Below are 115,343 nucleotides of genomic sequence, written 5' to 3'. Positions count from 1 at the left end.
TGGTTGTCTTCGCCCAGGTGCAGACGGTTCGAATCACCGAGGAAGTGATAGACGAAGTCGCTGGCCGGATTTTCGTAGACGTCGCCCGGTGAGCCGATCTGCTCGATCACACCTTTGTTCATCACCACGATACGGTCGGCGACTTCCATCGCTTCTTCCTGATCGTGGGTCACGAACACCGAGGTCAGGTTGATGTCTTCGTGCAACCGCGCGAGCCAGCGGCGCAGCTCTTTGCGGACCTTGGCGTCGAGGGCGCCGAAGGGTTCGTCGAGCAGCAGCACTTTTGGTTCCACCGCCAACGCCCGGGCCAACGCAATGCGCTGACGCTGGCCGCCGGAGAGTTGCTCCGGGTAGCGATCCGAGAGCCAGTCCAGTTGCACCATGTTCAGCAGTTCGTGAACTTTGGTTGCGATCTGGCTTTCGCTCGGGCGCTGGTTTTTCGGCTTCATGCGCAGGCCGAACGCGACGTTGTCGAACACCGTCATGTGGCGGAACAAGGCGTAGTGCTGGAACACGAAACCGACGTTGCGATCGCGCACGTCATGACCGGAAACGTCTTCACCGTGGAACACGATGTTGCCCTGATCCGGGGTTTCCAGGCCGGCGATGATCCGCAGCAGCGTGGTCTTGCCGCAACCCGACGGACCGAGCAACGCGACGAGCTCGCCGCTCTGGATGTCCAGGCTGATATTGTCCAGCGCCTTGAACGCGTTGAAGTTCTTGCTGACGTTACGCACTTCGATCGACATGAATTATTCCTCCGCGGCGCTGGCGCGCAGGCGGTTAATACGGTTTTCGCTCCACTGCTTGAGCAGCAGGATGAAGAGCGCCAGGATCAGCAACAGGCTCGCCACGGCGAACGCGGCCACGTGGTTGTATTCGTTGTAGAGGATCTCGACGTGCAGCGGCAGGGTGTTGGTCACCCCGCGAATGTGCCCGGAAACCACGGACACCGCACCGAACTCACCCATGGCCCGCGCGGTACACAGCACCACACCGTAGATCAGGCCCCATTTGATGTTGGGGACCGTGACGTGCCAGAACATCTGCCAGCCGTTGGCCCCGAGCAAGCGCGCAGCCTCCTCTTCCTGAGTGCCCTGTTCCTGCATCAGCGGGATCAGTTCACGGGCCACGAACGGCACAGTGACGAAGATCGTCGCCAATACGATGCCCGGCAGGGCGAAGACGATCTGGATGTCGTGATCCTGCAACCACGGCCCGAACAGGCCCTGAGCGCCGAACATCAGCACATACACCAGACCGGCAATCACCGGCGACACCGAGAACGGCAGGTCGATCAGCGTTACCAGCATGCTCTTGCCGCGGAACGAGTACTTGCTCACGCACCACGCGGCGCTGACACCGAACACCAGGTTCAGCGGCACCGAAATCAGCACGGCGATGACCGTGAGCTTCAGCGCCGACAGGGCGTCCGGTTCAAAGATCGCGGTGAAGAACGCACCGAGGCCAAGCTTCAGGCCCTGGGACACCACGATGAACAGCGGCAGCAACAGGAACAGCGCAAAAATCAGCCAGCCAAGGCCGATCAGGATTCGCCGCGAGGTCGCACTGCCACGACGGGCAGCGTTCGAGGAAGCGGCAGCAATAGACGATTGGGACATGGGTGCCGCCTCCTTATGGGGTTTCGATGCGCCGCTGCAACAAGTTGATCAGCAGCAACAGGACGAAGGAAACCACCAGCATCAGTACACCAATGGAGGTAGCGCCGGTGTAATCGTATTGATCGAGCTTGACCATGATCAGCAGCGGCAAAATCTCGGTTTTCATCGGCATGTTGCCGGCGATGAAAATCACCGAACCATACTCGCCGACCCCACGGGCAAAGGCCAAAGCGAAACCGGTAAGCCATGCCGGCAGCAGTGCCGGCAGCAGGATATGGCGGAAAACCTGCAATGGTTTTGCCCCCAGGCACGCCGCCGCTTCTTCGACTTCACGAGGAATATCGGCCAATACTGGCTGTACGGTACGTACTACGAATGGAAGTGTCACAAAAGTGAGGGCAAGGGTGATGCCCAGGGGGGTGTAGGCGATCTTGAAACCCAGATCCGCTGCAAACTGACCAACCAGGCCGGTAGGCGTGTACAGCGCGGTCAGCGCAATACCGGCCACTGCCGTGGGCAATGCGAACGGCAGGTCGATCATTGCATCGATCACTTTTCGTCCAGGGAAGGTATAGCGCACTAATACCCAGGCCAGCAGCGTGCCGATGATGCCGTTGATGATCGCGGCACAAAGCGCCGTGCCGAAGCTGAGCTTCAACGCGGCCAGCACCCGTGGCGCCGAGATGATTGCCCAGAACTGATCCCAGGTGAGTTGAGCGGCATGCACGAACATCGCCGCCAGTGGTATGAGCACAATCAGGCTGAGGTACACCAAGGTGTAGCCCAGCGTCAGCCCGAAGCCGGGTATGACGGGGGAGATACGACGCGACATAAAAGTCCTTGGTTAAAAAGCGATCAACTAAACCCATCCTTGTGGGAGCGGGCTTGCTCGCGAAGAGGGAGCATCAGTCAACAATGATGTCGTCTGACACACCGCCTTCGCGAGCAAGCCCGCTCCCACATGTTATGCAGCTTAAGCCAGGTTATTGCGCCTGGTAGATCTGGTCGAACACGCCCCCGTCATTGAAGAATTTCGGCTGCGCGGTTTTCCAGCCGCCGAAGTCCTTGTCGATGCTCACCAGCTCCAGTTTCGGGAACTGCTGGGCGTACTTGGCGGCCACGTCCTTGTCACGCGGGCGATAGAAGTTCTTCGCCGCGATTTCCTGGCCGGCCGGGCTGTATAGGTGCTTGAGGTAGGCTTCGGCGATCTGCTCGTTGCCCTTTTTCTCGGCATTCTTGTCGACCACCGCTACCGGTGGCTCGGCGAGGATCGACAGCGAAGGCACGACGATGTCGAACTTGTCGGCGCCGCCCTCTTCTTTCAGGGCCAGGAAGGCTTCGTTTTCCCAGGCCAGCAATACGTCGCCCTGACCGTTGTTGACGAAGGTAATGGTCGAACCGCGAGCGCCGGTATCCAGCACTGGCACGTGCTTGAACAGTGTTTGTACGTATTCCTTGGCCTTGGCTTCGTCACCGCCATTGGCTTTCAGGCCATAGGCCCACGCCGCGAGGAAGTTCCAGCGCGCACCGCCTGAGGTTTTCGGGTTCGGCGTGATCACCGAGACGTCATTCTTGACCAGGTCACCCCAGTCCTTGATGCCTTTAGGGTTGCCCTTGCGCACCAGGAACACGATGGTCGAGGTGTAAGGCGTGCTCGCGTCCGGCAGGCGTTTTTGCCAGTCAGTTGGCAGGCTTTTGCCGAGCTTGGCGATTTCGTCGATATCACCGGCAAGGGCCAGAGTCACGACGTCGGCACGCAGGCCGTCGATCACCGCCCGACCCTGCTTGCCCGAACCGCCGTGGGATTGCTGGACCTTCACCGTGTCGCCCGCGTGGTCTTTCTGCCAGAACTTGATGAACTCGGCGTTGTAGTCCTGATACAGCTCGCGGGTCGGGTCGTACGACACGTTGAGCAGCTCGTAGTCCTTGGCAACTGCGGAACCGGCAAAAAGGGCGCTGGCCAGGGCGGCCAAAGCGAAATGACGAATCGACGACATGGTGAAAGCTCCTGGAATTCTTGGTGTGTTGGCTTTTTCTTATGGGATATCGGAAATCGCGGTGCCTGATTCGCCTCAGCCCGGCTTGTTGCCCGGCTGCTGCAAACGGAATTTTTCTTTGCGTTCGATCTGCACCACCTGGGCGTTGTGTACGGTGATTTCCACGGCCCCAAAGCGCAGGTCGCGCAGGGCACTCTGGATTTCACGCAGGATGGTGGCTTCGTCTTGACCGTCGACGCTACGCAGGGATGCGCTCATATTGCTGCTCCTTCAACTGAGAGGGTGCCTCGCAGTGGCGGCACTGCTTGCGGCTTGAGAGCAATAGTAGAGAGGCACAGATATTCTTAAAAAGACTATTTAAGAATGTTTATATAACCATAAGACATTACTTGAAGGGACAAGGGCTTGAGATGAATCGCTCTCTTTCAAGCGCACCAAAAACCCTGTGGGAGCGAGCTTGCTCGCGATGAGGGAGTGTCAGTCGCCAGAAATGTCGGCTGATATTCCGCTATCGCGAGCAAGCTCGCTCCCACAGGGTTTGGGCATCAACTGAACTGGGCACCTATCCGATCACCGGCGCACATGTCCAATCCAGCTGCGCCGCCGGCACCGGCCGCCCAAACCAGTAGCCCTGACCCAGATCACAGCCCTGTTCGAGGAGGAAAGCAGCCTGCTCGACCTGCTCGATCCCCTCGGCATGCACCTGCATGCCCATGCTCTGCGCCAAGGCAATGATCACCCGCGAAATCGCCGCATCGTCCTCATCCCACGGCAACCCGGCCACGAAGCCCTGGTCGATTTTCAGCTTCTGCACCGGCAGACGCTTGAGTCGCAGCAGCGATGAATAACCTGTGCCGAAGTCGTCGATGGCCAGGCGCACTCCCAACTCGCGCAGACGATGCATCTGCTCCAGCGCGACTTCCGGGTCCTCCATCACCGCACTTTCGGTCACTTCCAGCTCCAGAAAGGCCGGCTCCAGCCCGGTTTCGCGCAGTACCTGCGCCACCTGCCGATACAGCTCACGACGGGCGAACAACCGTGAAGAAACGTTGACCGCAACAAACGACAGCATTACCCCGTCCTGCTGCCACCGGCACATCTGCCGGCACGCCTGCGCCATGACCCAGGCATCGATTTCGGCGATCAGGCCGGTTCGTTCGGCCACCGGAATGAATTCCGCCGGAGACACCATTCCTCGCTGAGGGTGTTGCCAACGCACCAGCGCCTCGACGCCCATCAGGCGGCTGGTCTTGAGGTCGTGAACCGGCTGGTAATGAACCCGTAGCTCTTGCCGGTCCAGGGCGCGGCGCAATTCGAAGGCGATCTCGACTCGTTGCTGCACGTGGGCCGTCAGCTCTTCGGTGTACAGGGCATAATCATTGCGCCCCGTGCTTTTGGCCTTGAACAGCGCAGAGTCGGCATTACGCAGCAGTTGCTCGACGCTCAAGGCATCGCTGGGGAACAGGCTGATGCCGATGCTGGTGTTGATAAACAGCTGGTGCCCATCGATGAGGAACGGCTCTTTGAGGCCATCGATAATCCGTTGGGCCAACGCAGCGGCCTGAACCAGTTGCGGACAGCTTTCGGCGAGTACCGCGAACTCATCCCCGCCCAAGCGCGCCAGGGTGATGCCCGGGCCGAACATGGCGCCCAGGCGCTCGGCCACAGCCTTGAGCAACTGATCGCCAACGCTATGCCCGAGGCTGTCGTTGATCATCTTGAAGTGATCGAGGTCGATCATCAGCAGCGCGCAACCACGCTTGTGAAGCTGCGCCGAAGCCAGGGCCTGTTCGGCGCGGTCGGTGAACAACAGGCGGTTCGGCAGATCCGTCAGCGGGTCGTGGTGCGCCAGGTGCATCAACTCGTGTTCGGATTTCTTGATCGCACTGATATCGGAAAACACCGCCACATACTGGCTCGGCTGGCCGTAGTCGTCGTGGATCAGGCGGATCGTCTGCCATTGCGGGTAAACCTCGCCGCTTTTGCGCCGGTTCCAGATTTCCCCGCTCCACTCCCCGGTGCTTTCAAGCTCGGCGAACATCGCCCGATAGAAATCGGGTGGATGACGCCCGGACTTGAACAGATTGGGCCGCTGTCCCTGCACGTCCTCACACCCGTAGCCGGTGATTTCCATGAACGCCCGGTTCACATGGACGATCACGCCCTCCCGATCGGTGACCAGCACGCCTTCGCGGGTGCAGTCGAACACCGCAGCCGCCTGGCGCAAGCGCTCACGATTGGTATTGCGCTCGTGCAAAGTGGCGCCGATCCCCAGGCACCGCAACAACCGCGCCCGGGCAATGAAGATCAACCCGGCGCTGAACAACACCCAGACATAACCGTTGATCAGTTGCCATCGCAGTCGCTCGGCGGAGCTATCGAAGAAACTGTTCAATAAATAGCCACTGATCTGCAGCCAAACCACAGAAAGCAATAGATAGAGCAGCGCTGCGCGCAAGGCATCGCGATAGGTGGCAGACATCCGGCGATCCATGTCCCTACAAAAAGGTGGGAATTATAGTTTAAAGACACATCCAGCCACTCTTATCTGAAAGGGCGACTGGTTTTCTGTGTGGGCTTAGTGATAATGCAACGGCTGTTTTTTCTTTATCGAGGGCCCTATAGCCTATGTGGTACGAAGGTTTTCTTGGCTTGTCGCCCTGGTCACTGGTAGCAGTCACCCTGCTGATGACCCATGTCACAATCATTGCTGTCACGGTCTATCTGCACCGCTACTCGGCCCATCGCTCCCTGGAGCTGAATGGGGGCCTCAAGCATTTCTTCCGTTTCTGGCTGTGGCTGACCACGGCGCAGAACACCCGCGAGTGGACCGCCATCCACCGCAAGCATCACGCTAAATGCGAGACCGTCGATGACCCGCACAGCCCGGTCATCAAGGGCTTGTCCACGGTGTTGCGCAAAGGCGCCGAGTTGTACCGCGCCGAAGCGGAAAACCCCGAGACGCTGCGCATCTACGGCAAGAACTGCCCCGAAGACTGGATCGAGCGCAACCTCTACAGCCGCTTCCCGCTGCTGGGCATCGCGATCATGGGCGTTATCGACCTGCTGCTGTTCGGCACCATCGGCATCACCATCTGGGCTATCCAGATGATGTGGATCCCGGTGTGGGCCGCCGGCGTGGTCAATGGCCTGGGCCATGCCATCGGCTACCGCAACTTCGAATGCCGCGATGCGGCGACCAACCTGGTGCCGTGGGGCATCCTGATTGGCGGCGAAGAACTGCATAACAACCATCACACCTACCCTAACTCGGCAAAACTGTCAGTGAAGAAGTGGGAATTCGACCTGGGCTGGGCATGGATTCAAGTCTTCAGCTTCCTGCGCCTGGCCAAGGTTCAACGGGTCGCGCCAATTGCCCATCGCGTCGAAGGCAAGGGCAACCTGGACATGGACACCGCCATGGCGATCCTCAACAACCGCTTCCAGATCATGGCCCAGTACCGCAAATTGGTGATCGGCCCGCTGGTCAAGCAAGAGCTGGAAAAGGTCGATCACTCGGTACGTCACCAGTTCCACCGGGCTAAACGCCTGCTTTCGCGGGAGACCAGCCTGCTGGATGACAAACACCATGTACGCATCCAGAACATGCTCGAACACAGCCAGGCGCTGAAGGTAATTTACGAGAAACGCCTGGCCCTGCAGCAGATCTGGGTCAAGACCAGCTCAAATGGCCACGACATGCTGGCGGCCATCAAGGATTGGGTACACGAAGCCGAAGCCAGCGGGATTCAATCCCTGCGCGACTTCGCCGATCAGTTGAAAACCTACTCCCTGCGTCCTGCCGCAGTCTGAAAAACCTGTGGGAGCGGGCTTGCTCGCGAAGGGGTCGTGTCAGTCGACATAAAAGGTGACTGACACGACCCCTTCGCGAGCAAGCCCGCTCCCACATTGGTTTGTGGCTTGGCCGAAAAATCGCGTCATCAATACCGCCCGGCGGGAGCAAGCTTCCTCGCCACAAACGGCGGGAACTTCATCCAAAAACCCCTATCTCAAAGACACTTCGCCATCCCCGGCGGGCTTGATGTTGGCCGCGATCGCGCGCGGCATGCCCTTTGAGATTTGTGTCGATGGCCCCAAAAAACCTGCAAGACTCATCTTCGCCCCATTGGCCCGAGGCCGCGCAAACCCTGATGGCGCTGATGCGCGCCCAAGGCGAAGTGGCACGCCTGAGCGAACGCGAACAGTTGTTCAGCACCTTGCTGGGGAGCGTCAACGCGGTGCTGTGGGCATTCGACTGGGAATCCCGCCGGGTGCTTTACGTCAGCCCCGCCTATGAACGGATCTTCGGCCGCTCGGCCGATCTGCTGCTGGCCGACTGCAATCAATGGCGTGACAGCATCTACCCTGACGACCTGGACTATGCCGAACGCAGCCTGACCGAAGTGCTGGACAAAGGCGCGGTGGAAGACCGCGAGTATCGAATCATTGCCGCCGACGGCCAAGTGCGCTGGCTCCGCGACAAATGCTTCATCAATCGCCAGGCCGAGCCCGGTCAACCGGTGATCATCGTTGGCCTCGCCGAAGACATCACCGACAAAAAGCAGATGGAGACCGAGCTGCATCGCCTGGCCACCACCGACGCGCTGACCCAAAGCAGCAATCGCCATCATTTCTTCGAATGTGCTCACCGCGCGTTCGAACACTCCCGGCAACAGGGCGAGCCTCTGTCCTTCCTGATGCTGGACATCGATGACTTCAAGACAGTCAACGACACCTACGGCCACCAGGAAGGTGACAACGTGTTGCAACGCATCGCCGAAAGCGGCCGCGCAGCGTTGCGCCGTGGCGATCTGTTCGGGCGCATTGGCGGTGAGGAGTTCGCGGCGGTGTTTCCCGGCTGTACACCGCAGATGGCCCTGCAAGTGGCTGAACGCTTGCAACGGCAGATTCAGCAATTGAGATTCAACCATGAAGGCCAGTCGTTCGGCATCACCGTCAGCCAGGGCCTGACCAGCCTGACCGCCAAAGACGAAAACGTGGAGCACCTGTTTTCCCGGGCGGATGCGGCGATGTATCAAGCCAAGCGCGAGGGCAAGAACCGGATTGTTACTGCCTGACAGGATCACCTTGGATCCCTGTGGGAGCGAGCTTGCTCGCGATAGCGGACTGTCAATCGACATTGATGTTGAATGTCAGACGCTCATCGCGAGCAAGCTCGCTCCTACAGGGGTTGGTGGTGTACTTACTTTTTGCGCAAGCGCATCAACTCCGGCAAGCCGATCTTGAGCAACCGCGCCGTCCGGCTCTTCGCCAGCTCCTCGATGCCCTCATGCTCGGTCAGCCGCGCCATCTGCGCCGCCATGTTCATCACCAACGCTTCGCGGGAGTAAACCCCGCCACCGAGCTGGTAGGCCGCGGCAATCAGCTCTCGTAACTCCAGCGGCAGGCGCCAGCGTGTACGCAGGGCCGAGCCATAGGCCGCGCCATATTCAACCAGCGCTTCACCCACTTCTTCCAACTCGTCCAGTTCGCCGCCAGCCTGTTTCCATTCCTGCAGACAGCGCAGCAACGCCAGATCGCCGAGACGATGCAACATGCCGGCGCAATAGCAACGCTCCTGATCCAGATCGAGCAGGCGCGCCAGGGTTCGGGCGTATTCGGCGGTGTGCAGCGACAGATCCCAGTAACGCTCGGCATAGTCAGCCAATTGCAGATCGCTGAGCCGGGCACTGCGCTTGAGCGCCAGGCCGAGAATCAGGTTCATGCTCTGCCCTGTGCCCAGGCGATGCAGCGCCTGGGACAGGGTTTGCACAGCAACGCCGAGGTGCTGCGCCGCGCTGTTGGCAGCGGCGATCAGCACAGCCGTGACCTGCGGATCGGTGCGAATTTCGTCTTCCAGTACCGTCAGATCGAGGCCATTGGGGTTGAGGCTGCGCTTGACCGCCACCTGCACGTCGGTCATCAGCGGCGCGCCGTCGGCCAGTTCGCGTCGACGCTCCAGATACACCGATAACGTCATGCCCGGCGCCAGCGCCGGCACTTCGCACGAGACTTCTTCCCCGGCGTGCAGCAGCAACCCCTGCAACCGATGGGTCAGGCTTTCCATATTCAGGGGCTTGGTCAGGTACGCGGCTGGCGCCAGCGGCAAGGCCTCGCGCACGCTGGCACCGTCGTTGCGGCTGCTCATAAGAATGAACGGCAGAGGTGGATTGCGTTTGCGCTGACGAACACTGCGCAGGACATTCAGGCCATCGACGCCAGGCAACTCCCAGTCGGCGATCACCAGGTCATAGGGGTTGATCGCCAACAGCTCCAGCGCTTGCTGACCATCGGCGCACAAGTCCAGCCGCGCATCGCAGCGTACGTTCAACAACACTTCCTTGAGCAGATCCCGAGACCAGGGGTCGGCCTCGGCGATCAGGACTCTCGGAACCGCGGGTAAAATGACAGTCGTCATACAGCTCTCCCTGACAATGCCGGAACCTTAGCCAATGCAGGCCATTCGATACAGCGCTATTGCGCGGGATGAGTTTCAAGGGGCGTAAAAAAACCCGCCGAAGCGGGTTTTTTGTGGATCAGGTCACACGGGTGATCAGAGCTCGGAGAAGCACTCTTCGATGATCGCCAGGCCTTTGTCCAGTTGCTCGTCCGGCGAGGTCAGCGGTACCAGGACGCGCAGAACGTTGCCGTAGGTGCCGCAGGACAGCAGGATCAGACCCTTGTCGCGAGCCTTGGCCACAACCGATGCCACAGCGGCGGCGTTTGGCTTGTGGCTGTCGCCGTTTTCGAACAGCTCGACAGCGATCATCGCACCCAGGGCACGGACTTCGCCGATCACCGGGTACTTGGCCTGGATGGCCTTCAGGCCAGTCACCAGACGCTCGCCAACAGCTTTGCAACGATCCAGCAGGTGCTCTTCTTCGAACACTTCCATTACGGCCAGGGCCGCGGCGCAAGCAATCGGGCTACCGGCGTAGGTGCCACCCAGGCCGCCTGGAGCGATGGCGTCCATGTATTCGGCCTTGCCGCACACACCGGCCAGCGGGAAGCCGCCAGCGATGGATTTGGCGAAAGTGGTCAGGTCGGCAGCAACGCCCATCTGTTCCATGGCGAAGAAAGTACCGGTACGGCCAGCGCCAGTCTGTACTTCGTCAGCGATCAGCAGGATGCCGTGCTGGTCGCACAGGGCACGCAGGCGCTTCATGAATTCTTTCGGAGCGACGTAGAAACCGCCTTCACCCTGCACCGGCTCGATGATGATCGCGGCGATGTCTTTCGGCTCGGCGTCGTTCTTGAAGATGCGTTCGATGGAAGCGATCGAATCGTCGATGCTCACACCGTGCAGTTCGTTCGGGTACAGCGCGCGGAAGATGCCGCCTGGCATCAGGCCCATGCCAGCCGAGTAAGGCACGACTTTACCGGTCAGGCCCAGGGTCATCATGGTGCGACCGTGGTAAGCGCCGGTGAACGCGATCACGCCGGCACGGCCAGTGGCGGCACGGGCGATCTTGATCGAGTTTTCCACGGCTTCGGAACCGGTGGTCACCAGCAGGGTTTTCTTGGCGAAATCACCTGGCACCTTGGCGTTGATTTTTTCGCACACTTCTACGTACGGCTCGTAGGCCAGAACCTGGAAGCAAGTGTGGGTCAGCTTGTTCAGCTGTTCGGTCACGGCGGCGATAACTTTCGGGTGCACGTGGCCGGTGTTCAGCACAGCGATACCGCCGGCGAAGTCGATGAACTCACGACCTTCAACGTCGGTTACAGTCGCGTTCTTCGCGGAATCGGCGAAGATCGGGTGAATCTGGCCAACACCACGTGGTACAGCATTGGTACGGCGGGCCATCAAAGAAGCGTTAGTCTTGCTCATACATTCCTCATTCACCGCTCATCGGGCGGCGTGGTTCAAGGATTAAGCGACGGGGAGCAACGGCGGCAGCATGCGATGATCGACTGCCACAGCGTTCCCGGTCACCGAGAATATTCCGGTTTGAAGCGGCGCAAAGGGACAGCGCTCTCGTGCCCTTTGCGCTTGAAGCAATGCTCTTCCCGGCTTATACCTTCGAGCTTAGATGCCCAGGCAGAGGTATTTGATTTCCAGGTAATCTTCGATGCCGTACTTGGAGCCTTCACGGCCCAGGCCCGAGGCCTTGATGCCGCCGAACGGCGCGACTTCGTTGGAGATCAACCCGGTGTTGACGCCGACCATGCCGTATTCCAGGGCTTCTGCCACACGGAACACACGACCCAGGTCGCGAGCATAGAAGTACGAGGCCAGACCGAATTCGGTGTCGTTGGACATCGCGATCACGTCGGCTTCGTCTTTGAAGCGGAACAGCGGAGCCAATGGACCGAAGGTTTCTTCCTTGGCCACGGCAGCATTATTCGGCACGTTGGTCAGAATGGTCGGCTCGAAGAAGTTGCCTTCCATCGACTTGCCGCCGGACAGCACGGTGGCGCCTTTGGAAACAGCGTCGGCAATGTGCTCTTGCACCTTGGCCACGGCTTTTTCGTCGATCAGCGGACCCGTGGTGGTTCCTGCTTCCAGACCGTTACCGATCTTGAGCTTGGCCACAGCGGCTTTCAGCTTCTCGGCGAACGCGTCGTAGACCGAGTCCTGAATGTAAAGGCGGTTGGCGCAGACGCAGGTCTGGCCGTTGTTGCGGTATTTGGAGATGATCGCGCCTTCGACGGCCTTATCCAGGTCCGCGTCGTCAAACACGATGAACGGCGCGTTGCCGCCCAGTTCCAGGGACACTTTCTTGATGTCCTTGGCGCATTCCGACATCAGTTGACGACCGATTTCGGTCGAACCGGTGAAGGACAGCTTGCGCACGATCGGGTTGCTGGTCAGCTCGCTGCCGATGTCGCCAGCGCTGCCGGAAACCACGCTGAACACGCCAGCCGGGATGCCGGCACGCTGGGCCAGCTCAGCCAGGGCGAAGGCGGAAAACGGAGTTTGCGAAGCAGGCTTGAGCACCATGGTGCAACCGGCGGCCAGGGCCGGGCCGGCTTTACGGGTGATCATTGCAGCCGGGAAGTTCCACGGGGTGATGGCAGCGGTCACGCCGATTGGCTGCTTGATCACGATCAGGCGCTTGTCTGGCTGGTGGCCCGGAATCACGTCACCGTAGATGCGCTTGGCTTCTTCGGCGAACCATTCGATGAAGGAAGCGGCGTAAACGATTTCGCCCTTGGCTTCGGCCAATGGCTTGCCTTGCTCCAGGGTCATCAGACGAGCCAGGTCGTCCTGGTTCTCGATGATCAGTTCGAACCAGCGACGCAGCTTGTTCGCACGTTCTTTGGCGGTCAGTGCACGCCAGGCCGGCAGCGCTTTGTCAGCAGCTTCGATTGCACGGCGGGTTTCGGCAGCGCCCATTTTCGGCACGGTGCCCAGAATTTCGCCCGTTGCCGGGTTGTTGACCTTGATCGTCTGACCATTGTCCGCATCAACCCACGCGCCATCGATGAAGGCTTGCTGGCGGAACAACTGGGTGTCTTTAAGCTGCATGTCGGCTTTCCTTAACAGCACCGCAACGAATGCGGAGCAAATTATGATTGTAGAAAGGCGCCTCAATAGGCTGCCGTCAGGGAAATCATTCACCGGGCTGAAGCACATAAATAGCGCACTGATTGAACTCGTGCGGTTCAGCACCCAGACAAGAGCGTTTGAAATCTCAAACGAATCCTAGGATCAAAGGGGGTAAAGGACAATAGGCTGTTCGAAAAAAAGAACGAAAACGACGCTTTTGCCCATTTTTTCTGATCAACGTAGCAAACGCCTGTTACAGCTTTAAAAAAACGCAGGCGATTCAGCAGCATGGACGCCCGCAGCGCATATGCGTATCATGGCGCCCGCTGCACCAGTAGCTCAGCTGGATAGAGTACTGCCCTCCGAAGGCAGGGGTCGTGGGTTCGAATCCCGCCTGGTGCACCATACGTTGTAACGAGAAAGCCTCAGGCCTTATGGGCCTGGGGCTTTTTTGTGGGTGTTTGGAGGCTTGGCGCCTAATGATCAATGCTGTTTTTTTCAAACAGCCGGCCGATGTCTCTCGCACTGTGCAGTACGCGTTCGACCTTGATCTCATCGTCCATCAGACAGTAGAAAATCAGATATCGGCCATGGGGAAGCATTCGCAGCCCCTTGGCGCAATCGTCTCTTGGAACACCCAAATTCGGTTGATCGATTAATCGTGTGCACTGCATACGTAGCTCGCGCACAAACGTCCGGGCCCGTTCAGGGTTGTCTCGGGCGATAAAACGGGCGATTTGCAGCAGATCGTCCCGTGCCAGTGCAGAGAAAAGCAATTGCCTCATGGACGGTTTTGCTCGGCTGCTACCTCGTCAATCAGCGTATCAAGCTCGGCAAACACTGCATCGGCAGCAATGGCCGGACGCGGATCATTGCGGCTGGCCGCAATGGCTTCACGAAGTTCGGCAGCATGCAGTCGATCCAGCAACTGTTGATAGGCCGCGTGCGGTAGAAGATAGGCGGCTGGGCGATTGTGGTTGAGCACGGCAACAGGCTCGGAACCCGCTTGCTCGATTACCGTGCTCGGGCTGCGCTTGAGCTCGGTGATGCTGACCGAACGGCTTGCAAGTAGCTGCTCCATGACGGCTCCAAAGGTACCAAAAAAAGTACCTGATAGTGTTCCATTCTCTGCATGGGGGTCAACGAATCTCCGACCAGTGCTGTGTTGGCGCACAAAAAAACCGCCGAAGCGGTTTTTCATTCTGTCGTCCAGTCGAACTCGTCGTATTCATCGTCATCGTCCTCGTCGTCCTCAAAGAACTCCTCTTCAAGGTCGTCGTCTTCAACAACGTCTTCTTCCGGCTGATTCAGCAGAAAATCCTTGCGACTCTCAGTAATCGCTCGCCGCAGTTCCTCACCCTTTTGCGGGCAGTTGAGCATTTGGGCGATGCGGTCGATTTTTTTTGCCACGGCATCCTCCAACGCATCGGCTATAGCCTGATAGTGCGCGCTTTCGGGGGTGGATGCCAAATCCCCCGGAATGCTGCGCACTTCAGTTTTCTGCAAGTCCGCTGAGGCGATCAGCCTTTAGCGGTGATAGCGCCGTACCACGCTGCTGTTTCTCAGGACGTGGCCTTTGATTTTTTCCAGCAGCTGCACACGAGTCAGGCCGGCGGGCAAGGCGTCCGGGGCCAGGTCCAGGGCGTAGATCTGGATGATGTAGTGGTGCGCGCTGTCGCCAACGGGCGGGCAAGGGCCGATGTAGCCGGTGGTTGCCTTGCTGTTGGTACCGCCGACGCCCTCGAGGCCGGGTTTGCTCCCGGCGCCGGCCGGAATCTGGTGGGTGCCGGCCTTGATGCCGTAATGCACCCAGTTATCGACGCCCTGGCCTTTCTGGCCGTCAGGGTCGTGCATGACGATGGCGTAGCTTTGGGTGGCTGCCGGGCCCGCGTTCCAGTTCAATGCCGGGGAAATGTTATGTCCGCCACAGCCCGCGGAATCGCTGGCGGCGGCCGACGTGAACAGACGGTCATCGGAAACACCCGGAATGTTCAGGGTGAAGCGCTCCTGGGCCTGCGCCGGAAACTGCACGCAGAGGGCGACGGCTAGGGCCGCGAGCCAAGGGTTCAATGAGGTCAATCGGGTCATACCGGAGCACCTTGTGCGTGTTGGGCCGTCGTCGGCGTGCAAACTATAGCCGGACCGTTCGCGCCTTGGCAGGGGGCAAATTGGCTGAACCTCGTGATAAGCGCCAGACTCATAAGTGAAACGTTTGTCTGGAGAGCAATCATGACTCTGCATCGCGTTGCGCGTGTCGCCAATGTGCCCGAAGACCGGGGTCTTGAAGTGCAAGTCCAGGGCAGCAAGATTCTGCTGATGCGGGCCGGTGAGCAACTGCGCGCTTATCAGGCCGAATGCCCTCATGCCGGAGCCCCACTGGCGGACGGGGCGATATGCGATGGGCGCCTGACCTGTCCGTGGCACAAGGCGCAGTTTCGGATCGAGGATGGCGGGCTGTGTGAACCGCCAGCTCTGGACAGCCTCAAGCGCTATCCCCTCGAAGTTCGTGACGGCGACATCTGGGTCGGCGACCAGCCGTTTTCGGACGCCCACACGCCACCGGCCGACGATCCACGAACCTTCATTATCATCGGCGCTGGCGCGGCAGGCACGGCGGCGGCAGCGGCGTTGCGCGAGAAAGGTTTCGGCGGCCGGTTACTGTTGATCGACCGCGAAGCCGACGCCGGATACGACCGCACCGCGCTGAGCAAATACGTGATCGCTGGGGAGATGCCGCTGCAAGAAGTCCCGCCACTGCGTGACGAGGACTTTTACCGCGAGCAGCGGATCGAGCGCCTGCGAGGCGAAGTGGCAAGCCTGGATGCGCCAAACAGGACGCTGCGCCTGACTGACGGCCAATCACTGACATACGACGCCGCGCTGCTGGCCACCGGCGGCGTACCCAACCCGCTGACGCTGCCCGGCGCCGACCTGCCTCAGGTGTTCGTCTTACGCTCTAAAGCCCATGCGCAGCAGATTCTGGACAGCGCCAGTGCCGGCCAGCGAGTCGTGATCATCGGCGACAGTTTCATTGCCATGGAGTCCGCCTCGTCCCTGCGCCAGCTTGGCCTGAATGTGACCGTGCTCGCCCGCCACGAAGTGCCGTTTGCCAAACAGTTCGGTGACACGGTCGGCAAGGCCATTCGCGCGCGACATGAAGCCAATGGCGTCGTGTTTCATACCCGGGGCAATGCGGCACAGATCGAAGGGACGGACAAGGTCGAAGCCGTGCGCCTGGACAACGGCCAACGCTTGCCGGCAGATCTGGTGCTGGTCGGCATTGGCGTCACGCCAGCCACCGCTGCCTTCACCGGACTGCCGAAAGAGCAGGATCACTCGCTGCGTGTCGACGGTGGAATGCGCGTGGCCGACGGCCTCTGGGCGGCCGGCGATATCGCCACGTTCCCGCTGAACAACCAATACTTGCGCATCGAGCACTGGCGATTGGCCCAACAACAGGCGCGAATCGCTGCGGCCAATATGCTTGGCGGTGACGAGCATTATCTCGATGTGCCGTTTTTCTGGACCTGGCATTTCGGTAAAACCTACGAATACCTCGGGCACGCCGAGGCCTGGGACGAAGTCGAGTTCAAGGGCGACCCTTACGATCCGCCTTTCATAGGCCTGTTTGGAAAAAACGACGTGGTGTCGGCGGCGGTAGCCTGCGAGATGGACCGGGCCATGGCGATGCTTGCCGAGCGGATGAAACAAGCGCTGCCATGGGAAGAGGCATGGCGCCTGATCCGTGATGCTCCCTAGGGGGCGTTCTCAATTAGTTTCCCTACCGCGCCGGGTCTGCTGTTGTGCAGGGCAAGGCGCGAGAAGCGCAGTTTGGTCATTCCAAATCAGCTTCGAGCAACACAGCCCTGCACAACAGCAGGCCCGGCCCTTCGGGTTGTGCCTTAAAGCTGGCCATGCTGCGTTGCAGGCCTTGGAAAGGGAACAACCATTCCCAGCGGCCTACGCCTTGCCTGGCCAGCTTTAAGGCGACAACGCGGTGGGGAAACTAATTGAGAACGCCCCCTGGATGCCGGACAGCAAAACGCCCGGCATCTGCGCGATGCAGAGGCCGGGCGTTGCGGAGTCAACAGCCGACGTTATTCGGTAGCGCCAGTTCCTGAAAATTTGCTCATGACAAAACCGGCAAACTCTTCGACGGTCATTTTCTGGCCGTTGAAGTCCACCTGATTGTTGGCGTAATGCAAGTTGGTGACGATGTTATTGCCGTCCAGTTTCGCCAGTTGGCTGCCGACCGCCATGCTGCTGAACATGTCTGCGGTGGCGGTAGCCTGGTCGGCAATCAGCTTGGCGTCGGTCTGACCGTCGATTTGCGATTGCACGGTAAGCACGTCGACCAGCATGGGCTTGGACACTTGCAGCTTGAAGTCCAGCAGTGCGATCAGCTGTCTGACCAGTTGATCGGTCGGTAGATCGATGGCCTGTGGCTTGGTCAGGTCGAGCACCATATTGGCGCGGCTCTCGCCATTGGCAGTGTTGAACGACAGGTTTTCCAGGGCCACCCGCGGACCGGCCGCCAGCAGTTTTTCCAGACTGGATTTGAGCAGCGCTTCTTCGGCTTCAGTGAGTTTCAGCTCCGGTGCCGGCAGGCCCGCTGCTGTCGCTTCGGCCGCCGCACGCTCATACGGCTGCAGTTTGCTCTGGTAAACCTGCATCAACGACATCGTGGCCGGAATGTCGAGATTCTTCAGGCTCATGGCCAGCGCACCGGAACCGATGGTCTTGCCATTCAGGGACACTTCGCCGACCTTGTAATCGGCACGCCCGGAGGCGCTGCTGCCCTTTTCTTCGGTCAGGTTCTTCATTTCGAATTTCTTGAAGTCCAGCACCGACTGCTTGACGCCAAAAGTCGATTTTCCGTTGGCCAGCTCAAGGACGTTTTCGCCGATGTAGAAACCGTAGGTACTTTTTGTCAGGTTGCTGGCCAGGGTCAGGCCGTTCAATTCAACCTGCACCGGTGCCTGGTCTTCGGACACGGTGGTCACTTTCAGGCTGTCCATGTAGCCGTTGGCCTTGACCTTCTGCGCCTTGGCGCTGGCCGCGACGTCCATGCTCAGGCCGGAGAATTTCATGCTCGACTTGTCATCCAGCGCCATTTCCAGCGGCTGCAACTCAAAGGTGCCATTGGTGGCGTTGTCATAGCCGATGTTGACCACGCCGGTCAGCGGGGATTTGTCCTTGGCGGCGGCAAACCACTTTTCGGTGAGCGGGGTCTTTTTCAGTTCGTAGTGACTGGTCGCCAAGACTGGCAGCCACTTCAGCGCCATCAGCCGCGAGAACGGCAACGGGCCGTGTTCGATCTGATCGACAAACATCAGCTCGACCGGCGTTTCGCCGAACATTTCACCTTCGCCCTTCAGGCGATAGTGCGCGGTACTGCTGAATACATGACGCTCCAGCGATACCAGTTCCAGCGACGCGGTGCCGTTGGAACCGACCATGGCCGCTTGCAGTTCCTTGTTGGCATCGGCAATCGAGGCGTTCAACACACCTTCGAGCCTGGTGCCGGTGAACCAGGCTCCACCTGCACTGATGGCACCGATTGCGACAACAATTCCCAGTAGCACGCCTGCTGATTTATTCATGTATGACCCGTTCAGTGTCCGTTGTTGAATGTGAGGTCGGCTTCCCTGAACCCATGACGGGTTGCGGCTCGACTGCGCTGAAAGTGGAATGCAGATTAGCACCGGGCACGACGAGCGGCCCAATGATTAAAGGTGAAAGAGTGTCTTGGGGGGTGTTCACAAGGTTAGAGATATTCGCAATCAATGCAATCGCCATCGCGAGCAGGCTCGCTCCTACAGGGGAATGCATTCCAATGTAGGAGCGAGCCTGCTCGCGATGGCGTCAAAACAGCCAACACAACATCAGGAATACTGGACTTCGATCTCATCGAGTTGATGATCAAAGCTTTTGAGCCGCGCAGTCCAGGTGTACACCAGCACTTCGAAGTCGCGGTTGATCACCGCCCCGCCCGTCACTTCCGCGCGCGGGTCGCAGACGTCCAGTTGATAGCGTTCGCGGGCCATGGCCGTGGCGACATCGGCCAGTTCCCGGGCATTGCTGAGCCAGTGCCGACCGTCGTCAGCCACTTGCCGGTCCAGCGCCAGGCATTGTTTTTTCAGGGTCTCGAGGCTTTTTTCCAGTGGCGTGCCGGTCAATTCGCCCATGACTTCCTGAAACGTGCGCCCCGGTTGCCAGTAACTGCCCCAGAAATACCGGTCGAACACCGTTTCGACACGACGTAACGCCACCTTGGTGTCCCAGATCAGGACCAGGGTCTTGCCTTGTTCGAGTTGTCTTTTCTTGATGCGTTGACTCTGGACCGAAGCCCAAGCCACCACCACTACGGACATCACCGCAATCAGCGCGACGGCACTGTCGAGGAACGCCAGAGCCTTGTCGATCTGATGGGCCAGCATGATGCCGTAGAAATAGGTGGCCGACAGCAGCACCAACGCCACGATGGCGCACCAGAAGCCGAGAGCATAAGGGTTTTTCATTACTGGTTTCCCCCTGACCTGCGCGAGCCTTGTGCGAAGAAAGGACGCTTTGCACGGGGCGCCCTTCCAACACTTCAAAGCATAGCAACGGCCTCAGGGTTTGTCGGAGTTCGACGCTTGCGTTCGTCCGCTTTCCCAACCGCCGCCCAACGCGAGGAACAAATCGATCTGGCTGGCGGCAACCTGAGTGTTGGCAGCGGCCAATTGCGCCGTGACATCCGTGTAAGTGCGGGTCGCTTGCAGGTCCGCCAGGAACGATTCGCGGCCAGCCTGGAAGAAACGGTGCGTCTGGTCGGCGGCCAGTTTTGCCGATTGCTCGGCGTCGGCCAGTGCGTCGCGACGTTGCAGCAATGCCGTGTATTGGGCAAGGCTGGTCTGGGTTTCACGAATCGCGTTGAGTACCACCCCATCGAAATGCGCCAGCGTCGCCTGGGTCACCGCCTCGGCTTCGCGGATGCGCGCCCGGGCGCCGTTGGTCGGCACGTTCCAGGTCAGCGACGGACCGAAGCCCCAGCGATTGGTGGACGGTTCACCGAGATTTTCCAGGATACCGACGGTGCCGACCGTCGCCCCGATGCTGATGTTCGGGTACAGCTCACCCGTGGCGACACCGATACCGGCAGTGGCGGCCGCCAGTCGCCGCTCGGCCTGCCGCACATCGGGGCGACGCTTGAGCAACGCGGCACCATCTCCCACCGGAATCAATTGCGCGATTTTTGGCAGCTCATCGCAAGTGGCAGTGCCGGCCGGTAGTTGATCTACCGGTTTGGCCAGCAGCATCGACAAGCGGTACAGCCCGGCCTGACGTGCTGCCTCATAGCGCGGCATGTCGGCGCGCAGGGATTTGAATTGAGTTTGCGAGCGGGTGACCTGGGTTTCGTCGCCACGTCCGGCATCGCGCAAGCGCTGGATCAGCGTGGTGCTTTGGGCTTGCAGGTCGAGGGAATGCTGGGCGATTTCCCGCTCTTCATTGGCCGCGCACACTTGGGTGTAGGCCCGAACCACATCGGCCACTACGGTGATGCGTGCCGTATCGGCGGCGGCCTGTGTCGCATCGGCATTGGCCTTGGCCGCTTCGATGCCGCGTTGCAAGGTGCCGAACAGGTCGAACTGGTACGACGCACTGATGCCGATATCGCCGATGTTGGCCACCGGCACTTTTTCCGGCAACAGGAAGGCTTCACCTGATTCCTGCAAGCGCTGGGCGCCCATCTTCACGCCGCCGCTCCAGCCGCCCGCCGCCTCGGCCTCATCGACCTGAGCGCGAGACCGCGACAGACTGGCCGCCGCCACGCGCAAATCGGTGTTGGAAGCCATGGCCTGCTGTACCAACTGGTCGAGTCGCGGGTCCCGATACAGGCGCCACCAATCGGCCGGCACCGGTGCGGACACCACCGTTTTGCCGTCGACCGCCAGATCGCCCTGGAAGTCTGGACGATGGACAGCCGCCTCCTCGGGCAAGTGATAATCCGGCCCGACCATCTGACACGCCGACAGCAGCAAGCCTAATCCGGCGACCGCCAAACCCGAGGCCTTGCTCATTGCGCCGGCTCCCGTTGCTGATCGTCGATGATCGATACCGTGGCGGTGCGCCCGGCGATCATGCGGAAATCTTCCGGCACGTCATCGAAGGCGATTCGCACCGGAATCCGCTGAGCCAGCCGCACCCAACTGAATGCCGGGTTGACGTTGGGCAACAGGTTGTTGCCGCTGGTGCGGTCGCGGTCTTCGATACCGGCGACGATGCTTTCCACATGCCCGCGCAGGCGCGCATTGTCGCCGATCACCCGGATATCGACGCTTTGGCCAATATGGATGCCGTTCAGTTTGGTTTCTTCGAAATAGCCGTCGATGTGGAACGAATTGCTGTCGACCACCGACAACACCGGACGCCCGGCGCTGACGAACTCCTGGGCCCGTGGCGCGCGGTCGTTGACGTAGCCGTCTACCGGGCTGCGGATCACCGAGCGATCGAGGTTGAGTTGTGCGCTGTCCACCGCCACCTGGGCTTCCATCAAGGCGACTTGGGCGCGGGCGACTTTCGACTGACTTTCTTCCAGTTGTTCTCCCGGCACCAGATTGCCCAGGCCTTTGTTGCGCTTGGCCTCGCGCTGGGCCTGGGCCAGGGTTTCTTCGCGGTCGGCAACGGCCGCCTTGGCCTGGCGCAGGGCCAGCTTGAAGCGGTCCGGATCGATGCTGAACAGCACCTGGCCGCGCTTGACCAACTGGTTGTCGCGCACCTCCACTTGCTGGATCAACCCGGATACGTCCGGAGCGATTTGCACGATGTCGGCACGGATGTGCCCGTCGCGGGTCCAGGGCGCGAACATGTAATACATCACCATGCGCCAGACCACGACCACGGCGAAGCTCACGATCAGCAGGGTCAACACCACGCGACCAAGGGTTAGAAACGGTTTTTTCATGTCATCAGGTATCGACTGAGTGAATCCACAGCGCCAAGCAGCAAGGCGTATAGGGCCACGTTGAACAATGCCCGGTGCCAGACCAGACGGTAAAAGTGCAGGCGCGTCAGCACCCCGTGCACCAACAGGTACAACACATAGGTAATGCCCATCAGCACCAGCAGCGTGGGCAGGAACACCCCGCTGAGATCCAGGTCACCGATCATAAAGGCGCTCCATCAATGCCATGGGGAAGCGGTTCTTCTGGCTCGGCGGCACCGACGAATTCGACGCCGGGCAACAGTGCCAGGCGCAGGCCGCTCAGGGCGTGCAGCAGATGCCGACGGGTTTCATCATCGCCCGCACCGCTGAGGGCGCGACGCGTGCGGTCGAGGGTCATCAGCAACGGGCTCGGTGCCGGCAAGCGCTCACCGGCCTTGAGACAGGCCTTGAAGTACTCGCCCACCTCGGCCACCACCTGGCGCAGCAGCACCTGCGGCACACCGAGGACCCGCGGCGTATAAGCGAGCAGGTCCAACAGATTCAGTGCCACTCGCACCTCCCGCAGCGCCACGCCGGAGTCCTGGCCGGTCATGGCCAGGCGCGGCAGATGCTGCATCAGCCGATCGAGCATCTTTATGCCCAACAGCCGATGTTCGGACAGCGTGGCCGGTTCAGAGAGGCCGACAATGTCACCCCAGCTGAAACGGGTCAGGCGCTTGGCCGCCAGTTCGGCACCGAACGGCCGGGCGATCAGGGTCCAGATGAACGCGAACAGCAGCCCCATGGGACCGGCCAGGTTGGAGTTGGCGAAACTGAGGAAATCCGCGTCGTAAGCGCCTTGAATACTGATAAAGGACGAGGTGTTGACCAGGGTCAGCAGCATGCCCAGGTAAAACTGCGGTTTGACGGTCAGGGTGCCGACGCAAATGAACGGTATGGCGAACGCCAGCACCAGCATCGGAAAGTCATGCAGATTGGGCAGCACCAGAAACAGATAGAGGCTGGCGAACACCACCGACATCGCCGTCCAGAAAAAGAACCGGTAAATCTGCGGCGCCGGGTCGTCCATCGAGGCGAAGAAGCTACACGCCACCGCCGCCAGGATCACGGCGCTGCCGCCATCGGTCCAGCCGAGCAGAATCCACAACACCGAGGCCACGATAATCGCGGTGACGGTGGAAGCCGCGGAATAAAACATCAGGCCGCGATCCAGAAACGGGGACAGCCGCCCCAGCCGCCAGTGCCGATACACCGCGCGCCAGCTGTCCTGGCTTTCGCACTGGATGGCGTATTGCAGGCTGCGGCAGTCCTGCCACAAATCGACCCACTCACCGAGACGGTAAATGGCGTTGGAAAACAGCAATTGCTTGCGATCATCCAGCGCTTCGGGAACAGGTTGCAGGGCCTCAAGTTGATCCTTCAGGGCTTGCCAGCGGTCGAGATCGGCATCCTTGTGCCCAAGCCATTCGGTGGTGGCGGTCAACAACGGCGCGAACTTGTCCACAAGCTCGGGAGTCCGCCGTTCCAAGGCATAAAGCGCGTCGTCGAGGGCATCGACTACCGGCAGCAGGTGAATCATCCGCCCACGCAACTCCTTGGTGTTGCGCACCGTCTGCGGACGGGAGCCTTCGTGGGGCAACTGACCGATCATCAACTCCAGGGAGTTGAACGTGGCGACCATCGATGCCCGCAACGCGCTGACTTCTTCAGGCTGCACATTGCGACTGAGGAATCGCAGGCTGTAGGTCGATGCATCGGCAAACCATTTGCTCACCGAATCATTGAACACCGGCGCCAGGCGTCGCGGCCAGAACATCGCACCGACCACTGCCGCCACGGCGATGCCCAGAAAGATTTCCTCGGTCCGTGCTTCGGCTACGTCCCACACCCCCAACGGGTTATTCACCACCGGCAGGGCGATCAACGGCAAGGTGTAACCGGCGAGCATCAAGGCGTAGTTGTTGGCTGTGCGCAAATGCAGGGACAAAAACAGCAGCGTCCCGGTCCACAGGGCAATCACTACCACCAGCACGTATGGGCTCTGCACGAACATCGGCACGAACAGAACGGCCGCCGCAGCGCCGATAAAGGTGCCGACCGCCCGGTACAGTGCTTTGGAACTGGTAGGGCCTAGAAACGGACTGGAAACGATGTACACCGTGGCCATCGCCCAGTACGGACGCGGCATTTGCATGAGCAGGGCGATGTACAGCGCGATCATCGATGCAGCGAAGGTGCGGACCCCGTAGAACCAGTCCCGCGCCGGGGGCATGCCAGAGAAAAATCCGTTCAAGAGTTGGCCACCGATGGCGGCGTGGCCGCTTCAAAAGCTCTCAGTACCCGCAGCGTAGCTTCCAGATCACCTTGGTCAATGCCTTCAAGTACTTCGTGGCGCAAGCGCACCAGCTCCACTTCGACCGCCTGCACCAGGTCCCGGCCGGTTTCGGTCAGGCTCAGGCATTTGGCGCGGCGGTCCTGTGTGTCCTCGGTGCGGCAGACGTAACCGGCATGGCACAGCTGATCGAGCAAGCGTACCAGCGAGGGGCTCTCCATCCCTGCTGCCTGGGCCACCGTCACCTGCCGCACGCCCTCACCCAGGCGCCCGATCATCAACAGCGGAACGGCGCAGGCTTCGGAGATTCCATAGTTGACCAGCGTGGTCTGGCAGATTTTGCGCCAATGCCTGGCGGCCACCACCATGGCGCTGCTGATGTTCATCTGGAGAACGTCGAGGTTATTCGGCACGAGGGAAAATACACACTGTTAGTTTGCTAACTATCAATATCGCATTAGCGAGGATTTTCCGTCAAGTTTTGAAACAATTGCGCAGCGACCTGCGGAGAACCATCAACGCTTCCTGGCGTGCTCATACACTTGGCTGCGTTCGCGCTTCCCTACTGCAACGACAGAAACGACGACGCGCTCATCTATCACCTCGTAGACGAGTCGATACCCCGATGACCTCAGTTTGATCTTGTAGCAGTCAGGCATGCCATGCAGCGCGTCAGACTGGATTCGAGGCACCTCCAGCCGCTCTGACAGTTTCTTTTTGAATTGCTCACGTACTGTGTGCCCCAGCTTGTCCCATTCTTTGCGTGCAGACGGCAGAAATTCGAGCTTATAAGTCATCCAGGGCTACCGGGATCGGCGTTTCATGACGACGAGAACGCACGATTTCCGCCAACTCCAAATCATCAAGGCGCTCCATCATGGCTTCGAACACATCGGCAGGAACCATGTAGCCCATGACGCGATTGTGATTGAGCACCGCGACGGGCCCTCCATGGGCGCCATTCAAAACGGCAGAGGGGTTTTTCTTTAGTTCAGACACGCTGACAGCCATATCAGCCAAAACGCTTTGCATAATTAAGACCTCAAATAAGGTCTTAATTTTGGTCAGTTATTGTGATCAGAGCAACCTCGGTGGACTACCGCCTATCAGTTATTCACACCCCCCGCCCCTTCCTCAACATCACATCCAGCTGATCCACCACCTCGGCCCAATCCGCGTCATCGAGAATCTCGTCTCGCAGGAAATCCGCCTGGCACTTGCTCCAGAAGAACGCATCCGCCAGTTGCAGATCCGGTTTTAACGGTGAATGGGTCGCGATGAATTTATCGATGCTTTCGGCGTCATCCGGCAGGCCGAGTTGTTTGAACAGCGAAGGTAGGTTGTGGGTTGGGCTTTCCATATCGAACTCCTGGGGACCAATTCAGGGACCGCTACGCGGTCATCGCGAGCAAGCTCGCTCCCACAGGTTTTGTGATCGACACAGATCCCTGTGGGAGCGAGCTTGCTCGCGATGACGGCAGCGAAGACGCTGCAGACCTAATGACTCAACTCCCGCACCTCGGCATGCGGCACCATTTTCAGAAACTCGGGCATGTCCATACGCACCAGGTTGACGTGGTTGCCGGCCTCCAGATAGATGTCTTTCTGCCGGGTCAGCAGAGGATCGATAACCACCTCCAGCCCATAGGACTCACCCAGCGCCGGTACGGCACCGCGTTCGCAATCTTCGAACAGGTGCGCCAGGTTGCTTTCGCGGGAAACCTGCCACTCACCGCTGCTGCGGACTTTGCTCAGGTCAAGGTGACGGCTGGCGGGCAGCACGGCCATCAGATAATGCCCATGGTGATCGTCGAGGATCACCGATTTGGCCACCCGTTCGGCAGGAATGCCTGCGACCCGCGCCGTTTCAAGGCTGCTGGCCGAGTGTGGGTGGCTGACGATGTCATATTCGCATTGAGCCTTTTCCAGGCTTCGCTGCACGGTTCTTGCCATACGCATGATGCACCTCGGTGTCCGCCATGACCGCCGGCAGACGATGATTAAAGCTTTGCTTGCGTAGTAAAAGTCTAGGCCCGTCAGCGCGTTCCGGCGGGAAATCCGCCCATCGGACGCCGACGGCAATTGAGCAAAATTCATACCGGCGAGGCTCAACTAAACTGTGTACAGAGCCACTCCACGACTCTCCCGGAGGGTCAAGTGAACATGCGTTGCTGTGCAGTTGCGTTGCTGTTGGCGTTGAGCGGATCGGCCTGCGCCACCGACACAGTTGTGCTGCTGGTGCCCAACCCCGTCGGGATCTGGCTGATCACCTTCGGCATCGCATTCCTGATCGCCGAGGCGGCCCTGCCCAACTACGGCGTGATTGGCCTGGGCGGCATCGTGATGTTCGTGATCGGCGCGGTGATCCTGTCCAACACCGAAGTGCCCGTGCCATTGATGATCGGCCTGGGACTGATCAGCGCGCTGTTGCTGATCTACCTGGTGATTCACGCCCTGAAGACCCGACCGCGCCACACCGTCAGCGGTGATGCCGGGCTGGTCGGCAGCGTGACGGCGGTGACGTCATTGCAGGCCGGCAACGCCTATGGCGGCTGGGTGCATCTGCAAGGAGAACGATGGCAAGTGCTCAGCGCGACGCCGCTGCAACCCGGGCAACCGGTGCGGGTGGTGGGACGCAAGGGTTTGCTGCTGCAAGTGGCCGCGGCTGACGCGGCGCCGGGCGGAGAATAGTCATGGGTTTGCAATTGGGTTTTGTCGCGCTGCTATTGTTGCTCATCGCACTGGCGGGGGCGACGTTTCGCATCCTGCGCGAGTACGAGCGCGGGGTGGTGTTCCAGCTCGGGCGCTTCTGGCAGGTCAAGGGGCCCGGCCTGATCCTGCTGATTCCGGTGGTTCAGCAAATGGTTCGCGTCGATTTGCGCACGGTGGTCCTCGACGTTCCGGCGCAAGACGTGATCACCCGCGACAACGTTTCGGTGAAGGTCAATGCGGTGCTGTATTTCCGCGTGCTCGATCCGCAAAGGGCGATCATCCAGGTCGAAGACTTTCTGATGGCCACCAGCCAATTGGCTCAAACCACCTTGCGGGCGGTGCTCGGCAAACATGAACTGGATGAACTGCTCGCCGAGCGTGAACGGTTGAACATCGATATCCAGCAAGTACTCGACGCCCAGACCGACGCCTGGGGCATCAAGGTCGCCAACGTCGAGATCAAACACGTGGACCTCAACGAATCGATGATCCGCGCCATCGCCAAGCAGGCCGAAGCCGAACGGGAACGGCGAGCCAAGGTGATCCACGCCGAAGGCGAATTGCAGGCCTCGGAAAAACTCATGCAGGCTGCAGAAATGCTTGGCCGCCAACCAGGGGCCATGCAGCTGCGCTACATGCAGACCCTGAGTTCGATCGCCGGCGACAAGAGCTCGACCATCGTCTTTCCGTTGCCGATCGAGTTGCTCAAGGGCATGGCGGACTTGTCGTCGAAACCCTGAAGGCTGCGATGACGCCACTCATTGCCCGTTATTGCCGGACATGTACAACCTCGCGCCGGCACCACCGGCCTTCATCTGACGAGCGATATGCCATTGCGCCGGCAAAGGTGCGAACTCGTCCGGCACGTCAGCGGTGCCGATCAACCAGATTCGTTCAGTGCCCTTGGGCAGATCGCTCAAGTGGTCCAGATACACGTCTGGCGTAGTCAACGTACCGAAACCATATTCGTTCGGCCGGCTCGAAGTGCCATCGGCCCGTGGCGGGGTGTACAGCAGAGGCTGAGTTTCGGTGCGGTTGTAGTAGACGTAACTCAAGTACCAGAGCATGTCGCTGGTGACGATCCGGTCCCCCGGCTGAAAATGCAGATTGACGTCTTCCACCAGGACATTGACCTGATCATGGACGTCCACCGTCGCATTGTTTTTCAGGCCCACCAGTTCCACACCGACGAACAGCACCAGCACCGTCAGGGCCAGCACCCGGGAACCGGAGTACAAGCGATCGATCACCAATGCCGCCAGCAACGGCAGGCCAAGGGCATACGCGGTGAGGTAGCGCTCAATGAATATCGGCGAAAAAAACGACACCGCAAACACCAGCAGCATCGGGACAAAGGTGTAGACCGCGAGCAGCGCACTGCCGCGGGACACGCTTCGGTCACGTGCCAGCGCCACCCACACCAACAGCGGCAAGGCCAGCGGCAAGGCAATAAATACCAGTGACGGCAGGTTTTCGCCGTCGTCCTGGGTCAGCAACGACCAGACCATCGACGGTAAGGAATCCAGGCTGACGGGCAGTTCCCAGCCAACGTCGCCATTGGCCTTGAGCTGATCCAGGTGCCGTAGCAGGTCGACAAACCCCGGCAGCCACGGCAGATACAGCGCCACGATAGCCACATTGGCCAGCCACCAGTCACCCCGCTGGATGTGCCGCAGACGATGCCCCGGCTGCACGCGGATGATCCCCAGGTACAACCAATGGCAGAGTACGCACAGGGCCGTGAAGTAATGGGTGTAAAACGCCGCGCTCATCAGCACGACATAGATCACCAGATAGCGCCGGCACTGCGGCTTGCGGATCCAGTACACCAGCGCAATGGTTGCCCCCAGCAACCACAGGCCCAGCAGCGAATACATGCGCACTTCCTGGCTATAGCGCACCGCAGTCGGGAGCAAGGCCAACAGGAAACCGGCCAGTATCGCGGCACGGCGGGTGGCGAGCCGATCGACCAGCCACACCCCGAGCCCGACCGAGGCAATCCCCGGCAGGGCACTGAGGCAGCGGATCGACAATATGCCGTCGCCAAACATCGCGATCCAGCCGTGCAGCAGCATGAAGTACAGCGGCGGGTGCACGTCGTAGGCGGCGTGCAACCAGATGTCAGGTAATGAGTAACGGGCCAGCAACAGGCTGGAGCCCTCGTCGCCCCAAATCGCGGCAGCGGTCAGATCGTAAAATCGCACCAGTGCGGCCAACACCAGAATCGGCACCAGCCAATGCTCTCGCGCCCAGCGGATCAGTGGTTGCGCGCCCCTGGCGAAACCAGGATTGGCGTGCGGTCCCTGAGTGTCGCCCATCGGCGTTTCTCTGCGCGCCTCCATTGCTTCCCCTTGCAACGTTCAGTGACCAGCCGGATTGTTTACGCTTCACTTTAGCGCTTCAAGCCCAGCAACGTCGATGCTGGCCCACTAATGGAGCGATAGCCGGCGGCGGCTGCAACGTCAGCGCTGCGCCGTCGCGGCCAACGGGAACACCGACTCCCAACCTCCGCCCAACGCCTTGTACAACCCGACGGCCGCCAGCGACACGCCGGTCGAGCTCTCGACCCACTGCTCCTGCGTGGCCAGTAACGCCCCTTGCACCGTGAGTACGGTGACGAAATCCACCACGCCCTCAACGTACTGCTGTTGCGCGGTGTCCAGCGCAATGCGGTTCTGGCGTACGGCCTCGGCCAGGCTGTCGCGGCGTAACTGGCTGGCGTTGTAGGCGGTCAGTTGGTCATCGATTTCATGCCAGGCGCGCAACACGGTTTGCTGATAGGCAATGGCCGCTTCCTGTTGTTGTGCTTCTCGCAATTGGAGCACGCCACGCAAGCGGCCTCCGTCGAACAACGGCAAGCTCAATTGCGGGCCGATCCCGAACGAACGCGACCCCCAGGAGCCGAAATCGCTCAGTTGCATGGCCTGGGAACCGATGCTCCCCGACAGGGTGATTCGCGGATAGAAATCGCCCCTGGCCACGCCAATGCTGGCTGTGGCGGCATGCAGCCGTGCTTCGGCCTGGCGAATGTCCGGCCGACGTTCAGCCAGTTGCGAGGGCAAGCCGATGGCGACCTGACGCGGCGTTTGTGGCACCGGTGTGTCTGTGGATAACTGCGCCGCCAATGCCTGGGGCGGTTCGCCCATCAACAGACTCAAGGCGTTGATCAGTTGCCACTGGCGCTGCTCCAGTGCGGGCAGGCGTGACTCGATGGCCGCCACCTGCGCGGCGGCTTCGGCGACATCCAGATCCGTCGCGACGCCGTTGGACAGGCGCAGTTGTGAAAGTTTCAGGCTATGCCGGGCGACGTCGAGGTTTTGCTCCGTGACGGCCCGGGTGTTTTGCACACCGCGCAGTTGAATGTAGTTCTGGGCAGTTTCGGCCAGCACCAACAGCAGCACACCGCGTCGGTCGTTCTCGGCGACTTCCAGGGTGGCGTCGGCAGCTTCGGTTTCCCGACGCACGCGGCCCCGGAAATCCAGCTCCCAGGAGGCGGAAAAGCCGGCATCCCACAGATTGAATGCGGATTGGCCGTTGTGGCCTGACGGATCGCTCAGCCCTTCACCACTGTTGCGGTTGCGTCCGTAGCGGCCGCTGGCAGCCGTATTGGGATAGCGCTCGGCGGTGATGACCTGACGCACCGCGCGACTTTGCTGCAAGCGGCTGCTGGCCAATTTCAGGTCGAGGTTGTCGGTCAGGACGCGCTGGCTCAGGGCCGAGAGTTTCGGGTCGTGGAACACTTCCCACCAGCGCTCGTCCATCGTTTCGGCGACGGCCTGGCTGGCGGCGGATTTGGCCGGTTTTGCCCATTCGGCGATTTGTGTGGTTTCGGGCTTTTGGAAATCGGGGCCGACGGTGCAGGCACTGAGGCTCATAGCGAGCAAGACACTGAAAGTCAGTTGCTGCCACTGCCCTCTTCGCGAGCAAGCCCGCTCCCACAGGGGAATGCGGTCAACTGTGGGAGCGGGCTTGCTCGCGAAGGCGTCAGCGCGATCAACGAAAATCTTCATCGCTGAACAACCTCTTTCGCCTTGGCAGTGGCCGTATCAATACTCGCCTCAACCGACATCCCCACCCGCAAGCGCTCGGTCAGCGCTTGTCCCGGCTCCAGCACGATTTTCACCGGAATCCGCTGCACCACCTTGGTGAAGTTGCCGGTGGCGTTATCCGGTTTGACCGCGGCGAACGTCACCCCGGTGGCCGGTGCAATGCTTTCGACACGACCGTTGAGTGCCGTACCGCCCAGGCTGTCGACGCGCACTTGCACAGCCTGACCCGGTTGCACATCCGTCAGTTGCGTTTCCTGGAAATTGGCCATCACATAAGCCTGCGCCAGTGGCACCACGGCGAGGATTTTGCTGCCCGGAGTGACGTAGGCGCCGACTCGCACCGCGCGTTCGCCGACCATACCGTCCTGTGGCGCGACGATCCTCGTATAGGACAACTCGTAGCTGGCCATTTCCAGCTTCGCTTGCGCCCGTTTCAGGCCACCTTCTGCCGCATCGCGCTGGGCCGTGAGGATGTCCACTTGCTTGCGTTCCGCCGCCAGCACCGCCGTGGCATTGGCCAACCGCGCCGAGGCCTGGTCGATGCGCGTTTGCGCCTGTTGTGCATTTTGCACCGTGCCGGCGCCCACCCCGGCAAGGTGGTTGTAGCGGCTCAACTCGTGTTCGGCAAACGCCATTTCCGCCTTGGCCGAGACCACCGAGGATTGCGCCTGGGCAATCACCGACGCCTGGCGCTCAAGGGTCGCCCGGGCGTTTTGCAGTTGCGCCCTGGCCACCAGCGTTTCGGCGTCAGCGGCCTCGGCGGCGGCGCGTAGGTCCCGGTCATCGATCAGTGCCAGCAACTGCCCGGCCTTGACCTGCTGGTTGTCCTCGACCAGCACTTGCTTGATAAACCCGGCAACCCGCGGCACTACCAGAGTGAAATCCGCCGAGACATAAGCATCGTTGGTGCTCTGCTGGGTGCGCTTGCCGAACAAGCCGGGCATCGCCAGGTACAGCAACACGCCGACGGCCACTGCGGCGGCCACGGCAACTGCGACTTTCTGCTTTGCTTGAGTGTTCATAAAAACCTTCTGTATCAGTGGAGCATTCAGGTCGGTGCGCGCGGCGGATAGATCCGCGTCGGCAGCCAGAAAATCAGCAGGATCAAGGCCGCGGCGATACCGGCCATGCACAGGTAAAGATCAGAGGAAGTGAGCACCATCGCTTGCTCATGCAGACGATGAGCGAGACCTGCGCTGTCGTGTTCGGCCAGTGGCGAGTTGCCGAGGCGGTCGACCAGCATGGTCGAGTGAAAATGCAGGCGTGCAGTGGTCAACGCCTCGATCACCCCAGTGGCGATGACCGCCGACAGGCCTTTGACGGTGTTGAACCAGGCCGATGCGAACGGCCCTTCCATCGGGTTGATGCTGCCGGTGGACAGCATCAGCAGCGGCAACACCGCCATGGGCTGACCGAAAATCTGCAGCCATTGCAGCACGTAGAAATCATCGCGAATCCACACGGATGTCAGTTGCGATCCGCCAACGCACGACAGCGCCAGCATGCTCAGGCCGATGCCCAACACCCAGCGGCAATCAACCCAGCGAAAGTTGCACAGCGCCGCCACCAACGGCAGCGCAATCAATTGCGGCAGCGCCGCCAGCAGCATGATCGGTGCGGTCTGCACCGGGCGATAACCCTGGACCTGCGCCAGGTAGCTGGACGGAATGATGATCACCGCCTGCAACACCACCAGCACGCCCGCCAGGGTCAGCAGGGCGAAGGACAGGTTACGGATGCCGAGCATCTGTATCTTGAAAAACGGCATCGGCTGCGACCACTCGCCGGTCAAGAACAGCACCAGCAGCAACAGCCCGCCACCGAGCAATCCGCAGATCAGATTCGACTCGAACCAGTCCAGGCGATTGCCCTGCAGGATGCCGATCACCAACATGCAGATCGCGGGAAAACCCAACAGCACACCGCGCCAGTTGAAGGACTTGAAGCGCTCCAGACGCAGCGGGTCCCGGGGCAAGCCATACGCCACCGCGGCCATGGCAATCAGGCACGGCGCGATGATTTGCCAGAAGGTCCATTGCCAGCCGACATACTCGGTCCACAACCCGGCCAATGGCGTGCCCAGGCCCGGGCCGAACGTCGCCGTCAGGGCATAACCGGCCAGGCCATACAACTTCACGTTGGCGGGCAGAAACCGCAGGGCCACGGTCATCAGCATGGGTGGCAATGCACCGCCCGCCAGACCCTGCAAGGTGCGCAGCAACAGCAGGCTTTCGTAATTCGGGGCAAAGGGGCACAAGGCACCCAACAGGCTGAACAGGCTGATGGCGCACAGGGTGAAACGCCGCAACGAGAACGTCACCGCGCACCACGGCGCGAAAGCCATGGCCGCCACCGAAGTCGCGGTGTAACAGGCGACCAGCCAGGTGCCCTCGTCGTAGCCGATGGCCAATGCACCGCGGATATCGGCCATGGCGACTTTGGTCACCATCTCGTTCAGGCCCGACACCAGCACCGCCAGCAGCACACCCGCCAGGCCGACGATGATCCGCGGGCCGAAGACCGGCGGAGCGGCTGCCGTGCTGGCCGTAGCGACAGGTGCCGTGACCGTAAGGGAAGTCATGTACTGCGAGCTCCGGCGTGGAAAGACCGAAGCATTCTAAAAAGCGTGATGCCTGACGAAAATCAACTTATTGGCAGGTTATAAGTGCGCCAGACGCAATGATACCCTCCTGTGGGAGCGAGCTTGCTCGCGATAGCGGCAGGTCAGCCAAAAGAGATGTCGAGGCTGCCGGCCTCATCGCGAGCGAGCTCGCTCCCACAGGGGAACTGATCAGTTCATGGTTGCGCAGCCAGCCAGGTTTCATCGCAGCAGGCTTTCAGCGTTTCACGCAGCCAGCGGTGTGCCGGATCCTTGTCGAAGCGCGGATGCCAGGCCTGGGTCAGCATCAGGGTCGGCAACGGAATCGGCAGGTTGAACGAGCGCAGCTTCAATCCCAGCCGCCGCACACTCAGCAAGGCTTCCTTGGGCACCGGCAGAATCAGGTCGGAATCGGGCAAGGCAAACATCGCCGCATGAAAGCTTGGCGCGATCACCGCCACCCGCCGCTCCAGCCCCAGGGCATTGAGCGCGGTATCGATCGGCCCCCGGGCAATCCCGCGCCGGGACATGCTGATGTGGGAATAACCCGCGTACCGCTCCGCCGTGATCTCTTCGTCCAGCAGCGGATGATCCTCGCGCACCAGGCCAACGAAGTGGGTGGAAAACAGGTTCTGGACCTTCACTTCCGGGGTCAATGGCCGGGTGTTGCTGACGCTCAGATCGATCCGTCCTTCGCGCAACGCTTCATCATCACCATCGCCTTCCGGGACGAAACGCAATTCGCAGTGCGGTGCCTGCCGGTCGAGGGTGTCGAACAGCTTGCCGCCGTAGACGCCGACAAAAAAGTCGTTGGCCCGAATACTGAAACGCCGCCGCAGCGAACTCAGCTCCACTGCATCGGCCGAACGAAACAGCAACCCGGCCTGCTCCACCACACTGCGCACCTGCTCGCGCAACGCCAGCGCCTTGGGGGTCGGCACCAGGCCACGGCCGGCACGCACCAGGATCGGATCGCCAATGGCTTCGCGGATGCGCGTCAACGTCCGGCTCATGGCCGCAGGGCTCAGGTTCATCCGCCGCGCCGCGCCCACCACGCTACCCTCGTCGAGCAAGGCGTCGAGAGCGACTAGCAGGTTCATATCCGGAAATTGCATGGTGAGCACTCGTGCCTGATCTTTATTGATTCAGGCGCAATGCTAGCAAACTCCACTCAGCCATTGTGCAAGCGGACTTGCCCGCGAAGAGGCCAACGCGGACATCACACAATCAGACATTCAACGCACCATCCCCCAGCGCCTCACCGTCACTCGCTCCAACGAATCAAACACCAGATTCTCCACCAGCAACCCAATCAGAATCACCACCGCCAACCCAGCAAACACCTTGTCCGTGTACAGCTCATTGCGATTCTGAAAGATGTACCAGCCCAACCCACCCTTGCCACTGGTTGCACCAAACACCAACTCAGCAGCAATCAGCGTACGCCAGGCAAACGCCCAGCCGATCTTCAGTCCGGCGAGGATCGATGGCAGCGCCGCCGGGATCAGGATGAACAACACGAAACGCATGCCCTTTAGGCCGTAGTTGCGCCCGGCCATGCGCAGGGTTTCCGAGACGCCGAGGAACCCGGCGTAGGTGTTCAGCGCCAAGGCCCAAAGTACCGAATGCACCAGCACGAAAATCAGGCTGTTCTGGCCTAACCCAAACCACAGCAGCGCCAGCGGCAGCAGGGCGATGGCCGGCAGCGGGTTGAACATCGAGGTCAGGGTACTGAGCAGGTCGCGACCGAATTGCGTCGACACTGCCAGCGTGGTCAGGGCGAATGCCAGGACGATGCCGACCAGGTAGCCCTTGAGCAGCACCACCAGGGAAATCCACACCTTGCCCAGCAATTCGCCGCTGAGCAGGCCGTCGTACAGCGCGTGAGCGGTTTGCACAAAGCCCGGCAGCAGCAGATCGTTGTTCTGATAGCGGGCAACAGTTTCCCAGAGCACTGTGAGCAAAATCAGGATCAGGGTTTTGCGCAGCCAACCTTGCTGCCACAGTCGTCGGCCAAGGGGTAATTCCCGCTCCAGCGGCACGCTGGTCAGCGGCTGCAAAACCGTTTCGAACTCTTCACGCGGGGATGATAAATGGCTCATCGGGCCCTCCTCTCAACTGGCTCAATAAGCGATGCGGATGTCGGCGAAATCCAGTTCATGTTCGGCTTGCGGTGATTGACCTTCGTCGAACAGCAGCCGGTGAATACGTCGCGCCGACTCCTGAAACGCCACGCCGCCGAGGCTGTGCAAATCGTATTGGTGGCTGTGGACTTCCGCCCTCACCCGGCCCGGATGCGGCGACAGCAACAGAATGCGATTGCCCACCACCAGCGCCTCTTCGATAGAGTGCGTGACGAACAGCAGCGTGAAACGCACTTCTTCCCAGAGCAGCAGCAATTCTTCCTGCATCTTGCGCCGGGTCAGGGCATCGAGCGCGGCAAAGGGTTCGTCCATCAACAGGATTTTCGGCTGCATCGCCAGCGCCCGAGCAATGGCGACCCGGGCCTTCATCCCGCCTGACAAGGTATGCGGATAAGCATCGGCAAACGCCGCCAGACCGACCTTCTCCAGGTAGTGCAACGCCCGTTCTTCAGCCTCTTTGCGCTTGAGGGTTTTCGAGGCCAGCAGTGGAAACATCACGTTCTGTTTCACGGTTTTCCACGGTGGCAGTTGATCGAACTCCTGGAACACCACGATCCGGTCAGGCCCCGGGGCATCGACGCGCTGACCTTGCAGACGGATCTCGCCCTCGACGGGCTGGATGAAGCCGGCGGCGGCCTTGAGTAATGTCGACTTGCCGCAACCGGACGGGCCGAGCAGGACAAAACGGTCCGCCGGATCCACTTCAAAACTGACTTGATGGGTCGCCCGTACCACGCGCTGCGACGTGCGGTATTCCAGGCTGACGTTATCGACCGACAGCAGCGCCTGGGCTGCCGCGATCGGTTTGCTGACCGTGTGGCCTTGCAAAGGAGCGTTCATGGCGATCAGCTCCCTTGCAGCGGTTTGGCGTCCTGGAAGAAGTAATCCCTCCACGAATCCGGTTTGTTTTTGATCGCGCCGACGCGGTATAGGAACTCGGCCAACGGGTAAGTATTTTTCGGCGTGACGCTGAATTCGAACTGCGGGTTATCGATGATTTTCAGCAACGCGGCGCGGTCGATTTTCGCCTTGGTCACGCGGATGTAAGTGTCCGCTGCCGCGCCTTTGTCGTTCTGGGCAAACTGTGCGGCTTCGGTCAGCGCTTCGATGAAGGCTTTGTAGGTTTTCGGGTTCTCGTCGCGGAATTTCTCGGTGGCGAACAGCACCGTCGGCGAGTTCGGACCGAGCAGGTCATAGGTATTGAGCACCACGTGCACATTGGGATTGGCCAGTTCCTGATCCTGGAACGGCGGGTTGGAGAAGTGCCCGCTCAACTCGGTGCCGCCAGCCACCAGCGCCGCTGTCGCGTCGGGGTGCGGAACGGCGATGGTGTACTTGTCGAGGCGATTGAAGTCCTTGTCACCCCACTGTTTGGCCGCCGCGTATTGCAGGAAGCGCGACTGCACCGACACGCCCACCGCGGGCACCGCGATGCGGTCCTTCTCAGTGAAGTCGGCGATGGTTTTGACCTTGGGGTTATTGCTCACCAGGTAATACGGGAAATTACCCAGGGAAGCCACGGCCTTGACGTTCTGTTTGCCATGGGTGCGATCCCAGATGGTCAACAACGGGCCAACACCGGCACCGGCAATGTCGATCGAACCCGACAGCAACGCATCGTTGACCGCCGCGCCGCCCGAGAGCTGGGTCCAGTCGACCTTGATGTCGATGCCTTCCTGCTTGCCGTATTTCTCGATCAGGTTCTGATCGCGCACCACATTGAGCAGCAAGTAAACGATGCCGAACTGCTCGGCGATGCGAATTTCACCTTCAGCATGAGCCACGGTCGGTGCCACCAGGCTGCCGGCGATCAGGCTGAAACCCAGGCCGATGGCCGCGGCCAGCGGTGCGAATGGAAGACGTTTGGACATGATCAGATCTCCGACAAATCAGAAAGGCGCATCGCCCTGGATGGTGGTGCGAAACAGCTTGCGGCGCAGATGGCTGGGGCATCCGGCGGCGAGGTGGATCAGTGAACGGTTGTCCCAGAACACCAGGTCATGGGGCTGCCATTGATGGCGGTAGATGTTTTGCGGCAGCACGCTGTGGGCATATAGCTCGCTCAGCAGTTGCTGGCTCTCGTCTTCCGGCAGGCCAACGATGCGGGTGGTGAAACCCTCGCTGACGAACAAGGCCTTGCGACCGTTTTCCGGGTGGGTACGCACGACCGGGTGAACGACTTCGGCGACCTGGGCGAGTTGCTCCGGCGTCAGGGTCGGGCGCCAGTTGCCTTCGAATTTGGTTTCGCTGTAACGCGCGGTGTAGGAGTGCGCCGCCGAGCGACCTTCCACCGCTTTGCGCAACGCGAGCGGCAGGTTGTCCCAGGCTTTGTGCATGTCGGCGAACAGTGTGTCGCCGCCCTCCGATGGCAGCTCCTGGGCGTGCAGCATCGAGCCCAGGCTCGGCAGTTGTTTGTAGGAGAGATCGGAATGCCAGAACTTGCCGGCGTCGCCCAGGCCGATGTTCTGGCCATTTTCGACGATGTTGGAAACGATGAGGATTTCCGGATGCCCTGCCAGCAGGAACTGCTTGAGTACGTGGATCTGCAACACGCCAAAACGACGGCTGAAGTCGATGTGCTGTTCTGGGGTGATGCGCTGGTCGCGGAACACCACCACGTGATGGTCCAGGTGCGCACGGTGAATGCGGGCAAAATCGTCATCATTGATTGGGCGGGACAGGTCGAGACCGATGATCTCGGCGCCCACCGCTCCGCTGAACGGGCGGATTTCAAAGAATTGTGGCGCGATGCTTGGCGAAGCTGAAACTGCAGACATAAATCACTCCCACGCACGGCACGCTCAAAGGCGCGCGCGTCGATCAGAAACTCACGGAGATCCCGTGTTGGTTCGTGTCGTGCGGCGCGCCGATTGGTCGGCAGGTACGCAGGAGATTGACTTTATAGATATAAGAATTGAAATTTAAATACCGTTAACGAATAACGATATGGCGATTGAAAAGGGCCTGCGTGGTTTGCGGAGTGACGTTATTTGTCACTTACTGACAGGATTGTGGTGTTTCCACTGACGCTATCGCGAGCAAGCTCGCTCCTACAGGGTTTTTGTGTCAAACACATGATCGTGTTTCAACAGAGAACCTGTGGGAGCCGGGCTTGCCCGCGATGGGGCCAGTGAATCCACTAAAGATCTAGCGCTCGTGCAGTGCCTCGGCCCGCGCCCGGATGATCGGCTTGAGCAGGTAGCTGAGGATAGTCTTCTTGCCGGTGATGATATCCACCGAAGCCACCATCCCCGGGATGATCAGTAACGGCTTTTCATCGGTGCCCAAGTGGCTGCGCTCGGTGCGCAGCTTGATGATGTAGTAGGTGGTTTTCTTGTCTTCGTCGGTGATGGTGTCGGCGCCGATCTGCTCCAGCCTGGCCTTCAACCCGCCGTAGATGGTGTAGTCATACGCGGTGAATTTCACCGTCGCTTCCTGCCCCGGATGCAGGAACGCGATGTCCTGCGGGCGGATTTTCGCCTCGACCAGCAAGGTGTCGTCCAGCGGCACGATTTCCACCAGGTCGCTGCCCGGCTGGATAACCCCGCCGATGGTATTGACCAGCAACTTGTTGACGATACCCCGTACCGGCGAAGTGACCAGCGTCCGGCTGACCCGGTCTTCCAGGGCCTTGCCGGTGGCCTGGGCCTTGTTCAGGTCGGTGCGTGCTTCGTTGAGCTGGGTCAGGGCTTCGCTGCGGAACTTGCCGCGGGTTTCATCGACCTTGCGCTGTACTTCCTTGATAGCCGACTCGGCTCGTGGAATGGCCAGCGTGGTGGCGTCGAGCTGACCACGGGTCTCCGCTTCGGCACGCCTGAGGCGCAGGACTTCCACCGGCGATACCGCGCCCTGGGCCACCAATGGCTCGGACATGCTGATTTCCTGACGCTGGAAGCCCAATTGCTGGCGGTACTGCGCCTGTTTGGAGGTGAACTCGCGCAGCTCTTGCTGGCGCTGGATCAGTTGCTCCTGCAAGCCGCCAATCTCGTCGTGCAACTGTTGGCGGCGGCTGATATAGAGCGACTCTTCGCTCTTGGCCTGACCCGGCACGGCCTTGAGTACGTCCTCGGGGAAGTTCAGCGGGCGATCTTCGACCTCGGCGCTCAGGCGTTCGACCCGCAGTAGCATCGACAACCGATCGGCCTCTGTTTCACCGACGTTCGATGCAAATCGCGTGTCGTCCAGCCGAATCAGCGGTGCGCCGGCCTCGACAATCTGGCCTTCCTTGACGAACAGCTCGGCAACGATACCGCCTTCAAGGTTCTGGATTTTCTGAATCTTCGACGATGGAATCGCCTTGCCGTCGCCTTTGGTCACTTCGTCGATGACCGCGAAGTTGGCCCAGAGCATCAGGAACACAAAGAAAGCGATGATCGCCCAGATCGTCAGCCGCACCACGCGTGGCGCATCCTCGATCAGCGCCTTGTTGACCTCCGGCAGTGGCTGGCCCTGCAGCGATGCAGTGCCTTTGAAGTAGCGACGGATCGAATCCTTACCCGACTTAAGCAACACTGATCTGCCCCTTCTTCAACGCTTCCATCACCGCGGCTTTCGGGCCGTCAGCGAGAATCTGCCCGCGGTCGATCACGATCAGCCGATCCACCAGCGACAACAGCGATGCCCGGTGCGTCACCAGCACCATGGTCTTGTTTTCGATCACCGCCGCCAGGCGTTGTTTGAGGCGTTCTTCGCCGGTGTTGTCCATGGCGCTGGTCGGTTCGTCGAGCAGCAGGATCGGCGGGTTGAGCAACAATGCACGGGCCAGGGCGACGTTCTGTCGTTGACCGCCGGAGAGGTTCTGCCCGCGCTCGCCAACTTGCAGCTCATAACCCTTCGGATGCAGGCGCGCATATTCGTGGACGCCGGCCAGCTCTGCCGCTTGCAGCACCAGTTCGTCCTCGACATATCGCGCGCCGGAAACCAGGTTGTCGCGCAAGGTGCCGGCGAGCAGCTGAATGTCCTGGGGCACATAGCCGATGTTGTAGCGCAGCTCGCTGACGTCGATCTGGCGGATATCCACACCATCGACCAACAACGCGCCATCATCCGGCTGATACAGCCCCACCAGCAGCTTCGCCAGCGAGCTCTTGCCCGAGCCGCTTCGGCCAATGATGCCGACTTTCTCGCCGGGATGAATCGACAAGTTGATGTTCTTCAGCGCCGGGTTCTGCTGTTGCGGGTAGGTGAAGTTGAGCTGGCGGCACTCAATGGCGCCTTGCAGTACCTTGCGGCTGAGCGGACGCTCTTCGAAATTGCGCTCCTGAGGCAGCTCCATCATCTGGTCGACCGAGGTCATAGTCACCCGCGCCTGCTGATAGCGGGTCAGCAGCCCGGACAGCGACGCCAGCGGGCTGAGCGCACGGCCACTGAGCATGTAGCAGGCAATCAGGCCGCCCATGCTCAGGTGACCGTCGATGATCTGGTACACGCCGAAGACGATCATGATCACCCCGGCCAGTTGCTGGATCAGCAAGGTGATATTCATCGCCAGGCCGGAGAGCATTTTCACCCGCAACTCAAGGCGGCTGAGGGTGCCGATGGTCTGCTCCCACTGATACTGGCGTTCGCTTTCGGCGTTGTTGACCTTCACCGCATCCAGGCCGGCCAGGGTTTCGATCAGGCTCGACTGGCGCTCGGCCCCCAGCGCCATGGTCCGCTCCATGGTCGCCACCAGGGGTTTCTGCAATGCATAGCCGATGGCCAGGGCGATCGGGAATGCCAGCACCGGTATCCACACCAGATGCCCACCGAGGATCGCGATGACGATGAAAATCAGGATAGTGAACGGCAGGTCGATCAGGCTGGTGAGGGTCAGCGAGGCGAGGAAGTCGCGCAGGCTCTGGAATTCATGGATGTTCTGGGCAAAGCTGCCGACCCGTGCCGGCCGGTACTTCATGGCCATGCCGACGATGCGCTCGAACAGCGTGGCCGAGATGATCAGGTCGGTTTTTTTGCCGGCCAGATCCAGGCACAGGCTACGCAGGCTTTTCAGGATCAGGTCGAAGAGGTAAGCGCCCGTGATGCCGAGTGCCAACACCCATAGTGTCGCTTCGGCCTGGTTCGGTACGACGCGGTCGTAGACGTTCATCACGAACAACGGCGCGGCCATGGCAATGATGTTGATCAGAAAACTGGCGGCAATGGCGTCGGCGTACAACCAGCGCGAACGCTTGAGGGTGTCGCGAAACCACGAGCGCGCACGCGGAATCAGCGTGCCGTGATTGACGTCGAATTTGTGCTGGGGCTGGGCAAAAAAGACCTTGCCGGTGTAATCGTCGGCCAGCAGCTCACGGCTGACCAAGGACTCGCCGCCGTCGCTTTCGCTGAGCAGCACCCGTACCTGATCTTCGCCTTGCCAGCCGAGCAGGACGGCACTGCGACCGTCCTTGAGCAGCAACAATGCCGGCATGGCAATCGCCGGAATGTCCTCCAGCTTGCGCTGCAGCACCCTACCTTGCAGCCCCGCGCGAGCAGCCGCACGCGGCAGCAACTCGACACTCAATCGCTGCTCGGGCAGTGGCAGACCGGTGGTGAGCATTGCCGCGCTGGCCGGTTTCTGGTGCAGCATGCAAAGAGCGAGCAGACCATCCAGCAACGGATCGTCATGCAGCGCGCGCGGATCGTGAATGAGTTGAACCCGACTGACTTCTGATTCCACGCTCGGCACTCTTGGCTAACAATTGAACAATGAAGGTCCTGCTCAATTCATACCGGGCAATTGGACCTTGGGCTTCACGTCGTTCTGCACAACGGATGCCAATGGTGCGACCACTCCCTGGCTCTTGAGCAACTCGCCCATGGTCGCCTTGATTCGGTACTGAGTAAATAACTGAATGTTCTTGATCTCCGCCAGACGGCGAGAAGAGGAGAACAACTCGTTCTCGCTGTCGAGCAAATCGAGCAGAGTGCGCTCGCCAAGGCTGAACTGACGCTGGTAAGCGGTACGCACGGCGGTACTGTGATCAACGTACTGCTGGGCGATCGGCACCTGGGCATTGGCATTGTTCAGGGCGTTCCAGGCCAGGCCAAGTTCTTCATTCAATTGGCGCAGGGCGTTGTTGCGGATGTCCAGCGCCTGGTTCGACAGGTAGGCCTTGGATTCCAGGTCGGCCTTGTTGCTGCCGCCGGAATACAGGTTGAAGCGCATGCGCAGCATGGCCTGCCATTCGTTGTTGTGGCCGTTCTGACCATCGATATCGTTGTCCGCGGTGCGACCCAACTCAGCATCGAAGCGTGGGTAGAAGGTCGACTTGGCCGTGTCGTACTGTTTTTCGGCGGCGGCGATGTCGGATTCGGCCGAGCGCAGGATCGGGCTGTTTTCCAGCATCTGCGCACGGGCTTCATTCAGGTTGGCCGGCATCAGCGCCAGGAAACTCGCCGGGCGCTCCAGTTGATCGGGCATCTGGCCGACAGCGGAAAGGTAGTTGGTCTCGGCATCAGCCAGGTTGGTCTGCTCGGTGATCAGATTGTTGCGCGCCTGGGCCATCCGCGCCTCAGCCTGATCGAGATCGGCGCCGCTGCCGACGCCACGCTGGGTGCGCAGCTGGATCTGGTCGTAAATGCGTTGATGGCTCTTGAGGTTGTCCTCGGCCAGGCGCACGAATTCGCGTCGGGTCAGCACGTCGAGATAGACCTGGGCCACGGTCAGCCCGGTACGCTCGGAAGTACTCAGCAGCGAATAGGCACGGGAGTTGACGGTGGCTTGTTGACGCCCTACTTCGCTGGTCGTCGCAAAACCGTCAAAGACCATCTGGGTCAGTCGCAAGCTCGATTCACTGCGGTTCAGGGTTTCCCAGTGATTGTTGCTGCCGCCCGTTCGCGTCGTCACGCTGTCGGTGCCTTCACGACCATAACCACCCAGCAGGTCGACCCGTGGCAAGTATCCACCTTTCGCAGCCTTCAACTGATAATCAGCAGCCAATCGGCTGTTGACGCCTGCCTGGACCTCCGGATGGACATCCAGCGCTTGTTGCATGGCGTCTGGCAAGGATTGCGCCTGGACGAAAGACGCGGCGAGGGCGAAAGGTAGTGCCATGAACAAAGGCGAACGCATTGTAGGAATTTCCCAGGACTTCTTGTCTTGAATCACGGCTGAAAAGCGCGCGGTGTCGGAAGATGGCAAGCGGATTGACCGTATGTCGGAAAGCTCAAAAGCGGAACTGGATCACATGCCGAGGACAGGGTCACAGCTCAAATATCAATGTGACATTACTGGGGCGATTGTTTAGGATGGATCCAAGAAGGTCAATAGTTTGGCATAAAGTTAATATCGAAAAAATATAGCCAAAATATTGACGAATTAGCGCGTCAAATTTGTGCATCCATTTTGCAAAGAACGTCCAGACTGGTCGGCGCAGACGCCATCAGGTCTATGGAAGTCAACTGAACGTGACACCCCGGAGAGTCTTCAATGAGCAGTGTTGTTGCCATCGTCAAAAGCATTGTTGGTCAGGTTTTCGTGGTGTCCCCGGAGGGCATCCGCCGAGTCCTCGTTGAAGGCGACAAACTGTTTGCCGGCGACCAGATCGATACTGGCCTTTCTGGTGCCGTGTCTCTGGAACTGGCCGATGGCCGTACACTCGATCTGGGCCGTGACACCCAGTGGAGCGCTGACACCCCGGACTCCGGCACTGACCTGGCAGCCGCCACTGCGCAAGCCGCACCGTCCGTTGAAGAACTGCAGCAAGCCATTGCCGCCGGTGCCGACCCGACCAAAGACCTTGAAGCCACCGCTGCGGGTCCGACGGCGGCAAGTTCTGGTGGTGCCGCCGGTGGCGGTCACAGCTTCGTGGTACTAGACGCCACCGCTGGCCGCGTCGACCCGACCATCGGTTTCCCAACCAACGGTCCTGATTTCACTGCTACTGCGACTACGCTCGACACTGGCAATCAGAACATCACGACCTTCAACGCTCCGAGTGTGCTGACCGCGGATAGTGGCACTCTGGCGGAAGACAGCATCGCGACGGGCAATGTACTGAACAACGATAGCGATGCCGAGACGCCGCTCAACGTCACCGGCTTCACCATCGCCGGCATGACCGGTAGTTTCACCGCGGGCCAGACAGCGACCATCGTCGGCGTCGGGACGTTGACCATCGGTGCCAATGGCAACTACACCTTTACTCCGGACGCCAACTACAACGGTGCTGTACCGCAAGTCACCTACACCACCAACACTGGCTCTAGCAGCACCCTGGATCTCACGGTGACGGCGGTTGATGATCCGAGCGTTTTGACTGCAGACACCCAAACCATTGCTGAAGACACCGCTACGATCGGCAACGTGCTGAGCAACGACAGCGACATCGATAACGTCCTGAGCGTGGTCACCTTCACCATCGACGGTGTTCCTGGCACCTTCACGGCGGGCCAGACAGCGACCATTGCCAATGTCGGCACCCTGGTGATCGGGGCCAACGGCGCCTACACCTTTACCCCGGACGCCAATTACAACGGCAGCGTGCCGACCGTCAGCTACACCGTGACCGACGGTTCCACCTCGACGCTGAATATCAGTGTTACGCCGGTCGATGACGGCTTTACCGATATCAGTGAAAGCGTGGCCACCAGCGAAGACACCGCCGTGAGCGGCAGCGTGTTGACGGGGACCTCGAGCGTCGATGGCCCGGTCAGCGTGGTCAACTTCACCATCGGTGAAACCACTTACGTCGCTGGCACCACCGCGACCATTGCCAACGTCGGCACCCTGGTGATCGGGGCCAACGGGACTTACACCTTCACCCCGGACGCCAACTACAACGGCACGGTGCCGACCGTGAGCTATACCGTCACCGACGGCTCGGGCACCGACGTCACTTCGACCCTGAACATCGACGTCACCCCGGTCGACGACAGCTTCACCGATGCCAGCGAAACGGTCTCGACCCTGGAAGACACCGCCGTGACCGGCAGCGTGTTGACGGGGACCTCGAGCGTCGATGGCCCGGTCAGCGTGCTCAACTTCACCATCGGTGAAACTATCTACGCCGCCGGCAGCACCGCGACCATCGCCAACGTCGGTACCCTGGTGATCGGGGCCAACGGGACTTACACCTTTACCCCGGACGCCAACTACAACGGCACGGTGCCGACCGTGAGCTACACCGTCACCGACGGCTCTGGCACCGACGTCACCTCGACCCTGACCCTCAACGTCACCCCGGTCGATGACAGCTTTACCGATACCAGTGAAAGCGTGACCACCAGCGAAGACACCGCCGTCAGCGGCAGCGTCCTCACCGGGACCTCGAGCGTCGACGGTCCGGTCAGCGTGGTCAACTTCACCATCGGTGATACCACCTACGTCGCCGGCCAGACCGCGACCATCGCCAACGTCGGCACCCTGGTCATCGGCGCCAACGGCACCTACACCTTCACCCCGGACGCCAACTACAACGGCACAGTGCCGACCGTCAGCTACAGCGTGACCGACGGCTCCGGCACCGACGTCACCTCGACCCTGACCATCGACGTCACCCCGGTCGACGACAGCTTTATCGATGCCAGCGAAAGTGTGACCACCGCTGAAGACACTGCCGTCAGCGGCAGCGTCCTCACCGGCACGACCAGCGTCGACGGTCCGGTCAGCGTGGTCAATTTCACCATCGACGGCGTTACTGGCACCTTCACTGCGGGCCAGACGGCGACCATCGCCAACGTCGGCACCCTGCTGATCGGGGCCAACGGTGTTTACACCTTCACCCCGGCCGAGAATTACAACGGCAGCGTGCCGACCGTCAGCTACACCGTCACCGACGGCTCCGGCAGCAATGTCACCTCGACCCTGACCATCAACGTCACCCCGGTCGATGACAGCTTCACCGACCTCGGCGAACGCGTGACCACCGCTGAAGACACCGCCATCAGCGGCAGCGTCCTCACCGGTACCTCGAGCGTCGACGGTCCGGTCAGCGTGGTCAACTTCACCATCGGTGATACCACCTACGCCGCCGGCAGCACCGCGACCATCGCCAATGTCGGCACCCTGGTGATCGGCGCCAACGGCGCTTACACCTTCACCCCGGACGCCAATTACAACGGCACGGTGCCGACGGTCAGCTACACCGTCACCGACGGTTCTGGCACCGACGTCACCTCGACCCTGACCCTCGACGTCACCCCGGTCGATGACAGCTTCACTGACCTCAGCGAAAGCGTGACCACCGCTGAAGACACCGCCGTCAGCGGCAGCGTGTTGACGGGCACCTCGAGCGTCGACGGCCCAGTCAGCGTGGTCAACTTCACCATCGACGGCGTTTCTGGCACTTTCACAGCGGGCCAGACCGCGACCATCGCCAATGTCGGCACCCTGGTGATCGGCGCCAACGGGGCTTACACCTTTACCCCGGACGCCAACTACAACGGCACAGTGCCGACGGTCAGCTACACCGTCACCGACGGTTCTGGCACCGACGTCACCTCGACTCTGACCCTCGACGTCACCCCGGTCGACGACAGCTTTATCGATGCCAGCGAAAGTGTGACCACCGCTGAAGACACTGCCGTCAGCGGCAGCGTCCTCACCGGCACGACCAGCGTCGACGGTCCGGTCAGCGTGGTCAACTTCACCATCGGTGATACCACCTACGTCGCCGGCCAGACCGCGACCATCGCCAACGTCGGCACCCTGGTGATCGGCGCCAATGGCGCTTACACCTTCACCCCGGCCGAGAATTACAACGGCACGGTACCGACCGTGAGCTACACCGTCACCGACGGTTCGGGCAGCAATGTCACCTCGACCCTGACCATCGACGTCACCCCGGTCGACGACAGCTTCACCGATGCCAGCGAAACGGTCTCGACCCTGGAAGACACCGCCGTGACCGGCAGCGTCCTCACCGGTACTTCGAGCGTCGACGGTCCGGTCAGCGTGGTTAATTTCACCATCGACGGCGTTACTGGCACCTTCACTGCGGGCCAGACGGCGACCATCGCCAACGTCGGCACCCTGCTGATCGGGGCCAACGGTGTTTACACCTTCACCCCGGCCGAGAATTACAACGGCAGCGTGCCGACCGTCAGCTACACCGTCACCGACGGCTCCGGCAGCAATGTCACCTCGACCCTGACCATCAACGTCACCCCGGTCGATGACAGCTTCACCGACCTCGGCGAACGCGTGACCACCGCTGAAGACACTGCCGTCAGCGGCAGCGTCCTCACCGGTACCTCGAGCGTCGACGGTCCGGTCAGCGTGGTCAACTTCACCATCGGTGATATCACCTACGTCGCCGGCCAGACCGCGACCATCGCCAACGTCGGCACCCTGGTGATCGGAGCCAACGGCGTCTACACCTTCACCCCGGACGCCAATTACAACGGCACAGTGCCGACCGTGAGCTACACCGTCACCGACGGTTCGGGCAGCAATGCCACCTCGACCCTGAACATCGACGTCACCCCGGTCGATGACAGCTTCACTGACCTCGGCGAAAGCGTGACCACCGCTGAAGACACCGCCGTGACCGGCAGCGTGTTGACGGGCACCTCGAGCGTCGACGGCCCGGTCAGCGTGGTCAACTTCACCATCGGTGATACCACCTACGCCGCCGGCAGCACCGCGACCATTGCCAGCGTTGGCACCTTGGTGATCGGGGCCAACGGCGCTTACACCTTCACCCCGGACGCCAATTACAACGGCACAGTGCCGACGGTCAGCTACACCGTCACCGACGGTTCTGGCACCGACGTCACCTCGACCTTGAACATCGACGTCACCCCGGTCGATGACAGCTTCACCGACCTCAGCGAAAGCGTGACCACCGCTGAAGACACGGCCGTGACCGGCAGTGTGTTGACGGGCACCTCGAGCGTCGACGGCCCGGTCAGCGTGGTCAACTTCACCATCGGTGATACCACCTACGCCGCCGGCAGCACCGCGACCATTGCCAGCGTTGGCACCTTGGTGATCGGCGCCAATGGCGCCTACACCTTCACCCCGGACGCCAATTACAACGGCACAGTGCCAACCGTGAGCTACACCGTCACCGACGGTTCGGGCAGCAATGTCACCTCGACCCTGACCATCGACGTCACCCCGGTCGATGACAGCTTCGCCGACCTCAGCGAAAGCGTGACCACCAGCGAAGACACGGCCGTCAGCGGCAGCGTCCTCACCGGCACCTCAAGCGTCGACGGCCCAGTCAGCGTGGTTAATTTCACAGTTGGCGGCACCCAATACCAGGCCGGCAGCACCGCGACCATTACCAACGTCGGCACTTTGGTGATCGGGGCCGACGGCACCTACACCTTTACCCCGGACGCCAATTACAACGGCACAGTGCCGACCGTCAGCTACAGCGTGACCGACGGCTCCGGCACGGACGTCACTTCGACCCTGACCATTAACGTCACCCCGGTCGATGACAGCTTCACCGACCTCAGCGAAAGCGTGACCACCGCTGAAGACACGGCCGTGACCGGCAGTGTGTTGACGGGTACCTCGAGCGTCGACGGCCCGGTCAGCGTGGTTAATTTCACCATCGGTGATACCACCTACGCCGCTGGCAGCACAGCGACCATTGCCAACGTCGGCACCCTGGTGATCGGTGCCAACGGTGCCTACACCTTCACCCCCGCTGCCAACTACAACGGCACGGTGCCAACGGTCAGCTACACCGTCACCGACGGCTCCGGCACCGACGTCACTTCGACCTTGACCATCAACGTCACCCCGGTCGATGATAGCTTCGCCGACCTCAGCGAAAGCGTGACCACCGCTGAAGACACCGCCGTGACCGGCAATGTGTTGACGGGTACCTCGAGCGTCGACGGCCCAGTCAGCGTGGTTAATTTCACAGTTGGCGGCACCCAATACCAGGCCGGCAGCACCGCGACCATTACCAACGTCGGCACTTTGGTGATCGGCGCCGACGGCACCTACACCTTTACCCCGGACGCCAATTACAACGGCACAGTGCCGACCGTCAGCTACAGCGTGACCGACGGTTCTGGCACCGACGTCACCTCGACCTTGAACATCGACGTCACCCCGGTCGATGACAGCTTCACCGACATCAGCGAAAGCGTGACCACCAGCGAAGACTCCCCAGTCAGCGGCAGCGTCCTCACCGGCACAAACAGCGTCGACGGCCCGGTCAGCGTGGTCAACTTCACGGTTGGCGGCACCCAGTACCAGGCCGGTGAAACCGCGACCATTGCCAACGTCGGCACCCTGGTGATCGGCGCCAATGGCGCTTACACCTTTACCCCGGACGCCAACTACAACGGCACGGTGCCAACGGTCAGCTACACCGTCACCGACGGCTCCGGCACCGACGTCACTTCGACCTTGACCATCAACGTCACCCCGGTCGATGACAGCTTCGCCGACCTCAGCGAAAGCGTGACCACCGCTGAAGACACCGCCGTGACCGGCAATGTGTTGACGGGTACCTCGAGCGTCGACGGCCCAGTCAGCGTGGTTAATTTCACAGTTGGCGGCACCCAATACCAGGCCGGCAGCACCGCGACCATTACCAACGTCGGCACTTTGGTGATCGGCGCCGACGGCACCTACACCTTTACCCCGGACGCCAATTACAACGGCACAGTGCCGACCGTCAGCTACAGCGTGACCGACGGTTCTGGCACCGACGTCACCTCGACCTTGAACATCGACGTCACCCCGGTCGACGACAGCTTCACCGATATCAGCGAAAGCGTGACCACCAGCGAAGACACCGCCATCAGCGGCAGCGTCCTCACTGGCACGAGCAGCGTCGACGGTCCGGTCAGCGTGGTCAACTTCACAGTTGACGGCACCCAATACCAGGCCGGCAGCACCGCGACCATCACCAATGTCGGTACCCTGGTGATCGGAGCCAACGGCACCTACACCTTTACCCCGGACGCCAATTACAACGGCAGCGTGCCAACCGTGAGCTACAGCGTGACCGACGGCTCTGGCACCGACGTCACCTCGACCTTGAATATCGACGTGACGCCGGTCGACGACAGCTTCACCGACCTCAGCGAAAGCGTGACCACCGCTGAAGACACCGCCGTGAGCGGCAGCGTCCTCGCCGGTACTTCGAGCGTCGACGGCCCAGTCAGCGTGGTCAACTTCACCATCGACGGCGTTTCTGGCACTTTCACAGCGGGCCAGACCGCGACCATCGCCAATGTCGGCACCCTGGTGATCGGGGCCGACGGCACCTACACCTTTACTCCGGACGCCAATTACAACGGCAGCGTGCCAACGGTCAGCTACAGCGTGACCGACGGCTCCGGCACCGACGTCACCTCGACCCTGAACATCAACGTCACCCCGGTCGATGACAGCTTCACCGACGTCAGCGAAACGGTCTCGACCCAGGAAGATACGTCCGTGACGGGCAGTGTGTTGACGGGCACCTCGAGCGTCGACGGACCGGTCAGCGTGGTCAACTTCACCATCGACGGCGTTTCTGGCACTTTCACCGCCGGTCAGACCGCGACCATCGCCAACGTCGGCACCCTGGTCATCGGGGCCAACGGCGCCTACACCTTTACCCCGGACGCCAATTACAACGGCACAGTGCCGACGGTCAGCTACAGCGTGACCGACGGTTCTGGCACGGACGTCACTTCGACCCTGACCCTCAGCGTTACGCCGGTCGACGACAGCTTTATCGATGCCAGCGAAAACGTGACCACCGCTGAAGACACGGCCGTGACCGGCAGTGTGTTGACGGGTACCTCGAGCGTCGATGGCCCAGTCAGCGTGGTTAATTTCACCATCGACGGCGTTCCTGGCACCTTCACAGCGGGCCAGACCGCGACCATTGCCAACGTTGGCACCCTGGTGATCGGAGCGAACGGCACCTACACCTTCACCCCGGACTCCAACTACAACGGCACGGTGCCGACCGTCAGCTACACCGTCACCGACGGCTCCGGCAGCAATGTCACCTCGACCCTGACCCTCAACGTCACCCCAGTCGACGACAGCTTTATCGATGCCAGCGAAAACGTGACCACCAGCGAAGACACCGCCGTGACCGGCAGCGTCCTCACCGGTACTTCGAGCGTCGACGGCCCGGTCAGCGTGCTCAACTTCACCATCGGTGATACCACCTACGCCGCTGGCACCACCGCGACCATTGCCAACGTCGGCACCCTGGTGATCGGTGCCAACGGGACTTACACCTTTACTCCGGCCGAGAATTACAACGGCAGCGTGCCAACCGTGAGCTACAGCGTGACCGACGGCTCCGGCTCGGACGTCACCTCGACCCTGACCCTCAACGTCACCCCGGTCGACGACAGCTTCACTGACCTCAGCGAAAGCGTGACCACCGCTGAAGACACCGCCGTGACCGGCAGCGTCCTCACTGGCACCTCGAGCGTCGACGGACCGGTCAGCGTGGTTAACTTCACCATCGGTGAAACCACCTACGCCGCCGGCACCACGGCGACCATCGCCAATGTCGGTACCTTGGTGATCGGCGCCAACGGCGCTTACACTTTTACCCCGGCCGCCAACTACAACGGCAGCGTGCCGACCGTCAGCTACAGCGTGACCGACGGTTCTGGCACCGACGTCACCTCGACCCTGAACATCGACGTCACCCCGGTCGACGACAGCTTCATCGATGCCAGCGAAAGCGTGACCACCGCTGAAGACACTGCCGTCAGCGGTAGCGTCCTCACCGGCACAAACAGCGTCGACGGCCCGGTCAGTGTGGTCAATTTCACCATCGGTGATACCACCTACGCCGCCGGCAGCACCGCGACCATCGTCAACGTCGGTACCCTGGTGATCGGCGCCAACGGCGCCTACACCTTCACCCCGGACGCCAACTACAACGGCAGCGTGCCAACGGTCAGCTACAGCGTCACCGACGGCTCCGGCACCGACGTCACCTCGACCTTGAATATCGACGTGACGCCGGTCGACGACAGCTTCACCGACCTCAGTGAAAACGTGACCACCGCTGAAGACACCGCCGTGACCGGCAATGTGTTGACGGGTACCTCGAGCGTCGACGGCCCAGTCAGCGTGGTTAATTTCACCATCGACGGCGTTTCTGGCACTTTCACCGCCGGTCAGACCGCGACCATCGCCAACGTCGGCACCCTGGTGATCGGGGCCAACGGCGCTTACACCTTCACCCCGGACGCCAATTACAACGGCACGGTGCCGACCGTGAGCTACACCGTCACCGACGGTTCGGGCACCGACGTCACCTCGACCCTGACCATCAACGTCACCCCAGTCGACGACAGCTTTATCGATGCCAGCGAAAACGTGACCACCAGCGAAGACACCGCCGTCAGCGGCAGCGTGTTGACGGGCACCTCGAGCGTCGACGGTCCGGTCAGCGTGGTCAATTTCACCATCGGTGAAATCACTTACACGGCCGGCAGCACCGCGACCATCGCCAACGTCGGCACCCTGGTGATCGGAGCCAACGGCGTCTACACCTTCACCCCGGACGCCAACTACAACGGCACAGTGCCGACGGTCAGCTACACCGTCACCGACGGTTCGGGCACGGACGTCACCTCGACCCTGACCATCGACGTCACCCCGGTCGATGACAGCTTCGCCGACCTCAGCGAAAGCGTGACCACCAGCGAAGACACGGCCGTCAGCGGCAGCGTCCTCACCGGCACCTCAAGCGTCGACGGCCCAGTCAGCGTGGTTAATTTCACCATCGACGGCGTTACTGGCACTTTCACCGCCGGTCAGACCGCGACTATCGCCAATGTCGGCACCCTGGTGATCGGCGCCAACGGCGCTTACACCTTTACCCCAGCCGAGAATTACAACGGCACGGTGCCAACCGTGAGCTACAGCGTGACCGACGGTTCGGGCACCGACGTCACCTCGACCTTGACCATCAGTGTCACCCCGGTCGACGACAACTTCACTGACCTCAGCGAAACGGTCTCGACCCTGGAAGACACCGCCGTGACCGGCAGCGTGTTGACGGGCACCTCGAGCGTCGACGGCCCGGTCAGCGTGGTCAATTTCACCATCGACGGCGTTCCTGGCACTTTCACCGCTGGCCAGACGGCGACCATCGTCAACGTCGGCACCCTGGTAATCGGGGCCAACGGCACCTACACCTTTACCCCGGACGCCAATTACAACGGTACGGTGCCGACCGTGAGCTACACCGTCACCGACGGTTCGGGCACGGACGTCACCTCGACCTTGAATATCGACGTCACCCCGGTCGACGACAGCTTCACCGACCTCAGCGAAAGCGTGACCACCGCTGAAGACACCGCCGTGACCGGCAGCGTGTTGACGGGTACCTCAAGCGTCGACGGCCCGGTCAGCGTGGTGAACTTCACCATCGGTGATACCACCTACGCCGCCGGCAGCACGGCGACCATCACCAATGTCGGCACCCTGGTGATCGGCGCCAACGGCGCTTACACTTTTACCCCGGCCGCCAACTACAACGGCAGCGTGCCGACCGTCAGCTACAGCGTGACCGACGGTTCTGGCACCGACGTCACCTCGACCCTGAACATCGACGTCACCCCGGTCGACGACAGCTTCATCGATGCCAGCGAAAGCGTGACCACCGCTGAAGACACTGCCGTCAGCGGTAGCGTCCTCACCGGCACAAACAGCGTCGACGGCCCGGTCAGCGTGGTTAATTTCACTATCGACGGCGTTACTGGCACTTTCACAGCGGGCCAGACCGCGACCATCGCCAACGTCGGCACCCTGGTCATCGGGGCCAACGGCGCCTACACCTTCACCCCAGCCGCCAATTACAACGGCACGGTGCCGACGGTCAGCTACACCGTCACCGACGGTTCTGGCACCGACGTCACCTCGAACTTGAACATCGACGTCACCCCGGTCGACGACAGCTTTATCGATGCCAGCGAAAGCGTGACCACCGCTGAAGACACCGCCGTGACCGGCAGCGTCCTCACCGGCACGAGCAGCGTCGATGGCCCGGTCAGCGTGGTCAACTTCACGGTTGACGGCACCCAATACCAAGCCGGCAGCACCGCGACCATCGCCAATGTTGGCACCCTGATCATCGGAGCCAACGGCGCTTACACCTTTACCCCGGACGCCAACTACAACGGCACGGTGCCAACGGTCAGCTACAGCGTGAACGACGGCTCCGGCACCGACGTCACCTCGACCCTGAACATCGACGTCACCCCGGTCGACGACAGCTTTATCGATGCCAGCGAAAACGTGACCACCGCTGAAGACACCGCCGTCAGCGGCAGCGTCCTCACCGGTACCTCGAGCGTCGACGGCCCGGTCAGCGTGGTTAACTTCACCATCGGTGATACCACCTACACCGCTGGCAGCACCGCGACCATTGCCAACGTCGGCACCCTGGTGATCGGGGCGAACGGCACTTACACCTTCACACCAGCCGAGAATTACAACGGCACGGTGCCGACCGTTAGCTACACCGTGACCGACGGCTCCGGCACCGACGTCACCTCGACCCTGAACATCAGCGTCACTCCGGTCGATGACAGCTTCACCGACATCAGCGAAAGTGTAACCACCGCTGAAGATACCGCCGTGACCGGCAGCGTCCTCACCGGGACTTCGAGCGTCGACGGCCCGGTCAGCGTGGTTAATTTCACCATCGACGGCGTTACTGGCACTTTCACCGCTGGCCAGACCGCGACCATCGCCAATGTCGGCACCCTGGTGATCGGGGCCAACGGCGCTTACACCTTTACCCCAGCCGAGAATTACAACGGCACGGTGCCAACCGTGAGCTACAGCGTGACCGACGGTTCGGGCACCGACGTCACCTCGACCTTGACCATCAGTGTCACCCCGGTCGACGACAACTTCACTGACCTCAGCGAAACGGTCTCGACCCTGGAAGACACCGCCGTGACCGGCAGCGTGTTGACGGGCACCTCGAGCGTCGACGGCCCGGTCAGCGTGGTCAATTTCACCATCGACGGCGTTCCTGGCACTTTCACCGCTGGCCAGACGGCGACCATCGTCAACGTCGGCACCCTGGTAATCGGGGCCAACGGCACCTACACCTTTACCCCGGACGCCAATTACAACGGTACGGTGCCGACCGTGAGCTACACCGTCACCGACGGTTCGGGCACGGACGTCACCTCGACCTTGAATATCGACGTCACCCCGGTCGATGACAGCTTCACCGACATCAGCGAAAGTGTAACCACCGCTGAAGATACCGCCGTGACCGGCAGCGTGTTGACGGGCACCTCGAGCGTCGACGGCCCGGTCAGCGTGGTGAACTTCACCATCGGTGAAACCACCTACACTGCTGGCACCACCGCGACCATCGCCAACGTCGGCACCCTGGTGATCGGCGCCAATGGCGCTTACACCTTTACTCCGGACGCCAACTACAACGGCACGGTGCCGACCGTCAGCTACAGCGTGACCGACGGTTCCGGCACGGACGTCACTTCGACCCTGAACATCGACGTCACCCCGGTCGACGACAGCTTTATCGATGCCAGCGAAAACGTGACCACCGCTGAAGACACCGCCGTGAGCGGCAGCGTCCTCACCGGCACGAGCAGCGTCGACGGCCCAGTCAGCGTGGTTAGTTTCACCATCGACGGCGTTACTGGCACTTTCACCGCCGGCCAGACGGCGACCATCGCCAATGTCGGCACCCTGGTGATCGGGGCGAACGGGGCTTACACCTTCACCCCGGACGCCAACTACAACGGCAGCGTGCCGACCGTGAGCTACAGCGTGACCGACGGCTCCGGCACCGACGTCACCTCGACCCTGAATATCAACGTCACCCCGGTCGATGACAGCTTTATCGATGCCAGCGAAAGCGTGACCACCAGCGAAGACACGGCCGTCAGCGGCAGTGTGTTGACGGGCACCTCGAGCGTCGACGGCCCAGTCAGCGTGGTCAATTTCACCATCGGTGAAACCACCTACGCCGCTGGCACCACCGCGACCATCGCCAACGTCGGCACCCTGGTGATCGGCGCCAATGGCGCTTACACCTTTACTCCGGACGCCAACTACAACGGCACGGTGCCGACCGTGAGCTACAGCGTGACCGACGGTTCCGGCACGGACGTCACTTCGACCCTGAACATCGACGTCACCCCGGTCGACGACAGCTTTATCGATGCCAGCGAAAGCGTGACCACCAGCGAAGACTCCCCAGTCAGCGGCAGCGTCCTCACCGGCACAAACAGCGTCGACGGCCCGGTCAGCGTGGTCAACTTCACGGTTGGCGGCACCCAGTACCAGGCCGGTGAAACCGCGACCATTGCCGACGTCGGCACCCTGGTGATCGGAGCCAACGGCACTTACACCTTCACCCCGGACGCCAACTACAACGGCACAGTGCCAACGGTCAGCTACAACGTGACCGACGGTTCTGGCACGGACGTCACTTCGACCCTGACCATCAACGTCACCCCGGTCGACGACAGCTTTATCGACCTCAGCGAAAGCGTGACCACCAGCGAAGACACCGCCGTCAGCGGCAATGTGTTGACGGGTACCTCGAGCGTCGACGGCCCAGTCAGCGTGGTTAATTTCACAGTTGGCGGCACCCAATACCAGGCCGGCAGCACCGCGACCATTACCAACGTCGGCACTTTGGTGATCGGGGCCGACGGCACCTACACCTTTACCCCGGACGCCAATTACAACGGCACAGTGCCGACTGTCAGCTACAGCGTGACCGACGGTTCTGGCACGGACGTCACTTCGACCCTGACCATCAACGTCACCCCGGTCGATGACAGCTTCACCGACCTCAGCGAAAGCGTGACCACCGCTGAAGACACGGCCGTGACCGGCAGTGTGTTGACGGGTACCTCGAGCGTCGACGGCCCGGTCAGCGTGGTTAATTTCACCATCGGTGATACCACCTACGCCGCTGGCAGCACAGCGACCATTGCCAACGTCGGCACCCTGGTGATCGGTGCCAACGGTGCCTACACCTTCACCCCCGCTGCCAACTACAACGGCACGGTGCCAACGGTCAGCTACACCGTCACCGACGGCTCCGGCACCGACGTCACTTCGACCTTGAACATCAGCGTCACCCCGGTCGATGACAGCTTCACCGACATCAGCGAAAGCGTGACCACCGCTGAAGACACCGCCGTGACCGGTAGCGTCCTCACCGGCACGAGCAGCGTCGACGGCCCAGTCAGCGTGGTCAATTTCACCATCGACGGTGTCCCTGGCACTTTCACAGCGGGCCAGACCGCGACCATCGCCAATGTCGGCACTTTGGTGATCGGGGCCAACGGCGCCTACACCTTCACCCCAGCCGAGAATTACAACGGCAGCGTGCCAACGGTCAGCTACAGCGTGACCGACGGCTCGGGCAGCAATGTCACCTCGACCCTGACCATCAACGTCACCCCGGTCGACGACAGCTTCACCGACCTCAGCGAAAACGTGAACACCGCTGAAGACACCGCCGTGACCGGCAGCGTCCTCACCGGGACTTCGAGCGTCGACGGCCCGGTCAGCGTGGTTAATTTCACCATCGACGGCGTTTCTGGCACGTTCACCGCCGGCCAGACCGCGACCATCGCCAATGTCGGCACCCTGGTGATCGGGGCCAACGGCGTCTACACCTTCACCCCGGACGCCAACTACAACGGCACAGTGCCAACGGTCAGCTACACCGTGACCGACGGCTCTGGCACCGACGTCACCTCGACCCTGAACATCGACGTCACCCCGGTCGATGACAGCTTCACCGACCTCAGCGAAAGTGTGACTACCGCTGAAGACACCGCCGTGAGCGGTAGCGTCCTCACCGGCACCTCGAGCGTCGACGGTCCGGTCAGCGTGCTCAACTTCACCATCGACGGCGTTAATGGCACCTTCACTGCCGGTCAGACCGCGACCATTGCCAACGTTGGCACCCTGGTGATCGGTGCCAACGGCGCCTACACCTTCACCCCGGACGCCAACTACAACGGCACAGTGCCAACGGTCAGCTACACCGTGACCGACGGCTCCGGCAGCAATGTCACCTCGACCCTGAACATCGACGTGACGCCGGTCAACGACAACTTCACCGACCTCAACGAGACGGTCTCGACCCTGGAAGACACCGCCGTGACCGGCAGCGTGTTGACGGGCACCTCGAGCGTCGACGGCCCGGTCAGCGTGGTCAATTTCACCATCGGTGAAACTACCTACACTGCCGGCAGCACCGCGACCATCGCCAACGTCGGCAGCCTGGTGATCGGGGCCAACGGGACTTATACCTTTACCCCGGACGCCAACTACAACGGCACAGTGCCGACCGTGAGCTACACCGTCACCGACGGCTCTGGCACCGACGTCACCTCGACCCTGAACATCGACGTCACCCCGGTCAACGACAGCTTCACCGACCTCAGCGAAAGCGTGACCACCGCTGAAGACACCGCCGTGAGCGGCAGCGTGTTGACGGGCACCTCGAGCGTCGACGGCCCGGTCAGCGTGGTCAACTTCACCATCGGTGATACCACTTATGTCGCCGGCCAGACCGCGACCATCGCCAACGTCGGCACCCTGGTGATCGGTGCCAACGGCACCTACACCTTTACCCCGGACGCCAATTACAACGGCACAGTGCCAACCGTCAGCTACACCGTGACCGACGGCTCCGGCACCGACGTCACCTCGACCCTGAACATCGACGTCACCCCGGTCGATGACAGCTTCACCGACAACAGCGAAAGCGTGACCACCGCTGAAGACACCGCCGTCAGCGGCAGCGTCCTCACCGGCACAACCAGCGTCGACGGCCCGGTCAGCGTGGTCAATTTCACCATCGGTGAAACCACCTACGCCGCTGGCACCACCGCGACCATCGCCAACGTCGGCACCCTGGTCATCGGGGCCAACGGCGCTTACACCTTTACCCCGGACGCCAATTACAACGGCACGGTGCCGACCGTCAGCTACACCGTCACCGACGGCTCTGGCACCGACGTCACCTCGACCTTGAATATCGACGTGACGCCGGTCGACGACAGCTTCACCGATATCAGCGAAAGCGTGACCACCAGCGAAGACACCGCCGTGAGCGGCAGCGTGTTGACGGGCACCTCGAGCGTCGACGGCCCGGTCAGCGTGGTCAACTTCACCATCGGTGATACCACTTATGTCGCCGGCCAGACCGCGACCATTGCCAACGTCGGCACTCTCGTCATCAGTGCCAACGGCGCTTACACCTTCACCCCGGACGCCAACTACAACGGCAGCGTGCCGACCGTGAGCTACACCGTCACCGACGGTTCTGGCACCGACGTCACCTCGACCTTGAACATCGACGTCACCCCGGTCGACGACAGCTTTATCGATACCAGCGAAAGTGTGACCACCGCTGAAGACACTGCCGTCAGCGGCAGCGTCCTCACCGGCACGACCAGCGTCGACGGTCCGGTCAGCGTGGTCAACTTCACCATCGGTGATACCACCTACGCCGCCGGCGGCACCGCGACCATTGCCAACGTCGGTACCCTGGTGATTGGAGCCAACGGGACTTACACCTTTACTCCGGCCGAGAATTACAACGGCACGGTGCCAACCGTCAGCTACACCGTCACCGACGGCTCCGGCACCGACGTCACCTCGACCCTGACCATCGACGTCACCCCGGTCGACGACAGCTTCACTGACCTCAGCGAAAGCGTGACCACCGCTGAAGACACGGCCGTCAGCGGCAGCGTGTTGACGAGCACCTCGAGCGTCGACGGTCCGGTCAGCGTGGTCAATTTCACCATCGACGGCGTTTCTGGCACTTTCACCGCCGGTCAGACCGCGACCATCGCCAATGTCGGCACCCTGGTGATCGGCGCCAACGGCACCTACACCTTTACCCCGGACGCCAACTACAACGGCACAGTGCCAACCGTCAGCTACAGCGTCACCGACGGTTCCGGCAGTAATGTCACCTCGACCCTGAACATCAACGTCACCCCGGTCGACGACAGCTTCACCGATGCCAGCGAAACGGTCTCCACCCTGGAAGACACCGCCGTGACCGGCAGCGTCCTCACCGGTACCTTGAGCGTCGACGGTCCGGTCAGCGTGGTCAATTTCACCATCGGTGATACCACCTACGCCGCTGGCAGCACCGCGACCATCACCAACGTCGGCACCCTGGTCATCGGGGCCAACGGCGTCTACACCTTCACCCCGGACGCCAACTACAACGGCACAGTGCCAACGGTCAGCTACACCGTGACCGACGGCTCTGGCACCGACGTCACCTCGACCCTGAACATCGACGTCACCCCGGTCGATGACAGCTTCACCGACCTCAGCGAAAGTGTGACCACCGCTGAAGACACCGCCGTGAGCGGTAGCGTCCTCACCGGCACCTCGAGCGTCGACGGTCCGGTCAGCGTGCTCAACTTCACCATCGACGGCGTTAATGGCACCTTCACTGCCGGTCAGACCGCGACCATTGCCAACGTTGGCACCCTGGTGATCGGTGCCAATGGCGCCTACACCTTCACCCCGGACGCCAACTACAACGGCAGCGTGCCAACGGTCAGCTACACCGTGACCGACGGCTCCGGCAGCAATGTCACCTCGACCCTGAACATCGACGTCACCCCGGTCGATGACAGCTTTATCGATGCCAGCGAAACGGTCTCGACCCCGGAAGACACCGCCGTCAGCGGCAGCGTCCTCACCGGCACCTCGAGCGTCGACGGCCCAGTCAGCGTGGTCAATTTCACCATCGGTGAAACCACCTACGCCGCTGGCACCACCGCGACCATCGCCAACGTCGGCACCCTGGTGATCGGCGCCAACGGCGCTTACACCTTTACCCCGGACGCCAATTACAACGGCACGGTGCCGACCGTCAGCTACACCGTCACCGACGGCTCTGGCACCGACGTCACCTCGACCTTGAATATCGACGTGACGCCGGTCGACGACAGCTTCACCGATATCAGCGAAAGCGTGACCACCAGCGAAGACACCGCCGTCAGCGGCAGCGTGTTGACGGGCACCTCGAGCGTCGACGGCCCGGTCAGCGTGGTCAACTTCACCATCGGTGATACCACTTATGTCGCCGGCCAGACCGCGACCATTGCCAACGTCGGCACTCTCGTCATCAGTGCCAACGGCGCTTACACCTTCACCCCGGACGCCAACTACAACGGCAGCGTGCCGACCGTGAGCTACACCGTCACCGACGGTTCTGGCACCGACGTCACTTCGACCTTGAACATCGACGTCACCCCGGTCGACGACAGCTTCACCGATGCCAACGAAACGGTCTCGACCCCGGAAGATACGGCCGTGACCGGCAGCGTCCTCGCCGGTACTTCGAGCGTCGATGGCCCGGTCAGCGTGGTCAACTTCACCATCGGTGATACCACCTACGCCGCCGGCGGCACCGCGACCATTGCCAACGTCGGTACCCTGGTGATTGGAGCGAACGGTACTTACACCTTTACTCCGGCCGAGAATTACAACGGCACGGTGCCAACCGTCAGCTACACCGTCACCGACGGCTCCGGCACCGACGTCACCTCGACCCTGACCCTCAACGTCACCCCGGTCGATGACAGCTTTACCGATACCAGTGAAAGCGTGACCACCAGCGAAGACACCGCCGTCAGCGGCAGCGTCCTCACCGGGACCTCGAGCGTCGACGGTCCGGTCAGCGTGGTCAATTTCACCATCGGTGATACCACCTACGCCGCTGGCAGCACCGCGACCATCACCAATGTCGGCACCCTGGTGATCGGGGCCAACGGCGTCTACACCTTCACCCCGGACGCCAACTACAACGGCACAGTGCCGACCGTCAGCTACACCGTCACCGACGGTTCCGGCACCGACGTCACTTCGACCCTGACCATCGACGTCACCCCGGTCGACGACAGCTTCACCGATGCCAGCGAAAGCGTGACCACCGCTGAAGACACCGCCGTAACCGGCAGCGTCCTCACCGGCACGAGCAGCGTCGACGGCCCGGTCAGCGTGGTCAATTTCACCATCGACGGCGTTACTGGCACCTTCACTGCCGGCCAGACGGCGACCATCGTCAACGTCGGCACCCTGGTGATCGGCGCCAACGGGACTTACACCTTCACCCCGGACGCCAACTACAACGGCACGGTGCCAACCGTCAGCTACAGCGTGACCGACGGTTCCGGCAGTAATGTCACCTCGACCCTGACCATCAACGTCACCCCGGTCGACGACAGCTTCACCGATGCCAACGAAACGGTCTCGACCCCGGAAGATACGGCCGTGACCGGCAGCGTCCTCACCGGGACTTCGAGCGTCGACGGTCCGGTCAGCGTGGTCAACTTCACCATCGGTGATACCACCTACGCCGCCGGCAGCACCGCGACCATCGCCAATGTCGGCACCCTGGTGATCGGCGCCAACGGCGCTTACACCTTCACCCCGGACGCCAATTACAACGGCACAGTGCCGACGGTCAGCTACACCGTCACCGACGGTTCTGGCACCGACGTCACCTCGACCCTGACCCTCGACGTCACCCCGGTCGATGACAGCTTCACTGACCTCAGCGAAAGCGTGACCACCGCTGAAGACACCGCCGTCAGCGGCAGCGTGTTGACGGGCACCTCGAGCGTCGACGGCCCAGTCAGCGTGGTCAACTTCACCATCGACGGCGTTTCTGGCACTTTCACAGCGGGCCAGACCGCGACCATCGCCAATGTCGGCACCCTGGTGATCGGCGCCAACGGGGCTTACACCTTTACCCCGGACGCCAACTACAACGGCAGCGTGCCGACCGTGAGCTACACCATCACCGACGGTTCTGGCACCGACGTCACCTCGACCCTGACCCTCGACGTCACCCCGGTCGATGACAGCTTCACTGACCTCAGCGAAAGCGTGACCACCGCTGAAGACACCGCCGTCAGCGGCAGCGTGTTGACGGGCACCTCGAGCGTCGACGGCCCAGTCAGCGTGGTCAACTTCACCATCGACGGCGTTTCTGGCACTTTCACAGCGGGCCAGACCGCGACCATCGCCAATGTCGGCACCCTGGTGATCGGCGCCAACGGGGCTTACACCTTTACCCCGGACGCCAACTACAACGGCAGCGTGCCGACCGTGAGCTACACCATCACCGACGGTTCTGGCACCGACGTCACCTCGACCCTGACCATCGACGTCACCCCGGTCGACGACAGCTTTATCGATGCCAGCGAAAGTGTGACCACCGCTGAAGACACTGCCGTCAGCGGCAGCGTCCTCACCGGCACGACCAGCGTCGACGGTCCGGTCAGCGTGGTCAATTTCACCATCGACGGCGTTACTGGCACCTTCAATGCCGGCCAGACGGCGACCATCGCCAACGTCGGCACCCTGCTGATCGGGGCGAACGGCACTTACACCTTCACCCCGGCCGAGAATTACAACGGCACGGTACCGACGGTCAGCTACACCGTCACCGACGGTTCGGGCAGCAATGTCACCTCGACCCTGACCATCGACGTCACCCCGGTCGACGACAGCTTCACCGATGCCAGCGAAACGGTCTCGACCCTGGAAGACACCGCCGTGACCGGCAGCGTCCTCACCGGCACCTCGAGCGTCGACGGCCCAGTCAGCGTGGTCAATTTCACCATCGGTGATACCACCTACGTCGCCGGCCAGACCGCGACCATCGCCAACGTCGGCACCCTGGTGATCGGCGCCAACGGCACCTACACCTTCACCCCAGCCGAGAATTACAACGGCAGCGTGCCAACCGTGAGCTACACCGTCACCGACGGTTCGGGCACCGACGCCACTTCGACCTTGACCATCGACGTCACCCCGGTCAACGACAACTTCACCGACGTCAGCGAAACGGTCTCGACCCTGGAAGACACCGCCGTGACCGGCAGCGTCCTCGCCGGTACTTCGAGCGTCGACGGCCCAGTCAGCGTGGTTAATTTCACCATCGACGGCGTTTCTGGCACTTTCACCGCCGGTCAGACGGCGACCATCGCCAATGTCGGCACTTTGGTGATCGGCGCCAATGGCGCTTACACCTTCAGCCCGGCCGAGAATTACAACGGCAGCGTGCCAACCGTGAGCTACACCGTCACCGACGGCTCCGGCACCGACGTCACTTCGACCTTGACCATCGACGTGACGCCGGTCAACGACAACTTCACCGACGTCAGCGAAACGGTCTCCACCCTGGAAGACACCGCCGTGACCGGCAGCGTCCTCGCCGGTACTTCGAGCGTCGACGGCCCAGTCAGCGTGGTTAATTTCACCATCGACGGCGTTTCTGGCACTTTCACCGCCGGTCAGACGGCGACCATCGCCAATGTCGGCACTATGGTGATCGGGGCGAACGGGACTTACACCTTCAGCCCGGCCGAGAATTACAACGGCAGCGTGCCAACCGTGAGCTACACCGTCACCGACGGCTCCGGCACGGACGTCACCTCGACCCTGAACATCAGCGTCACCCCAGTCGACGACAGCTTCACCGACATCAGCGAAAGCGTGACCACCGCTGAAGACACTGCCGTAACCGGCAGCGTCCTCACCGGCACGAGCAGCGTCGACGGCCCGGTCAGCGTGCTCAACTTCACCATCGGTGATACCACCTACGCCGCCGGCAGCACCGCGACCATAACCAATGTCGGCACCCTGGTGATCGGTGCCAACGGCGCCTACACTTTCACCCCGGCCGCCAACTACAACGGCACGGTGCCAACGGTGAGCTACACCGTGACCGACGGCTCCGGCAGCAATGTCACCTCGACCCTGAACATCAACGTCACTCCGGTCGATGACCCGAGCGTCCTGATCGCAGACACCAAGTCCGTCGATGAAGACCACGTTGCAACGGGCAACGTGCTTGGCAATGACAGCGATGTCGACAACGCTCTAAGTGTCGCGACATTCACCATACAAGGCGTCCCCGGCTCCTTTACCGCGGGTCAAGTCGCGACTATCACCGGCGTCGGTACTGTAACTATCGCCACCAACGGCGATTACAGTTTCACCCCTGCCGCGAACTGGAACGGAACAGTTCCGCAGATCAGCTACACCACCAACACCCATTCCATCAGCACGCTGAACATCACGGTCAACTCGGTCAACGACGCTCCGACCGTTAACTCCACCTCGGCCAAGGGTGATGAAGATCATTTGATCGCCGTGCAGCTCGGCGGCAATGACATTGACGGCAGCGTCAACCACTTCACCCTGACCAGCCTGCCGGCCAATGGCAAGTTTTACGCAGACGCCGCCGGGACCATCGAGCTGACCACCAGCAGCGTGATCTCCGCAACGGCCAATGGCGCAACGGTTTACTTCAAACCCACCGGCGACTGGAGTGGTACCACCAGCTTCACCTACAGCGCGACCGACAACGGGGGCATGCCTTCTGCTACTTCGGCGACCGGCACCATCGTCGTCGCGCCAGTCACCGATACCCCGAGCCTGTCGCTGACCGGTGGCGGTATTGTTGCCTCGACCGACTTCCAGGAAGTCGCTGTGAACGGTTCGAATAGCGACATCGATGTCAGCAAGCTCGGCAACGGCGCCTGGCACACTGACAACCGCGGGGGCATGGTCGAAATCGGCAAAGCCAGCGTCTACGGTGCCGGCGGCGGTAACCAGGTCATCGAACTTGAGCGTAATACCGGTGATGCGAGCAACCTCTACACCACTATCGATGCGAAGGCCGGCACCACGTACAACGTGTCGTTCGACTACGCACCGCGTGCTGGCGTAGATAATTCGCTCATCAACGTGTACTGGGGCGGTCAACTCATTGGCACCCTGAACAGCTCGACCACGGGCATGCAGCACTACAGCTTCGACATCCCGGTCACTGCCGATGGCAACCAGAAACTCGAGTTCCGCGCAGGGGACAGCAACAGCCTGGGCGGCGTGCTGGACAACATCAATGTCAATCAGGTGCTCAACTCGGGCCTTGAAGACAACGCGATCCTGTTGTCCACCATCCAGGCCCACACCAATGACGCCGACGGTTCGGAAACGCTCACCCTCACACTGAGCGGCTTGCCGGCGGGTTCCAGCCTCACGGATGGCAACCACACCTTCAATGCTACCGGCGGCTCGACGTCGGTGGACATTACCGGTTGGAATCTGTCCACGCTCAAGCTGACACCGCCGACGAACTTCAATGGCGACATTCCCCTGACCGTAACGGCCACCGCCAAAGACGGCGATGCCCCAAGCGCGAGCACCTCGCTGCCACTGGTGGTGCACGTGACTGCCGTCGATGACGCAAGCATGCTGCAGGTGGACAAGATCACCGTCGAAGAAGATCACAACGCCATCGGCAACGTGCTGACCAACGACCACGATGTCGATAATGTCCTGAGCGTCTCCAGCTTCAGCGTGAACGGGGTCAACGGCAGTTTCACGGCGGGCCAGACCGCGACCATCACGGGTGTCGGTACGCTGATCATTACCAGCAACGGCGACTACACCTTCAAGCCGGCTGCAGACTGGAATGGCAACGTTCCACAGGTGACATACACCACCAATACTGGCTCGAGCAGTACGCTGAACATCAGCGTTACGCCGGTCAACGACAATTTCACGGACGCCAACGAATCGGTCTCCACCCAGGAAGACACCGCCTTGACCGGCAGCGTCCTCACTGGCACGAGCAGCGTCGACGGCCCGGTCAGCGTGGTTAATTTCACCATCGGTGATACCACCTACGTCGCCGGCCAGACCGCGACCATCGCCAATGTCGGCACCCTGGTGATCGGGGCGAACGGGGCTTACACCTTCACCCCGGCTGCCAACTACAACGGCACGGTACCGACTGTTGCCTACACCGTCACCGACGGTTCCGGCACAGACGACACTTCGACCCTGAACATCAGCGTTACGCCGGTCAACGACAACTTCACCGACGCCAACGAATCGGTCTCGACCCTGGAAGACACCGCCTTGACCGGCAGCGTCCTCACCGGCACAACCAGCGTTGACGGCCCGGTCAGCGTGGTTAATTTCACCATTGGTTCGACCACTTACACGGCCGGTACCACGGCAACCATCGCCAATGTCGGCACCCTGGTGATCGCAGCGAACGGGGCCTACACCTTCACCCCGGCTGCCAACTACAACGGCACGGTGCCGACTGTCACCTACACCGTCACCGACGGCTCTGGCACCGACGACACCTCGACCCTGAACATCAGCGTCACGCCGGTCGACGACAGCTTCACCGACGCCAACGAAACAGTATCGACCCTGGAAGACACCGCCTTGACCGGCAGCGTCCTCTCCGGCACCTCGAGCGTCGACGGCCCGGTCAGCGTGGTTAATTTCACCGTCGACGGTGTTACTGGCACTTTCAACGCCGGCCAGACGGCGACCATCGCCAACGTCGGTACCTTGGTGATCGCAGCCAACGGCGCTTACACCTTCACCCCGGCTGCCAACTACAACGGCACGGTGCCGACCGTGAGCTACACCGTCACCGACGGTTCGGGACCCAACGATACTTCGACCCTGAACATCAGCGTGACGCCGGTCGACGACAACTTCACCGACGCCAACGAATCGGTCTCGACCCTGGAAGACACCGCCCTCAGCGGCAGCGTCCTCTCCGGCACGAGCAGCGTCGATGGCCCGGTCAGCGTGGTCAACTTCACCATCGGTTCAACCACTTACACGGCCGGTACCACGGCAACCATCGCCAACGTCGGTACCCTGGTGATCGCAGCGAACGGGGCCTACACCTTCACCCCGGCCGCCAACTACAACGGCACGGTGCCAACGGTCACCTACACCGTCACCGACGGTTCGGGACCTAACGACACCTCGACCCTGAACATCAGCGTCACGCCAGTCGATGACAGTTTCACCGACGCCAACGAAACGGTCTCGACCCTGGAAGACACTACCCTCAGCGGCAGCGTCCTCTCCGGCACGAGCAGCGTCGACGGTCCAGTCAGCGTGGTCAATTTTACCGTCGACGGTGTTACTGGCACTTTCAACGCCGGCCAAACTGCAACCATCGCCAACGTCGGCACCTTGGTGATCGCAGCCAACGGTGCTTACACCTTCACCCCGGCTGCCAACTACAACGGCACGGTGCCGACTGTCACCTACACCGTCACCGACGGTTCCGGCACAGATGACACTTCGACCCTGAACATCAGCGTTACGCCGGTCAACGACAACTTCACCGACGCCAACGAATCGGTCTCGACCCTGGAAGACACCGCCTTGACCGGCAGCGTCCTCACTGGCACCTCGAGCGTCGACGGCCCGGTCAGCGTGGTCAACTTCACCATCGACGGTGTTACTGGTACTTTCAACGCCGGCCAGACTGCAACCATCGCCAACGTCGGCACCCTGGTGATCACAGCCAACGGCGCCTACACCTTCACCCCGGCCGCCAACTACAACGGCACGGTGCCAACTGTCACCTACACCGTCACCGACGGTTCGGGACCTAACGACACCTCGACCCTGAACATCAGCGTCACGCCAGTCGATGACAGCTTCACCGACGCCAACGAAACGGTCTCGACCCTGGAAGACACTGCCCTGACCGGCAGCGTCCTCTCTGGCACCTCGAGCGTCGACGGCCCGGTCAGCGTGGTCAACTTCACCATTGGTTCAACCACTTACACGGCCGGTACCACGGCAACCATCGCCAATGTCGGCACCCTGGTGATCGCGGCGAACGGGGCCTACACCTTCACCCCGGCTGCCAACTACAACGGCACGGTGCCAACCGTCACCTACACCGTCACCGACGGTTCGGGACCCAACGATACTTCGACCCTGAACATCAGCGTTACGCCGGTCGACGACAGCTTCACTGACGCCAGCGAAACGGTCTCGACCCTGGAAGACACCGCCTTGACCGGCAGCGTCCTCACTGGCACCTCGAGCGTCGACGGCCCGGTCAGCGTGGTCAACTTCACCATTGGTTCAACCACTTACACGGCCGGTACCACGGCAACCATCGCCAATGTCGGCACCCTGGTGATCGCGGCGAACGGGGCCTACACCTTCACCCCGGCTGCCAACTACAACGGCACGGTGCCAACCGTCACCTACACCGTCACCGACGGTTCGGGACCCAACGATACTTCGACCCTGAACATCAGCGTTACGCCGGTCGACGACAGCTTCACTGACGCCAGCGAAACGGTCTCGACCCTGGAAGACACCGCCTTGACCGGCAGCGTCCTCACTGGCACCTCGAGCGTCGACGGCCCGGTCAGCGTGGTCAACTTCACCATTGGTTCGACCACTTACACGGCCGGTACCACGGCAACCATCGCCAATGTCGGCACCCTGGTGATCGCGGCGAACGGGGCCTACACCTTCACCCCGGCTGCCAACTACAACGGCACGGTGCCAACCGTCACCTACACCGTCACCGACGGTTCGGGACCCAACGATACTTCGACCCTGAACATCAGCGTTACGCCGGTCGACGACAGCTTCACTGACGCCAGCGAAACGGTCTCGACCCTGGAAGACACCACCCTGACCGGCAGCGTCCTCTCTGGCACGAGCAGCGTCGATGGCCCGGTCAGCGTGGTTAACTTCACCATTGGTTCGACCACTTACACGGCCGGCACCACGGCGACCATCGCCAACGTCGGCACCCTGGTGATCGCAGCCAACGGCGCCTACACCTTCACCCCGGCTGCCAACTACAACGGCACGGTGCCAACCGTCACCTACACCGTCACCGACGGTTCGGGACCTAACGACACCTCGACCCTGAACATCAGCGTCACGCCGGTCGACGACAGCTTCACCGACGCCAACGAAACGGTCTCGACCCTGGAAGACACCGCCTTGACCGGCAGCGTCCTCTCTGGCACGAGCAGCGTCGATGGCCCGGTCAGCGTGGTTAATTTCACCATCGACGGTGTTACTGGCATCTTCACCGCCGGCCAGACGGCGACCATCGCCAACGTCGGCACCCTGGTGATCGCAGCCAACGGCACCTACACCTTCACCCCGGCCGCCAACTACAACGGCACGGTGCCGACGGTCACCTACACCGTCACCGACGGTTCGGGACTCAACGACACCTCGACCCTGAACATCAGCGTCACGCCGGTCGATGACAGCTTCACCGACGCCAGCGAAACAGTATCGACCCTGGAAGACACCGCCCTCAGCGGCAGCGTCCTCTCCGGCACGAGCAGCGTCGACGGCCCGGTCAGCGTGGTCAACTTCACCATTGGTTCAACCACTTACACGGCCGGTACCACGGCAACCATCGCCAATGTCGGCACCCTGGTAATCGCAGCCAACGGGGCCTACACCTTCACCCCGGCTGCCAACTACAACGGCACGGTGCCAACCGTCTCCTACACCGTCACCGACGGTTCGGGACCCAACAACACCTCGACCCTGAACATCAGCGTCACGCCAGTCGATGACCCGAGTGTGCTGGCTGCCGACCTCAAAACCACCCTTGAGGACCAGATCGCCACCGGTAACGTACTGACCAACGACCATGATGTGGACAACGCTCTCAGCGTGACCAGGTTCACCATTGGTGGCATCGACTACACCGCAGGGGGGACTGCCACCATCGCAAACGTGGGCAGGCTGACGCTCGGTGCCAACGGTGACTACACCTTTACCCCCGCCGACAATTGGAGTGGCAAGGTTCCGACTGTGACCTACACCACCAATACCGGTTCAAGCACCACGCTGGACATCAGTGTGACCGCGGTCGCGGATACTCCGATCGTGACTGCCACCACGTCTCAGGTGGCCGAGAACAGCAGCATCGCGCTGGGCTTGAAGGTAACGTCAGTGGACACTGATGGCTCTGAAACCCAGACCATTACCTCGATCGCCGGCATCCCTGCAGGTGCGACCCTGACCGATGGTACGCATACCTTTACCGGCACCATCGGTAACGGCGTCGTCAACCTCAGCGGGTGGGATGTGAGCAAGTTGAGCTACACCCCGGCACCGTACGCCACCGGTACCAACACGCTGACAGTGACGGCCGTTTCGACCGAGAGCCAGGGTGATTCGGCCAGCAATACGACGCAGATTCCGATCACGATCAATCCAGCGGTCTATAACCCGCTCACGGCCACCGCCGGTAACGACACCGTCACCGGCACCAGTGGCAATGACATCGTAGTATCGGATATCGGCGGGCTGACGGTCGCACCAGGTCAGAACTACAATATCGCCTTCATGGTCGACAGCTCGGGCAGTATGGGCGACGCTTCCATGTCGGCGGCGAAGAAGTCTCTGGAGGCAGTGTTTACTTCGCTGATCGCCAGTGCGACTTCGAAAGACGCGAATCCGGGTACTGTGAAAGTGTTCCTCGTGGACTTCGACACGACGGTCAAACAGTCGATTTCGATCGACCTGTCCAGCAAGGATGCCCTGGCGAACTTGAAGTCGGTTCTCGACGGCATGAAATCGGGTGGATACACCAACTACGAGGACGTGTTCAAGACCACCGCCAACTGGTTCTACAGTGCTGATGCGAAGAGCAACCCTAATGCGATCAATCTCACCTACTTCATTACCGACGGTGAGCCAACCGCTTACACCAGCAATGAACAGACCAACCCGGTCGTCGTCGACTTCAAGTCGAACAGCACCACGGACCTGACCCTGGATAGCCTGTTGAAACTGGGCGACTACAGGCCTGGCTATGCGTTCACCACAGTGATCGGCGGTGCGACTCGTACGCTGGTCGATGCCAATGGCGCCGTTTACAAATGGAGTGAGGACAGCAAGGGTAACTGGAGCTCTTCAAAATACAGTGGCCTGACACTCCATGCGCAAGGCGACGGCACTTATGAGCTGTCGGCCAACGATGGCGATGGTTACGTCGATAGGACCAGTGCCTCAAATGCCGCAGCGGCATTTGCCCTGCTGGCGGCTGCCAACTCCACTGTGCAAGCCATCGGCCTGAACAGCGAAGTCAAGGAAAGCGATCTGGCGCCGTACAACACCACCGACGGCAAGCCGCTGGCCAATATCAACCCTTCGGATCTGGCCAACGCGATTCTCGGCCACAGCGAGGCCACGCTACCGGGTCACGACACCGTCAACAGTGGTGATGGCAATGACATCATCTTCGGCGACCTGGTGAGCTTCAATAGCGTCACCGGCGAGGGTTACGCTTCGCTGCAGGCCTTTGTCGGCCTGCAAACCGGGGTCGAGACCAACCTGATCACACCAAGTAATGTGCACCAGTACATCACCGAGCACTACAACGTGTTCGATGTGTCTGGCGCTCAGGATGGTGCCGATACGCTGCTCGGTGGTGCCGGCAATGACATCATCTTCGGCCAGGGCGGCGACGACAAACTCTACGGCGGCACCGGCAATGACATCCTGCTCGGCGGTACCGGAAACGACTTGCTCGACGGTGGCGACGGCAACGACATTCTCCTGGGCGGAAAAGGCAATGACACCCTGACTGGCGGTTTGGGCGGCGACACCTTCGTCTGGAAAGCCGGCGACACCGGTAACGACGTGATCAAGGACTTCAAAGCCAGCGAAGGTGACCGGATCGACCTGCGTGATCTGTTGCAGGGCGAAACCGGCAGCACCATCGACAACTTCCTGAAGATCACCACGGTCGATGGCGTGTCGTCGCTGCAAGTCAGCTCGACCGGCCAGTTCAACTCGGGCAACGCGGCCGCCGCCACACCGGACGTGACGATCAAACTGGAAGGCAACAACTGGTCGAGCGCCAACCTGCACAACCTTATTGCCGGTAGCGACCCGACCATCAAAGTCGATCACAACAACAGCTGATGCATGAAAACGGCCGCTCCTTATGGGGCGGCCGTCACGATTGCATCCACTGCCCGGTGACGATTTCGTCGCCGCACCACATACTGGCGTGCAGTTGACCTATGCTGCTGGCAGCACGACGCTGGTTCAAATCCGAGGGGAGCTCAATGTTTTACGTGCAACGCGATGCGCAGGGCCAGTTGATACGCGTGGAACCCGCCGCCTACGCCGAGGCCACGGAAACGCTGCCGGCCGACCATCATGAAATCCAGACCTGGTTTGCCAACGCGGCGGTGGAAAACAGCCTCAAGCAGCTCAAGCAAAGTGACCTGGAAATGATCCGGGTACTCGATGACTTGATTCAGGTGCTGACCCAGAAAGGCGTGATCCGCGTCACCGACTTGCCGACGGCAGCCCAAGCCAAGCTCATGGACCGAAACCAGGCCCGTGAAGCCTTGGGTGGCTTGAGCCAATTGATTGATGATGAAGAAACCGGGCTGATCTGACGTGCCCCTCCGATCATTCCCACGCCCTGCGTGGGAATGATCAACTCAGCTCCAGGGCTTGGGCTCGCCGAACAACTGGCCCTGCACACCGTATAGCCCCATCTCGCGAATCACCGACAATTCGCCTTCAGTCTCGACCCGTTCGGCAATCAGCGGCAAATCAATGCTGTGCGCCGCTCGCTGGATCGCCTCGATGAACAGGCGTTTGTCACTCTCCAGATCAATCGAGCGAATGTAGCTGCCATCGATCTTCAGGTACGCCAACCCCAGCCGTGCCAGGTTGCCGATCATGCTGAAGCGTCCGCCAAAACGTTGCAGGCTCAGGGAGAAGCCGAGCTCGTGCAGGCTGTGGGTCAGCTGTTCCAGCACCGCCTGATCAGGCAGTTGCTCTTCGCCGATCTCCAGGGTCAGACGCGGGCCGAGGTTGGAATGAGCACGCAGTATCTCGAAGATTTTGTTTTGCGCTTGCGGGTCAGCGAGGGTAGCCGACGACAGGTTCAGTGCCAGCGACGCCTCATGCCCGCTCATTTGCTCCAGCACCCGCTCGAGCATCAGCCGATCCAGACGCGCAGTCCAGCCGAAGCGCTCCAGCCAAGGCAGAAAACGCCCGGCGGGGATGGTCTGACCGTGTTCGTCGAGCAGTCGCGACAACACTTTGTAATGCAGTACCCGTTGCGTGTCCTGGGCGGCGACTACCGGTTGGAAATACAGCTCGAAACGCCGCTGTGTCAGCGCCTGGTCGAGCATCCGATGCCAGGCGTGGTGATCGTCGCCAACACTGGCCGAGAGGCTGTGTTCGATACAGGCCCAGTTCTGTTCGCCCTGGCCTTCGGCCTGCGCCAGCGCCTGATCGCCGAGGCTGAGCACGGTTTGCGGTGAATCGCCGTGAGCAAAAGGCGCCAGACCGATAGACGCCACTGCTGGCACGTCGGTAGCGCCAGTTGCATGAAGACTGGCCAAGGCGCTGTCGAGGTTCTGTGCCAATTGCAGCGCTTCCGCGCGCACCAGTCCCGGTGCCAGTACGGCAAATTCGCCGCCACGGATACGGGTGACCAGGTTCTGGGTTTCCGGGTATTTGGCGCATTCACGAGACAGTTGCTCACCGACGGCTTTAAGCACTTCATCAGTGCGCTGGCCACCGAGACGCTGGTTGAGTCCGGCCAGATCCTTGACCCGCAACAACAGCAGATAACCGGAACTGGCCTGCTCCGGGTTGCTCACCCGCGCATTCAATTGCATCTCGAAATAACGCCGGTTGGCCAACCCGGTCAACGAGTCCTGATAGGACTCGACCCGTAGTTTTTCACTACGCTCGGCCTGCTCCTGGAACAGCGCCTTGAGCTTCTCGACCATCTGGTTCATGGCCTGCACGACCCGGCGAAGCTCGGGTGTGCGCGGCAGTTCCGGCAGGCTGAGGAATTCCCGCCGGGCGATGGCGTGGGATTGCTGGACCATGTAATCCAGCGGTCTCAATTGCTGGCGCAGCAACAGCGCGCCGAGTACCGCACTGACCGCGCCACATAGCAGCAACCAGCTCAGGCTGCCCAAAGCGCTTTGCCACAACTTGGCCAGTGCGAACATCGGGTGACTGACCACCTCGACCCGGGCAGCCTGCTCCCAGCCACGGCTGACGATCGCATCACCACCGGCGGGCTCCAGGCCGATCAGTCTGACGAACCAATCCGGAACATTGTTCACCGCCGGGATACCCGTGCGCTCAACCAGGGTCTGGTCGGTCTTCAGATCGACCACGCGGATGCTTGCGTAGTAACCGCTGTCGAAAATCGAGCTGACCAGCAACTCGACCATCGCCGGGTCGTCGATATTCGGTGTCAGGGAAAGCGCCAGCGCCGTCGCGGCGTCCTGCGCATGGGAGCGCAACTGGTTGACGTACTGAGTACGCGAGCTCTCCAGACTGACCATGAAACTGCCGGTGAAGGCGACCACCAGGAACAGACAGATAGCAATCAACAGCTGTTTGAACAAAGACATCTGAGCACATGCTCCTAGTTAGTCGTCTCGACCGGGAATCCTTCGGCCTGCATTTTTTTCAACACATCCTGCCAACGCGAAAGGCGTTTGGTATCGCCGGCCTTTTTATTACCCTTGGCGCCCGGTAACCACAGTCCCTCTGCATTGAAAGAGTAGACCGGCAGCAAATCCTTTCGTTGGCTGGCCGGCTTGATTGCATCAATCAGGCTGTCAAGCACCAGGGGCTCGGCCTCCGGACTCGAGTAGTAGGTCAGCACCATGTGCGCGCGGTTCTGGGTCAGTGCCTTGACGTAAGTAATACGCAGCTTTTCACTGGCTACACCGAGGTGACGCAGGCTGAAGTACTTGGCAATAGCGTAGTCTTCACAGTCGCCGGCGCCTTTCCACAGGGCTTCGATCGGGGTTTCCCAGTAGTCGACTTCATGCCACAGATCGATGTCTTCAACGTATCGCAGCTGTTTGTTGAAGAAGCGATTGACCACGTTGAGTTGTTCCAGCTCGCCGAGTTGCTTCTGACTGGCCAACAAGTATTGCCAATCATTAATGCGCTGCTGACCTTCTCCCAAAGGTCCGTACAATGCCTGCGCCCGCCGGCTGATCAGGGAAAAATCCCAATCGGCACTCAAGCTGCCCAGCATCACGCCAGCCAGCAGCAATGCGCCGCACAGCCAGCGTAAAATCCGGGGGATTGTTAAACTTGCCACCAATGCGAGGCATCCTGGATAGGCAGGAGGGAGTCGTTTGAATGGTGAAGGTTAGACCGGGAAAAGACAATGGCACAGTGAGATCACTGGCTGCGCTAAACTGCAAGAAAGGCACTCGAGAGCTTGTTTGACAAGCCGTAGGTCAGTTACTAGTGTCATTTGGATCCAAAAAATCTCCATCAATCAGGGTGCGTTTAGTGACACAAAAGCCCAACCCTCTCAGCAGTATCAAGGTCAACGGGCCGATTCCCGCTCATATGGCACGCTCGGTGATCGAAGAAACCCTGCGCGCAGCGATACTTGACGGACGCATTCCTTGCGGTGCGGCCCTGCGCCAGCAAGACCTCGCCGACCTGTTCGGCGTCAGCCGCATGCCCGTACGCGAAGCCTTGCGCCAGCTCGAAGCACAATCGTTGCTCAACGTGATTGCCCACAAGGGTGCCGTGGTCGCGCCGCTGGTCCAGGGCGATGCCGTGGAAACCTATGCGCTGCGCATCCTGCTGGAATCCGAAGCCCTGCGTCTCTCGGTGCCACTGCTCCAGGGCGAAGATCTCGAACAGGCTGCCCGATACATCGACGAACTGGAAACGCAAAGCGACTACACCGAAATTGGACGGCTCAATCGCCTGTTCCACATGACACTTTACAGCCGGGCGCCCAATCGTCGGCTGTTGAAGCTGGTCGAAGACGGCCTGATCGAAGAAGAGCGGTTCCTGCGTTTCAACCTGGAAGCCATGGGCCTGGGCAAACTGTCCCAGGACGACCATCAGGCACTGTTGCGGGCCGCCGAAGACCGGGACGTCGAACGCTCCGTGAAACTGCTCGAACATCACCTGAACCGAGGGGTCGAGGTCATTACGCGCTATCTCAACAGCCCTGAAGTCCAGGCCAGAAACAAGTCGAAGTAACCCGCAGCGGCAAATCCGGGGAAGCGTACCGAACGGTTCACCCTCGCTTGCCGCGTATTCCCCGAAGTGCTCCACCCTCGCGGCGCCATACCGCACTCCAACGCCCCGCCGTCTTCAAACCTGAGCATTGCAGCGATTGCGTGATGCCTCAGTAATGGCGGCCGCCTCGATTTACGCCCACTCTGGGTAACCAGGACACCATAAAACGGGGGGACGCTCCGTGCGAATGGCGTAGCCCCCACCCCCAGAAGCAAAGGAAGGAGCCTCATCACGGGAACGGAAGGATCGGCATCACTCGCGACCCACTTCCCCCCTCAGACACCCCCAACGACGCCCGCTTAAAAGTTACTTCGAGTGAGGCATTCACTCTTTATTCAATTCTGACTTATATAAGCCGGAAGGAGTAACTACGCCAAAATAAAACTTATATAGAAAGTTTTATTGGAACTTATCATTCATCAAAAAGTTGAATATCAAAATAATACCGAAACAACTTGATTCACACTTTATATGTGTATTAGCTTTTCTTCGCTGCCAGCCACAAGCGGCAGCAAAGCCTCAGTTACTCGGCATCCATAGCACTTAAAAAGATCAATTCGTTTGAGGTACCCGTTCGCCAGGAGAAACTTCCAACGAACTTCAGTGCTTGATTACTTCTCACCTCAGTTCATTTACAGGCTCATCCATGAAACCAACTAAAGAACGCCTTATTCAAAAAAAAGCCGAACTTAGCGAACATCCGATTTTCTCTGAAATACACTCGCTGCCGGTCCTGCGACGCTTCATGGAAACCCACGTGTTTGCCGTATGGGACTTCATGTCGCTGACCAAACGCCTGCAACAGGAACTGACCTGTGTGCAGTTGCCCTGGTTGCCGCCGCAGGACCCCCAGGCAGCGCGGTTGATCAACGAGATCGTGCTGGGTGAGGAATCGGATGATCGCCCGGACCAGGGTCACTACAGCCACTTCGAGTTGTACCTGGATGCAATGCGCGAAATCGGCGCCTGCACCGTTGCCATCGAACGCTTTGTAGCCCTGCAGCAAGAAGGCGTGAGCTACGACGTGGCCTTGCAGAGCGTCGACGTCGATCCGGCGGCCGCACATTTCGTTCGCCATACGCTGCACACCGCGCTGCATGCGCCGGGTCACAGTGTAGCGGCGGCTTTTCTGCACGGTCGCGAGAGCGTTATCCCGCAGATGTTCCAGCGCATCCTCGACGATTGGGGTATCGGCATCGAGCAGGCACCGACCTTCCGTTACTACCTCGAACGGCACATTGAGGTCGACTCCGAGGATCACGGCCCGGCGGCGGAGAAGCTCCTGTCGCGACTGATCGATAGCAACCCGCAACGGCAGGAAGATGTGTATGCCAGCGCCATCGCTGCCGTGGAAAGTCGTATCGCCCTGTGGGACGGGTTGCGCCTGAGCATGAACGAATCGGTTGCGCAGGTGAGCGCATGAACGCCGCCGACTACCAATCCTTCGCCGACGCCTGGGAGAGCCGCGCGACCATCCGCACCCGCCCGCGCCGCGTGCTGGAGAACGACGACAAACTGATCTACCCCTTGAGCCGCCAACCGTTGGTGCTGAGCGAAACCTTTCTGCGCGAATGCCCGGAACAGCGCGACTTTGCCTTGGTGCAGACGCTCTACAAGTTCATCAACGACGTAGTGATTTTCGAAACCGAGATCGTCGACAAAACCGCCCGCAGCATCGCCAAGAATCGCTTCGCGGTCGAGTTCCCGTTCGCCTGTCGCTACGACGCCATGACTGTCGTGGTGGACGAGGACTACCACGCGCTGGTGGCGATGGACTTCATGCAACAGACCGTCGCCATGACCGGCATCGCCCCGATTGAGTTGCCGGATGAGATCGAGCTGAGCCGAGCGATACCGGCGGCCGTGGCGCTCGCACCGGAGCACCTGCGTAGCGCTGTAGAACTGATCTGCGTGGCCATCGCCGAAAACACTGTGACCGGTGATGTCGCCGCGTTCGCCAAGGACGACACGGTCAAGCAATCGATCAAGGGTCTGATGGCCGATCACTTGCTGGACGAGGGGCGTCATTCCGGTTTTTGGGCGCGGCTGGTGCGCATCTACTGGCGTACCGCAAGTGCAGACGACCGCCAGTGCATCGCGCAGATCCTGCCGGTGTTCATTGGCCATTACCTGACCAACGACATCCAGAAATCCTTCGACTTCCGCTTGATCGACGCATTGCAGATCAACGACACGGCACGCCACGCACTCAAGAGCGAAGTGTCGGCGCTGGCGTTCCCGATCAATCGCCATCACCCGTTGGTGGCCAACATTGTGCGGTTTTTCCACAGCAGTTCGCTGCTCGATTCGCCGTGCGTACAAACCGCCCTCAGCGACTACCTGGTTTGACGAGGAGCCATCATGAGACGTCTCGACATTTTGCTCACCGGACAAAGCCAGGCCCTGACCGACCTGGCGCTGGAACTCGAACAACACGGCCACTCACTGACGCGGATCTGCGTGCTCGACGACATGCCTGGACAGGCTGATCTGCTGATCGACGATGACCCGTCGCTTCATTTCACCTGTCAGGCGCCCCGACTGACATTGCAATTGGGTCTTGGCGTGCCACAGGCGTCCGGCCTGCCATCGCTGGACTTGTTGTGCTGCCATGGCTCAACGCTGCTGACTCGTGTACCCATCGCCGATGAACCGTCGGGTAACGGCCAGGCTTTACATGTGCAGGCCGTGACAGCACTGGTTGACCACGTGGCGCTGCTGGTCAGCCGCTACTCGCGTGATGCCGACTATTTTCGACTCGCCGAACCCGCCGTTACTGCCCGTTACGAGCGCATCGAGAACCTGCGGTTCCTGGACAGCCTCGCGTTCGTGCATCGCCTGAATGCCACCGCCGACCCACGACTGCAGCAACTCGCGCAAACGCCGATGATCGAAAAGCTGGAACAACAATGCATCCAGAGCGCTAACCGTCCGGCCTTGAGCATTTCCGGGAGCACCCTCGACTATCACCAACTGCACGCCCAAAGCCGCGCCATCCAGCAACGTCTGCGACCGCTGCTGGTTCAGCATCAAGGCCCGGTAGTCATCGGGATCTGCCTGCCCAAATGCAGCGCGCTGTATGCGGGAATCCTGGCGATCCTGGGCAGCGGCGCGGTGTACTTGCCGCTGGAGCCGAGCCATCCGCTTCAACGTCAGCAGTACATCCTGTCGAATGCCGGCGCGGTGTTGTTGCTGCATGACGGCGAGCATCCCCTGGCGAGCGAGATGCCAGGGCTGGACATCAGCAGCATCGATGTCCATGACGCAGACCTCACTCAACCGTTGATGCGCCAACGCCCCGACCTCAATGCGCCATGCATGGCGCTCTACACCTCGGGCACCACCGGCCATCCCAAGGGCGTGCTGCTCAGCCAGGCCAACCTCGCGCACTTCACCCACTGGTACGCCGACTATGTGCAGTTGACCAGCCAGAGCCGGGTGCTGCAGTTTTCTTCGTTGGGTTTCGACTCATCGCTGATCGACATCTTTCCAACCCTGATGCAAGGCGCGGAGCTGGTCGTGCCCGGCGAAGACCAACGCCGCGATCCGCTGCAACTGGTGGAGCTGATTCGTCATCGGCAATTGAGCCATGCCTTTTTACCGCCTGCCTTGTTGAGCATCCTGCCGCTGGAGCAATTGCAGTGCCTGGATCATGTGATGACCGGCGGCGATGTCTGCGAGCCGTGGGTCATCGAGCAACTGAGCCGTCAGGGCAAGCTCTACAACCTCTACGGGCCCACCGAAGCCACGGTGCTGATTACCGCGCGCAAACTCCAGACAGGCGACAACAACCGCTCGCTGGGCGCTCCAATCGCCAACAGCCAGGTGTTGATTCTCGATGATGACTTGCAACCGGTGGCCGAACAGACCGTCGGTGAGTTGTACATCGCCGGTCCGGGTGTATGCCTGGGTTACCTGAACAACCCGCAGCAAACCGCCGAGCGCTATCTGGATCTGAACTTGCCTGATGGCCGGCCCCTGCGCACCTATCGCACCGGGGACATGGCGAAGTGGACGCCTGAAGGGATCGAGTTGTGCGGTCGGCGTGATAATCAGGTGAAGATTCGCGGCTTCCGGGTCGAGCCGGAAGAGATTGAGCGCTGCCTGCGCGACAGCCAGTTGTACCGCCAGGTTACCGTGGTCATTGATAGCCAGCGACGGATTCTGGCCTTCCTCGCCCAACCTCAAGAAGACCTCCCCGGCACCGCTCGCCAGGCGTTGAAGGCCCACGCGGTACAGCAACTGCCGGACTACATGCACCCCGTTGCATGGACCGAGCTGGCAAGCATGCCCTACGCCAGCAATGGCAAGGTCGACCGCAAGGCGCTGCTGGATCTGCCCGTGAGCGTCACCGAGAACCCTCTACGGCGCCTGCCAGCCAGCGCCGATGAAGCCCTGCTGCTGGACATCTGGGCCGAGTTGCTGGAGTTGCCAGCGAGCGACATTTCCACCGACGAAAGCTTCTTCAACCTGGGCGGGCACTCGATTCTGCTGTCGCGCATGCTCTTACGATTGCGCGAGGAGTTCGGGCGCAGCATCTCGATCAACCGTTTCATCGAACTGCCGACCCTCGCGAAACTGGCGACACTGGTACGCGGCTCCGGCAGCGAAGAAGTGCTGAGCGAACAGGCCATGCGCGATGCCTTCCGCGAACTGGATGTTCGGCCGCTACCCGTCAGCCGCATGGGCGATGTACACAAGGTGATCGTTACCGGCGCCAACAGTTTTGTCGGTGTACACATCGTCGAGGCGTTGCTGGCCTGGGGTGCCAGCGAAGTCGCCTGCCTGGTTCGCGACGGCAACGGGCAATCGGCGGACGAGCGCTTCACCCAGGCATTGCGAGAGAACCGTCTCGAGCATCTGGATATGAGCCGGGTGCGGGTTTACGCAGCTGACATCACGCGGCCGGAACTCGGTTTGGCGGCTGAGGTTTATCAGCGTCTGGATCGAGAATACGGCGCATTGGTGCACAACGCGGCCAACGTCAATCACGTCCTCGATTACGAGTCACTGGCGCGGGACAACGTCGAGCCGATTTTCGAATGTTTGCGTCTGTGCGAAGGACGCAGCAAAAAAATCTTCAACTTCGTCTCTACGCTCTCGGCCTCCAGCACGATGTCCGCCGACGGTCGAGTGCTTGAGTTACCAGCCGCAGCGACGCCACCGATCTACATCAAGAACGGCTACAACCTGTCCAAATGGGTCGGCGAGCGAATCCTCGAACGGGCGCGGGAGCTTGGGGTGCGGGTCAATCTCTACCGCCCTGGCAACATCAGCTTCAACAGCCTCACAGGTGTGTGCCAGCCGCACAAGAACCGCCTGATGCTGATGCTCAAGGGCTCGCTCCAGCTTGGCCAGGTGCCGGAGTTCGCCTTGAATTTCGACTTGATGCCGGTGGACTTTCTCGCCCGATTCATCGCCTTCCACGCCAGTCGTTATCAACCGGAACAGGCGGTGTTCAACCTGCACAACCCCGAGCCCCTGAGCTGGGACAACTACGTGGCGTCCTTCCGCGAGGCAGGGCGCGAATTCGCGATGGTCAGCGTCGCCGACTGGCAACAGCAACTGAGTCGGGTTGACAGCGACAACGCGTTGTTCGGCGTGCTGGGGTTCTACCTCAACGGCTTCGAGGAGGACATCGGCGATATCTCGATGATCGGTCACGACAACGCCCAGGCAGGTGTTCGGCTAATGGGTGCGCACTACCCACAAAAGTCCCCGGCGCTGCTGCGACGCGGCTGCGATTACCTCAAAGAAATCAACTTCATCTGACTCAACCCCAACGGAGCAAAACCATGAGTACTCTGCATCCCGATACCCTGATCAAAAACCCCCAAGGCTGCCACGTGGTGTCCTCGGTGGACGTGCCCGCCGATGCTGCGCAGGTATGGGCCGTAGTCGGTAACTTTGCCGGCTTCGATCGCTTCATCCCGGCGCTGTCGCACATAGAGATGACCGGCGAAGGGGTTTCATCGCTGCGCAAAAAGTTCTTCAAGGACGGTAACCTGGTGGTCGAACAACTCAACTCCCGGGACGACCAGGCACGACACATGACCTGGACCACCATCTACAACACGCTGGGTGTGGCCAATCTGTGGGCAGCGATGAGCGTTGAACCCCTGGATACGAACAAGTCCCGAGCCACCTGGACCATCATCGCCGACCCGGCACAGGGTGGCGCCGAGGCGCTGCCAGGCTTCAAGGATTTCGTACAGGGTTTTGCCGATGATGCAATGAACAATGTGCTGAAACTGTTTGCCTAGAATGTGAAAAAGCCTGCTGTGGAGAGGCTCCACAACGGGCTTTTCAGTACCCCTGAAACGACAAAACCCCTGTCGGCGTTAGCTGACAGGGGTTTTGGAATTCAATCTTGACGATGACCTACTCTCACATGGGGAAACCCCACACTACCATCGGCGATGCATCGTTTCACTACTGAGTTCGGGATGGGATCAGGTGGTTCCAATGCTCTATGGTCGTCAAGAAATTCTGTGTGCCGATCCGTCCGTAGTGACGTGCCAGCGAATTCTTGATGCTTCTACTCTATAGACAAAACCCCTACCTGCATACGCAGATAGGGGTTTCGGAATTTAATCTTGACGATGACCTACTCTCACATGGGGAAACCCCACACTACCATCGGCGATGCATCGTTTCACTGCTGAGTTCGGGATGGGATCAGGTGGTTCCAATGCTCTATGGTCGTCAAGAAATTCGGGTACCGAGTCGTGACCAGATGGCCTCGCTTCAGCAAATTGGGTAGGTGATAGCTTCGGTGTTTGGTGAGTATCTCGAACTTTCGGTTCTTGCGTCTTCACACACCGCAATCTGGCCTCTTCCGAGTTCGCAAATTGCTTGGGTGTTATATGGTCAAGCCTCACGGGCAATTAGTATTGGTTAGCTCAACGCCTCACAGCGCTTACACACCCAACCTATCAACGTCGTAGTCTTCGACGGCCCTTCAGGGGACTCAAGGTCCCAGTGAGATCTCATCTTGAGGCAAGTTTCCCGCTTAGATGCTTTCAGCGGTTATCTTTCCCGAACATAGCTACCCGGCAATGCCACTGGCGTGACAACCGGAACACCAGAGGTTCGTCCACTCCGGTCCTCTCGTACTAGGAGCAGCCCCTCTCAAATCTCAAACGTCCACGGCAGATAGGGACCGAACTGTCTCACGACGTTCTAAACCCAGCTCGCGTACCACTTTAAATGGCGAACAGCCATACCCTTGGGACCGGCTTCAGCCCCAGGATGTGATGAGCCGACATCGAGGTGCCAAACACCGCCGTCGATATGAACTCTTGGGCGGTATCAGCCTGTTATCCCCGGAGTACCTTTTATCCGTTGAGCGATGGCCCTTCCATACAGAACCACCGGATCACTAAGACCTACTTTCGTACCTGCTCGACGTGTCTGTCTCGCAGTCAAGCGCGCTTTTGCCTTTATACTCTACGACCGATTTCCGACCGGTCTGAGCGCACCTTCGTACTCCTCCGTTACTCTTTAGGAGGAGACCGCCCCAGTCAAACTACCCACCATACACTGTCCTCGATCCGGATAACGGACCTGAGTTAGAACCTCAAAGTTGCCAGGGTGGTATTTCAAGGATGGCTCCACGCGAACTGGCGTCCACGCTTCAAAGCCTCCCACCTATCCTACACAAGCAAATTCAAAGTCCAGTGCAAAGCTATAGTAAAGGTTCACGGGGTCTTTCCGTCTAGCCGCGGATACACTGCATCTTCACAGCGATTTCAATTTCACTGAGTCTCGGGTGGAGACAGCGCCGCCATCGTTACGCCATTCGTGCAGGTCGGAACTTACCCGACAAGGAATTTCGCTACCTTAGGACCGTTATAGTTACGGCCGCCGTTTACCGGGGCTTCGATCAAGAGCTTCGCGTTAGCTAACCCCATCAATTAACCTTCCGGCACCGGGCAGGCGTCACACCCTATACGTCCACTTTCGTGTTTGCAGAGTGCTGTGTTTTTAATAAACAGTCGCAGCGGCCTGGTATCTTCGACCGGCGTGGGCTTACGCAGCAAGTGCTTCACCCTCACCGGCGCACCTTCTCCCGAAGTTACGGTGCCATTTTGCCTAGTTCCTTCACCCGAGTTCTCTCAAGCGCCTTGGTATTCTCTACCCAACCACCTGTGTCGGTTTGGGGTACGGTTCCTGGTTATCTGAAGCTTAGAAGCTTTTCTTGGAAGCATGGCATCAACCACTTCGTCACCCAGAGGGTAACTCGTCATCAGCTCTCGGCCTTAAGATCCCGGATTTACCTAAGATCTCAGCCTACCACCTTAAACTTGGACAACCAACGCCAAGCTGGCCTAGCCTTCTCCGTCCCTCCATCGCAATAACCAGAAGTACAGGAATATTAACCTGTTTTCCATCGACTACGCTTTTCAGCCTCGCCTTAGGGACCGACTAACCCTGCGTCGATTAACGTTGCGCAGGAAACCTTGGTCTTTCGGCGTGGGTGTTTTTCACACCCATTGTCGTTACTCATGTCAGCATTCGCACTTCTGATACCTCCAGCAAGCTTCTCAACTCACCTTCACAGGCTTACAGAACGCTCCTCTACCGCATCACCTAAGTGATACCCGTAGCTTCGGTGTATGGTTTGAGCCCCGTTACATCTTCCGCGCAGGCCGACTCGACTAGTGAGCTATTACGCTTTCTTTAAAGGGTGGCTGCTTCTAAGCCAACCTCCTAGCTGTCTAAGCCTTCCCACATCGTTTCCCACTTAACCATAACTTTGGGACCTTAGCTGACGGTCTGGGTTGTTTCCCTTTTCACGACGGACGTTAGCACCCGCCGTGTGTCTCCCATGCTCGGCACTTGTAGGTATTCGGAGTTTGCATCGGTTTGGTAAGTCGGGATGACCCCCTAGCCGAAACAGTGCTCTACCCCCTACAGTGATACATGAGGCGCTACCTAAATAGCTTTCGAGGAGAACCAGCTATCTCCGAGCTTGATTAGCCTTTCACTCCGATCCACAGGTCATCCGCTAACTTTTCAACGGTAGTCGGTTCGGTCCTCCAGTCAGTGTTACCTAACCTTCAACCTGCCCATGGATAGATCGCCCGGTTTCGGGTCTATTCCCAGCGACTAGACGCCCTATTAAGACTCGCTTTCGCTACGCCTCCCTATTCGGTTAAGCTCGCCACTGAAAATAAGTCGCTGACCCATTATACAAAAGGTACGCAGTCACCTAACAAAGTAGGCTCCCACTGCTTGTACGCATACGGTTTCAGGATCTATTTCACTCCCCTCTCCGGGGTTCTTTTCGCCTTTCCCTCACGGTACTAGTTCACTATCGGTCAGTCAGTAGTATTTAGCCTTGGAGGATGGTCCCCCCATATTCAGACAAAGTTTCTCGTGCTCCGTCCTACTCGATTTCATGACCAAGAGATTTTCGCGTACAGGGCTATCACCCACTATGGCCGCACTTTCCAGAGCGTTCCGCTAATCTCAAAGCCACTTAAGGGCTAGTCCCCGTTCGCTCGCCACTACTAAGGGAATCTCGGTTGATTTCTTTTCCTCAGGGTACTTAGATGTTTCAGTTCCCCTGGTTCGCCTCTTGCACCTATGTATTCAGTACAAGATAACCATCTTATGATGGCTGGGTTCCCCCATTCAGACATCTCCGGATCAAAGTCTGTTTGCCGACTCCCCGAAGCTTTTCGCAGGCTACCACGTCTTTCATCGCCTCTGACTGCCAAGGCATCCACCGTATGCGCTTCTTCACTTGACCATATAACCCCAAGCAATCTGGTTATACTGTGAAGACGACATTCGCCGAAAATTCGCGATTAAACTCACAAATTTTACCTTAGCCTGATCCGTTACCAGTGAAAGTAACGTTCAGTCTATCTTTCTATCACATACCCAAATTTTTAAAGAACGATCTAATCAAAAGACTAGAAATCAATATTCATCGCGGAATATTCATTTCTAAACTCTCAGACATCTGAAGCAGTTTATGGTGGAGCCAAACGGGATCGAACCGTTGACCTCCTGCGTGCAAGGCAGGCGCTCTCCCAGCTGAGCTATGGCCCCATACAAAATTGGTGGGTCTGGGCAGATTCGAACTGCCGACCTCACCCTTATCAGGGGTGCGCTCTAACCAACTGAGCTACAGACCCAATTTCGAGCGCGTAACTGTTAGCGTGAGCTATCAGCCTGGAGCTTAAAGCTGCTTCTATCGTCTTCTTCAATGAATCAAGCAATTCGTGTGGGAGCTCATGGAGCAGCTGAGTCGTCGATTAAGGAGGTGATCCAGCCGCAGGTTCCCCTACGGCTACCTTGTTACGACTTCACCCCAGTCATGAATCACACCGTGGTAACCGTCCTCCCGAAGGTTAGACTAGCTACTTCTGGTGCAACCCACTCCCATGGTGTGACGGGCGGTGTGTACAAGGCCCGGGAACGTATTCACCGCGACATTCTGATTCGCGATTACTAGCGATTCCGACTTCACGCAGTCGAGTTGCAGACTGCGATCCGGACTACGATCGGTTTTGTGGGATTAGCTCCACCTCGCGGCTTGGCAACCCTCTGTACCGACCATTGTAGCACGTGTGTAGCCCAGGCCGTAAGGGCCATGATGACTTGACGTCATCCCCACCTTCCTCCGGTTTGTCACCGGCAGTCTCCTTAGAGTGCCCACCATGACGTGCTGGTAACTAAGGACAAGGGTTGCGCTCGTTACGGGACTTAACCCAACATCTCACGACACGAGCTGACGACAGCCATGCAGCACCTGTCTCAATGTTCCCGAAGGCACCCATCCATCTCTGGAAAGTTCATTGGATGTCAAGGCCTGGTAAGGTTCTTCGCGTTGCTTCGAATTAAACCACATGCTCCACCGCTTGTGCGGGCCCCCGTCAATTCATTTGAGTTTTAACCTTGCGGCCGTACTCCCCAGGCGGTCAACTTAATGCGTTAGCTGCGCCACTAAGAGCTCAAGGCTCCCAACGGCTAGTTGACATCGTTTACGGCGTGGACTACCAGGGTATCTAATCCTGTTTGCTCCCCACGCTTTCGCACCTCAGTGTCAGTATCAGTCCAGGTGGTCGCCTTCGCCACTGGTGTTCCTTCCTATATCTACGCATTTCACCGCTACACAGGAAATTCCACCACCCTCTACCATACTCTAGCTTGTCAGTTTTGAATGCAGTTCCCAGGTTGAGCCCGGGGCTTTCACATCCAACTTAACAAACCACCTACGCGCGCTTTACGCCCAGTAATTCCGATTAACGCTTGCACCCTCTGTATTACCGCGGCTGCTGGCACAGAGTTAGCCGGTGCTTATTCTGTCGGTAACGTCAAAACACTAACGTATTAGGTTAATGCCCTTCCTCCCAACTTAAAGTGCTTTACAATCCGAAGACCTTCTTCACACACGCGGCATGGCTGGATCAGGCTTTCGCCCATTGTCCAATATTCCCCACTGCTGCCTCCCGTAGGAGTCTGGACCGTGTCTCAGTTCCAGTGTGACTGATCATCCTCTCAGACCAGTTACGGATCGTCGCCTTGGTGAGCCATTACCTCACCAACTAGCTAATCCGACCTAGGCTCATCTGATAGCGCAAGGCCCGAAGGTCCCCTGCTTTCTCCCGTAGGACGTATGCGGTATTAGCGTTCCTTTCGAAACGTTGTCCCCCACTACCAGGCAGATTCCTAGGCATTACTCACCCGTCCGCCGCTGAATTCAGGAGCAAGCTCCTGTCATCCGCTCGACTTGCATGTGTTAGGCCTGCCGCCAGCGTTCAATCTGAGCCATGATCAAACTCTTCAGTTCAAACATCTTTGGGTTTTGAGAAAACCCTAAACTTGGCTCAGCAATCGTTGGTTACATCTTTGATTTCTCGCGGAGTAACTTGTGATGCTGATAATCTGTTGACTAGCAGTCTGACGCCACAAGCACCCACACGAATTGCTTGATTCAGTTGTTAAAGAGCGGTTGGTTAAGAGCTTTCGTCTCAACCGAGGCGCGCATTCTACAGCAGCCTCATTTGCTGTCAAGTGATTTTTTCAGAAGTTTTCAAGGATTTCCTTAACAACTTCAACCACTTGCGCTTTCGATCTCTCGTCAGCGGGAGGCGAATTCTACAGCGTTACACGCTGCTGTCAACACCTCTTTTTCAACTTCCTTTGCGCTTCGATGACCTGAAGCAACCACTGCCGAAAACTGCGTAACTCTTTGTTTACCAAGGAGTTTTCCGTTTCGACTGCGCCGGAAGTGGGGCGAATTATAGGCCTCCAGAATCTGCCGTCAAGCACTGATTCAGGATTTCTATCAATAACTTGCAGAAAGCACCCAACCGACCCGAAGGAAACCTATATAGAAGAGCCCAAACACCCTTCTATATAGAGGAGACCCATCAGAGAACGCCCGAAGCCTTGAACGCAGTCACCGCCCCAGCATCCAGGCCCAACACCCGCTGCAGAACCTCCAGCGTATGCTCACCCAGCAAAGGAGGTGCAAAACGGTACTCCACTGGCGTCTCCGAGAGTCGAATCGGGCTCGCCACCTGAGGCACCATACCAGCCAGCGCATGCGGCAGCTCGATAGCCAACCCGCGAGCCTTCACCTGAGGATCGGCAAACATCTGTGCCACATCATTGATAGGCCCGCATGGCACGCCAGCCTGTTCCAGCTGTGCCACCCATTCAGCGGTAGTCTTGAATACCGTAGCCTGGCGGATCAGCGGAATCAGTACAGCCCTGTTTGCCACCCGCAGCTTGTTGGTAGCAAAACGCGGATCGTCCGCCCATTGCGGCTGCCCGGCCACTTCCGCGAACTTGCGGAACTGCCCATCGTTCCCGACGGTAAGGATGAAATCGCCATCCGCCGTAGGAAAATCCTGATAAGGCACGATGTTCGGGTGAGCATTACCCAAGCGTTTAGGCGCATTGCCTGTCGTCAGGTAGTTCATTGCCTGGTTAGCCAGGCAAGCCACTTGTACGTCCAGTAGCGCCATGTCGATATGCTGACCGCCACCGTCGTGATCCCGATGCGCAAGCGCAGCCAGGATCGCGACAGTCGAATACAGCCCGGTCAGGATATCCGTCAGCGCTACGCCAACCTTCACCGGCCCCGCGCCTTCTTCGCCTTCAGGTCGCCCCGTCAGGCTCATGAGACCGCCCAGCCCCTGGATCATGAAGTCATAACCCGCACGCTTGGCGTAAGGGCCGGTCTGGCCGAAGCCGGTGATCGAGCAATAGATCAGATCCGGATTGATCGCCTTCAACGATTCATAGTCCAGGCCATAAGCCGCCAAACCGCCAACCTTGAAGTTCTCGATCAGGATGTCCGACTTGGCCGCCAGCTCACGCACCAGTTTCTGCCCTTCAGGGCGTGTGAAGTCGATGGTGACCGATTGCTTGTTGCGATTGGCCGACAAGTAATAGGCCGCCTCGCTGGTGTTTTCCCCATAAGCGTCTTTAAGGAACGGCGGCCCCCAGGCGCGTGTGTCATCGCCGTTACCCGGGCGCTCGACCTTGATCACTTCGGCGCCAAGGTCGGCAAGGATCTGCCCGGCCCAAGGCCCGGCCAGCACCCGCGATAAATCCAGTACCCGTAGATGCGAAAGCGCGCCCATCGACGTTCTCCTATTAATAGAACGCCTGGATGCCGGTTTGCGCACGACCAAGGATCAGAGCATGGACGTCATGGGTACCTTCGTAGGTGTTCACCACTTCCAGGTTGACCAGGTGGCGAGCAACACCGAACTCATCGGAAATACCATTGCCGCCCAACATATCGCGAGCCATGCGAGCGATGTCCAGAGACTTGCCGCAAGAGTTGCGCTTCATCATCGAAGTGATTTCGACCGCCGCAGTGCCTTCATCCTTCATACGACCCAGACGCAGGCAGCCTTGCAGCGCCATGGTGATTTCAGTCTGCATGTCGGCCAGTTTTTTCTGGATCAACTGAGTGGCGGCCAGTGGGCGGCCAAACTGCTGACGATCCAGGGTGTACTGACGAGCGGTGTGCCAGCAGAACTCGGCAGCACCCAACGCGCCCCAGGAGATGCCGTAACGTGCCGAGTTGAGGCACGTGAAAGGACCTTTCAGACCACGGACATCCGGGAAAATGTTTTCTTCCGGAACGAACACGTTGTCCATCACGATTTCACCGGTGATCGATGCCCGCAGGCCCACCTTGCCGTGAATTGCCGGAGCGCTCAGGCCTTTCCAGCCTTTCTCCAGAACGAAGCCGCGGATGTCGCCAGCATCGTCCTTGCCCCAGACCACGAACACATCGGCGATCGGGCTGTTGGTGATCCACATCTTGCTGCCCTTGAGGCTGTAGCCACCTTCTACTTTGCGCGCACGAGTGATCATCGAACCCGGGTCGGAACCGTGGTTAGGCTCGGTCAGGCCGAAGCAGCCGATCCACTCGCCCGAGGCCAGTTTCGGCAGGTACTTCTGCTTCTGCGCTTCAGTACCGAATTCATTGATCGGCACCATCACCAGCGAGGACTGAACGCTCATCATCGAGCGATAGCCGGAGTCGATGCGCTCGACTTCACGGGCGATCAGACCATAGCTGACATAGTTCAGGCCGCTGCCGCCGTACTGCTCGGGGATGGTTGCGCCCAACAGGCCGACTTCGCCCATTTCACGGAAGATCGCAGGGTCGGTCTTCTCATGGCGGAAAGCTTCGAGGATGCGCGGCGCAAGGCTTTGCTGAGCGAATTGCGCAGCCGTGTCGCGAATCATGCGTTCTTCTTCAGTGAGCTGTTGATCCAGCAGCAGGGGATCGATCCAGTTGAAGCTAGCTTTACCGCCCATGAGTGTGTCCTCTCGAATCGGGTCAAATAACGTGGACTGATGCTAGGCCGGGTTCGGCGCCACGGCAAACGAGGATTTCGCATACTGTTGTGCTAATTTCTCACTCCGAAACGTCGCAAAAGAGCCTTTATGCGATGCATTAGTGAGGTTGACGTACATGCGCAGAAAGATACCCAGCACCACCGCTCTGATCAGCTTTGAGGCAGCGGCACGCCACGAGAGCTTTACCAAGGCAGCCCAGGAACTTTCGCTGACCCAAGGGGCGATTTGCCGACAGATCGCCAGTCTGGAGGAGTTCCTCAGTGTGGAACTGTTCCGACGCTCGCGGCGCGGGGTCAAGCTGACAGAAGCCGGCCTCTCCTACAGCCGTCGAGTGGCCACTCAGCTCGACGCGGTTGAGCGCGACACCTTGTCAGTCATGGGCCAGCAAGGCACCAACGTGATCGAATTGGCCGTCGTTCCGACCTTCGGCACCCAATGGCTGCTGCCGCGACTCAAGGACTTCCAGCAAAAGCACCCGGAAGTGACGGTCAACCTGACCAACCGCACGCGGCCGTTCCTGTTCGCCGACACTGATTTTGATGCCGCCATCTACTTCGGTGACGCGGATTGGTCGGGTACAGAGTCCCACAGGCTGATGGGTGAAAATCCGATGCCCGTTTGCAGCCCCAACCTGCTCGGAAAAAAGACCAGTCTGACGCCCGGCGAAATCGCCGACTTACCTCTTCTGCAACAAACCACCCGCCCCTATGCCTGGCGCCAATGGTTCGACTCCCAACACCTGAATGTCCCGCGAGACATGACAGGTCCTCGCTACGAGCTATTCTCCATGCTCGCCCAAGCGGCCATGCACGACATGGGCATTGCCCTGATTCCGCCGTTCCTGATTCAAAGAGAGCTGAAAGAAAAACGCTTGGTGATCGCCAACCCGCAAGCACTGTCGAGCATCAAGGCTTATTACCTGATGATTCCTGAGCGAAAGGTCGAATCTGCGTCTTTGAGGGCATTTCGAGACTGGCTGGTAAATCAGGCACACAGCTACAGCCTAGAGGGATAAAGGCTCTCCAAAATTACTTGACCCCGTAGTCAGTAACCGTAAAGCCCTACAGATATACGTATTTGTCGCATAGCAGCAAACTGTATCGAGAAGTCGTACAAACGTCCCACAAGCGGCTGACCACGCGGCTTTGCGCCACTATTTCGAAGCGATGCCGCATCATTCATACGGCCGATGTGTAATTTCCTGAATTTCGGCCAGAATCCTTGAAAAGCACGGTCTGCAAGGGATTGAGCCAGTTGGTTGCGACATTCGGTCACGGGGTGACTTGTAGTTAATTTTCCGTCACCCGTCATAATCCCTTGAAGGGCACAAAGTTCGCCTGCAAAATGCCGCGCCCCGCCCTGATTTGGCGGGATCGTGCTGATCGGCCGCCCCAGCCGCACCATCCGTAGTGCATGGGTTTACTCAATAAGATCACGCAGGAGATTTGACGTGCACATTGGTGTTCCTCTCGAAACCCAGACCGGTGAAACACGGGTTGCTGCAACCCCGGAAACCATCAAGAAGCTGATCAGCCAGGGTCATAAGGTCACTGTACAAAGCGGCGCAGGCGTTAATGCCAGCGTTGTCGACAGTGCCTATGCAGCGGCAGGCGCGACCATTGGCAGCGCCAATGACGCGTTTGGTGCAGAGCTGATTTTGAAGGTGGTCGCGCCCAGCGACAGCGAACTGACGCTGATTAAAAGCGGCACCGTTGTGGTGGGGATGCTCAACCCGTTCAGCAATGAAACCATCGCCAAGCTGGCCGAGTGCGGCATTACCGCATTTGCCCTGGAGGCAGCGCCTCGCACCTCCCGCGCCCAAAGCCTGGATGTGCTGTCCTCGCAAGCCAACATCGCCGGTTATAAAGCCGTGTTGCTGGCCGCGCACTACTATCCGCGCTTCATGCCGATGCTGATGACTGCTGCGGGCACTGTGAAAGCGGCGCGCGTGCTGATTCTCGGTGCAGGTGTGGCCGGTTTGCAGGCCATCGCTACGGCGAAACGTCTGGGCGCAGTGATCGAAGCGTCTGACGTGCGCCCTGCGGTAAAAGAGCAGATCGAATCCCTCGGCGCCAAATTCGTCGACGTGCCTTACGAGACCGACGAAGAGCGTGAATGCGCCGTTGGTGTCGGCGGTTACGCCCGCCCGATGCCCGCCAGCTGGATGCAGCGCCAGGCCGCGGCCGTGCACGAGCGCGCCAAACAGGCTGACATCGTCATCACCACCGCGCTGATTCCGGGCCGCAAGGCACCGACGTTGTTGAGCGCGGAAACCGTGGCGCAGATGAAACCCGGTTCGGTGGTCATCGACCTCGCAGCAGCCCAGGGCGGCAACTGCCCGCTGACCGTGGCCGATCAGGTGGTCGTCGAGAATGGCGTGACCATTGTCGGCCCGACCAACCTGGCTGCCGCGGTTGGAGCCGATGCCTCGGCACTGTATGCACGCAACCTGCTGGACTTCATGAAACTGTTGTTCGATAAAGAAGGACAACTGGTGATCAACCTTGAAGACGATATCGTCGCCGCGTGCCTGATGTGCCGCGACGGCCAGATCGTGCGCAAGAACGGCTGAGGATAAAAACAATGGAAGACATGCTGATCTCTCACGGTATCTACAACCTGATCATCTTCGTGCTGGCTATCTATGTCGGCTACCACGTGGTCTGGAACGTCACACCTGCCCTGCACACGCCACTGATGGCCGTGACCAACGCCATCTCGGCCATCGTGATCGTCGGCGCCATGCTCGCTGCCGCCCTCACCGTGACCCCGCTGGGCAAGACCATGGGCACCATGGCGGTGGCCCTGGCCGCCGTCAACGTGTTTGGTGGCTTCCTGGTAACCCGGCGCATGCTGGAAATGTTCAAGAAAAAAGCGGCTCCAGCAAAAGCTCCGGCAGCCAAGGCCGAAGCAGTCAAGGCTGAGGTGCAGCAAGCATGAGCATGAACCTGGTTACTTCCCTGTATTTGATCGCCTCGGTCTGCTTCATCCAGGCGCTCAAGGGTCTCTCGCATCCCACCACGTCGCGTCGCGGCAACCTGTTCGGCATGCTCGGCATGGGCCTGGCGATCCTCACCACGGTCGGCCTGATCTACAAACTCGGTGCCGAGCTGGCGCATGACGGTATCGTCTACGTGATCGTCGGCCTGCTGATCGGCGGCACCGCCGGTTCGATCATGGCCAAACGCGTTGAAATGACCAAGATGCCCGAACTGGTCGCCTTCATGCACAGCATGATCGGCCTGGCAGCGGTGTTCATCGCCGTGGCTGCCGTGGTCGAGCCGCAGTCGCTGGGCATCGTCCAGCAACTCGGTGACGCGATCCCGGCCGGTAACCGCCTGGAACTGTTCCTCGGTGCAGCCATTGGTGCAATCACCTTCTCCGGCTCTGTCATTGCCTTTGGCAAGCTGGCCGGCAAGTACAAGTTCCGCCTGTTCCAGGGTGCACCGGTACAGTTTGGCGGCCAGCACAAGCTGAACCTGCTGCTGGGCCTGGCCACACTGGCCCTGGGCGTGACCTTCATGCTCACCGGTGACTACACCGCTTTTGGCGTGATGCTGGCGCTGGCCTTCGTGCTCGGCGTGCTGATCATCATCCCGATCGGTGGCGCCGACATGCCGGTGGTGGTGTCGATGCTCAACAGCTACTCCGGCTGGGCAGCGGCGGGCATCGGCTTCTCGCTGAACAACTCGATGCTGATCATCGCCGGTTCGCTGGTAGGCTCAAGCGGTGCGATCCTCTCGTACATCATGTGCAAGGCGATGAACCGTTCCTTCTTTAATGTACTGCTCGGTGGTTTCGGCAATACGGCGGATGCGGCCGGCCCGGCGGGTTCGAAAGAAGCGCGTCCGGTGAAATCCGGTTCGGCTGACGATGCGACCTTCCTGCTGACCAACGCCGACACCGTGATCATCGTTCCGGGCTATGGCCTGGCGGTAGCACGGGCCCAGCATGCGCTGAAGGAACTGACCGAGAAGCTGACCCATCGCGGCGTGACCGTGAAGTACGCGATCCACCCGGTTGCCGGCCGTATGCCGGGGCACATGAACGTGTTACTGGCCGAGGCCGAAGTGCCTTACGACCAGGTGTTCGAGATGGACGACATCAACTCCGAGTTCGGTCAGGCCGACGTGGTGCTGGTGCTGGGTGCCAACGACGTGGTCAACCCGGCCGCGAAGAACGATCCGAAATCGCCGATTGCCGGCATGCCGATTCTCGAAGCGTTCAAGGCCAAGACCATCATCGTCAACAAGCGCTCGATGGCCAGCGGCTATGCCGGCCTGGACAACGAACTGTTCTATCTGGACAAAACCATGATGGTGTTCGGCGACGCGAAGAAAGTCATCGAAGACATGGTCAAAGCCGTCGACTAACCCTCTGCGGCACACAGAACGCCCCGACTCGTCGGGGCGTTTTTGTTTGCGCAAAACGTCGGACAAACTATTCTTTTATTACCGATCCGGTAACGGTGTTTTGCTTCAAAGGCCCGGAATAGACACCTCGATTGCGACCTTGGTAGCGGGACAGAAGCCGACGCAATTCACTAGACTGCACGTCCTGCTACCTGTTACCCGAGATAACAATCCATGTACCGTGACCGTATTCGCCTGCCTTCGTTGTTGGACAAAGTGATGAGTGCCGCCGACGCTGCCGCTCTGATTGAGGACGGCATGACCGTCGGCATGAGTGGCTTCACTCGCGCCGGCGAAGCCAAGGCCGTCCCCCAGGCGCTGGCCGAGCGTGCCAAGGTCACGCCGCTGAAGATCAGCCTGATGACCGGCGCGAGCCTGGGCAACGACCTGGACAAGCAGTTGACAGAAGCCGGTGTGTTGTCGCGACGTATGCCATTCCAGGTCGACAGCACCCTGCGCAAGGCGATCAACGCCGGCGAGGTCATGTTCATTGACCAGCACTTGTCGGAAACCGTGGAGCAATTGCGCAACCAGCAATTGAAACTGCCGGACATTGCCGTGATTGAAGCGGTAGCAATCACCGAGCAAGGGCATATCGTGCCAACCACCTCGGTAGGCAACTCGGCCAGCTTCGCAATTTTCGCCAAGCATGTGATCGTCGAGATCAACATGGCGCACAACCCGAACCTCGAAGGTCTGCACGACATCTATATCCCGACCTATCGTCCGACCCGTACCCCGATTCCATTGGTCAAGGTTGACGACCGCATTGGCAGCACCGCCATCCCGATTCCAGCGGAAAAAATCGTCGCCATTGTGGTCACCAATCAGGCTGACTCACCCTCCACGGTGCTGGCGCCAGACGCTGAGACCCAAGCGATTGCCGACCACCTGATCGACTTCTTCAAGCAGGAAGTGGCCGCCGGACGCATGACCAACAAGCTCGGCCCGCTACAGGCCGGTATTGGCACCATTGCCAACTCGGTGATGTGTGGACTGATCGACTCGCCGTTCGAAGACCTGACGATGTATTCCGAAGTACTTCAGGACTCGACCTTCGACCTGATCGACGCAGGCAAGCTGAGTTTTGCCTCGGGCAGTTCGATCACCCTGTCGAGCCGGCGCAATGCCGACGTCTTCGGCAATCTGGAGCGCTACAAGGACAAACTGGTTCTGCGCCCGCAGGAGATTTCCAACCACCCTGAAGTCGTGCGTCGCCTTGGCATCATCGGCATCAACACGGCGCTGGAGTTCGACATCTACGGCAACGTCAACTCCACTCACGTCTGCGGCACGCGGATGATGAACGGCATCGGTGGCTCCGGCGACTTTGCGCGCAATGCGCACCTGTCCGTATTCGTGACCAAGTCGATTGCCAAGGGCGGTGCAATCTCCAGCGTGGTGCCGATGGTCAGCCATGTTGACCATACCGAACATGACGTCGACATCCTCGTGACCGAAGTAGGCCTGGCGGACTTGCGAGGCCTCGCGCCCCGGGAGCGTGCTCGGGTCATCATCGACAAGTGCGTGCATCCGGATTACCGCCAGGCGCTGAATGATTACTTCACCGTCGCATGCGCCATCGGCGGGCACACCCCCCACATCCTGCGTGACGCCCTCAGCTGGCACATAAACCTGGAAGAAACCGGGCAAATGCTGAAGAAGTAATTGGTACAGATAGCAGCTGACGCAAACACAGTTTCGTCAGCTTGCGCTTGCCCCCTCGCAATATGAAAAAAACTGTACTGCTGTACCGGTCATTTCCTACCGAAAACTCCTACCTTACTGGATCAAAACATCAAAAGTGCACCACTACAGTGCGCATAGGTACAGTTGCCTCAATTTAGACCAGTACACCACCTATAAACAGTTAACTGAGCTCTCACAATACAGGTGAACTGTATCTACAGAGACTAGGCAAACAAGAGGATCATGGGCACCAGTTAAACCACTACCTAATCCCGCCACAAGCGGAAGGATGACCACCATGGAACGTACACTCAGTTCCGATCTGTTCTTTGAAGACACCGCTGCAAAAACCCAGGCTTCCCTGCCTCTGCGCGTTATCGCCAACCTGATGTTGTGGCAGCGCCGCATCACCAGCCGCCATCAACTGGCTCGCCTGGATTCGCGTCTGCTGGCTGACGCCGGGATTAGCGAAGCACAACGCTACGAAGAGCTGAGCAAGCCGTTCTGGCGCTAAGTTAGCGTCGCTGGCTCTGACCTGAAGGTCCACCGCCAGCAACCCGAATTGAAAAAACAAAACCCGTCGTGGGAAACCACGACGGGTTTTGTCGTTTTGGCCGATCAAACCTGGTCTCACAGTAGGGAAACTTGAATACCAGTACAGTTTGTAAAAACTACAAACTGGATGAGTACAATATCGTCGCAGTGTGTCTGTAGTGGATGTTCGGCCGGTGTCAGCATGGAACCCTCTACTTATCAGGACAGGGATCGCGCCATGAATTCTTTACAGGATGTTTCCACCCCCTCGATTCAATCGAGACCTTGCTTGAACTGGGTTAAAGATCTGTTAACAGGACTCTTCGCTAGTCTCGAAAGGGCGAGAGCACGACGTTTACTGGCTCAACTCGATGATCGCCAGCTATCAGATCTTGGTATCAGCCACACCGACCGCATCAATGAATTGGATAAACCGTTCTGGCGCTGACTTCCTGCTTGCATGACGGGCTATTCGAACCGACACACTCAGGCCTAATATCCATTCAGAACGTGGCGAGCGCCAAGCGCCTGGCGTCTGACCTTGCAGACACTGCGCCATTTTTCAACTGGTTTACCCAAAGGAGTTACCTATGTCCCGTCTTCGCCTGCTTAGCGCTGCGGCCCTGTTTGCCGTGGCTGCCAGTGCACAAGCCAGCAGTTTCATCGTAACCACGGATGCTGTTGTCAATGCACTCAAAGCCACATCCGATGCGACCACCGACGTCGTCTCTTCGTCGTTCAAGGATGACAAGATCGTTCTTGCGGCCCGTGACGACGCTGCCAGCTTTGTCGCCAGCGAAGGTTCCATCCGCGGCGTAAAACTGGAAAGCGCACTCGACCACATTCGCCACCAGGCGCCACAGTTGAGCGCCACCGATGCACAACTGGCGCAAGCGATCCTGACCATCTAAACGACTGCACAGACATGGGGCACGTCCGACGTGTCCCAATGTTTCGGCGCTGGCTCTAGAACGGGCCTTGCGCTAGCCTTTGGACTCACTTTCAACTGTCGAGTCTCATGCGTTTTCCTTCCAGTCTCTTGATAGCTCCAGTCTTTCTTACCCTTGGTTACTGCGCATCAGCCCACGCTTATGACGCCTTCAACCTGTCCACCCAAGGCATCGTCGCCAGCGGTTACGCCACAAGTTTGGTGACCTGCGCCCCCTTCGACCATAAACTGCTGCTCGCCGCCCAGGATGACGCTGCGGCATTTATCGCCAGTGACGGCCAACTGAGAGGTGCACGACTGGAGTCGGCCTTGCGGTATCTGCGCCGAACCCAGGCAAAACTTCATGCCAGCGACCTTGAACTGGCACAAGCAATTCTCGTCCAATAGTTATCCCTGTTTTTCTGGAGTCGTTCCATGCGTAACCCGCTGATTGCTGCCACCTTAGGCCTGCTGCTGTTGGCCGACGTGGCCCAGGCACATACTCTGGTTGCCACCAGTAACATGCTGATCCGTGCTACCCAGCGCACCCTCGATTTCACCTCCGATACCACCACGTCCATCCGCGATTCGAAGATCGTGCGCGAAGCCCAGGACGATGCAGCCAGTTTCGTTGCCAGCAATGGCGACATCCGTGGCGCTCACCTGGAATCCGCTTTCGACTTGCTGCGCACCCGCGTGCCGGAAGCCCGTGACGCCAGTGACCAGGATCTCGCTGAAGCCATCCTCGCACTGTGAAGCGTCCAGGCGCCTGGCTGCTGGCCGGGGTCCTGTTGCTGCTGGGCAACACGGCCCACGCAGGTCTTCAGTTACAGCTCAAGACCGAAGGTCTGACTCCCGCACAACAGCAAGCCAGCCAGACGTTGCTCGATGAAGCCATGCAGGCACTGCCGCCACGCTTTATCGAGCAACTCGATCGACGCATCGACGTCGTCTGGACCGATGACATGCCAAGCAACGCCTATGGCCAGGCGTCACTGGTGTCCGAACTTGATCTGAACCGCAACCTGCTGGCCGGCCTCACCGATGGCAGCGCCGCGACCAGAAAAACCCATCGCCCCCATGGCACCGTGCGCCAGGAAATGCTGGCCACGGTGTTGCACGAGCTGACTCACATCTACGATCGCTCGCGCCTATGGCCGGATGCCGAACGCAAGCTGATTCAGCGCTGCACCCGGCGCAACAACAGCTCAGGGCTGGTTGGCATTCCCGACCAATGTCGGGGCCAGTCCGGTCGGCGTTTTACCCTCAGTGACGATCCGCGCCTGCTCGACCTCGCCGGCTGGCAGCAATACGTCGGCCGTCGCGGCGAACGTGAACAGCACAACCGCCAGATTGCCCGCAGTCCGGACATCTACGAGACCAGCAGTCCAAAGGAATTCGTCGCGGTCAACATGGAGTATTTCCTCCTCGATCCGACCTACGCCTGCCGCCGTCCCGCGCTGTATCGCTACTACGAGGAACATTTCGGCTGGGCGCCCGCCGCCAAAGACAGTTGCAGCAAAACCTTCGCCTTCCTCAATGCCGGCAACGACTTCGCCAAGACACCTTTGGGCCAGGTCGATCCGGAACGGGTCTACGCCGTTGACTATCTGCTGGCCGAGGCTAACCAGAACTTGTTCAGCCGCTGGGGCCACAGCATGTTGCGCCTGGTGATCTGCGCGCCGGGCCGGCCACGCGGACCGGATTGTCGACTGGACCTGGACCAGCATCTGGTGCTGTCGTACCGCGCTTTCGTCGGTGACGTGCAGCTGTCGAGCTGGGATGGCCTAGTCGGTAAATACCCGTCGCGGCTGTTTATTCTGCCGCTGTCCCAGGTCATCGACGAATACACCAAGACCGAACTGCGCAGCCTGGCCTCCGTGCCCCTGAACCTGTCGCGCAGAGAGATTGAAGACGTGGTGGGACGTGCCGCCGAGATGCACTGGAGCTACGACGGCAACTACTTCTTCCTGTCGAACAACTGCGCGGTGGAAGAACTGAAACTGCTGCGCGGCGGCACCAACAACCCGCAACTGGTGGGACTCGACAACATCATGCCCAATGGTTTGCTGGAAGTGCTCAAGGGCCGCGGACTGGCGGACACCAGTGTACTGGACGATCCGCGAGAAGCCTTGCGTCTGGGTTATCGTTTCGATTCTTTCCGCGATCGCTATCAGGCCATGTTCGAAGTACTGAAAAAGCACTTGCCGGTCAAACAGGAAACCGTCGAAGACTGGCTCGACCTGAAAGCCGAGGAGCGGCGGCAATGGTTTGAACAAGCCGATTTGCGCACCAGTGCGGCGTTGCTTCTGCTGGAGCAAGCGAGTTTCCGTCGACAGTTGCTATTGGCCCAGGATGAAGTGAAGCAACGCTATCTGGGCGCCCGAGAGCTGAAGAATGGCGGTATGGACAAGGCCAACGCGACACTCAAGGACATTCTCGCCAACAGCGGCTTCCTCAGCCGTCCGGCTGAGTTGCTGGGCACCAACGGTTATGGCTTGCCGCAGCCAAGCGAGTGGGAACATCTGGAATCAGAAAGCAGCCAGCGCCAGAAGCAGCTCCTGGCGCTGTCCGGGGATCTGGACAAGGAAGTGAGAGCGTTGCTTGAACCTGACCGTGCCGCCGAAATGGCCGCCAATGAGGCCAACGTGAAGCAGATTGGTGAGCACTTGCGCAAACTGCACAAGGCATCAGGCGGCATAGAATTGCCTTGATCCGTAACTTGTAGGAGCGAGCTTGCTCGCGAAAAGGCCATCAGTTTCAACATCCTTGTTGACTGATACACCGCCTTCGCGAGCAAGCTCGCTCCTACAGGGGGTCAGTGTTCAGCTCAGCTGACGCGGGCTTTACGCACGCCGTCCGCCAGTGCCGAGCAAAGGCTCAATACGCCGTCGACGGCCTGGTCCGCAGTTGCCGCATTGGCGATCTGGTCGATCAACGCCGAGCCCACCACCACACCATCAGCCAGACGTGCGATGGACGCCGCCTGCTCCGGAGTCCGGATACCGAAACCGATGCTGATCGGCAGGTCGGTATGGCGGCGCAGACGGGCGACCGCTTCTTCGACATGTTCCAGCGTGGCGGCACCGGCGCCGGTCACACCGGCCACCGATACGTAGTAGACGAAACCGGAGCTGCCATTGAGAACAGTCGGCAGGCGCACATCGTCTGTGGTTGGCGTGGTCAGGCGAATGAAGTCCAGGCCCGCGGCCTGCGCCGGGTCGCACAGCTCGCCGTTATGCTCCGGCGGCAGGTCGACCACGATCAGGCCATCAACGCCGGCCTCTTTGGCTTCAGCAATGAAGCGCGGTACACCGTACATGTGGATCGGGTTGAAGTACCCCATCAGCACCAGCGGCGTTTCGTTGTTGTCCTGGCGGAACTCGCGAACCATTTGCAGGGTTTTCGCCAGATTTTGCCTGGCACCCAACGCACGGATGTTGGCGAGCTGGATGGCCGGGCCGTCAGCCATCGGATCGGTGAAGGGCATGCCCAGCTCGATCACGTCAGCACCGGCCGCCGGCAAGCCTTTGAGGATCGCCAGGGAGGTGTCGTAGCTCGGGTCGCCAGCGGTCACGAAAGTCACCAGGGCGGCGCGGTTCTGTTCCTTGAGTTCGGCAAAACGCGTTTGCAGGCGGCTCATCAGTGTTTCTCCTGCTTGGATTGTTCCATGTGGTGCATCACGGTCTGCATGTCTTTGTCGCCACGGCCGGACAGGTTGACCACCATCAGGTGATCTTTTGGCAGGCTCGGTGCACGCTTGAACACTTCGGCCAGGGCATGGGCGCTTTCCAGGGCAGGGATGATCCCTTCCAGGCGGCAGCACTGGTGAAACGCGGCGAGGGCTTCGTCGTCGGTCACCGAGGTGTACTGAACGCGGCCGATGTCGTGCAACCAGGCATGTTCCGGACCGATGCCCGGGTAGTCGAGGCCGGCAGAGATCGAGTGGGCATCAATGATCTGGCCATCGTCGTCCTGCAGCAGGAAGGTGCGGTTGCCGTGCAGGACGCCTGGAACGCCGCCATTCAGGCTGGCCGCGTGCTTGCCGGTCTCGATGCCGTAACCTGCGGCTTCAACGCCGATGATCTCGACGCTCTTGTCGTCGAGGAACGGGTGGAACAGGCCCATGGCGTTGGAACCACCGCCAATGCACGCCACCAGGCTGTCCGGCAGGCGACCTTCCTGGGCTTGCAGTTGCTCGCGGGTTTCCTTGCCGATCACGGCCTGGAAGTCACGGACCATCGCCGGGTAAGGGTGCGGACCGGCTACGGTGCCGATCAGGTAGAAGGTGCTGTCGACGTTGGTCACCCAGTCACGCAGGGCTTCGTTCATCGCGTCTTTCAGCGTGCCGGTACCGGCCACCACCGGGATCACCTCGGCGCCCAGCAGCTTCATGCGAAACACGTTGGCCTGCTGACGCTCGATGTCAGTGGTGCCCATGTAGATCACGCAATCCAGACCGAAGCGTGCAGCGACGGTGGCGGTGGCTACACCGTGCATGCCGGCACCGGTCTCGGCGATGATGCGCTTCTTGCCCATGCGCCGCGCCAGCAGGATCTGGCCGATGCAGTTGTTGATCTTGTGCGCGCCGGTGTGGTTCAGCTCTTCACGCTTGAGGTAGATCTTCGCACCGCCACAGAACTCGGTCAGACGCTCGGCGAAGTACAGTGGGCTTGGACGTCCGACATAGTCGCGCTGGAAGTAGGCCAGTTCTTCCTTGAATGCAGGATCTTCCTTGGCCAACTCATATTCGCGGGCCAGGTCGAGGATCAACGGCATCAGGGTTTCGGCAACGTAGCGACCGCCGAACGCGCCAAACAGGCCGTTGGCATCAGGGCCGTTGCGCAGATTAGTCTGGGTCATTTGGCGCTCCAGTTGAATGCGTAAAGAGACAGTGGGCTTCACTCTACCCCTGACGCCCCGGCCTGAAAACCGATAAGATCGCCGCAACCTGTCAGGAAAACTCACAGATCCCATGAGCCATGACCTTCCTCCGCTGAACGCGCTTCGCGCCTTCGAAGCCACTGCCCGCTTGAACAGCGTCAGTCAGGCGGCCGAACAGTTGCACGTCACCCATGGGGCCGTCAGCCGGCAATTGAAGGTCCTGGAAGAGCACTTGGGCGTGAGCCTGTTCATCAAGGACGGTCGCGGCCTGAAACTCACAAATGCCGGGTTGCGTCTGCGCGACGCCAGCAGCGAAGCCTTCGAACGTCTGCGCAGCGTTTGCGCCGAACTCACACAAAGCACAGCCGATGCCCCCTTCGTGCTCGGTTGCTCGGGAAGCCTGCTGGCGCGCTGGTTTATCCCGCGGCTGGGGAGGCTCAATGCCGACCTGCCGGACTTGCGCCTGCACCTGTCGGCCGGAGAAGGCGATCTCGATCCGCGAAGACCGGGGCTGGATGCCTTGCTGGTCTTTGCCGAGCCTCCCTGGCCGGCGGACATGCAGGTTTTTGAGCTGGCCAGCGAACGCATCGGTCCGGTCATGAGCCCGCGGTTCACAGGCTATGAACGGCTCAAGGAAGCGCCGGCCACTGCACTGCTGAGCGAACCCTTGCTGCACACCACCTCACGCCCGCAAGCCTGGCCGAGCTGGGCGCAACCACAGGGCCTCGACGCCAGGGCGTTGAAGTACGGCCAGGGATTTGAACATTTGTATTACTTGCTGGAAGCCGCCGTCGCGGGTCTGGGCGTGGCGATTGCCCCCGAACCCTTGGTGACGGAGGACTTGAAGGCCGGCCGCCTGGTTGCGCCATGGGGCTTCAGTGAAACCCCGGCACAACTGGCGTTGTGGCTACCCAAGCGCGCCGCGGACGGGCGCGCCCGGCAACTGGCGCAGTGGCTCAAGAACGAGCTGCGTCGAGCGGATTAATCACGCTTGCACAACAGATAAGCGGCCAGCAGCCCCAATGCGCCCACGGCGACACCAGCTGTTGTCCAGGGGTGCTCCTGGGCGTATTCCCGGGTGGCGATCCCGGTTTCGCGGGTTTTGACCTTGACCTCTTCATAGGCATCGGCCAGCAGATGGCGCGAGTGCCTCAAGGCATTCTCGGCGTTGCTTTTCAGGGTCTTGAGGGTTTTACGCGACTCGTCCGAAGCGTCGTCCTTCAGGCTTTCCAAAGACTTGAGCAGACTCTCGATCTCGGCTTCCATGCTTTGCAATGAGGCTTTGCGTAACGAGGTGTTGGCCATGGTGGCTCTCCTGCATTGGTGATGAGTGGCGTGCGTTGGTTGGGACTTCAGGGGTTCGAGAAAGTGCAGAAAATCTGAACTTCACCTTCAGAACGGCCAATAGAAGAAATAGGAAAAATCACTGCTAGGCTGTAATTCATACGCAGAGGAGAACGCCATGTCTGACCATCACACCTACAAGAAAGTCGAGCTGGTTGGCTCGTCCACCAGCAGTATCGAAGATGCGATCAACAACGCCCTGACCGAAGCCAGCAAAAGCATCAAGTACATGGAATGGTTTGAAGTAACCGAGACCCGTGGGCACATCAGGGACGGCAAGGCTGCGCACTTTCAGGTGACCTTGAAAGTCGGATTCCGCATTGCCAGCAGCTGACTTTGGGCTAGTCTTCTGAACTTGCACGCCAGCCGAATGCCATAGGGAATGGCAAAGCGCTCCATGAGTGCGTCCGGCTGACGGCTGGTTACCCCTATGATCCGACCAGGGAATGCAACCGATGAAGAAGTTTATGTTGGCGGTAGGTTTGTTGAGCCTTGCGGGGACCGCATTGGCGGGTGATGGCAAGCCATGCGAAGAGCTGAAAGCCGAAATCGCAGCGAAACTTGATGCCAAGGGCGTTTCCGGTTATTCGCTGGAGATCGTCGATAAAGGTACCGCTGCCGGCGGAAAAGTTGTTGGTAAATGCGAAAAGGGCGCCAAAGTGATCGTCTACAAAAAGTAGGCCGATCCTCGCCTGAACGAAAAAGCCGACGCCCTGGCGCCGGCTTTTTTATGCCTGCCGTTTGAGTATCAGCCTCGCATGACCTGTGCCAACAGCTCGTAGGAATGCACACGATCCGAATGTTCGTACAGGTCACAGGTGAAAATCAGCTCGTCGGCCTGAGTCTGTTCGATCAGGACCTCGAGTTTGGCGCGGATTTTCTGCGGGCTGCCGATCATGGCCAGTCCAAGGAAATCGTGCACGGCCTCTTTCTCATGGGGCAGCCACAGGCCGTCCATGGTCTTCACCGGCGGACGTTGCACCAGGCTTTGCCCACGCATCAGGGCGAGAATCCGCTGGAACACCGAAGTGGCCAGGTATTCGGCCTGCTCGTCGGTATCGGCTGCCACCAATGGCACACCGAGCATTACGTAAGGTTTGTCCAGAACGGCTGACGGTTTGAAGTGATTGCGGTAGACCCGAATCGCTTCATGCATGTAGCGCGGCGCGAAATGCGATGCGAAGGCGTAGGGCAAACCGCGTTCACCCGCCAACTGTGCGCTGAACAGGCTCGACCCCAACAACCAGACCGGCACATTGGTGCCGGTTCCCGGCATGGCGATGATGCGTTGGTCCGGAGTGCGTGGCCCCAGGTAGCGCACCAGTTCCGCCACATCTTCCGGGAAGTCGTCGGCGCTGCCGGAGCGCTCACGACGCAACGCACGTGCGGTCATCTGGTCGGAACCCGGAGCGCGCCCCAGGCCCAGATCGATCCGGCCCGGATAAAGACTTTCCAGGGTGCCGAACTGCTCGGCAATCACCAACGGCGCGTGGTTAGGCAACATCACCCCACCCGAACCGACTCGAATGGTCAACGTGCCACCGGCCAGGTAGCCGAGCAGCACCGAAGTCGCGGAACTGGCAATGCCATCCATATTGTGGTGCTCAGCCACCCAGAAGCGGTTGTAACCGAACTTCTCGACGTGTTGCGCCAGGTCCAGCGAATTGCGCAGCGACTGGGCCGCGCTGCCGTTCTCGCGCACCGGCACCAGATCGAGGGTCGAGAACTTGATATCGGACAGTCGTTTCATAAACCTGCTTCTCCAATTGAGGGCGCAGGTTTGATCTTGCGAACGAAAACCTGCCGAATCCAAAAGCGTGTTTCATGCAATGTGGGCATATACCCGAGTTTCAATAGCCCGGTAAAAAATCCCGCGAAAAAAGCGGATTGATCGGACGCAGTGAAGTTGATCCTCAAGGCGAAAATCAGCCTGGAGGCAACATGGCTCGGCTGGATTTTCGTTGAAACGAAAGATCGCAGCCTTGGGCAAACACCGGAATAACCCGGCAGGTTGCCCAAGGCTGCGATCTTTTTTGCGTCGTGACAGACTTGCCCGCTAAAACTGTGGTCGAATAAATGACAGCAGCGAAACCCCATGACTGTGCGTGCTGCGTCAAAGGAGCTTCAACCATGAAACGTTTTGCCCTGGCAGTAATCTGTTGCGCACTGACCACTTCGGCCCTTGCGGCACCGAAACCCTGTGAAGAACTCAAGGCCGAGATCGAAGCCAAGATCCAGGCCAGTGGCGTCACCTCCTACACGCTTGAAATCGTCACCAACGACGAGGTACACGACCAGAACATGGTCGTTGGCTCGTGCGAAAACGGCACCAAGAAAATCATCTACCAGAAGAACGACCGCTGAACCGCTCACATCAGGCAGTAGGACTCCCGGTCTTCAGCAACGATCTCGCGCTTGGCGTTGTATAGCCTGGCTTCAGGAATGAAGGCAATCGAGCGGCCTTCAAGCACATAACGTTGACCGGCTTCGAAATGATCGAAGTTGACGGTCAAGTAACATATGCGTTCAGAAGGGCCACCCATATTGTTCAAGCCCGCGCCACTGGGTACTTCGAAGTCGAAGCGGACGATCAGTTCATGGCTGCCGGGCATAACCTCAAAAAACCGCCCGTCGGCCAAGCGCCGTTTATCCAGACGTTCGGCCATCAGCAATTTATCGTTAGGGAAGGGCGTGGAAAATTCGACCCAGGCCATCTTTGGATTAGCCGCCGGCATCGGGGTCTGACAACCAGCAACAACACTGACGGCGAGTAACAGCATCAACCTGTACATGATGAATGTCCCAAGGGGCTATACATTCAGCATAACGCCGATCAGGTGTGTTGACAGCCCGCTGGCGTGCCTTGGCCAACCACTTTGCGCTGTTGATCGTAGAGTTTCGCCCAAGGCCGAAAACCGATGTTCCCCGCCTGTAGCTGATAACGCTCACCCGCGTTGAAGTCGTTGAATTTCACGTTCAACTGACAATCGCGCCACAACGGCCCGGCGTCGGGGCCGATGTTGGTGGGCTGGACCGTGAATTGGTAGCGGACCGTCAACTCATGGCTACCGGGCTGGACCTGGAAATAGCGTTTATCGTCGGTGGCCTTGTCATCGACCTCCAGCGCTTGCAGCTTCGTATCTGCTTGCTTCGACTCCAGGTCGATCCAGGCTTGCGCAGGATCAGGGCGGGGTAGTCCGAAAAAAGCACAGCCGGCCAGCATCAACAGGCCTCCTGTCAGTATCAACATGCGCATAGCGGAGCTCCAGTCAGGCGGGATAGTCTTGTGGAAAGACTCTCCAAGGAAGAATTATTTTGATCAGGCCGCTTCCTAGCCCTGGATTACTTGATCGCGTTTTTCGCGTTTTGTTTCCGGGTGTGTTGTTTTTGTTGCTCAACGGTTGCACCAGTGCCAGCTATTACAGCCAATTGGCTAGCGGCCAACTGCAGTTGCTACGGGCAAGAGAGCCGGTTTCCAGCGTGATTGCCGACCCGGCGCGCGATCAAAAACTGCGCTCACACCTGGAGCAATCGCAAAAGGCCCGAACGTTTGCCAGCCAGCAATTGCACCTGCCGGATAACCAGAGTTACCGCCTGTACGCTGACATTGGCCGTCCATTCGTCGTCTGGAATGTCTTCGTCACGCCGGAATTTTCCCTCAAGCCCGTAAGCCACTGCTTCCCCGTCGCCGGCTGCGTGGCTTATCGCGGTTACTACAGCCAGAGTGCAGCTCGCGGCGAAGCGGCATTGCAACGCTTGCAGGGTATGGACGTGTCAATTAGCGGCGTCGAGGCCTATTCGACACTCGGCTGGTTCAACGACCCGATCATCAGTTCGATGATGGGTTGGGGGGATGAGCGACTGGCCACGCTGATCTTTCACGAGCTGGCCCATCAGCGTTTCTATATAAAGGACGACACGGAGTTCAACGAATCCTTTGCCACCTTCGTCGAGCAGGAAGGTACTCGCCAATGGCGCACCTACCGCCACCTGCCACCGGATAACGATGCGCAGGTGCGTCGACGCGACCAGTTCACTGAGTTGGTGCTCAAGACCCGCACCCGGCTGGAAAAGCTCTACACCTTGTCGTTGCCAACCGAACAAATGCGCCAGCGCAAGGCTGCCGAGTTCGAGCGCTTGCGCAGCGAGTACCGGCAATTGCGCGACAGTCAGTGGGCCGCAGACAAACGCTACGACGCCTGGATCTATGCCCCCATGAACAATGCCCGGCTATTGCCGTTTGGTTTGTACGATCAATGGGTACCGGCATTTGCCGCGTTGTTCCATCAGGTGGATGGCGATTGGCTCAAGTTCTATGCTGCCGTGGAGAAGCTCGGTGCCTTGCCGACGGGCGAGCGCAAGGCAGCGTTGAAGGTGTTGGCTGGCGGGGCCGATCAACCAAAGAACCAGTAACAAACCCCGATCGCGCCCAACACCCCGGCAAGCTCCGCCAGCAATGCACAACCGACTGCATGTCGTGCGCGCTGGATACCCACGGCGCCGAAGTACACCGCCAGTACATAGAAGGTCGTCTCGGTACTGCCCTGGATCGTTGCCGCCACCAGCGCCGGGAAGCTGTCCACGCCCGAGGTCTTCATGGTTTCAATCAGCATCGCCCGGGCGGCGCTACCCGAGAAGGGTTTGACCATCGCCGTCGGCAGCGCATCGACGAAACGCGTGTCCCAACCGGCCCACGCCACCAGATGACGAATCCCGTCCAGACCGAAGTCCAGCGCCCCGGATGCCCGCAGAACACCCACTGCACAGAGCATTGCCACCAGGTAGGGCAGCAAGTTCTTGGCGACGTCGAAACCCTCTTTGGCGCCTTCGACGAAGGCCTCGTAGACCTTCACTTTGCGCAGCGCGCCGATCAGCAAAAACAGCATGATCAGGCCAAACAGCGTCAGATTGCCGAGGATCGACGACAGGCCCGCCAGCGCGGTCGCCGAAAGGGTCGCCAGCAACGCCATGAAACCGCCGAGGGCGAGGGAACCAGGGATGAGGTAGGCCAGCACCACGGGGTCCCAGATGCGCAAACGCTGCATGAACGCCACCGACAGGAAGCCGACAATGGTCGAGCAACTGGTCGCCAGCAGGATCGGCAGGAACACCAGCGTCGGGTCAGGCGCGCCTTGCTGGGCGCGATACATGAAGATCGTCACCGGCAGCAAGGTCAGCGAGGAAGCGTTGAGCACCAGGAACAGTATCTGTGCGTTGCTGGCGACGGTATCGCTGGGATTGAGCTCTTGCAGCGCTTTCATGGCCTTGAGGCCGATCGGTGTGGCGGCGTTGTCCAGGCCCAGCCCATTGGCGGCGAAGTTCAGGGTGATCAGGCCGATGGCCGGATGACCAGGTGGGACCTCAGGCATCAGGCGCAAAAACAGTGGCCCCAGGGCCTTGGCCAGCCATTCGACGATCCCGGCTTTCTCGGCAATGCGCAAAAAGCCCAGCCAGAGAGTGAGGGTGCCAAACAGCAGCACCATGACCTCGACCGACAGCTTGGCCATGGCGAAAATGCTTTCCACCATCGCCGCGAAAATTCCGGCGTTGCCGCCAATCAGCCACTGAGCCAGCGCCGAGACGGCTGCCACGATGAAGAAGCCAAGCCACAGGCCATTGAGCATCAGTCAAATCCCCCAAAAGATGCGCGAATGATAGCGGGGTGGCCAGAAACGACAAACCCCGGATTTCTCCGGGGTTTGTTAGTTCTGCTGTCGCAGACCATTGTGGGAGCGAGCCTGCTCGCGATAGCGGTGTATCAGTCGACATCAACGGTGACGGTCAATCCGTCATCGCGAGCAGGCTCGCTCCCACAGGTTTTGTATCAGTTGCTGGAGGTTTCACCCACCGGCAGTTTTTCCTTGCTGCGCCAGTGCGGCAGGGAGTTCCAGTAGCGCTGGCCCTTGGCGTCGTCGTACATGCCTTCCCAACGAGCGATAACCAGAACCGCCAGGGCGTTGCCGATCACGTTCAGTGCGGTACGGGCCATGTCCATGACGCGGTCGACACCGGCGATGAACGCCAGGCCTTCCAGTGGAATACCGACGCTGCCGAGTGTGGCCAGCAGTACCACGAAGGACACGCCCGGAACCCCGGCGATGCCTTTGGAGGTGACCATCAAGGTCAGCACCAGCAACAGTTGCTGGCTGATCGACAGGTCGATGCCATACAGCTGGGCAATGAAGATCGCCGCGATGCTTTGGTACAGGGTCGAACCGTCGAGGTTGAACGAGTAACCGGTTGGCACCACGAAGCTGCAAATGGCTTTCGGCGCGCCGTAGGCTTCCATTTTCTCGATCACGCGCGGCAGCACGGTTTCGGAGCTGGCGGTGGAGTAGGCCAGTACCAGCTCATCCTTGAAGATGCGCATCAGCTTGATCACCGAGAACCCGAACAGGCGAGCGATCAGGCCCAGGATCACGAAAGCGAAAAAGGCGATGGCGAAGTAAACCAGGATCACCAGTTTGGCCAGCGGTATCAGCGAGGCGAAGCCGAAGTTGGCAACGGTCACCGCGATCAGTGCGAACACGCCGATCGGGGCGTAGTTCATGATCATGTGAGTGACCTTGAACATGCTTTCCGATACACCCTGGAACATCTTCACCAGCGGCTCGCGCAGGTCCGCCTGCAGGCTCGACAAACCGAGACCGAACAATACAGAGAAGAAGATGATCGGCAGCATTTCGCCGCGAACCATGGCCGCAAAGATGTTCGACGGGATCAGGTTGAGGATGGTTTCGATGAACGCGTGTTCATGCTGAACCTCGGCCGCCGTGGCCTGGTACTTGGAAATGTCCACAGTGCCCAGGGTGCTCATGTCGATGCCGGCACCCGGATGGAACAGGTTGGCCAGCAGCAGACCGACCACGATGGCGATGGTGGTGACGATCTCGAAGTAGATGATGGTCTTGAAGCCGATGCGCCCCAGCTTCTTGGCGTCACCGACGCCTGCAATACCGACAATCAGGGAGGAAATGACGATCGGAATCACGATCATCTTGATCAGACGGATAAAGATATCGCCTGCCGGTTGCAGGACGTTGCTGATCCACCAGGCTTTTTCGGCACTGAAATGGTTGAGCAGCGCACCGATTGCAATCCCCAATACCAGACCGATGAGGATCTGCCAGGCGAGGCTAAGCTTTGCCTTCTTCATATCTTTACCCTTACTTGTTGTTTGACTCAGGGAGATGCGCGAACTGGAACGCTTATGGCGAAAAAGTCCAGTGCATCTGCCCCCCGTATAAGGTGCCCCGGAGCGCGTGTTTACGGCTCTCTGGCAGGCGAAAAAAGGCGCAACTATTCCGATGCAAGGGGGCGCCGTCTAATGCCGTAAACGCCTACCCCATGCCGAATCGGCATGAGGTTTTTGTAGTGAAACTCGCGTCCCAACCGGTTCGAATACGACATTTCGGCAGGCATAAGTGCCGTGAACCGGCCATCACAGAGCAGATTGAATGTTTTTTGAGCAGTGGCCGAGCGTTGATTTTCCAGCAAAATCCCGCCGAACGAAGCGAAAAATCGCGGTCAAAGAAAGGTGATTTTTCTCGATATACGGTCGCTGCTGAAACACCGGGAAAAGTAATTTCCGACGTAACAAGGACGAGGAAGCGATAACAGTGATGAAACGGGGACGAGCGCTCTATTTCAATATGTTGCGTGATCAAGCCCTTCGCAAGCCCGTCGAGCCATGACGGTCCGGCGAACTTGCGCAGCAGCTTTTCCAGACCCGGCCCTTGCGCAGGTACTCCCTGTACCCGTAGGTCACTCCGCCCCTGAAACAGGCAGAACGTCCCGACCCCTTGGTCTTGCGCCAGCCTTCCTCTGGTGGCGCAGCCAGTGTATTCAACAACCCTCTCATATCAGCCTCGACCGCGACGGCCAAAGAAAAAGGAGGCAACGAACATCACCAGGAACACGACGAACAGAATCTTGGCGATCCCCGTGGCGGTGCCCGCGATACCACCGAAGCCCAGTACGGCGGCGATGATGGCGATGATCAGAAATGTGATTGCCCAGCTCAACATGGTGATTCTCCTTACGCATCTGTTTAGAGGTGCTGCGTTTCCCGGCGCATGGGGTGCGGCGGAAGTTTTGCCTAGAACACCCAACGCTCTTGATGACGCATCTCACCCACAGGCCCGGCCTGGTCGACATCCATCATGCGCATCGGGGTGCTATCGGCCTGACCGCTGCTGACAGCACTGAAATGGGTTTGGGTTGGATAATGAATCGACAGACATGGCGCTTCCGGCTGCTGACACTGCTCCCAGCGCAGAAACTGCTGGCCGCCGATCAGGGTGATCAACAGCGCCAGAACAGCAAACACCCCTTGCTGGATATGCACAGGCGAGAGGTACAGGTGGGCGGCACGTTGACGGTTCATCCTGAAGCTCCTACCGATCGGGTCGGTATTCGATAACGGGCGTTTGTTTTTGAATGCCCTGGTCAACCAGACAATTGCAGCCTGCATGCCAGCCTTGATTTGAATTAATTTTCTTCAATATCAATACCTTATGATCTACAGAGAAATCACTTCGCACGCATCCTGCACGATGCCTCTCGTACGGCCGTGCGTATTGCACGATTCGTTTGAGGGAAGGCGTAAATTTTTTGAATTGAGAGGAAGCCGCGGATGTCAGAAATACACACAGGCTGTTGTAAGAAATCGGGCATCTATTAACGGACCCGCAGAATCAGCCGGCTAACCGATACATGGGATGAAAGCTACCCTGCCATGACGGGAATGGCTCAGAATCAATCATGCAACTTGCCCGATTTCTCCAGCACCAAACCAAGATCATTCATTAAGGAGCGTAGGAAAATGGAATCAGCCACTGAGCATCAAGGCCGCATTCTGCTAGTGGATGATGAGTCCGCCATCCTGCGTACTTTCCGTTATTGCCTCGAAGACGAAGGCTACAGCGTGGCCACCGCTACCAGTGCCGCGCAGGCAGAAGCCCTGTTGCAGCGACAGGTCTTCGACCTGTGCTTCCTCGATTTGCGT

79 protein-coding genes, 3 tRNA genes and 4 rRNA genes (2 of these 86 cut by a window edge) are annotated in these 115,343 nt (G+C 59.9%); 30 read left to right on the top strand and 56 right to left on the bottom strand.

The genetic code is table 11. The annotated features are described in order from the left end of the window. From ACEN8Z_RS03605 to dibA, 6 genes are all read right to left on the bottom strand, one after another. Window positions 1-749, bottom strand: partial view of a sulfate/molybdate ABC transporter ATP-binding protein gene (locus ACEN8Z_RS03605; protein WP_007983086.1) — the 5' portion only. Its footprint begins 241 nt before the window's first position; 749 of the gene's 990 nt are visible here — the first part of the coding sequence; its start codon is at window positions 747-749; its stop codon lies off the left edge, out of view. A 3-nt stretch (window positions 750-752) separates the two neighbouring features. Then, on the bottom strand, window positions 753-1,622 hold the full coding sequence (cysW, locus tag ACEN8Z_RS03600) for a sulfate ABC transporter permease subunit CysW (protein WP_007972954.1): 870 nt from the start codon (window positions 1,620-1,622) through the stop codon (window positions 753-755). A 13-nt stretch (window positions 1,623-1,635) separates the two neighbouring features. Then, a complete protein-coding gene (gene cysT, locus ACEN8Z_RS03595; protein ID WP_007972956.1) occupies window positions 1,636-2,454 on the bottom strand; it encodes a sulfate ABC transporter permease subunit CysT in 819 nt (272 codons plus the stop codon). A gap of 151 nt (window positions 2,455-2,605) precedes the next feature. Next, window positions 2,606-3,619 (bottom strand): sulfate ABC transporter substrate-binding protein, encoded by a 1,014-nt coding sequence (locus ACEN8Z_RS03590; protein ID WP_495596792.1) that lies wholly within the window; start codon window positions 3,617-3,619, stop codon window positions 2,606-2,608. Between the two features lie 75 nt (window positions 3,620-3,694). After that, the gene (gene oscA / locus ACEN8Z_RS03585; RefSeq protein WP_007975618.1) at window positions 3,695-3,877 is read right to left on the bottom strand and encodes a sulfur starvation response protein OscA; all 183 of its coding nucleotides are present in this window, start codon (window positions 3,875-3,877) and stop codon (window positions 3,695-3,697) included. A 304-nt stretch (window positions 3,878-4,181) separates the two neighbouring features. Continuing rightward, the gene (gene dibA, locus ACEN8Z_RS03580) at window positions 4,182-6,101 is read right to left on the bottom strand and encodes a phosphodiesterase DibA (RefSeq protein WP_495596791.1); all 1,920 of its coding nucleotides are present in this window, start codon (window positions 6,099-6,101) and stop codon (window positions 4,182-4,184) included. A gap of 146 nt (window positions 6,102-6,247) precedes the next feature. Between dibA and desA the strand changes: the two genes are divergently transcribed. Further along, a complete protein-coding gene (gene desA / locus ACEN8Z_RS03575) occupies window positions 6,248-7,432 on the top strand; it encodes a delta-9 fatty acid desaturase DesA (protein WP_057712516.1) in 1,185 nt (394 codons plus the stop codon). A 275-nt stretch (window positions 7,433-7,707) separates the two neighbouring features. Beyond that, window positions 7,708-8,697 carry a GGDEF domain-containing protein gene (locus ACEN8Z_RS03570; protein WP_495596790.1) on the top strand — a complete coding sequence of 330 codons (990 nt, stop codon included), beginning with the start codon at window positions 7,708-7,710 and terminating at the stop codon, window positions 8,695-8,697. Window positions 8,698-8,822: 125 nt separating this feature from the next. Here the strand turns inward: ACEN8Z_RS03570 and ACEN8Z_RS03565 are convergent, their stop codons facing one another. From ACEN8Z_RS03565 to gabD, 3 genes are all read right to left on the bottom strand, one after another. Further along, the gene (locus tag ACEN8Z_RS03565; protein WP_495596789.1) at window positions 8,823-10,037 is read right to left on the bottom strand and encodes an HDOD domain-containing protein; all 1,215 of its coding nucleotides are present in this window, start codon (window positions 10,035-10,037) and stop codon (window positions 8,823-8,825) included. Window positions 10,038-10,172: 135 nt separating this feature from the next. Continuing rightward, entirely contained in the window at window positions 10,173-11,450 is a 1,278-nt protein-coding gene (gabT, locus tag ACEN8Z_RS03560) for a 4-aminobutyrate--2-oxoglutarate transaminase (protein ID WP_495596788.1), read from the bottom strand. A gap of 198 nt (window positions 11,451-11,648) precedes the next feature. Further along, complete coding sequence (gene gabD / locus ACEN8Z_RS03555) at window positions 11,649-13,091, bottom strand: NADP-dependent succinate-semialdehyde dehydrogenase (protein WP_495027724.1); 1,443 nt, start codon at window positions 13,089-13,091, stop codon at window positions 11,649-11,651. A gap of 349 nt (window positions 13,092-13,440) precedes the next feature. Between gabD and ACEN8Z_RS03550 the strand changes: the two genes are divergently transcribed. Continuing rightward, window positions 13,441-13,517 (top strand) — tRNA-Arg (locus tag ACEN8Z_RS03550). A gap of 71 nt (window positions 13,518-13,588) precedes the next feature. Here ACEN8Z_RS03550 and ACEN8Z_RS03545 read toward each other — a convergent pair. Genes ACEN8Z_RS03545 through ACEN8Z_RS03530 form a run of 4 tightly spaced genes read right to left on the bottom strand, consistent with a single transcriptional unit; the run spans window position 13,589 to window position 15,200 of the window. Further along, complete coding sequence (locus ACEN8Z_RS03545; RefSeq protein ID WP_007994483.1) at window positions 13,589-13,897, bottom strand: type II toxin-antitoxin system RelE/ParE family toxin; 309 nt, start codon at window positions 13,895-13,897, stop codon at window positions 13,589-13,591. Beyond that, window positions 13,894-14,313, bottom strand: a complete 420-nt coding sequence (locus tag ACEN8Z_RS03540) for a type II toxin-antitoxin system Phd/YefM family antitoxin (RefSeq protein WP_495596787.1) — start codon at window positions 14,311-14,313, stop codon at window positions 13,894-13,896. Before ACEN8Z_RS03540 ends, ACEN8Z_RS03545 begins: the two co-directional genes overlap by 4 nt. Continuing rightward, complete coding sequence (locus ACEN8Z_RS03535) at window positions 14,310-14,582, bottom strand: hypothetical protein (protein ID WP_033052005.1); 273 nt, start codon at window positions 14,580-14,582, stop codon at window positions 14,310-14,312. Before ACEN8Z_RS03535 ends, ACEN8Z_RS03540 begins: the two co-directional genes overlap by 4 nt. Before the next feature lie 57 nt (window positions 14,583-14,639). Further along, window positions 14,640-15,200: a YbhB/YbcL family Raf kinase inhibitor-like protein gene (locus ACEN8Z_RS03530; RefSeq protein ID WP_495596786.1), complete on the bottom strand. Its 561-nt coding sequence runs from the start codon at window positions 15,198-15,200 to the stop codon at window positions 14,640-14,642. Between the two features lie 141 nt (window positions 15,201-15,341). Between ACEN8Z_RS03530 and ACEN8Z_RS03525 the strand changes: the two genes are divergently transcribed. Then, entirely contained in the window at window positions 15,342-16,871 is a 1,530-nt protein-coding gene (locus ACEN8Z_RS03525) for an FAD-dependent oxidoreductase (protein WP_495596785.1), read from the top strand. 338 nt (window positions 16,872-17,209) lie between these two features. On the opposite strand, the gene ACEN8Z_RS03520 is transcribed toward ACEN8Z_RS03525, so the two are convergent. The 11 genes from ACEN8Z_RS03520 to ACEN8Z_RS03470 all read right to left on the bottom strand — a co-directional run bounded on the left by ACEN8Z_RS03520 (window position 17,210) and on the right by ACEN8Z_RS03470 (window position 26,332). After that, a complete protein-coding gene (locus ACEN8Z_RS03520) occupies window positions 17,210-18,715 on the bottom strand; it encodes a YdgA family protein (protein ID WP_495596784.1) in 1,506 nt (501 codons plus the stop codon). Between the two features lie 282 nt (window positions 18,716-18,997). Continuing rightward, window positions 18,998-19,633 (bottom strand): hypothetical protein, encoded by a 636-nt coding sequence (locus ACEN8Z_RS03515; protein WP_007994475.1) that lies wholly within the window; start codon window positions 19,631-19,633, stop codon window positions 18,998-19,000. Window positions 19,634-19,726: 93 nt separating this feature from the next. After that, window positions 19,727-21,175: an efflux transporter outer membrane subunit gene (locus ACEN8Z_RS03510; protein WP_495596783.1), complete on the bottom strand. Its 1,449-nt coding sequence runs from the start codon at window positions 21,173-21,175 to the stop codon at window positions 19,727-19,729. Beyond that, entirely contained in the window at window positions 21,172-22,059 is an 888-nt protein-coding gene (locus ACEN8Z_RS03505; protein WP_008002380.1) for an efflux RND transporter periplasmic adaptor subunit, read from the bottom strand. Before ACEN8Z_RS03505 ends, ACEN8Z_RS03510 begins: the two co-directional genes overlap by 4 nt. Beyond that, the gene (locus tag ACEN8Z_RS03500) at window positions 22,056-22,265 is read right to left on the bottom strand and encodes a DUF1656 domain-containing protein (protein WP_007987399.1); all 210 of its coding nucleotides are present in this window, start codon (window positions 22,263-22,265) and stop codon (window positions 22,056-22,058) included. The genes ACEN8Z_RS03505 and ACEN8Z_RS03500 overlap by 4 nt, the downstream gene beginning before the upstream one ends. Continuing rightward, complete coding sequence (locus ACEN8Z_RS03495) at window positions 22,262-24,334, bottom strand: FUSC family protein (RefSeq protein WP_495596782.1); 2,073 nt, start codon at window positions 24,332-24,334, stop codon at window positions 22,262-22,264. Before ACEN8Z_RS03495 ends, ACEN8Z_RS03500 begins: the two co-directional genes overlap by 4 nt. Next, on the bottom strand, window positions 24,331-24,759 hold the full coding sequence (locus ACEN8Z_RS03490; protein ID WP_008001616.1) for a MarR family winged helix-turn-helix transcriptional regulator: 429 nt from the start codon (window positions 24,757-24,759) through the stop codon (window positions 24,331-24,333). Before ACEN8Z_RS03490 ends, ACEN8Z_RS03495 begins: the two co-directional genes overlap by 4 nt. Window positions 24,760-24,888: 129 nt before the next feature. Beyond that, window positions 24,889-25,170 (bottom strand): type II toxin-antitoxin system RelE family toxin, encoded by a 282-nt coding sequence (locus ACEN8Z_RS03485; RefSeq protein WP_495596781.1) that lies wholly within the window; start codon window positions 25,168-25,170, stop codon window positions 24,889-24,891. Further along, window positions 25,160-25,405 carry a type II toxin-antitoxin system prevent-host-death family antitoxin gene (locus ACEN8Z_RS03480; protein ID WP_495596780.1) on the bottom strand — a complete coding sequence of 82 codons (246 nt, stop codon included), beginning with the start codon at window positions 25,403-25,405 and terminating at the stop codon, window positions 25,160-25,162. The genes ACEN8Z_RS03485 and ACEN8Z_RS03480 overlap by 11 nt, the downstream gene beginning before the upstream one ends. Window positions 25,406-25,487: 82 nt before the next feature. Further along, complete coding sequence (locus ACEN8Z_RS03475) at window positions 25,488-25,733, bottom strand: DUF2789 domain-containing protein (protein ID WP_116264418.1); 246 nt, start codon at window positions 25,731-25,733, stop codon at window positions 25,488-25,490. 137 nt (window positions 25,734-25,870) lie between these two features. Then, window positions 25,871-26,332, bottom strand: a complete 462-nt coding sequence (locus ACEN8Z_RS03470) for an aminoacyl-tRNA deacylase (RefSeq protein WP_108231420.1) — start codon at window positions 26,330-26,332, stop codon at window positions 25,871-25,873. A gap of 198 nt (window positions 26,333-26,530) precedes the next feature. Here ACEN8Z_RS03470 and ACEN8Z_RS03465 point away from each other — a divergent pair, with 198 nt between their 5' ends. Further along, window positions 26,531-27,064, top strand: coding sequence for an NfeD family protein (locus ACEN8Z_RS03465; RefSeq protein ID WP_495596779.1), 534 nt, complete (start codon window positions 26,531-26,533; stop codon window positions 27,062-27,064). A 2-nt stretch (window positions 27,065-27,066) separates the two neighbouring features. Continuing rightward, entirely contained in the window at window positions 27,067-27,825 is a 759-nt protein-coding gene (locus ACEN8Z_RS03460) for a slipin family protein (RefSeq protein ID WP_495596778.1), read from the top strand. A gap of 18 nt (window positions 27,826-27,843) precedes the next feature. Here the strand turns inward: ACEN8Z_RS03460 and ACEN8Z_RS03455 are convergent, their stop codons facing one another. The 12 genes from ACEN8Z_RS03455 to ACEN8Z_RS03400 form a co-directional block, all read right to left on the bottom strand. Continuing rightward, window positions 27,844-29,427, bottom strand: coding sequence for a glycosyltransferase family 39 protein (locus ACEN8Z_RS03455; protein WP_495596777.1), 1,584 nt, complete (start codon window positions 29,425-29,427; stop codon window positions 27,844-27,846). Window positions 29,428-29,547: 120 nt separating this feature from the next. Continuing rightward, window positions 29,548-31,095, bottom strand: a complete 1,548-nt coding sequence (locus tag ACEN8Z_RS03450) for an efflux transporter outer membrane subunit (protein ID WP_495596776.1) — start codon at window positions 31,093-31,095, stop codon at window positions 29,548-29,550. Continuing rightward, a complete protein-coding gene (locus ACEN8Z_RS03445) occupies window positions 31,092-32,156 on the bottom strand; it encodes an HlyD family secretion protein (RefSeq protein WP_495596775.1) in 1,065 nt (354 codons plus the stop codon). The genes ACEN8Z_RS03450 and ACEN8Z_RS03445 overlap by 4 nt, the downstream gene beginning before the upstream one ends. Before the next feature lie 26 nt (window positions 32,157-32,182). Next, complete coding sequence (locus ACEN8Z_RS03440; protein WP_495596774.1) at window positions 32,183-33,715, bottom strand: MFS transporter; 1,533 nt, start codon at window positions 33,713-33,715, stop codon at window positions 32,183-32,185. A gap of 215 nt (window positions 33,716-33,930) precedes the next feature. Then, complete coding sequence (locus ACEN8Z_RS03435; RefSeq protein ID WP_495596773.1) at window positions 33,931-34,848, bottom strand: LysR family transcriptional regulator; 918 nt, start codon at window positions 34,846-34,848, stop codon at window positions 33,931-33,933. Between the two features lie 120 nt (window positions 34,849-34,968). Beyond that, window positions 34,969-35,835, bottom strand: coding sequence for an ABC transporter permease (locus ACEN8Z_RS03430; RefSeq protein ID WP_495596772.1), 867 nt, complete (start codon window positions 35,833-35,835; stop codon window positions 34,969-34,971). Between the two features lie 21 nt (window positions 35,836-35,856). After that, the gene (locus ACEN8Z_RS03425) at window positions 35,857-36,717 is read right to left on the bottom strand and encodes an ABC transporter ATP-binding protein (RefSeq protein ID WP_495596771.1); all 861 of its coding nucleotides are present in this window, start codon (window positions 36,715-36,717) and stop codon (window positions 35,857-35,859) included. Window positions 36,718-36,722: 5 nt separating this feature from the next. Then, window positions 36,723-37,748 carry an ABC transporter substrate-binding protein gene (locus tag ACEN8Z_RS03420; RefSeq protein ID WP_495596770.1) on the bottom strand — a complete coding sequence of 342 codons (1,026 nt, stop codon included), beginning with the start codon at window positions 37,746-37,748 and terminating at the stop codon, window positions 36,723-36,725. Between the two features lie 18 nt (window positions 37,749-37,766). Then, complete coding sequence (locus tag ACEN8Z_RS03415) at window positions 37,767-38,654, bottom strand: TauD/TfdA dioxygenase family protein (RefSeq protein ID WP_495596769.1); 888 nt, start codon at window positions 38,652-38,654, stop codon at window positions 37,767-37,769. Window positions 38,655-39,024: 370 nt separating this feature from the next. Beyond that, window positions 39,025-40,389 carry an HlyD family type I secretion periplasmic adaptor subunit gene (locus ACEN8Z_RS03410; RefSeq protein ID WP_495596768.1) on the bottom strand — a complete coding sequence of 455 codons (1,365 nt, stop codon included), beginning with the start codon at window positions 40,387-40,389 and terminating at the stop codon, window positions 39,025-39,027. Further along, window positions 40,379-42,535 (bottom strand): type I secretion system permease/ATPase, encoded by a 2,157-nt coding sequence (locus ACEN8Z_RS03405; RefSeq protein WP_495596767.1) that lies wholly within the window; start codon window positions 42,533-42,535, stop codon window positions 40,379-40,381. The genes ACEN8Z_RS03410 and ACEN8Z_RS03405 overlap by 11 nt, the downstream gene beginning before the upstream one ends. 42 nt (window positions 42,536-42,577) lie before the next feature. Next, the gene (locus tag ACEN8Z_RS03400; protein ID WP_495596766.1) at window positions 42,578-43,930 is read right to left on the bottom strand and encodes a TolC family outer membrane protein; all 1,353 of its coding nucleotides are present in this window, start codon (window positions 43,928-43,930) and stop codon (window positions 42,578-42,580) included. Window positions 43,931-44,287: 357 nt separating this feature from the next. Here ACEN8Z_RS03400 and ACEN8Z_RS03395 point away from each other — a divergent pair, with 357 nt between their 5' ends. Together ACEN8Z_RS03395 and ACEN8Z_RS03390 are read left to right on the top strand one after the other, a co-directional pair. Beyond that, window positions 44,288-73,570, top strand: a complete 29,283-nt coding sequence (locus ACEN8Z_RS03395; protein WP_495596765.1) for a cadherin-like domain-containing protein — start codon at window positions 44,288-44,290, stop codon at window positions 73,568-73,570. 146 nt (window positions 73,571-73,716) lie between these two features. Continuing rightward, window positions 73,717-74,055 carry a tryptophan synthase subunit beta gene (locus tag ACEN8Z_RS03390; protein ID WP_495596764.1) on the top strand — a complete coding sequence of 113 codons (339 nt, stop codon included), beginning with the start codon at window positions 73,717-73,719 and terminating at the stop codon, window positions 74,053-74,055. A gap of 45 nt (window positions 74,056-74,100) precedes the next feature. Here the strand turns inward: ACEN8Z_RS03390 and lapD are convergent, their stop codons facing one another. Further along, a complete protein-coding gene (gene lapD, locus ACEN8Z_RS03385) occupies window positions 74,101-76,047 on the bottom strand; it encodes a cyclic di-GMP receptor LapD (RefSeq protein ID WP_495596763.1) in 1,947 nt (648 codons plus the stop codon). Window positions 76,048-76,061: 14 nt separating this feature from the next. Then, window positions 76,062-76,754, bottom strand: coding sequence for a cysteine protease LapG (gene lapG, locus ACEN8Z_RS03380; protein WP_008003942.1), 693 nt, complete (start codon window positions 76,752-76,754; stop codon window positions 76,062-76,064). A 194-nt stretch (window positions 76,755-76,948) separates the two neighbouring features. On the opposite strand from lapG, the gene ACEN8Z_RS03375 reads away from it, so the two are divergent. The 5 genes from ACEN8Z_RS03375 (at window position 76,949) to ACEN8Z_RS03355 (ending at window position 83,961) form a co-directional block, all read left to right on the top strand. Next, window positions 76,949-77,659 carry a GntR family transcriptional regulator gene (locus tag ACEN8Z_RS03375; protein WP_495596762.1) on the top strand — a complete coding sequence of 237 codons (711 nt, stop codon included), beginning with the start codon at window positions 76,949-76,951 and terminating at the stop codon, window positions 77,657-77,659. A gap of 685 nt (window positions 77,660-78,344) precedes the next feature. After that, a complete protein-coding gene (locus tag ACEN8Z_RS03370; protein ID WP_495596761.1) occupies window positions 78,345-79,121 on the top strand; it encodes a DUF3050 domain-containing protein in 777 nt (258 codons plus the stop codon). Beyond that, window positions 79,118-80,047 carry a diiron oxygenase gene (locus ACEN8Z_RS03365; RefSeq protein WP_495596760.1) on the top strand — a complete coding sequence of 310 codons (930 nt, stop codon included), beginning with the start codon at window positions 79,118-79,120 and terminating at the stop codon, window positions 80,045-80,047. Before ACEN8Z_RS03370 ends, ACEN8Z_RS03365 begins: the two co-directional genes overlap by 4 nt. A 12-nt stretch (window positions 80,048-80,059) precedes the next feature. Further along, entirely contained in the window at window positions 80,060-83,470 is a 3,411-nt protein-coding gene (locus ACEN8Z_RS03360) for an amino acid adenylation domain-containing protein (protein WP_495596759.1), read from the top strand. 23 nt (window positions 83,471-83,493) lie between these two features. Continuing rightward, entirely contained in the window at window positions 83,494-83,961 is a 468-nt protein-coding gene (locus ACEN8Z_RS03355) for an SRPBCC family protein (RefSeq protein ID WP_008003931.1), read from the top strand. 105 nt (window positions 83,962-84,066) lie between these two features. Here ACEN8Z_RS03355 and rrf (ACEN8Z_RS03350) read toward each other — a convergent pair. From rrf (ACEN8Z_RS03350) to ACEN8Z_RS03315, 8 genes are all read right to left on the bottom strand, one after another. Then, window positions 84,067-84,182: ribosomal RNA gene (rrf, locus tag ACEN8Z_RS03350) — 5S ribosomal RNA — on the bottom strand. Window positions 84,183-84,292: 110 nt separating this feature from the next. Further along, window positions 84,293-84,408, bottom strand: a 5S ribosomal RNA gene (gene rrf, locus ACEN8Z_RS03345). Between the two features lie 156 nt (window positions 84,409-84,564). Then, window positions 84,565-87,455 (bottom strand): 23S ribosomal RNA (locus ACEN8Z_RS03340). Window positions 87,456-87,684: 229 nt separating this feature from the next. Beyond that, window positions 87,685-87,760: transfer RNA gene (locus tag ACEN8Z_RS03335), tRNA-Ala, on the bottom strand. Window positions 87,761-87,769: 9 nt separating this feature from the next. Next, window positions 87,770-87,846, bottom strand: a tRNA-Ile gene (locus ACEN8Z_RS03330). Window positions 87,847-87,967: 121 nt separating this feature from the next. Next, window positions 87,968-89,504: ribosomal RNA gene (locus tag ACEN8Z_RS03325) — 16S ribosomal RNA — on the bottom strand. The 16S, 23S and 5S rRNA genes sit together here with 2 tRNA genes alongside, the layout of an rRNA operon. A gap of 583 nt (window positions 89,505-90,087) precedes the next feature. Then, window positions 90,088-91,308, bottom strand: a complete 1,221-nt coding sequence (locus ACEN8Z_RS03320) for a CaiB/BaiF CoA transferase family protein (protein WP_008002120.1) — start codon at window positions 91,306-91,308, stop codon at window positions 90,088-90,090. Window positions 91,309-91,321: 13 nt separating this feature from the next. Beyond that, entirely contained in the window at window positions 91,322-92,503 is a 1,182-nt protein-coding gene (locus ACEN8Z_RS03315; protein WP_495596758.1) for an acyl-CoA dehydrogenase, read from the bottom strand. A 157-nt stretch (window positions 92,504-92,660) separates the two neighbouring features. Here ACEN8Z_RS03315 and ACEN8Z_RS03310 point away from each other — a divergent pair, with 157 nt between their 5' ends. The 11 genes from ACEN8Z_RS03310 to ACEN8Z_RS03260 all read left to right on the top strand — a co-directional run bounded on the left by ACEN8Z_RS03310 (window position 92,661) and on the right by ACEN8Z_RS03260 (window position 102,822). Next, complete coding sequence (locus ACEN8Z_RS03310) at window positions 92,661-93,560, top strand: LysR family transcriptional regulator (protein WP_204932528.1); 900 nt, start codon at window positions 92,661-92,663, stop codon at window positions 93,558-93,560. Window positions 93,561-93,995: 435 nt separating this feature from the next. Beyond that, the gene (locus tag ACEN8Z_RS03305; RefSeq protein WP_495596757.1) at window positions 93,996-95,117 is read left to right on the top strand and encodes a Re/Si-specific NAD(P)(+) transhydrogenase subunit alpha; all 1,122 of its coding nucleotides are present in this window, start codon (window positions 93,996-93,998) and stop codon (window positions 95,115-95,117) included. Between the two features lie 11 nt (window positions 95,118-95,128). Then, window positions 95,129-95,485, top strand: coding sequence for an NAD(P) transhydrogenase subunit alpha part 2 (locus ACEN8Z_RS03300; RefSeq protein WP_128604429.1), 357 nt, complete (start codon window positions 95,129-95,131; stop codon window positions 95,483-95,485). Continuing rightward, on the top strand, window positions 95,482-96,918 hold the full coding sequence (locus ACEN8Z_RS03295; RefSeq protein ID WP_008002130.1) for an NAD(P)(+) transhydrogenase (Re/Si-specific) subunit beta: 1,437 nt from the start codon (window positions 95,482-95,484) through the stop codon (window positions 96,916-96,918). Before ACEN8Z_RS03300 ends, ACEN8Z_RS03295 begins: the two co-directional genes overlap by 4 nt. Before the next feature lie 213 nt (window positions 96,919-97,131). After that, window positions 97,132-98,625: a succinyl-CoA:acetate CoA-transferase ScpC gene (gene scpC / locus ACEN8Z_RS03290; protein WP_495596756.1), complete on the top strand. Its 1,494-nt coding sequence runs from the start codon at window positions 97,132-97,134 to the stop codon at window positions 98,623-98,625. A gap of 319 nt (window positions 98,626-98,944) precedes the next feature. Next, window positions 98,945-99,160 (top strand): DUF1127 domain-containing protein, encoded by a 216-nt coding sequence (locus ACEN8Z_RS03285; RefSeq protein ID WP_007969750.1) that lies wholly within the window; start codon window positions 98,945-98,947, stop codon window positions 99,158-99,160. Window positions 99,161-99,418: 258 nt separating this feature from the next. Then, a complete protein-coding gene (locus ACEN8Z_RS03280) occupies window positions 99,419-99,628 on the top strand; it encodes a DUF1127 domain-containing protein (RefSeq protein ID WP_495598078.1) in 210 nt (69 codons plus the stop codon). A gap of 142 nt (window positions 99,629-99,770) precedes the next feature. Beyond that, the gene (locus tag ACEN8Z_RS03275) at window positions 99,771-100,091 is read left to right on the top strand and encodes a DUF2388 domain-containing protein (protein ID WP_008002137.1); all 321 of its coding nucleotides are present in this window, start codon (window positions 99,771-99,773) and stop codon (window positions 100,089-100,091) included. A gap of 107 nt (window positions 100,092-100,198) precedes the next feature. Next, the gene (locus ACEN8Z_RS03270) at window positions 100,199-100,516 is read left to right on the top strand and encodes a DUF2388 domain-containing protein (RefSeq protein ID WP_495596755.1); all 318 of its coding nucleotides are present in this window, start codon (window positions 100,199-100,201) and stop codon (window positions 100,514-100,516) included. 27 nt (window positions 100,517-100,543) lie between these two features. Next, window positions 100,544-100,864, top strand: coding sequence for a DUF2388 domain-containing protein (locus tag ACEN8Z_RS03265; RefSeq protein WP_008002141.1), 321 nt, complete (start codon window positions 100,544-100,546; stop codon window positions 100,862-100,864). Beyond that, entirely contained in the window at window positions 100,861-102,822 is a 1,962-nt protein-coding gene (locus ACEN8Z_RS03260) for a DUF7844 domain-containing protein (protein WP_495596754.1), read from the top strand. The genes ACEN8Z_RS03265 and ACEN8Z_RS03260 overlap by 4 nt, the downstream gene beginning before the upstream one ends. Window positions 102,823-102,938: 116 nt before the next feature. On the opposite strand, the gene trpA is transcribed toward ACEN8Z_RS03260, so the two are convergent. Beyond that, window positions 102,939-103,751 carry a tryptophan synthase subunit alpha gene (gene trpA, locus ACEN8Z_RS03255; RefSeq protein ID WP_008002144.1) on the bottom strand — a complete coding sequence of 271 codons (813 nt, stop codon included), beginning with the start codon at window positions 103,749-103,751 and terminating at the stop codon, window positions 102,939-102,941. Continuing rightward, on the bottom strand, window positions 103,751-104,971 hold the full coding sequence (trpB, locus tag ACEN8Z_RS03250; protein ID WP_218431420.1) for a tryptophan synthase subunit beta: 1,221 nt from the start codon (window positions 104,969-104,971) through the stop codon (window positions 103,751-103,753). Before trpB ends, trpA begins: the two co-directional genes overlap by 1 nt. 112 nt (window positions 104,972-105,083) lie before the next feature. Between trpB and ACEN8Z_RS03245 the strand changes: the two genes are divergently transcribed. Continuing rightward, window positions 105,084-105,977, top strand: coding sequence for a LysR family transcriptional regulator (locus tag ACEN8Z_RS03245; RefSeq protein ID WP_495596753.1), 894 nt, complete (start codon window positions 105,084-105,086; stop codon window positions 105,975-105,977). Here ACEN8Z_RS03245 and ACEN8Z_RS03240 read toward each other — a convergent pair. Beyond that, window positions 105,974-106,297 (bottom strand): ElaB/YgaM/YqjD family protein, encoded by a 324-nt coding sequence (locus ACEN8Z_RS03240; protein WP_495596752.1) that lies wholly within the window; start codon window positions 106,295-106,297, stop codon window positions 105,974-105,976. The genes ACEN8Z_RS03245 and ACEN8Z_RS03240 overlap by 4 nt on opposite strands. Before the next feature lie 157 nt (window positions 106,298-106,454). On the opposite strand from ACEN8Z_RS03240, the gene ACEN8Z_RS03235 reads away from it, so the two are divergent. Together ACEN8Z_RS03235 and ACEN8Z_RS03230 are read left to right on the top strand one after the other, a co-directional pair. Then, the gene (locus ACEN8Z_RS03235) at window positions 106,455-106,670 is read left to right on the top strand and encodes a dodecin (protein ID WP_015092929.1); all 216 of its coding nucleotides are present in this window, start codon (window positions 106,455-106,457) and stop codon (window positions 106,668-106,670) included. Window positions 106,671-106,791: 121 nt separating this feature from the next. Then, window positions 106,792-107,016, top strand: a complete 225-nt coding sequence (locus ACEN8Z_RS03230) for a DUF1161 domain-containing protein (RefSeq protein WP_008002156.1) — start codon at window positions 106,792-106,794, stop codon at window positions 107,014-107,016. Between the two features lie 68 nt (window positions 107,017-107,084). Here the strand turns inward: ACEN8Z_RS03230 and ACEN8Z_RS03225 are convergent, their stop codons facing one another. After that, the gene (locus ACEN8Z_RS03225; protein WP_495596751.1) at window positions 107,085-108,086 is read right to left on the bottom strand and encodes an LLM class flavin-dependent oxidoreductase; all 1,002 of its coding nucleotides are present in this window, start codon (window positions 108,084-108,086) and stop codon (window positions 107,085-107,087) included. A gap of 380 nt (window positions 108,087-108,466) precedes the next feature. Between ACEN8Z_RS03225 and ACEN8Z_RS03220 the strand changes: the two genes are divergently transcribed. Beyond that, complete coding sequence (locus tag ACEN8Z_RS03220) at window positions 108,467-108,700, top strand: DUF1161 domain-containing protein (protein WP_204932768.1); 234 nt, start codon at window positions 108,467-108,469, stop codon at window positions 108,698-108,700. A gap of 5 nt (window positions 108,701-108,705) precedes the next feature. Here ACEN8Z_RS03220 and ACEN8Z_RS03215 read toward each other — a convergent pair whose 3' ends face one another. Together ACEN8Z_RS03215 and ACEN8Z_RS03210 are read right to left on the bottom strand one after the other, a co-directional pair. Beyond that, window positions 108,706-109,128 (bottom strand): PA0061/PA0062 family lipoprotein, encoded by a 423-nt coding sequence (locus ACEN8Z_RS03215; RefSeq protein ID WP_204932766.1) that lies wholly within the window; start codon window positions 109,126-109,128, stop codon window positions 108,706-108,708. Between the two features lie 41 nt (window positions 109,129-109,169). Further along, window positions 109,170-109,592, bottom strand: a complete 423-nt coding sequence (locus ACEN8Z_RS03210) for a PA0061/PA0062 family lipoprotein (protein ID WP_495596750.1) — start codon at window positions 109,590-109,592, stop codon at window positions 109,170-109,172. A 59-nt stretch (window positions 109,593-109,651) separates the two neighbouring features. Between ACEN8Z_RS03210 and ACEN8Z_RS03205 the strand changes: the two genes are divergently transcribed. After that, entirely contained in the window at window positions 109,652-110,749 is a 1,098-nt protein-coding gene (locus tag ACEN8Z_RS03205) for an aminopeptidase (RefSeq protein ID WP_495596749.1), read from the top strand. Here ACEN8Z_RS03205 and ACEN8Z_RS03200 read toward each other — a convergent pair. The 4 genes from ACEN8Z_RS03200 to ACEN8Z_RS03185 form a co-directional block, all read right to left on the bottom strand. Then, complete coding sequence (locus ACEN8Z_RS03200) at window positions 110,731-111,960, bottom strand: nucleoside recognition domain-containing protein (RefSeq protein WP_277533341.1); 1,230 nt, start codon at window positions 111,958-111,960, stop codon at window positions 110,731-110,733. The genes ACEN8Z_RS03205 and ACEN8Z_RS03200 overlap by 19 nt on opposite strands. A gap of 200 nt (window positions 111,961-112,160) precedes the next feature. Further along, complete coding sequence (gene gltP / locus ACEN8Z_RS03195) at window positions 112,161-113,492, bottom strand: glutamate/aspartate:proton symporter GltP (RefSeq protein ID WP_495596748.1); 1,332 nt, start codon at window positions 113,490-113,492, stop codon at window positions 112,161-112,163. Window positions 113,493-114,198: 706 nt separating this feature from the next. Next, window positions 114,199-114,363, bottom strand: a complete 165-nt coding sequence (locus ACEN8Z_RS03190; RefSeq protein ID WP_008002172.1) for a DUF1328 domain-containing protein — start codon at window positions 114,361-114,363, stop codon at window positions 114,199-114,201. A 71-nt stretch (window positions 114,364-114,434) separates the two neighbouring features. Then, on the bottom strand, window positions 114,435-114,722 hold the full coding sequence (locus ACEN8Z_RS03185; protein ID WP_495596747.1) for a hypothetical protein: 288 nt from the start codon (window positions 114,720-114,722) through the stop codon (window positions 114,435-114,437). Window positions 114,723-115,160: 438 nt separating this feature from the next. Here ACEN8Z_RS03185 and algB point away from each other — a divergent pair, with 438 nt between their 5' ends. After that, window positions 115,161-115,343 carry the 5' end (the start) of a sigma-54-dependent response regulator transcription factor AlgB gene (gene algB, locus ACEN8Z_RS03180; RefSeq protein WP_495596746.1) on the top strand. Its footprint extends 1,164 nt past the window's final position, so 183 of the gene's 1,347 nt are visible here — the first part of the coding sequence; the start codon lies at window positions 115,161-115,163; the stop codon falls past the right edge of the window.

It is taken from the genome of Pseudomonas sp. Pseusp10, from assembly GCF_059492225.1.
This window is presented reverse-complemented; position numbering and strand designations above follow the sequence as displayed.

Bases quoted from the DNA above. Each gene is read 5' to 3' on its own strand.
- ACEN8Z_RS03185 (WP_495596747.1), bottom strand. From the start codon at position 114,722: ATGAACCGTCAACGTGCCGCCCACCTGTACCTCTCGCCTGTGCATATC.
- ACEN8Z_RS03370 (WP_495596761.1), top strand. From the start codon at position 78,345: ATGAAACCAACTAAAGAACGCCTTATTCAAAAAAAAGCCGAACTTAGC.
- ACEN8Z_RS03320 (WP_008002120.1), bottom strand. From the start codon at position 91,308: ATGGGCGCGCTTTCGCATCTACGGGTACTGGATTTATCGCGGGTGCTG.
- ACEN8Z_RS03490 (WP_008001616.1), bottom strand. From the start codon at position 24,759: ATGAACATCAGCAGCGCCATGGTGGTGGCCGCCAGGCATTGGCGCAAA.
- ACEN8Z_RS03240 (WP_495596752.1), bottom strand. From the start codon at position 106,297: ATGGCCAACACCTCGTTACGCAAAGCCTCATTGCAAAGCATGGAAGCC.
- ACEN8Z_RS03455 (WP_495596777.1), bottom strand. From the start codon at position 29,427: ATGGAGGCGCGCAGAGAAACGCCGATGGGCGACACTCAGGGACCGCAC.
- ACEN8Z_RS03540 (WP_495596787.1), bottom strand. From the start codon at position 14,313: ATGAAAAACCGCTTCGGCGGTTTTTTTGTGCGCCAACACAGCACTGGT.
- ACEN8Z_RS03445 (WP_495596775.1), bottom strand. From the start codon at position 32,156: ATGAACACTCAAGCAAAGCAGAAAGTCGCAGTTGCCGTGGCCGCCGCA.
- ACEN8Z_RS03565 (WP_495596789.1), bottom strand. From the start codon at position 10,037: ATGACGACTGTCATTTTACCCGCGGTTCCGAGAGTCCTGATCGCCGAG.
- ACEN8Z_RS03480 (WP_495596780.1), bottom strand. From the start codon at position 25,405: ATGCAAAGCGTTTTGGCTGATATGGCTGTCAGCGTGTCTGAACTAAAG.
- ACEN8Z_RS03460 (WP_495596778.1), top strand. From the start codon at position 27,067: ATGGGTTTGCAATTGGGTTTTGTCGCGCTGCTATTGTTGCTCATCGCA.
- ACEN8Z_RS03545 (WP_007994483.1), bottom strand. From the start codon at position 13,897: ATGAGGCAATTGCTTTTCTCTGCACTGGCACGGGACGATCTGCTGCAA.
- ACEN8Z_RS03525 (WP_495596785.1), top strand. From the start codon at position 15,342: ATGACTCTGCATCGCGTTGCGCGTGTCGCCAATGTGCCCGAAGACCGG.
- desA (WP_057712516.1), top strand. From the start codon at position 6,248: ATGTGGTACGAAGGTTTTCTTGGCTTGTCGCCCTGGTCACTGGTAGCA.
- ACEN8Z_RS03275 (WP_008002137.1), top strand. From the start codon at position 99,771: ATGTCCCGTCTTCGCCTGCTTAGCGCTGCGGCCCTGTTTGCCGTGGCT.
- ACEN8Z_RS03440 (WP_495596774.1), bottom strand. From the start codon at position 33,715: ATGACTTCCCTTACGGTCACGGCACCTGTCGCTACGGCCAGCACGGCA.
- ACEN8Z_RS03500 (WP_007987399.1), bottom strand. From the start codon at position 22,265: ATGATCGGTGACCTGGATCTCAGCGGGGTGTTCCTGCCCACGCTGCTG.
- ACEN8Z_RS03355 (WP_008003931.1), top strand. From the start codon at position 83,494: ATGAGTACTCTGCATCCCGATACCCTGATCAAAAACCCCCAAGGCTGC.
- lapD (WP_495596763.1), bottom strand. From the start codon at position 76,047: ATGTCTTTGTTCAAACAGCTGTTGATTGCTATCTGTCTGTTCCTGGTG.
- trpB (WP_218431420.1), bottom strand. From the start codon at position 104,971: ATGACCCAGACTAATCTGCGCAACGGCCCTGATGCCAACGGCCTGTTT.
- ACEN8Z_RS03590 (WP_495596792.1), bottom strand. From the start codon at position 3,619: ATGTCGTCGATTCGTCATTTCGCTTTGGCCGCCCTGGCCAGCGCCCTT.
- ACEN8Z_RS03510 (WP_495596783.1), bottom strand. From the start codon at position 21,175: ATGAGCAAGGCCTCGGGTTTGGCGGTCGCCGGATTAGGCTTGCTGCTG.
- ACEN8Z_RS03280 (WP_495598078.1), top strand. From the start codon at position 99,419: ATGAATTCTTTACAGGATGTTTCCACCCCCTCGATTCAATCGAGACCT.
- ACEN8Z_RS03310 (WP_204932528.1), top strand. From the start codon at position 92,661: ATGCGCAGAAAGATACCCAGCACCACCGCTCTGATCAGCTTTGAGGCA.
- ACEN8Z_RS03190 (WP_008002172.1), bottom strand. From the start codon at position 114,363: ATGTTGAGCTGGGCAATCACATTTCTGATCATCGCCATCATCGCCGCC.
- ACEN8Z_RS03485 (WP_495596781.1), bottom strand. From the start codon at position 25,170: ATGACTTATAAGCTCGAATTTCTGCCGTCTGCACGCAAAGAATGGGAC.
- ACEN8Z_RS03245 (WP_495596753.1), top strand. From the start codon at position 105,084: ATGAGCCATGACCTTCCTCCGCTGAACGCGCTTCGCGCCTTCGAAGCC.
- gabD (WP_495027724.1), bottom strand. From the start codon at position 13,091: ATGCAGCTTAAAGACACCCAGTTGTTCCGCCAGCAAGCCTTCATCGAT.
- ACEN8Z_RS03285 (WP_007969750.1), top strand. From the start codon at position 98,945: ATGGAACGTACACTCAGTTCCGATCTGTTCTTTGAAGACACCGCTGCA.
- ACEN8Z_RS03520 (WP_495596784.1), bottom strand. From the start codon at position 18,715: ATGAATAAATCAGCAGGCGTGCTACTGGGAATTGTTGTCGCAATCGGT.
- ACEN8Z_RS03515 (WP_007994475.1), bottom strand. From the start codon at position 19,633: ATGAAAAACCCTTATGCTCTCGGCTTCTGGTGCGCCATCGTGGCGTTG.
- ACEN8Z_RS03475 (WP_116264418.1), bottom strand. From the start codon at position 25,733: ATGGAAAGCCCAACCCACAACCTACCTTCGCTGTTCAAACAACTCGGC.
- ACEN8Z_RS03400 (WP_495596766.1), bottom strand. From the start codon at position 43,930: ATGCGTTCGCCTTTGTTCATGGCACTACCTTTCGCCCTCGCCGCGTCT.
- cysW (WP_007972954.1), bottom strand. From the start codon at position 1,622: ATGTCCCAATCGTCTATTGCTGCCGCTTCCTCGAACGCTGCCCGTCGT.
- ACEN8Z_RS03430 (WP_495596772.1), bottom strand. From the start codon at position 35,835: ATGAGCCATTTATCATCCCCGCGTGAAGAGTTCGAAACGGTTTTGCAG.
- ACEN8Z_RS03390 (WP_495596764.1), top strand. From the start codon at position 73,717: ATGTTTTACGTGCAACGCGATGCGCAGGGCCAGTTGATACGCGTGGAA.
- ACEN8Z_RS03300 (WP_128604429.1), top strand. From the start codon at position 95,129: ATGGAAGACATGCTGATCTCTCACGGTATCTACAACCTGATCATCTTC.
- ACEN8Z_RS03215 (WP_204932766.1), bottom strand. From the start codon at position 109,128: ATGTACAGGTTGATGCTGTTACTCGCCGTCAGTGTTGTTGCTGGTTGT.
- oscA (WP_007975618.1), bottom strand. From the start codon at position 3,877: ATGAGCGCATCCCTGCGTAGCGTCGACGGTCAAGACGAAGCCACCATC.
- ACEN8Z_RS03450 (WP_495596776.1), bottom strand. From the start codon at position 31,095: ATGAAGATTTTCGTTGATCGCGCTGACGCCTTCGCGAGCAAGCCCGCT.
- ACEN8Z_RS03230 (WP_008002156.1), top strand. From the start codon at position 106,792: ATGAAGAAGTTTATGTTGGCGGTAGGTTTGTTGAGCCTTGCGGGGACC.
- ACEN8Z_RS03420 (WP_495596770.1), bottom strand. From the start codon at position 37,748: ATGTCCAAACGTCTTCCATTCGCACCGCTGGCCGCGGCCATCGGCCTG.
- cysT (WP_007972956.1), bottom strand. From the start codon at position 2,454: ATGTCGCGTCGTATCTCCCCCGTCATACCCGGCTTCGGGCTGACGCTG.
- ACEN8Z_RS03295 (WP_008002130.1), top strand. From the start codon at position 95,482: ATGAGCATGAACCTGGTTACTTCCCTGTATTTGATCGCCTCGGTCTGC.
- ACEN8Z_RS03570 (WP_495596790.1), top strand. From the start codon at position 7,708: ATGGCCCCAAAAAACCTGCAAGACTCATCTTCGCCCCATTGGCCCGAG.
- ACEN8Z_RS03265 (WP_008002141.1), top strand. From the start codon at position 100,544: ATGCGTAACCCGCTGATTGCTGCCACCTTAGGCCTGCTGCTGTTGGCC.
- gabT (WP_495596788.1), bottom strand. From the start codon at position 11,450: ATGAGCAAGACTAACGCTTCTTTGATGGCCCGCCGTACCAATGCTGTA.
- ACEN8Z_RS03415 (WP_495596769.1), bottom strand. From the start codon at position 38,654: ATGTCTGCAGTTTCAGCTTCGCCAAGCATCGCGCCACAATTCTTTGAA.
- ACEN8Z_RS03360 (WP_495596759.1), top strand. From the start codon at position 80,060: ATGAGACGTCTCGACATTTTGCTCACCGGACAAAGCCAGGCCCTGACC.
- ACEN8Z_RS03225 (WP_495596751.1), bottom strand. From the start codon at position 108,086: ATGAAACGACTGTCCGATATCAAGTTCTCGACCCTCGATCTGGTGCCG.
- ACEN8Z_RS03210 (WP_495596750.1), bottom strand. From the start codon at position 109,592: ATGCGCATGTTGATACTGACAGGAGGCCTGTTGATGCTGGCCGGCTGT.
- gltP (WP_495596748.1), bottom strand. From the start codon at position 113,492: ATGAAGAAGGCAAAGCTTAGCCTCGCCTGGCAGATCCTCATCGGTCTG.
- ACEN8Z_RS03235 (WP_015092929.1), top strand. From the start codon at position 106,455: ATGTCTGACCATCACACCTACAAGAAAGTCGAGCTGGTTGGCTCGTCC.
- ACEN8Z_RS03220 (WP_204932768.1), top strand. From the start codon at position 108,467: ATGAAACGTTTTGCCCTGGCAGTAATCTGTTGCGCACTGACCACTTCG.
- ACEN8Z_RS03365 (WP_495596760.1), top strand. From the start codon at position 79,118: ATGAACGCCGCCGACTACCAATCCTTCGCCGACGCCTGGGAGAGCCGC.
- ACEN8Z_RS03505 (WP_008002380.1), bottom strand. From the start codon at position 22,059: ATGAAAAAACCGTTTCTAACCCTTGGTCGCGTGGTGTTGACCCTGCTG.
- ACEN8Z_RS03470 (WP_108231420.1), bottom strand. From the start codon at position 26,332: ATGCGTATGGCAAGAACCGTGCAGCGAAGCCTGGAAAAGGCTCAATGC.
- ACEN8Z_RS03395 (WP_495596765.1), top strand. From the start codon at position 44,288: ATGAGCAGTGTTGTTGCCATCGTCAAAAGCATTGTTGGTCAGGTTTTC.
- ACEN8Z_RS03270 (WP_495596755.1), top strand. From the start codon at position 100,199: ATGCGTTTTCCTTCCAGTCTCTTGATAGCTCCAGTCTTTCTTACCCTT.
- dibA (WP_495596791.1), bottom strand. From the start codon at position 6,101: ATGTCTGCCACCTATCGCGATGCCTTGCGCGCAGCGCTGCTCTATCTA.
- ACEN8Z_RS03435 (WP_495596773.1), bottom strand. From the start codon at position 34,848: ATGCAATTTCCGGATATGAACCTGCTAGTCGCTCTCGACGCCTTGCTC.
- ACEN8Z_RS03425 (WP_495596771.1), bottom strand. From the start codon at position 36,717: ATGAACGCTCCTTTGCAAGGCCACACGGTCAGCAAACCGATCGCGGCA.
- ACEN8Z_RS03315 (WP_495596758.1), bottom strand. From the start codon at position 92,503: ATGGGCGGTAAAGCTAGCTTCAACTGGATCGATCCCCTGCTGCTGGAT.
- ACEN8Z_RS03530 (WP_495596786.1), bottom strand. From the start codon at position 15,200: ATGACCCGATTGACCTCATTGAACCCTTGGCTCGCGGCCCTAGCCGTC.
- scpC (WP_495596756.1), top strand. From the start codon at position 97,132: ATGTACCGTGACCGTATTCGCCTGCCTTCGTTGTTGGACAAAGTGATG.
- ACEN8Z_RS03200 (WP_277533341.1), bottom strand. From the start codon at position 111,960: ATGCTCAATGGCCTGTGGCTTGGCTTCTTCATCGTGGCAGCCGTCTCG.
- trpA (WP_008002144.1), bottom strand. From the start codon at position 103,751: ATGAGCCGCCTGCAAACGCGTTTTGCCGAACTCAAGGAACAGAACCGC.